Here is a 108,848-nt window from a genome sequence, read left to right as displayed (position 1 = left end):
CAGTGCCCGCCGCCGCGGCCCCGGCCGAGCTCGGCCCCGACGATCGTGATCACCTCGATGCCGGCCTTGCGCAGCAGCGTGTTGGTCAACGTGTTCCGGTCGTAGGTGAAGACGACCCCGGGGGAGACCGCCACCGCGTTGTTCCCGCTGTCCCACTGCTGGCGCTCCGACGCGTACACGTCGCCCCCGGTTCCGATGACCCGCAGCTCCTTGAGCCCGAGCGACTCGGCGACCACCTCGACGAACGGCGTGGTGTCGTGGTCGATGACGTCGACGGCGCCGCGCTCGCCGGGCAGCAGCGAGAACGCGTGGATCCCGTCGACGATCGCCGGGTAGAGCGTCACCACGTCGATGTCGGCGAAGGTGAAGACCGTGTCCAGGTGCATCGCCGCGCGCAGCTTCGGCATGCCGGCCACGATCACCCGCTCGGCCGCGCCCTGCTCGAACAGCGCCGCCGCCACCTGCGTGATCGCCTGCCGGGAGGTGCGCTCGCTCATGCCGACCAGCACGACGCCGTTGCCGACCGGCATCACGTCGCCGCCCTCGAAGGTCGCCGCGCCCCACTCCTTCTCCGGGTCGCCCCACCAGATCGTCGAGCCCTGGAAGTCCTGGTGGAAGCGGTAGATCGCCTTCATCAACAACGTCTCGTCATGCCGGGCCGGCCAGTACAGCGGGTTGAGCGTCAGCCCGCCGTACAGCCAGCACGTCGTGTCGCGGGTGTAGAGCGTGTTCGGCAGCGGCGGCATCAGGTACTCGCGCGCGCCGGTCGACTCGCGGGCCAGCGACACGTACCCGGACCGGAAGTCGCCGGGCAGGTCGGAGGTGGCGAGGCCGCCGATCAGGAACTCGGCCAGCTTCCGCGGCTCCAGCGTCTCCAGGAAGCCGCGGGTGTCGTCGACCAGGCCGAGACCGACCTCGTTCGGCACGATCTTGCGGTCGAGCAGCCACTGTTTCGCGGCCGGGATCGCCATCGTCTGGGCCAGCACCTCGTGCAGCTCCAGCACCTCGACGTCGCGCTGGCGCAGCTTGTTGACGAAGTCGGCGTGGTCGCGCTGGGCGTTCTCCACCCACAGGACGTCGTCGAAGAGCAGGTCGTCCGCGTTGGTCGGGGTGAGCCGGCGGTGGGCCAGGCCCGGCGCGCAGACCAGGACCTTCCGCAGGACGCCGACCTCGGAGTACACGCCGTGCGTAGGCATAGTGCTTCCTCTCACTGATCAGATGGAGATCCAGCCCGCGGCCAGCGCCACGATCCCGGCGATCGCGCCGGCCACGGAGACGACCAGGATGACGAGCTCGCGCGGGCTGAACACCCGCCGGCCCTGCTCGCGCCGGGCCATCACGAACAGCACGGTCGCGGGGGCGTAGATGATGAAGGACACGAGGACGAACTTCAGGCCCGCGGCGAACAGCAGGAAGAGGGTGTACGCGGTGGCCAGCCCCGCGATCGCCAGGTACCGGCCGCGGGCCAGCCGCAGCGCGTAGCCGGCCGCCAGCAGGAACGGGATCAGGGTCAGCGCGCTGGTCAGGTCGAGCGCGAAGTTGAACGCGTCCTCGGAGAAGTAGGTGACGACCAGGACGATCTGGATCAGGATCGTGGTCAGCAGCAGGGAGTTGTAGGGCACGTCCCCGTGCCGGGTGACCGCCAGGAACCTCGGCATGTCCCGGTCCTTGGCCGCCACGTAGAGCACCTCGGCCGCCATCAGGGTCCAGGCCAGGTACGCGCCGAGCACCGAGACGATCAGGCCGACGCTCACGAAGACGTTGCCCCAGGTGCCGTACGCGGCCTCGAGCACACCGCCCATCGACGGTTGCCGCAGCTGGGCGATCTGGTCGTAGGGCAGGATGCCGTACGAGACGATGGTGACCGAGGCGAAGATCGCGAAGACGCTGAGGAAGCCCAGCACGGTCGCCCGCCCGACGTCCTCGCGCCGCTCGGCGTGCCGGGAGTAGACGCTCGCGCCCTCGACGCCGAGGAACACGAAGACGGTGACCAGCATGGTCCCGCGCACCTGGTCGAAGAGCGAGCCGACGTCGGCGTTGCCGGTGAAGTTGTCGGCGAACACCTTCGGGTCGAGCGCGAACAGCGCCAGGAAGACGAACACGATGATCGGCACGAGCTTGGCGATCGTCACGATCCGGTTGACCACGGCCGCGTCCTTCACCCCGCGCTGCACCAGGAAGAAGAAGACCCAGACGCACACCGTGGAGAGCGCCACCGACAGCAGCGTGTCGCCCTCGCCCAGCGCCGGGGCGATCGCGCCGACGGTGCTCATGATCAGCACCCAGTAGGTCACGTTCCCCACGCAGGCGCTGGCCCAGTAGCCGAAGGCCGAGAAAAACCCCAGATACTCCCCAAAACCGGCTTTCGCGTACGCGTAGACGCCCGCATCCAGATCGGGACGGCGCACCGCCAGGTACTGGAAGACGAACGCCAGCATGAGCATGCCGGTCCCGGCGATGACCCAGGCGATGATCGCCCCGGCCACGCCCGTCTCCTGGGCGAAGCGCCTCGGCAGCGAGAACACGCCGGCCCCGACCATCGACCCGACCACCATCGCGGTCATGGTCATGAACGTGAGGCGCTGGGGCGCGGTCACCTCGGCGGTGGCCGTGTCGGAGCTTGCCATCTGTCCTCCCCCCGCCGGGACGCAGAGGGCCAGACTTGCCCAGGCCCGCTCGGACCGGTTCATCCCGCAGGGATGAGCGCCGCCACTGTTACCGGCCGGTAGGACCGGGTAGCTTGCTTGACATGGCAAACAAGGGTGACGTGATCGAGGACTTCGAGCTCCCCGACCAGGACGGCGTGCCGCGACGGCTCAGCGAGTTCCTGGCCGGCGGCCCGGTCGTGCTGTTCTTCTACCCGGCGGCGATGAGCAGTGGCTGCACCGCCGAGGCGTGCACCTTCCGCGATCTGGCCGCCGAGTTCCGCGAGGCCGGCGCCCAGCGGGTCGGCATCAGCCGGGACAAGCCGGCCAAGCAGAAGCAGTGGGCCGAGCTCAACGGCTTCGACTACCCGTTGCTGAGCGACCCGGACAGCACGGTCGCCGCGAGCCTGGGCGTGAAGCGCAAGCTGCCGCTCGGCCCGCTCAGCACCAAGCGGATGACCTTCGTGATCGACACCGACCGGACCGTCCTCGACGTGATCCACTCCGAGACCAACATGCAGGAACACGCAGCTCAGGCGCTTGCGACGCTGACCGCGCGCCGGGGAACCGGCGCCGCGTAGATTTCTTTCGCATGGGACTGCACAAACCGCGCCCGCGAGCCGTCTTAGGGGACGTGACCTTCGAGGAATTCGCGATGGCCCGGCTCAACAGTCTCCTGCGGTACGCGGTCGTCCTCACCGGCGACCGTGATCTCGCTCAGGACGTCGTCCAGGAGGTGCTGGCCCGGGCCCAGGTCCGATGGCGGCGGATCAGCGGATCGGACTCGCCCGAGGCGTACGTGCGGCGCATGGTGCTCAACGAGTATCTGTCGTGGCGGCGCAGCTGGCAGTTCCGGAACGTGCAGGCCGTGGGGGAGCGTCTCACCGACCTGGACGACGCCCGTGGCGGTGTGGGCGACCACGCCGACGGGGTGGTCGAGGCCGACGCGTTGTGGGCCCGGTTGTCGACGCTGGGCCGCAAGCAGCGTGCGGTGCTCGTGCTGCGCTACTACGAGCAGCTCGACGACGACCAGATCGCGGATCTGCTCGGCTGCGCCCCGGCCACGGTGCGCAGCCATGCCTCGAGGGCTCTCAGGACGCTCCGCCTCTCGGAGCGGCAGGAACGGATCCATGCCGAGGAGAAGTCGTGACCGAGCACGCAGACCAGCTGCGCGAGGTTTTTGAGACCCACGAGAACGAGGCCCCCGACGCCGCGGCCGTCTTCGCGCGCGTTCAGGAGCTGTCCACGAAATACAAGCGCCGCCGCCGGAGCCTTCAGGTGGCCGGCGGTTCGGCGCTGGCCGCGATCGCGGTCGCCGGGGTGGTGTCGCTCCCCAATTTCCTGCCCGGCAACGCCCGCAACACGTCCACGACCACGTTCCCGGCCGGCGCCGTCCCCACGTCCGCCGCGCCGTCGACGATCCCGTCGCTGAGCCCCGAGGACTTCCAGAAGGGCCTGGACGCGTACTTCAACGCCGGCTACGACTACGACGACGCTGTGAAGCTGGCCGCCCTGTGGCACGTCAACGCCGTCCCGGCCAAGGTCAAGGCCGAGGCCGGCCTGCGCCTGCTGGCCGGCGAGCAGCTGCCGTTCGCGGCCACGCCGAACGACGACTCGACCGCCACCCCGCCGGACGAGATCACCAAGAACCAGAAGCAGCTCGACGCCTTCTTCAACGCCGGCTACACCTGGGACGAGGCGGAGAAGCTGGCCAAGATCTGGCACCTGTCCGACCCGTTCGACGCCAAGATCAAGGGCGGTAAGAAGCTGCTCGCCCACCAGACGCTGCCGGTCAAGCCGAAGCCGGCCAACGTGGCGGCCGCCCTGGAGAACAAGCGGGCCGAGACCTTCTTCGCCAAGGGCTACGACGTCGCCGACGCCGTCAAGCTCCAGAAGATCTGGCACCTGAAGGACGCCTGGGCCGCCAAGGTCGAGGGCGGCAAGCGCATCCTCGCCGGTCAGACGCTGCCGATCCAGCCGTGACCCCGCGCCTGCGCCGGCGTATCGGCTTCGAGATCGAGCTGATGGCCCCACCGGGCCGCAGCCGGCGCAGCCTCGCCTACGACCTGGCCGGCCGCGTCGGCGGCCGGATCCGCCCGGTCTGGCACTCCGACAGCGAACCGTCCCTGGTCCCGGGCCTGGGACGGTTCCTGCATCTGACCCAGGGCTTCGAGGTGCTGCGCGCCGACGGCTCCCCGCTGTGCACCCTGGTCGACGACATCACGCTGCTCGACGGCCTCGAGCCGCGCACGCCCGCCCCGCCCGGCTGGTACCGCATCCTCAGCGACGACCCGCGCCTGCTCTCGCTGCTGGCCGCCCGCTGCGACCCCGGCGCGCCCCTTGCGGGCGTGCTCGACCCGGTAGCCGACCTGTGGGGGGTCCACCCCGAGCTGGTCGCCGACGTGTGGCGCCTGGACGACCCGTCCGGCGCCACCATCGCCCTGGCCTCCCCCCAGGGCGCCGAGCGCGAGCGCCCCTGCGAGATCGTCACCCCGCCGCTGGCGGAGAACCACGCCGCCGCCCTCGAGGAACTGCTCGAGCCGGCCCGCGAGCTGGGCTTCACCGTGCCCCACGAGGCCGCCGTCCACCTGCATCTGGACGGCGCCCCGTTCCGCTCGCCGCGCGCCCTGGCCAACGTCGTGCTGCTGTTCGCGCACTGGCGCGAGCCGCTGCGCGCGTTGCTGCAGACCAACCCCGCCTGCCGCCGCCTGGCCCCGTTGCCGCCCGCGCTGGTAGCCGCCGCCTCCGCCGCCGCACCGGACCGCGACTCGCTGCGCAAGGCCGCCGACGAGGGCGAGCTGACCAAGTACTTCGACGTCAACCTCACCCAGCTGCTGACCGACCGCCCCGTGCGCGACACCGTGGAGATCCGCATCCTCCCCGGCGCGATCACCGCCGACGACATCGTCAACCGCGCCGCCCTGGTCGAGCTCCTGCTCGACCGCTGCGAAGACCCGGAGCCGTTCCCGGTCGCCCCCACCGGGAACGTCTCCGCCCAGACCGCCCTCCTGATGGAGATAGCCGCCGAGTCCCTGGCCCGCGCCGACTGAGCCGCTCCGCCGCCCTTTGCTCTGCTCACCCATGCGCGCGGGTCGCTCTGCTCACCTATGCGTGCGGGTCGCTCTGCTCACCTATGCGTGCGGGTCGCTCTGCTCACCCATGCGCGCGTCGCTCTGCTCACCAATACGCGCGCCGCGGATACCGACTCGTGGTGGGTGTATATCTATTCGCGGTGCGCGTATAGGTGAGCAGAGCAAAGGGCGCGCGCACGAGGGCTCGGCGCCGGCGGGACCAGGCGCGGCGCACGCTTCGGGATCTCCGCGGAGGCCGTCGCGCGCAGGGCCGGCGGGTTCGAGGGCGCGCCGGGATGATGTCGCGCGCAGGGCTGGCGGGTTCGAGGGCGCGCCGGGAGGACGTCGCGCGCAGGGCTGGCGGGTTCGAGGAGCGCCGCGGGCCGGGCTCACGCACGGCCGGGGGCTCGAGGGAACGCCGTGGAGGGCGGCGCGCGCACCGGCTGGCGGGATCAAGCGGCCTCCGCGCCTCGCGGACGGAGCGCGAGGCGCGGAGGGTGATCAGATGCTGTTACGCCACTTGCGGCCGGAACGGCCGATCAGGCGGTCGGCGTCGGTCGGGCCCCACGAGGCGGCCTCGTAGGTGGGGATCGGCGACTGGTCGTTGGCCCAGTGCTCGATGATCGGGTCGACGATGCGCCAGCACTGTTCGACCTCGTCGGTGCGGATGAACAGCGTGGGGTCGCCGAGCAGGGCGTCCAGCAGCAGGCGCTCGTACGCCTCCGGGGACTCCTCGGCGAACGTCTGCTCGTACGAGAAATCCATGCTCGCCGTGCGCACCCGGAACGAGTGACCCGGCACCTTGGCCCCGAAGCGCAGCGAGATGCCCTCGTTCGGCTGGATGCGCAGGATCAGCGCGTCGGCCTCGAGACCGGTCAGCTGGTCCTGGGGGATCGGCAGGTGCGGCGGGCGCTGGAACTGCAGCGCGACCTCGGTGACCCGGGCCGGCAGGCGCTTTCCGGTGCGTACGTAGAACGGCACCCCGGCCCAGCGCCAGTTGTCGACATTCAACCTCATTGCCGCGTACGTCTCGGTGCGCGACAGGGGATCGACGCCGACCTCCTCGCGGTAGCCGGCCATCAGGTCCTCCCGGGTGCCGCCGCGGGTGTACTGGCCGCGGACCGCGAGGTCGGCGATGTCGCGGTTGGTGGGCAGCCGGATCGCCTGCAGCAGCTTCACCTTCTCGTTGCGCAGGCCCTCGGCGTCGAACGAGGCCGGCGGCTCCATCAGCGCCAGTGCCAGCACCTGCAGCACGTGGTTCTGCACGATGTCGCGCATGGCGCCGGCGTGCTCGTAGAAGCCGCCGCGGGTGCCGACGCCGAGCGTCTCGGCCACCGTGATCTGCACGTGGTCGACCCAGGAGCGGTCCCAGATCGGCTGGAAGATCGAGTTCGCGAAGCGCAGGGCCAGGACGTTCTGCACGGTGTCCTTGCCCAGGTAGTGGTCGATCCGGAAGACCTGGGGCTCGTCGAACGCGGCGTGCACGATGCCGTCGAGCTCGCGGGCGCTGGCCAGGTCGCGGCCGTACGGCTTCTCGATGACCAGGCGGGAGAACGAGCCCTCGCGCGCGCGGTTGAGGCCGGCGCCGGCCAGGCCGTTGATCACCGGCTCGAACGCCTCGGCCGGGGTGGAGAGGTAGAACAGGCGGTTGCCGCTGGTGCCGCGGGCGGCGTCGAGCTCGTCCAGCACCTCACCCAGGCGCTTGTACGTCTCTGGGTCGTCGTAGCCGCCCGACACGTACCGGATTCCGCCCTGGAGTTGGCGCTTGTCGGCCAGGCTGCGGCCACCCAGCGCGCTGTTCGCGAAGTCGTCGTCGGCCATCGGGGTGCGGGCCACGCCCACCAGCGCGAACTCGCCCGGCAGCCGGTTGTGCCGGGCCAGCGACTCGACCGCGGGCAGCAGCTTGCGCCTGGTCAGGTCACCCGAGGCGCCGAAGATCACCAGAGTGGCTGGTGGGGCGCTGCGCTCCTGGATGAGCTGGGGAACGTCGTCCATCGTCTGCCAAATCCTCCGACCGTCGGGACCTTCCGGGATGACACTACGCAGTGCGCGGACGGGACGTTCAGATCCATCCCTCGATGCGAGCAGGGCCTCACCGACAAAAGTGGCAAACTGGGTCTTATAGTCTGCACTTCGAGGGGGACACGTGAAGTACCGGCTCGTAACCCGGAGCGACTTCGACGGCCTGGTGTGCGCGGTGCTGCTCAAGCACCTCGACATGATCGACGAGATCAAGTTCGTGCACCCCAAGGACGTGCAGGACGGCGAGGTCGAGGTCACCGAGAACGACATTCTCACCAATCTGCCGTACGCCCCGGGCGCCTACATGGTCTTCGACCACCACCACTCCGAGACCCTCCGGAACGAGGGCAACCTGTCCAACCACGTGATCGACGCCGACGCGCCGAGCGCCGCCCGGGTGATCTACGAGCACTTCGGGGGCCGGCAGCGCTTCCCCAACGTCTCCGACGACCTCATGCGCGCCGTCGACCAGGCCGACTCGGCCATGTACTCGCTCGACGACATCCTGCACCCCGAGGGCTGGACGCTGCTGAACTTCCTGATGGACAGCCGCACCGGGCTCGGCCGGTTCCGGGACTTCCGGATCTCCAACTACCAGCTGATGATGCAGCTCATCGACGCCTGCCTGGAGATCCAGGACGTCGACGAGATCCTCCGCCTGCCGGACGTGGCTGAGCGCGCCGACCTCTACCGCGCCCAGCACGACCTGTTCGTCGAGCAGCTCAAGCGGGTCAGCCATCTGGACGGCGATGTTGTCGTGGTCGACCTGCGCGACGAGGAGGTCATCCACGCCGGCAACCGGTTCATGGTGTACGCCCTGTTCCCCGAGTCCCGGGTGTCGATGCACATCATCTGGGGCCGGCAGAAGCTCAACACCGTCTTCGCCTGCGGCAAGTCGATCCTCGACCGCACCTCCCCGGTCGACGTCGGCGAGGTGATGCTGCGCTACGGCGGCGGCGGCCACATCGCGGCCGGCACCTGCCAGGTGCCCCACGACGAGTCCGAGCGGGTCGAGCGCGAGATCGTCGAGGCGCTCCGCTCACCCCGTACCGTCTCGGTCTGAGGTTCCGGAGACGCGCGACGGGGCAGGAGAGCGAATCTCTCCTGCCCCGTCGTCCGCGGATCGCGGGCCATGCCCAATTGGCCCCATCCGCCGGTCGTGTTCCGCGCCCCACGCGCATCATCACGACACCGTCCCGCGTCCACCAGCGCGGGAGTCTGTGGCTATCCCTTGAAGCTCCACTTGCTGTGGCCGGCCGAGACCGGCTCTTTGTCCCCGGCGCCGGCGCCGGCGCCGGCGTCGACATCGGCGGACCGGGCGCCGGACGCCTGGATCTCGTCCTCGTCGTCCGGCTCGTCGTCCTCTTCCGCCCGGTGGCGGCCGCGCAGGAAGTAGACCGCGCCGGCCAGCAGCGCCAGCGCCGCCACGACCCAGCCGCCGATCGACCAGACCGACGGGCCGCGGGTGGCGTCGGCGACCGCCTTGGCGAAGGCCGCGTTCTCCGCGTCGGTGGCGGCCGTGTCCCCGGAGGCGGTGCCGGAGCCCTGGCCGGTGGCGGTGCCGCCGTGGTCGTGACCGGTCGTGGCCTGGCCCGGGGCGCCGGCGGTCAGGGCGAGCGGCACCGGCGGCATGGTCGGGCCGGGGCTGCCGTCGGCGTACGTGCTGGAGATCGTGAACTGCATCGAGCTGAGCGAGGGCAGCGGGCCGATCGCCACCGAGAGGTCGGCCGACCGGCCCGGCTGCAGCTGGTGGCCGCCGACCGCGAGCCAGGTGATCGAGGAGGTCGCCTGGGTGGCCGGGGTGCCGCCGTGGATCGTGGGCAGCGGCGAGGCCAGGGTCTTCATCTCGATCTTCGGCGCCCAGTCGTCCACCGACAGCGGGTAGACCTCGGCGACCGGCGTGTCGGCCGGCAGCCGCAGCGTGACCGAGCCCAGCGGCTTGGCACCGGTGTTGGTGACGTGGAAGGTCAGGTTCTCACCGCTGCCCTGGACGGCGGTCGTGGGGGAGACCGTGGCGTCGGCGAAGGCGGGGGCGGCGGCGAGCACGCCGATCACCACCGCGGCGGCGGGTACGCCCGCTCGGCGGGCCAGGTGGAAGTGCCTCACGAGGGGTAGTTCGTATCCGGCAACCGAATGGTTCAAGGTCGCCGCCATCTTTTTCTCCGGCGGTTGCGATGATGGCCGGATGCGCGATGTGCCGATCGGCGGAGACATGATCAGACTCGGACAGTTCCTCAAGCTCGCCGATCTCATCGACACCGGGGGCGAGGGCAAGGTCCTGATCGCCTCGGGCGACGTGATCGTCAACGGCGAGGTCGACACCCGGCGGGGACGGCAGCTGCACCCCGGCGACGTGGTCGAGGTCCTCGGGAACCGGGCCCGGGTGGTGTCGTAATAGGACGTTCGGCCTAGGGGTTGACGTCCGTTTATGCAACCAAGCGTGACGAAAGGTTGACATCGTGTCGATCTCAGGCATGTACTGAGCTTCGTTGTGTTACCGGCGTCACACGCTGCCTCGAGTCACACGCTGCCTCGACGAGGAGGCCCCATGTCCCGCGCGCACATCAGGTCCGCCCTGGCCGTCTCGGTGACCGCCGCGCTCGCCGCCGCTCTGGCCGGATGCGCGGGCTGGGGCGGCGGGCCGGGCGGCGGGCCGGACACGATCAACGTCCTCATGGTCAACAACCCGCAGATGATCGATCTGCAGCGGCTGACCGAGGCGAACTTCACCAAGAGCACCGGCATCCACGTGAACTTCACCGTGCTGCCCGAGAACGACGTCCGCGACAAGATCAGCCAGGAGTTCTCGAGCCAGGCCGGCCAGTACGACGTCGCGTCGCTCAGCAACTTCGAGATCCCGATCTACGCCAAGTCGAAGTGGATCGCGCCGCTCGACGGCTACACCAAGGCCGACACCCAGTTCGACCAGGCCGACATCCTGCCGTCGATGACCCAGTCGCTGACCGCGGACGACGGCAAGCTCTACGGCGAGCCGTTCTACGGCGAGTCGTCGTTCCTGATGTACCGCAAGGACGTCCTGCAGCAGGCCGGACTGACCATGCCGGACAACCCGACCTGGCAGCAGGTGGCCGACATCGCGGCCAAGGCCGACGGCAAGCAGCCCGGCATGCGCGGCATCTGCCTGCGCGGCCAGCCCGGCTGGGGCCAGATCTTCGCGCCGCTGACCACCGTGGTGAACACCTTCGGCGGCACCTGGTTCGAGAAGGACTGGACGCCCAAGGTCGACGCGCCCGAGTTCACCGCCGCCACCAAGTTCTACGTCGACCTCGTCCAGCGGCACGGCGAGAACGGCGCGCCGCAGGCCGGCTTCACCGAGTGCCTCAACAACATGGTGCAGGGCAACACCGCGATGTGGTACGACGCGACCAGCGCCGCCGGCTCGCTGGAGGCCGACAAGTCCCCGGTCAAGGGCAAGATCGGCTACGCGGCGGCCCCCGTGGAGAAGACCAAGAGCTCCGGCTGGCTGTACGCGTGGTCGTGGAGCATCCAGCAGGCCAGCTCGAAGAAGGACAACGCCTGGAAGTTCATCTCGTGGGCGTCCAGCCGGCAGTACGAGGAACTGGTCGGCCAGCAGGTCGGCTGGTCCAGCGTCCCGGCCGGCAAGCGCGCCTCGACCTACAAGAACGCGGAGTACCTGAAGGTCGCCTCCGCGTTCGCCGAGCCGACCGAGGCCGCCATCTCCAGCGCCGACCCGCGCAACCCCGGCGTCCAGCCGCGGCCCGCGATCGGCATCCAGTTCATCGACATCCCCGAGTTCACCGACCTCGGCACCCAGGTGTCGCAGTACGTGAGCTCGGCCATCGCCGGCCAGATGAGCGTCGACGAGGCGCTGAAACGTGGCCAGCGGCTGGCCGAGGACGTCGCCGAGCGCTACCAGTCCCGGCAGGAGGGGTGATGACTTCCGTCGCCGAACAGACCAGCACGCAGGCCGAGCCGAGGCCGCAGCCCTCGCGGTCGGCCCGGGGCATCGCCTGGGCCCGCCGGGCGCCGCTGATGCCGGCCCTGATCTTCATGATCATCGTGACCCAGCTGCCGTTCGTGGCCACCCTGGTCATCTCGTTCATGAACTGGAACGCGTACTACCCGGACGAGGTCGGCTTCGCCGGCTTCGACAACTTCAAGCGGGTCTTCACCGACGTCAACATGCGCGACGCGGTGCTGACCACGATCTGGCTCACCGCCGGTGTCGTCATCATCAGTCTGCTGCTCGGGCTCGGCATCGCGCTGCTGCTCGACCGCAAGTTCCGGGGCCGGAGTGCGGTCCGGACCATGATGATCGCGCCGTTCCTGGTGGTGCCGGTCGCCGCCGCGCTGATCTGGAAGCACGCGCTCTACAACCCCGAGTACGGCCTGTTCAACGGCGCGATCACGTGGGTGTGGAACCTGTTCGGCTCGGACCACCCGCCGCAGCCGGACTGGATCAGCAACATGCCGCTGTGGGCGGTCATCTTCGCGCTGGTCTGGCAGTGGACGCCGTTCATGATGCTGATCCTGCTGGCCGGCCTGCAGGGACGGCCGCTGGACGTGGTCGAGGCGGCCCGGATCGACGGGGCCAGCGGCTGGCAGATCTTCACCAGCATGACGCTCCCGCACCTGCGGCAGTACCTGGAGCTCGGCGCGCTGCTCGGTTCGATCTACATCGTGCAGAACTTCGACGCCGTCTTCACGATCACCTCCGGCGGGCTGGGCACGGCCAACCTCCCGTACACCATCTATCAGATCTTCTACCAGGCCCACGACTACGGACGTGCGTCGGCGGCCGCCGTCGTGGTGGTCCTCGGCACCATCATCATCGCGACGTTCGCGCTGCGTACCGTCTCGTCGCTCTTCAAGCAGGAGGCGAACCGATGAGCATCACCGACACCGCACCGGTTCCCGCCACCCGCGACGAGCGGGGCCGCCCGGTCAAGAAGCGCCGCGAGGGCGCCAACGCCTGGCTCTCGCTGCTGGCCTGGGTCATCGGGATCCTCTTCGTGCTGCCCGTGCTGTGGATGGTGCTGACCTCCTTCCACTCCGAGGCGGACGCGGCCACCAACCCGCCGTCGGTGTTCGCGCCGCTCACCCTCGACGGCTACCGCGAGTTCTTCTCGGGCGGGGCCTCGCCGTGGCCGCCGCTGCTGAACTCGCTGACCGCCAGCGTGATCTCCACGGCGCTCGTGCTCGTGCTGTGCTTCCCCGCGGCGTACGCGCTCAGCATCCGCCCGGTGAAGAAGTGGACCGATGTGCTGTTCTTCTTCCTGTCCACCAAGATGCTGCCGATCGTCGCCGGCCTCCTGCCGCTGTATCTGTTCGCCCAGAAGGCGGGCCTGCTCGACAACATCTGGCTGCTGATCATCTTCTACACCTCGATGAACCTGCCGATCGCGGTGTGGATGATGCGCTCGTTCCTCTCCGAGGTGCCGGTCGAGATGCTCGAGGCCGCGTCGATGGACGGCGCCGGGCTGTCCAAGACGCTGCGGTCGGTGATCGCGCCGGTCGTCATGCCCGGCATCGCCGCCACCGCGCTGATCTGCTTCATCTTCAGCTGGAACGAGCTGCTGTTCGCCCGGGTGCTGACCGCCACCGTCGCCGAGACCGCGCCGGTCTTCCTGACCAGCTTCGTGACCAGCCAGGGCCTGTTCCTGGCCCAACTGTGCGCGGCGGCGTTCGTGGTGTCGCTGCCGGTGCTGGTGGCCGGGTTCGCGGCCCAGGACAAGCTGGTCCAGGGCCTGTCACTGGGCTCGGTCAAGTAACAGCTTTACCTAAATGTGCGGACAGACCGGAACCTTCGGGCGTCCCCGGTCGTCGAAATGGTCATGACTCGTCTCCGCGGCACCATCCTCGCCGCCGCCGTTCCCCTGTTCCTGATCAGCGCTTGCGCCCAGACCGCCGGCAACCAGGCGGCGGGCGCGGCGGACTCGCGTGTTCCGGAGAGCGCCGAAGTCTCTCCGGCGGCCGACGATCTCGTGCTGCGCGTCGAGTCCTTCGGGGGCTTCGTGCCCGCCGAGCAGAACGTCGGGCGGATCCCCGCGATCAGCATCTACGGCGACGGCCGGCTGATCTCGCTGGGCCCGACCACCGCGATCTATCCGGGACCCGCACTGCCCAACATCCAGGTGCAGATGATCACGCCCGAGGAGGTGCGTGAGCTCGTACGCCAGGGGCAGCAGGCCGGTGTCCGCAACGGAACCGACTTCGGCAGTCCCAACATCGCCGATGCCCCGCAGACCCGGGTGACCGCCGGCGACCAGTCGGTGAGCGTCATGGCGCTCAGCGAGGCCCCCGCGAACGACCCGAAGCTGACCGCCGCCCAGCGCGAGGCCCGCACGAAGCTGTCGGCGTTCGTGAAGAAGCTGCAGTCCCTGCCGTCCGCCTCCGGCGTCGCCAACCCCGTGCCCTACCGGCCCACGGTGCTGGCCGCCCTGGCCCGCACGTTCACCGCCCCGCAGGCCGGCGACCCGGCCAGCCCGGCGAAGGCGTGGCCCGGCCCCGCCCTCCCCGGCGACATGCTGAACCAGAACATCGGCATCGGCTGCGCCGAGGTGACCGGCGCCGACCTGCCCACGGTGCTGGCCGCCGCCAAGGACGCGAAGGCCACCACCCCGTGGACCAGCGGCGGCGCCACGTACGCCATCACGTTCCGCCCGCTGCTCCCGGAGGAGAAGGGCTGCGCCGCGCTGAAGGGCGTGCGGTGAGGTGACGCCGATCGGAGACGACCCGTTCGAGCCGGGCGAGTTCATCCGCTTCGAGCCGGAGCCGGGCGGCGAGGGCGAGGGGCCGGACCGCCCGCAGCCGGTCCCGGCCCGGCCGGCCTGCCGCCCTCAGCTGCTCACCCGCCGGGACGGCCCGCCGCGCCGATGAGCGCCGCCGTCTACGACTCCCGGTCGGGGGTGGCTTCGGCTTCCCCCTGCGGACCGTCCTGGGACGAGATCGCGGTCGACACCAGCGCCTTGGCGACCGGCTCGGTCTCGACCACTTCCTCGGGCGACCGCAGCTTGGGCGGCGCCGGCATCCACGGCTTCAGGTTCTGGATGACCCCCTCGTAGAAGGCGTCGATCGCGTCCAGCACCGAGTCGATGAACGATCCTCGGCCGGTTCCCCTCTTGGTTCCGGCCGAGGAGTTCGCGGCCACCCGGAACGATCGGATCTCCTTGCTCGCGTCCCCGACCAGAACGCCGGGATTCTCCCGAACCACCCGTAGGAGCTCGGCATTGCCCGGCCCCCGGGAATACGCGGCGAACGATTCCAGACGTACGGTCTCGGGTGCGCCCTTGAGCTGCCTCACCAGCCAGTTGATTCGCGTGGTGGGCCGGCCGTCACGCGGCGCGTCCACGTCGACGTGACAGGTGACCTTCGCAGCGCGCAGGTCGGCAGTGATCGACAGCGTTCCGACCGCTCCCGGAATGCGCAATGCCGCGGTCATGGCGCCCGCGGCAGCGAGCTGTGAGACGAGCGCCTGGGTGCGAACCGCCGGTTCGGCGAGCTCCCGCCGCGCGAGCGCCGGAACGATCTCCGTACCGAGTCGGCGACCGAGTCTCAGGCCGGCGTAACGCACCAACGCGTCGAATCTCCCGGCCACGTCGACCGCGGCGGCGTCGGTTGCCCGGAGCGTTCCCGCACCGATTGCCTCGCGCACGGAAACCCAGTTGGGACCCATGTCGCTGAACTCCAGCGCGCCGGACCGAGGATGCTCGAGGTACCGGATCAACTCGCCCAAGACCCAGGCCTGATCCGGATCGGCGACGCCGCGGTACTCCTTCTGCATCACGGCGACGGTGAGCACCTCCGACCACGGAATGTGGTGCAGCGCCACCTTCTTGAGCTTGCGCTTGTCGACGGTTGTCGGGTGCTGCCCGTCTTGACCTCGACCAGCGCCGTCCATTGGCGCTGGCCCCGGCTGACCCGGATCAGGCCGTCCGGGAAGAACTTCCCGTCGCCCAGCCGGAACGGCACCTCGATGAAGGTCTGCACCTGTCCCGCGGGCGCGCCCCACGGTTGCGTCAGCGCCCGGCCGAACTCCCGCACCGCACTCATCACGGCGAGCAGGGCCGAGGTCGCCCTTCGCTCCTGCTCATCCGCGCCATTGATTCCCGAGGTGGGTATGAGGCGGGCCGCCAACCAGGTCTCTTCTGACATTGATCACTCCTCGTAACGCAACGTTCACGCAGGCTACGCCCGCGCGTCGATCACGCAGAGATACGGAAGAGTGACAACGCATGACCTGGCGTACATCAACAAATGTCTACTCGTACGTTTGTGGCGGCTTGCAAAGTCCGCGGCGACCTCTGTGGAGCGGCACCCGCGCGCCTCAGGTGATGTCGGCGCTCGGCTCGCCGGCCGTGCAGGTGACGGTCATGGTGACGGTGTCCTTGCCGTGGGCGAACGTCACCGACGGCGCGGCGCCCGGCCCCGCGTCGGTGCTCTCCACGTGGTAGGAGCGCGCCGGCGTCCAGGACAGGATGCGCGCCGTCGAGGCGGCCGGGCAGGTCGCGACGACGGTGCCGCCCGGTGAGGTCAGCGTGCGCTCGGTCGCCGGCGGCGGGGCCTCGGTGGTCGCGGTGACCGGCGGCGTGGTCGCGGTCGGCACCGGCGTGGGGGTCACGCCCGGTGTCGGCGGAACGGCGCCGCCGCCGGCCGGGCCGGCCGGCCCGGTCGCGCCGGGCGTTCCGGGCGCGGTGGGCACGACGGCGCCGCCCGGCAGCGCGGTCTGGCCCGGCGGGAGCGTGCCGGTGGTCGCGGCCGGGCGGATGCCCGCGGTGGTCCCGCGCGCGCCCGGGTCGGTGCGGCCCTCGCCGGTCGGGGGCGCACCCGGCGCGGTCGGGCCGCCGGCGATCGTGGGGCCGCCGGCTCCGCCGCGCGTCGCCAGCCAGCCGGCCGTCGCCAGCCCGCCCAGCACGAGCAGCGCGGCGGCCAGCACGAGGGCCGTCCGGTGCGGCCGGCGGGGCGGGCGGATCACCATCGACGGCTCGGCCGGCGCCGGGCCGCCGGTCGCGGACGGCTGTGGGGCGTCCTCCACGATCTCGAGGCCGGCCGCGTGCGCGAGCAGCCGGGTGATCTCGCGGGCGCTGGGCCGGTCGGCCGGGTCCTTGCGCAGGCAGCGCAGGCACAGGTCGACCACGTGGCCGGGAACCGGGTCGCGCGGCACCAGCGGCGGCGGTTCGGCCCGCAGGTGGTTGGCCAGCACGCGGTCCGGCGACTCGCCCTCCCACGGGGTCTGTCCGGCGAGCAGCCGGTAGAGGAGCACGCCGAGCGCGTACACATCGGAGGCCGGCGTCACCAGCTGGCCGAGGAGCCGCTCGGGAGCGATGTAGGTGGGCGTGCCGAGCACCGAGCCGTCGGGCGCCGTCGCCTCGTGCGCGGTGGCCGCGGCGGCGATGCCGAAGTCGACGACCTTGGCGCCGGTCGGGGCGAGCATCACGTTGGCCGGCTTGATGTCGCGGTGGACGAGGCCGGCGGCGTGCGCGGCCGCCAGCGCCGCCGCGACCTCGGCGCACACCCGCAGCCCGAACCGGGACGTCACCTCGCCCGTGCGCAGCCGCCGCAGCAGCGTCGGGCCGTTCACGAACTCGAACACCACGTACGGCACCGGCTCGCCGTCGACGATGCACTCGCCGTAGTCGTGGACCTGCGCGACGTTCGGATGCGACAGCGACGCTGCCGCGCGGGCCTCGTGCCGGATCAGCGTGAGCGACTCCGCGTCCCGCGCGTGCGGCGCGAGCATCTTCACCGCGACCGTCCGCGCCAGCACGATGTCCCACGCCCGCCAGACGATCGCCATCCCGCCCTTGCCGGCCGGCTCGATCAGACGGTAGCGCCCGCCGAGCAGGAGACCGGGCCGCGCGGCGCCGAGGTCGACTTCCATTCCCGGCAGTCTGCCGAAATCGAGGCCGGTTCGCATCCCGTGATCTGTTGATCGCTCCCGGTCGCCGGGTCGCCCCCCGGCCGGCCTTGTGCGATCGAAGCGGTTCGACGACCATCGACGCATGCCCAAGACATCGATCACTGTTTATCTACGTGCGGCCCTGGCCGCGGTCACGGCCCTGGCCGGCCTGGCATTGCCGGGCGCCGCGACGGCCGGTACGCGGTGGACCGGCGCCTGGTCCACCAGCCCGCAGCGGGAGAGCAGCCCCGACTTCGCCTTCGACGGCAGGACGCTGCGGCTCCTCGTGCATCCCACGGTCGGCGGCTCGTCGCTGCGCCTGCGGCTCTCCAACGGCTTCGGCGACACGGCGGTGACGTTCGGCGCGGTCTCGGTCGCGCGGGCGGCGGCCCCGGGGAGCGCGGAGCTCATCGCGGGCACCTCACGCCGGGTGCGTTTCGGCGGGCGTACGGCGGTGACGGTCGCGAAGGGAGCGACGGTCCTCAGCGATCCGGTCGGCCTCGGCGTCGCCCGCGGGCAGGACCTCGCCGTCGACCTCTACGTCAGCGGCGGCGGCAGCGCGACGGCGATCACCGGGCACGACGCGGCGCAGGGGACCCAGTTCGTCGCCGGCGGGAACCGGGCGGGCGCGGGGGCCGCGGCCTTCACCGGCTACGTCAGCTCGTGGTTCTGGCTGGCCGGCGTCGACGTGAGGCCGGCACCGGTGACCCGCGGGAGCATCGTCGCGCTCGGGGACTCGATCACCGACGGGGCCTACACGACCTGGAACGGCAACGACCGCTGGACCGATGTGCTGGCGTCCCGGCTCGGCGGCCGGTACGGGGTACTCAACCAGGGCATCGGCGGCAACCAGGTGCTCACCGACCGGACCGACTGCTGCGGCGCGGGCACCAGCGTCGCCGCCCTCGAGCGGGAGCGGGCCGATGTCCGGGAGCAGACCGGCGTGCGCTACCTGATCCTCGCCGACGGCATCAACGACATCGGCTACCACGCCACGGCGCCCGCCCTGATCGCGGGCCTGCGGACGATCGCCGCGCGGGCGCACCACGAGGGAATCCACGTGATCGGCGCGACGATCACACCGTACGGCTGCGAGGCCGGGTGCTTCACGGCCGGGCAGGAGGCCGTGCGGCAGGAGGTCAACGCCTGGGTGCGCACGACGCGAGCCTTCGACGGGGTGGCGGACTTCGACGCCGCGATCCGGGACCCGCAGCTGCCGAGCCAGGTGCTACCCGCCTATCAGGCCGACCATCTGCACCCGAACATCGCGGGCCAGCGGGCGATGGCCGAGTCGATCGACCTGACGCTGTTCCGCTGAGGCGGTGGAGCCGGGCCCGCGTATCGGTGAGCAGAGCGAAATCGCTCTGCTCACCGGGACGCACGCCCGGCCCCAACCGGAGTCACTGCACGCCGAGCAGGTCCACGACGAAGATCAGCGTCTCGTTCGGCTTGATGACGCCGCCGGCGCCGCGGGCGCCGTAGCCCAGGTGCGGCGGGATGGTCAGCTTGCGCCGGCCGCCCACCCGCATGCCCTGCACGCCCTGGTCCCAGCCGGCGATGACCTGGCCGCCGCCGAGCGAGAACGCGAACGGCTCGCCCCGGTCCCAGGAGGCGTCGAACTGAGCCCCGGTCGAGTGCGACACGCCCACGTAGTGCACGGTCGCGTACTGGCCGGCCTGGGCCTCCGGCCCGTCACCGACGGTGATGTCCTCGATCACCAGGTCGGCGGGCGGGTCGCCCTGGATCGGGCCGATCTCGGGCTTGTCCATGTCTCTCCTCCGGTTGGTCGGAACCCCGCCATGCAATCACACCGGCCGCAAAGGTGAACGACTGACCACGGATCTGCGTATCTCTGCACGCGGAGCCTGCCACCGGCTGCGCGAAGGGAGACCGACATGATCCGCCGACTGGCCGCCGTGGCCGCCGCCGCGGGGCTGCTGCCGTTCCTGTCCGCCGCGCCCGCCTTCGCGCACGGGGCGCCGACCACGCCGATCAGCCGCACCGCGGCGTGCGCGGCCGGCGGCGGTACCGCGACCGGGACGGCGGCGTGCAAGGCGGCCCGGGCGGCCAACGGCGGGCCGTTCGGCACGTTCGACAACCTGCGGGTGGCCAACGTCAACGGCGACGACAAGAAGTTCGTGCCGGACGGGAAGCTGTGCTCGGGCGGCGTCGGCGACTTCAAGGGACTCGACCTGGCCCGCGACGACTTCCCGTCGACGGAGGTGACCGGCGGCAAGGCGCTGGCGGTGGCGTACCGCGCGACCCTCCCGCACGAGGGCAGCTTCCGGTTCTATCTGACCAAGCAGGGCTTCGACCCGGGGAAGAAGCTGTCCTGGGGCGACCTCGGCGGGAAGCTGGCCGAGATCAAGGACCCGCCGCTGCGGGACGGCGCCTACCGGATGAGCGTGAAGCTGCCGGCGGACCGGACCGGGCGGCACATCCTCTACATCGTCTGGCAGACGTCGAGCACGGCCGACACGTACTACTCCTGCTCGGATCTGGTCTTCGCGGCGAAGAAGACGGCGGCCGCTCCGGTCGGGACGAAGAAGCCGGCCGCGACCGGGACGCCGGCCGCGGCGAGGACGAAGCCGGCGGCCGCGAAACCCACGAGCGCCGGCCCGAAACCGGCGGCAACGACCGAGGAGGCGGCGCCGGCCGCGGAAGCGCCCGCGACCGGTCAGGCGATCACTCCGGTCGGTGACCAAAGCCAGGTCACACTGGGTCATGGCCTGGTTCTGGGCGCCCTCGTCGTCGGTGGCGGCTTCCTGGCGTACGCGCTGATCGCCGGTTTTCTCCGGAGCCGTCGCGAAAACCGTTGAACCGCAAGGGTTCGGCCTTCGTACTGATGGGCGTCGACGCCAGTAAGCCCGTTTCAGTCCTTCCGAAAGAAATGACGAAAGGCCGAGCATGAGTCGTGTTCGATACGGCAGCAGGGGGATCAACCGCCTGTCACGCCGCCGGGTTCTCGCCATCGCCGCTACTGCCGGTGTCGGCGCGTCGGTCGCCGGTGTCGCCGGTCTCAGCCTCGCCGGCGAGACCCCGGCCAAGGACGACGGACAGCCGCTGGTGATCTCGCTACGCGACGCCTCGAAGGGCACGTTCGACATCTTCTCGGGCGGATCGAAGTCGACAATCACCGACAAGAAGCTGGCCGCCCGGCTGCTGAAGGCGGTGAAGCGCTGATGTCCTCGCATCGCGAAGCACCCGAGATCAGCAAAGACCCGGTGGCGGACTCCTCCGACCTGTACGCGTTCGTCAGCCCGGACGATCCGGAGACCGTGACGATCATCGCGAACTACGTGCCGCTCCAGCTCCCGGCGAGCGGGCCGAACTTCTTCGAGTTCGGCGACGACGTGCTGTACGAGATCCACATCGACTCGAACGGCGACGCCCGCCCCGACCTCACGTACCAGTTCCGGTTCCGCACCGAGCTGCGCAACGACAAGACGTTCCTGTACAACACCGGCCAGATCAAGTCGCTCGACGACGAGAACTGGAACCGGCGGCAGTTCTACTCGGTCACCAAGGTCGACGCGCACGGCAAGAGCACCGTCCTGGCGCAGAAGGTGCCCTGCCCGCCCTGCAACGTCGGCAAGTTGTCGATCCCGGACTACGAGAAGCTCGCCGCGGACGCGGTCAAGAAGCTCAAGACCGGCGAGAAGGTGTTCGCCGGCCAGCGCGCCGACGCGTTCTTCGTCGACCTCGGCTCGATCTTCGACCTCGGCACGCTGCGCCCCTTCCAGGACAAGCACCTGGTCGGCAAGACGCTGTTCAACTACGCCGGCAAGGCGGTCAACGCCACCGACAAGCTCAACGTGCACTCGATCGCGATCCAGGTGCCGCTGTCGGCGGTGCGCCGCGACGGCAAGAAGAAGGTGCGCGGCCGCGACCCGGGCGCGGTGATCGGGGTCTGGACGTCGGCGAGCCGTCGCCAGGTGCAGGTGCGCCAGGGCGACAAGAAGAACGCGGACGTCGAGGTCGGGCCGCAGGTTCAGGTCTCCCGGCTCGGCAACCCGCTGTTCAACGAGGTCATCGTCCCGATGGCGGAGAAGGACAAGTGGAACGCGCTCTCCCCGGCCGAGGACAAGCGCTTCGCCCAGTTCGTCGAGAAGCCTGAGCTGGCGTCCCTGCTTCCGGTGCTCTACCCGGGCCTGTTCGACAACCTCGACAAGCTCAACAAGGCCGGTACGCCGCGGGCCGACCTCGTGGCGATCCTGCTGACCGGCATCCCGGACGGCCTGATCGACAACTTCCAGAACGCGACCGGTGACACCAAGGCCGACATGCTGCGCCTGAACACCGCGGTCCCGCCGGCCAAGGACCCGAAGGCGTTCGGCCTGCTCGCCGGCGACCTGGCCGGCTTCCCGAACGGCCGCCGGATCGAGGACGACGTGGTGTCGATCTCGATCCGGGCCATCGCCGGCGTCACGTTCGCGCTGGTCGACGAGACGTTCAAGCCGGACGCCGCGGCCGGGCTGGTCGAGCAGGGCCTGTCCATCAAGAACGTCAGCTCCGGGCTGCTGAAGAAGTTCCCGTTCCTGGGCACGCCGTTCGACGGGTTCGACAACCCGTGACCCACCATCACTCGCTGATGCCGTCCGGCCAGGGGACGGTCATGCTCAACATCGGCGCCGGCATCGGGGCCCTGGTCATCCACGCCCCGGGCCGGCTGCACGGGCACGAGATCGAGGTCAGCCCGGTCGGCGACCCGGCGCTGCGGACCCATGCGGCGGTACGCGCCCGCTACGTCCGGGGTGGCGCGTCGTACGCGGTGGTCATCGACAGCCTGCCCGAGGGCCGGTACACGGTCTGGCGCGACCCGGTCAACGCGCTCGGCGAGGTCGAGGTGCCCGGCGGTGGCGTCGCCGAGTTCACCTGGCCGCAGGAGGCCGCCGCGGCCTGAGCGAGGTCTATGGTGGAGCCCATGGCCACGCTCCCGGGGGACTCCCCGGTCCACGTCGCTCTGCGGACGAGCGACGTGGACGAGGCCCGGGCGTTCTGCCGGAAGCTCTACTACGGCCCGCTCGAGGTGAACCCCGTCGGCGACGCGAGCACGTTCTGCTTCCGCGGCGACGTGGTGATGCTCGGCCCGATCACGGTCGGCGAGATCAGCTACGGCACCGACGTGCATCTGGCGATCGGCGGCCTGGAGACCTCCTACCACGTGCTCTCGCCGCTGAGTGGCACGCTGCGCTCGCGGCACCGGGGCGCCGTCGTGCTGGCCGACACGACCCGGGCCGCGGTCTACCGGCCGGTCGGCGACATCGACCTCGACTGGCCGGGCGACTGCCGGCTGCTCAGCGTCAAGGTCGAGCGGGCCGCCCTGGAGCGGGAGCTGGACGCGGCCCTCGACCAGCAGATCGTCTCGCCGCTGCTGCTGGGCGAGAGCTTCGACACGGCCGAGGGCCCGGGGCGCACCTGGGCGGCGCTGGTCCGGCTGCTGCACGCCGAGCTCTGCGCCGAGGACGGGCTGGCCTCCCAGCCCCGGATGGCGGCCCGCTGGCGCGACATGGTCGTCTCCGGGCTCGCGCTGACGGTCGAGCACCCGTACGGCGACGAGCCGGCCGGGCTCCAGGGGCCGCGCCGGCCCCGTACGGTCAAGCGCACGCTGGACGCCATGCACGCCGAGCCCTGGCGGCAGTTCACCGCGGCCGACCTCGCCTCGATCGCCGGCGTCGGCGTCCGCGTGCTGCAGGAGTCGTTCCGCCAGCACGTGGGCATCTCGCCGCTGGCCTACCTGCGCCGCCTGCGGCTCGACGAGGTGCACAACGAGCTGTCCCGCTCCGACCCCTGGCAGGTGAGCGTCTCCGAGGTCGCCTACCGGTGGGGCTTCACCCACCTGGGCCGCTTCGCGGGCGCGTACCGGGCCCGCTTCGGCGTCGCGCCGTCCCAGACGTTGCGCGACCGCCGCTGACCGGGGTCGCTCGCGCCGCGACGCGAACTGATTCTTCGGCGACCTACCCTCACCCCGACGGCCTAGCGCTAACGCGGGAAGCGTCCGGCGCCTCTTCGGGCGCTGCGACCATGATTCTTCGGTGGTCGGCCGGAATCAGTTCGCCCAGGGTTGCCACGCTCCTGGCACCATGGCGGTCCACAAGGTGTCTGACGAGATCCAGCCGGTGACTTTCGGTTCTTTCCCGAGCCAGAACGGTGACGATGGGGCCGATGGCCGAGAGGACCGCTGCCAGCCCGAGCAGCACCGCGCCCGCACCCATGTCAGACCTCGCCGGACGGCGGCCGGATCGCCTGCAGCCACACCCGACGGCCGGGCTGGCCCTCGAGCTGCCAGAACGACCACCCGTTGCGATTGTCGTTGACGCTCGGGTTGTAGCGGCGGACCACCGCGCGCGCGGCGCCGGTCGGTGTCTTGAACGATTGACCGGCTAGCGGACCGTCGACGATCTCCACCCGGGCCGGTTCGAAGTACCGGGCCCGGACCCGGTGACCCTCATAGTCGGCGAAGATCGGCACGCCCGGCTCCGGGGTCGGCGGGGTCTCCACCGGGGGCGCGTTTCCACCGATCAGCCGCCGGACAATCTCGCCCTCGCTGACCTTCCCCATGCGTGCGGCGAGGGCCACCACGCTCGATGACCTGCAAAGCCCGGTGTTTTGGGGAAGTTTGGGCGGCGCGGGATAGCCGAGTTCTTTCCGAGGCGACTCCGAATCAAGGGTTACGCCGAGCACGCTCCGGCATCGCAGCGGCCGGCCGCAAAAAGGCCGCCCCGGGTGCGGGACGGCCTTCCTGGGTGCGGGGACGGGTCAGAGCTCGATCCGCTGGCCCTTGCCGATCACCACGATGCCGTTGTCGGACACCGTGTAGAGCTTGCGGTCACGGTCCAGGTCGACGCCGATCTGGGCCCCCTCCGGGATCACCACGTTCTTGTCGATGATGGCGTTGCGCACGATCGCCCGGCGGCCGACCGAGACGCCCTCCATCAGCACCGACCCCTCGACGTGGGCCCACGAGTTGATCCGGACGTTGGGGGAGACCACCGAGCGTTCGACCAGGGACCCGGAGACGACCACGCCGGGGGAGATCATCGACTCGATGGCGCGGCCCTGGCGGTCGTCGTAGCCGTGCACGAACTTGGCCGGCGGCCACGACCCGTAGTTGGTGAAGATCGGCCAGTCGTGGTTGTACAGGTTGAAGATCGGCAGCGTCGCGATGAGGTCCATGTGGGCCTCGTAGAACGAGTCGAGCGTCCCCACGTCCCGCCAGTAGCCCCGGTCGCGGTCGGTCGAGCCGGGCACCTCGTTGTCGCGGAAGTCGTAGACGTTCGCCTCGCCCCGCTCGACCAGCATGGGGATGATGTTGCCGCCCATGTCGTGCTTGCTGTCGGGGTTCTGCGCGTCCTTGCTCACCGCCTCGCACAGCGCGCGGGCCGTGAACACGTAGTTGCCCATCGAGGCGTACACCTCGTCGGGGGAGTCCGGCAGGCCGGCGGGGTCCTTGGGCTTCTCCCGGAACGCCTTGATGCGCCGGCCGTCCTCGGCCACGTCGATCACGCCGAACTGGTCGGCCAGCGACCGGGGCTGGCGGATGCCGGCCACGGTGACCGCCGCGCCCGAGGCGATGTGCTGGTCGACCATCTGCTTCGGGTCCATGCGGTAGATGTGGTCGGCGCCGAACACGATGACGTAGTCCGGTGACTCGTCGTTGATCAGGTTGAGGCTCTGGTAGATCGCGTCCGCCGAGCCGGCGAACCATCGCGGGCCGAGCCGCTGCTGGGCCGGGACCGGGGTCACGTAGTTCCCCAGCAGCGTGGACATCCGCCACGTCTTGGTGATGTGCCGGTCGAGGGAATGGGACTTGTACTGGGTGAGAACGACGATCTTGAGAAAGCCGCCGTTCGCCAGGTTGGACAGGACGAAATCGATCATCCGGTAGATGCCGCCGAACGGCACACCGGGCTTGGCCCGGTCGGCGGTCAGGGGCATCAGGCGCTTACCTTCACCACCGGCCAGAACGATCGCAAGCACCTTGACAGCCATGGAAGGACGCTAACTTTCCGCCAGCCCGAGCGCCAGCCGAACAGGTGGGCAAACCGAGGAACACCAGGCTACCGGATCTTGACCGGCGGCGCGCCGGAACCCGCGCCAGGCACTAGGCTGCGGGTGTGACGCGCGTGGATCTGATCACGAGGGAATATCCGCCCGAGGTGTACGGCGGCGCCGGGGTGCATCTGGAGTACCTTTCGCGAGATCTGCGCGATCTGGCGGACGTACGGGTGCACTGCTTCGGCGCTCCCCGCACCGAGCCGGGCGTGACCGCCTACCCTGAGCCGGCCGAGCTCAAGGACGCGAACGCGGCACTGCGCACGATGGGCGTCGACCTCGAGATCGCGGCCGGCTGCGCGGGCACCGACATCGTGCACAGCCACACCTGGTACGCGAACTTCGCCGGCCACACCGCCAAGCTGCTGCACGGCGTGCCGCACGTGGTGACCACGCACAGCCTCGAGCCGCTGCGCCCGTGGAAGGCGGAGCAGCTCGGCGGCGGCTACGCGCTGTCCAGCTTCTGCGAGCGGGTGGCGATCGAGAACGCCGACGCCGTCATCGCGGTCTCCGGCGGGATGAAGCGCGACGTGCTCACCGCGTACCCCTCGGTGGATCCCGACAAGATCCAGGTGGTCTACAACGGCATCGACACCGAGCAGTACCGGCCCGACCACGGCACCGACGTGATAGAGCGGCTCGGCATCGACCTCAACCGGCCCAGCGTCGTCTTCGTCGGCCGGATCACCAGGCAGAAGGGCCTGCCCTACCTGATGCGGGCGTGCCTCCAGCTGCCGCCCGAGACGCAGATCGTCCTGCTGGCCGGCGCGCCCGACACCAAGGAGATCGCGGCCGAGGTCGAGGGGCTGGCCGCCGACCTGCGCGCGGCCCGCGACGAGCGGGGCGTCGTCTGGGTGCAGGAGATGCTGCCCAAGACCGAGGTCATCCAGGTCCTCACGCACGCGACCGTCTTCGTCTGCCCGTCGATCTACGAGCCGATGGGCATCGTCAACCTCGAGGCGATGGCCTGCGAGACGGCGGTGGTGGCGACCGCGACCGGCGGCATCCCCGAGGTGGTGGCCGACGGCGAGACCGGCATCCTGGTGCCGATCGAGCAGGTCGCGGACGGCACCGGCACCCCGGTGGACCCGGAGAGGTTCGTCGCCGACTTCGCCGCGGCGATGACCAAGCTGGTCGAGGACCCGCAGCGGGCGGAGCAGATGGGCCTGGCCGGCCGGCGGCGCGCGGTCGAGCATTTCAGCTGGTCGCGCATCGCCGAGGACACGATGGCGGTCTACCGGTCAGTGCTCTGAGATGATCGCGCGGGCCGCCGCCCGGCCGCTGAGCCAGGCGGTCTGCACGCGCGGCTTGCCGAAGGCGTCCCCGCACAGATAGACGTTGCCGTGCCGCGCGAAGAGCCCGTGGCCGGCCCGCGGCGACGCGTAGGGCCAGCGCCGGATGGTCACGGCCGGCTCGTCGCCGATCTCGAGCAGCTCGCCGACCGCCTTGGCCATGGCCGGTCCGGGATCGGTCGTGCTTTCGGCGAAGGCGCCGGTCGAGTGCGCGACGAGCACGGGGGCACGGTCGCCGCGGCGGGCGCCGTCGTCGCAGACCGTGGCGAGCACCGGGTGATCGTTGACGAAGGCGCCGTCGAAATCCTTCCAGGCCCTCCGGGCGTACGTCAGGATCGCCGTCACCACCGGTGACCAGACCTGCTCGGCCGCCGCCGGCATGTCCACGATGCGCTGCGCTTCCGGCCCGGGCATCGCGAGCACGACCGCCTCGACCGCGCTCGGCAATGCCGAGATTTCTGTATTGAGCGATATCTCCAACTCGCGGGCGAGGTCCACCGCGAGTGACCGCAACCCGCCCGGCGCCGCCCAGCGCAGGGTGGCCGCCCCCTGCTGACCGCGCAGGGTGTCGGTCCACGGCCGGGCCAGCCCGTCGATCCGCCAGGTCTGCAGCCGCCCGAGAAAGGCCGGGTCGTCGGCCGTGAGGTAGGCCGCCCCGGTGTCCACCCAGCGGCCGCCGAGCCACTCGCTCGCGAGCCGGCCTCCCACCTGCTGGGAACGTTCCACGATCCGGGCCGGGATGCCGGCATCGACCAGCTCACGGGCGCATGCCAGGCCGGATATCCCGGCTCCCACGACGACGACGGTCACATCATCGGACTCTACGGGTGTCACGGCCGCGACGAGGCCGAGGCACACTGGTCGGCATGCTCCGCCGCCGTCCCCCCGCCCGGCTCGTGCTCGCCCTCGCCTCGCTGCTGTTCGCGCTCGCCGTTCTCGGCCTCGGTCTGATCCGGGCCGCGCTCTACGAGCCGCCGGCCGTCGCGGGCGGCGCCGTGCCGGTCGAGGCGACGGCCGGCCCGGCCGGCACACCGGGCCGGTGCGCGGGCGTGCCGGTCACCGCGACCCGGCAGCTGCGCGGCATGTGGCTCACCACGGTGGCGAACATCGACTTCCCGAGCCGCCCCGGCCTGGCCGAGGCCCAGATCAAGTCGGAGTACGTCACATGGCTGGACCTGGCCGTGGCCCAGCACCACAACGCGATCTTCGTGCACGTGCGGCCCAGCGGCGACGCGTTCTGGCCGTCGGCGTACGCGCCGTGGTCGGAGTGGCTCACCGGCCGGCGCGACGGCCGGGCTCCCGGGTGGGACCCGATGGCGTACATGGTGAGCGAGGCCCACGCGCGCAACCTGGAGTTCCACGCCTGGTTCAACCCCTACCGCGGCACCCAGCCCGGCCCCGAGGGACCGGGCGCCGACTTCGCCAAGCTCGCGCCCGGCCATCCGCTGCTCAAGCACCGCGACTGGGCGATCGCCTACCCCAAGGGCACGGCCGGCCGGCTCTACTTCGACCCGGGCAACCCGGCGGCGCGGAGGTTCGTCGAGGACGCGATGCTCGAGGCGGTCGGCAAGTACGACATCGACGGCGTGCACTTCGACGACTTCTTCTACCCGTACCCGGTGGCCGGGCAGGACTTCCCGGACGACGCGAGCTACGCCCGATACGGGCGCGGCAAGTCCCGCGGCGACTGGCGGCGGGACAATGTGAACACCCTGGTGCGCGAGATGGACCAGCGGATCAAGCAGGTCAAGCCGTGGGTCAAGTTCGGGATCAGCCCGTTCGGCATCTGGCGCAACAAGACCAGCGACGCGGCCGGCTCCGACTCCAAGGGCCTCGAGGCGTACGACGCGATCTACGCCGACACCCGCAAGTGGGTCCGCGAGGGCTGGCTCGACTACATCGTGCCCCAGCTCTACTGGAACATCGGCTTCGCCAGGGCCGACTACGCCAAGCTGCTGCCGTGGTGGGTGTCGCTGGTGAAGGGCACCGGCGTGCAGCTGTGGATCGGGCAGGCCGACTACCGGGTCGGCGAGCCGGGCGCCTGGAGCGACCCGGCCGAGCTCGACCGGCACCTGAGCCTGGACGAGAAGGCGGGCGTACAGGGTGAGGTGCATTTCAGCGCCAAGCAGGTCAAGGCCGACCGGCTCGGCTCGGTCGCGCTCTACCGTCAGAGGCACTACGCCGCGCCCGCGCTCGTGCCGGTCATGAAACGCCTGCCCGCCGCGCCGCCCGGCGCGCCCCGCCTCACCGCCGTCCACAAGGCCGGCGCCGCGCTCGCCTTCGACGCCCGGGCGGGCGCCGGGCCGGCCGCGGCGAGCTGGGCGCTCTACCGGGTGAGCGGCGCGACCGCGGCGCTGGTCGCGACCGGCCGCGGCGGCACCCCGGTCACCGACCCGGCTCCGGTCAAGGGGAAAGCGGTCTACTGCCTGGCCGGCCTCGACCGGTCCGGCAACCAGGGTTCGATCAGCGCGCCGTTCAGCGCCGAGCCCAGGAGCTAGGAGCTAGGAGCGGAGGGCTAGCCGGTGACCTTGCCGTCCGCGACCTCCAGGTGCCGGGTGGTGGCCACCGCCGCCAGCATCCGCCGGTCGTGGGTGACCAGCAGCAGCGTGCCGTCGTAGCCGGCGAGGGCCGACTCCAGCTGCTCGATCGCGGCCAGGTCGAGATGGTTGGTCGGCTCGTCCAGCACGAGCAGGTTCACCCCGCGCGCCTGCAGCAGGGCGAGGGCGGCCCGGGTGCGCTCGCCGGGGGAGAGGGTCGCGGCCGGCCGGAGCACGTGGGCGGCCTTGAGCCCGAACTTCGCCAGTAGCGTCCGCACATCGGCGTCCGAGTGCTCGGGCACGGCCTGGCCGAAGGCGGTCATCAGCGGCTCGTCGCCGAGGAACAGCCCGCGGGCCTGGTCGATCTCGCCGACCACGACGCCGGGCCCGAGGTGGGCGGTGCCCTCGTCGAGCGCGATCCGGCCGAGCAGGGCGGCCAGCAGCGTCGACTTGCCCGAGCCGTTGGCGCCGGTGATCGCGACCCGGTCGGCCCAGTCGATCTGCAGGGTCACCGGCCCGAGCGTGAAGTCGCCGCGGCGTACCACCGCGTCGCGCAGGGTCGCCACGACGGCGCCGGCACGCGGCGCCGCGGCGATCTCCATCCGCAGCTCCCACTCCTTGCGCGGCTCCTCGACCACCTCCAGGCGCTCGATCAGCCGCTCGGTCTGCCGGGCCTTGGCCGCCTGCTTCTCGCTGGTCTTGACGTGGAAGGCCTTGGAGTTCTTGTCGTTGTCGGGCGCCTTCTTGCGGGCCGCGCGCACGCCCTTGTCGGCCCAGGCGCGCTGCATGCGGGCCCGCGCGAGCAGGTCCTCCTTGCGCTCGGCGTACTCCTCGTACTGCTCACGCGCGTGCATCCGCCCACGCTCGCGCTCCTCGAGGTAGGAGGCGTAGCCGCCGCCGAACAGGTTCACCTGCTGCTGCGGAAGATCAAGTTCGAGGACCTTGGTGACCGTACGGGTGAGGAACTCCCGATCGTGGCTGACCAGCACGGTGCCGGCCCGCAGCCCGCTCACGAAGTCCTCCAGCCGCCGCAGACCGTCGAGGTCGAGGTCGTTGGTCGGCTCGTCGAGCAGGAAGATGTCGTAGCGGCTGAGCAGCAGCGACGCCATGCCGGCCCGGGCCGCCTGCCCGCCGGAGAGCGCCGTCATCGGGTGGTCGAGCGCGACGGTCAGGCCCAGCTCGGCCGCCACCTGGCCGGCCCGCTCCTCGAGGTCGGCCCCGCCGAGGTCGAGCCACTTCTCGAGGGCGGCCGCGTAGACGTCGTCGGCGCCCGGGCGGCCCTCGGCCAGGTCGGTGGCGGCCGCGTCCATGGCGGCCTGGGCCGGTCCGACGCCGGTGCGGCGGGCCAGGAAGTCGCGAACCGTCTCGCCGGGCCGCCGCTCCCGTTCCTGCGGCAGGTAGCCGACGTTGGCGGTGGGCGGGCTGAGCGCGACGGTGCCGCTCTCGGCGGGGGCGATGCCGGCCAGCGTACGCAGCAGGGTCGTCTTGCCCGCGCCGTTGACCCCGACCAGCCCGATCACGTCGCCGGGCGCGACGACGAGGTCGAGCCCCGAGAAGAGGATGCGGTCGCCGTGGCCCGCGGCAAGGTCCCGGCCGATCATCGTCGCGCTCATATCGGCGCTATTTTATGGTCCTCCCCGCCTTACCCCGCGATCGGGACCGCCTGGCCGCTCACCCGGACGCCGGCCTCGCCCGGGACGAGGGTGACCGTGATCCGGCTCGGCCGGCCCAGGTCGTCGCCCTGGCGCAGATGCAGGACGGCGTCGCCGCCGACGATGCCCAGCGCGCGCAGATAGCCACCGAAGGCGGCGGCCGCGGCGCCGGTGGCCGGGTCCTCGTAGACGCCGCCGACCGGGAACGGATCCCGCACGTCGAAGGTGTCCTCCCCGGCCCGGAAGACCAGCTGGATCGTCGTCCAGCCGCGCGACTCCATCAACGTCTTGAGAGCCTCGAAGTCGTAGTCGAGCGCGGCCAGCCGGCGACGGCTCGACGCGGCCAGCACCGGATGACGGGCGCCGGCGTAGGCGACCTTGACCGGGAGTGACTCGTCCAGATCGGCCGCGTCCCACCGCAGCGCCGCCAGCAACGCGGCGCGGCCGGCCTCGTCGAGATCGTCCACCGCCGGGTCGACGCTGGTGAGCGTGGCCCGGCCGGCGTCGTCGACGGAGACCGGCACCTCGCCCGCATTGGTGCGGAACACGTGGTCGCCGGGCCCGAGCGCGACGGCGGTGGCGACCGTGGCGTGCCCGCAGAACGGGACCTCGGCCAGCGGGCTGAAGTAGCGGACCCGGAGGCCGCCCTCGTCGCGGCCGGTGATGAACGCCGTCTCCGAGTAGCCGACCTCGGCCGCGATCGCGAGCATCCGCTCGTCGGACAGGCCGGTCGCGTCCAGCACGACCCCGGCCGGGTTGCCGCCCTTCGGATCGTCGCTGAACGCGGCGTACCGCAGAATCTCCGTCATCGCCGAAGCGTATTCCCGCCACCGGTGCCGTATCGATCACACGGTCTTGTCACCGGCGCGGAGTAGCGTTCACCGGGTGACAGAACCGCCAATGGATCTTCCGCGCACCCTCGGCGAGCTGCGGGCCTCCGGGCACGAGTTCCGCACGGTCAAGGAGGAGCTGCGCGTCAACCTGCTCGATCGGATGCGGCGCGGCGAGCAGCGCTTCCCCGGCATCGTCGGCTACGACGACACGGTGCTACCCGAGGTCGAGCGCGCGCTGCTGGCCGGGCACGACATGGTGCTGCTGGGCGAGCGCGGGCAGGGCAAGACCCGGCTCATCCGCGGCCTGATCGGCCTCCTCGACGAGTGGACGCCGTTCATCACCGGCTCGGAGCTGCACGAGCACCCTTATCAGCCGCTCACCCCGGCCTCGCGGCGCCTGGCCGCGGAGACCGGCGACCTCCTGCCGATCTCCTGGCTGCACCGGTCGGAGCGGTACGGGGAGAAGCTCGCCACGCCCGACACCAGCGTCGGCGACCTGATCGGCGACGTCGACCCGATCAAGGTGGCCGAGGGTCGCGCCCTCGGCGACCCGGAGACGATCCACTTCGGGCTGGTGCCGCGCACCAACCGGGGCATCTTCGCCGTCAACGAGCTGCCCGACCTCGCCGAGCGCATCCAGGTCTCGCTGCTCAACGTGCTGGAGGAGCGCGACATCCAGGTCCGCGGCTACCAGCTGCGGCTGCCGCTCGACCTGCTGCTGGTCGCCTCGGCCAACCCCGAGGACTACACCAACCGCGGCCGCATCATCACCCCGCTCAAGGACCGCTTCGGCGCCGAGATCCGCACGCACTACCCGGTCGACCTGGCGCTCGAGACCGAGCTGGTCCGGCAGGAGGCGTCGCTGGTCGCGGCCGTGCCCGACCACCTGATCGAGGTGCTCGCCCGCTACACCCGGGGCGTCCGCGAGTCGCCGGCCATCGACGCCCGCTCGGGCATCTCGGCCCGGTTCGCGATCGCGGCGGCCGAGACGGTGGCGGCGTCGGCGCTGCGCCGGGCCGGGCTGCGCGGCGAGCGCGAGGCGGTGGCCCGCATCGGCGACACCGCCTCGGTGACGTCCACGCTGCGCGGCAAGGTCGAGTTCGAGAGCGGCGAGGAGGGGCGCGAGACCGAGGTGCTGGCCCACCTGCTGCGGGTGGCCACGGCCGAGACGTTCCGCGACCGGCTGGGCGGGCTCGACCTGTCCGGGTTCACCGACCTGGTGGCCGAGGGCTCGATCATCGAGACCGGCGACCTGGTCTCGGCCGAGGAGCTGCTCGGCCAGATCGGCACGGTGCCCGGGCTGGCCAAGGTGCTCGACCGGCTCGGGCTGGGCGACGCGCCGTCGCCGGGGCAGGCCGCCTCCGGCATCGAGTTCGTCCTCGAGGGGCTGCATCTGACCCGCCGGCTGGCCAAGGAGCTGACCGACGACGGACGCACGCTCTACGGGAGCTGAGATGGCCGGCAACCGGTTCCGGTACGGCGCCTGGCGGGACGGGCCCGATCCGCTCGCCCCGCCGTACGACGTGCGCGCCGCCGTCGACGAGGTGGGGGAGCGGGTGCTCGCCGGCGACTCGTTGCGGGACGTGCTGCGCGACCTCGTCCGGCAAGGGCCGCGGCAGGGTCGCGGGCTCGACGAGCTGCGGGCCCGGGCCCGGCGGCTGCGGCGGGACGCGCTGCGGCGGGGAAACCTGGACGGCGCCGTCACGCGGGCGCAGCAGCTCCTCGACCAGGCTCTCGCCGCCGAGCGCGACGAGCTGCGTTCGCGGGATTCCGACGAGGCCCGCTTCTCCGAGGCCGTTCTGGACAGCCTGCCCCGGTCGACCTCGCGGGCGGTCGAGGAGCTGTCGTCCTACGACTGGGCCTCGCCCGAAGCGCGCGATCTGTACCAGCAGATCCTCGACGGTCTCCGGCGTGAGGTCGTCGAACAGCGCTTCGCCGGCATGAAGCAGGCCCTGGAAAACGGCGACATGTCGGGTGTGTCGGAGATGGTGTCCGACCTCAACGAGCTGCTCGAGCGGCACGCCCGGGGCGAGGACACGTCCGACGCCTTCCAGCAGTTCATGGCCAAGCACGGGCAGTTCTTCCCGGAGAACCCGCAGAACATCGAGGAGCTGATCGACTCCCTGGCCCGGCGGGCGGCGGCGGCCGAGCGGCTGATGCGGTCGCTGAGCCCGCAGCAGCAGGAGGAGTTGTCCCGGCTGATGGAGCAGGCGCTCGGCGACGGGCCGCTGCGCGGGCAGCTCGCCCAGCTCACCGACAACCTCCAGGCGCTGCGGCCGCAGCTGAACTGGGGTCGCGGCGAGCGGATGCGGGGGCCGAACGACCTCGGCTACGGCGACGCGGCGGCGGCCCTGGGCGAGATCGGCGAGCTCGACGAGCTGCTCGACCAGCTCGGCCAGGAGCACCCGGGCGCCACGCTCGACGACGTCGACGTGGAGATGGTCGAGCGGCAGCTGGGCCGGGGCGCGGCCGACGACGTGCGCCGGTTGCGCGAGCTCGAGCGCGAGCTGACCCGGCAGGGCTGGGTGACGCGCGACAGCGAGGGGCTGACGCTCTCGCCCAAGGCGTTGCGGCGTCTCGGGCGGACGGCGCTGGCGCAGGTTTTCGACGAGCTCAAGAGTAAGCGGCAGGGCCAGCACGACCTGCGCGACGCGGGCGCGGCCGGCGACCTGATCGGCTCGTCGCGGCGCTGGGAGTACGGCGACGAGCAGCCGCTCGACGTGGTCCGCACGATCGGCAACGCGGTCCGCCGGCGCGCCGGCTCCGGCGTCGGCACGCTTCCCGTCCGCCTGTCACCCGAGGACTTCGAGGTCGCCGAGACCGAGCGCCGCGCATCGGCCGCGGTGGCCCTCTGCGTCGACCTGTCCTACTCGATGTTCGCCGACGGTCGCTGGGGCCCGATGAAACAGACGGCCCTGGCGCTCTCGCACCTGGTGGCGACCCAGTTCCCGCAGGACTCGCTGCAGATCATCGGTTTCGGCCTCTACGCCTCGGTCCTCTCCCAGGGCGACCTGGCCGCCATCGACCCGACCATGGAGAAGGGCACCAACCTGCAGCACGCCCTCAACCTGGCCGGCCGCCACCTGCGCCGCCACCCCGGCGCCGAGCCGGTGGTGATGGTCGTGACCGACGGCGAGCCGACCGCCCACCTGGACGACGGCGAGGCGATGTTCTGGTGGCCGCCGCTGCCCGAGACCGTGCGGGCCACCATCCAGGAGGTGGACCACCTGACCCGCTTCGGCGCCACGCTGAACTTCTTCATGCTCGGCGAGGACCCAGGTCTGCAACGCTTCGTCGGCGCCGTGGCCGAGCGGAACGGGGGCCGCGTCTTCAGCCCCGACGCGGCCGAGCTGGGCCGCTACGTGGTCGACGACTACGTCCGGGCCCGCCGGGGCCGCCGCCGCTGATCCCCGGGTTGCCGGCCGCTCCCGCCGGCCGGCCGGCAACCCCGCGGGCCCCTTTGCTCTGCTCACCCATACGCGCCACGCTTGCCGGCCGCTTCATCGCTCTGCTTACCGATACGCGCCTGCCGGGCCCAACCGCCCGCCGCTCTGCTCACCCATGCGCGCCCTCGTCCTCGGCTTTCGTATTTGCGAGCGCCCGGTTCTTCGCTCTTTGCCACCCGCAAAGCGCACCAAATCGCCGATGCGCCGGTGCGAAGCAGCCATCAGACTAGGTTCCTAGGATGCCGGACACGGTGTGCGTCACGTGACGGGTGCCGGGCCGCAGACTCGCGGCTGGTTATAGTTGCTCGGCGAGTGACCGGTGACCACCGGTCGGGGGACCGCTGCCCGGGTGACGTCGTTCGGCGCCGCCGGGTGATCGCCGGGCCGGGACCGGCTCCGGAGGGGGAGAGGAAGTCGCGATGTCGCAGCAGCCTGCGCCGTCCATCGCCGCCTCCGATCGGATCTGGACGATTCCCAACGTCATCAGCTTCATCCGGCTGCTGGGCGTGCCGCTGTTCCTCTACCTGCTGCTCGGGCCGGAGAAGGACGTCGCCGCGGTGATCGTGCTCGCGGTCGGCGGCACCACGGACTGGGTGGACGGGTTCGTGGCCCGCCGGATGAACTCGGTCAGCCGGCTCGGTGAGCTGCTCGACCCGTTCGCGGACCGGCTGTACATCCTTGCCACGCTGATCGGCTTCACCGTGCGCGGCGTCGTCCCGTACTGGCTGACCGGCGCTCTTCTTCTCCGCGAGCTGGTCCTCGCGATCGCGCTGCTGGTGTTGCGCCGGCACGGCTACGGGCCGCCGCCGGTGCACTATGTGGGCAAGACCGGCACGTTCGTGCTGCTGGCGGCGTTCCCGGTGATCCTGCTCGCGCAGGCGGTCGACTCGGCCTCGTCCTGGCTCACCCCGGTCGGATGGGGGCTGGCCTGGTGGGCGCTCGGTCTCTACTGGGCCGCCGCCGCCCTCTATCTCCTGCAGACGACGCGCCTGCTGCGCGCGGACAAGGCCGAGCGGGCCCGGGCGGCCGTCGGATGACGACGGAACCGGAGCAGACTCCGCCGAAGCGGGTCTTCCAGCCCGACTTCCTCACCGAGCTGTTTCGCAATCCGCTCGACCCGGGTTACGCCGACGCCGCGGCGCGCAAGGCGAAGGAAGGCGATCCGGCGGGCGTACGCAAATGGACGGCCAGCGGCATCGCCACGATCACGCTGGTGGCCCTCGGGTTCTTGTTCGTGGTCGCCTATCAGCAGACGGTTCGCGACGAGCCGGCCCGCACCAAGGCCCGCGCCACGCTTGTCGAGCAGGTGCAGAACCGGCGCGACGAGACCGTGCGGCTGCAGGCGCGGGCCGACCAGCTCGGCGACGAGGTGTCGCAGCTGCGGGAGCGGGAGCTCGGCGGCCAGACCGCGGCCCGGCTGCGCGACCTCGAGGCGGCCACCGGGCTGGCGCCCGTCAAGGGGTCCGGCGCGAAGGTGCGCCTGGCCGACGGCCCGACGCCGATCAACGCGGTCACCGGCGAGCGCAACACGGTCGCCCGGGTCAAGGACACCGACCTGCAGCTGGCCACGAATGCGCTCTGGTCGCTCGGCGCCGAGGCGATCACGATCAACGGGCAGCGGTTGACCGCGACGTCGACGATCCGGCAGGCCGGAGAGGCGATCCTGGTCGACTTCCAGCCGGTCACCACCCCGTACGAGGTGATCGCCATCGGCCCGGACGATCTCGCCAAAGATTTCGCCGACGGGTATGCCGGGCATTTCTTCCGGCAGCTCGCCGCCAAGTACGGGATGTCGTTCGACGCGACCGACGCACACAACGTGACGCTGGCCGCCGCGACCGAGCTCAAGCTGCGGGTGGCCGAGCCGTCCACCCCGCCCCCGGCGCCGTCCGCGTCGATCTCGGGCCTGCCCGGTGACATCGCAAGCCAAGAACCGCACAGCTCCTCATCGTCGGAAGGCGGCCGATGATCGCCGTACTCGCCCTCGTCGCCGGTGTCGTCCTGGGCATCGTGTTCCACCCGACCGTGCCGGCCGCGCTGCAGCCGTACCTGCCGATCGCCGTGGTCGCCGCCCTGGACGCCGTCTTCGGCGGCGTGCGTGCCAAGCTCGACGGCATCTTCGACGACAAGCAGTTCGTCGTCTCGTTCATCTCGAACGTCCTGGTGGCCGCCCTGATCGTCTACCTGGGCGACCAGTTGGGCGTCGGCGGCCAGCTCTCGACCGGCGTGGTGGTGGTGCTGGGCGTCCGCATCTTCGGCAACGTGGCAGCCATCCGGCGCCACCTCTTCCGGGCGTGACGCGGATGACCGACAAGCCCGAGGACGCGCAGCCTACGCGCCGTCTGTCGCCTTTCGCCGGTACGCCGGAGGCGTCGCCGGATCGAGCGGACGACTCGGATTCGATGCCGATCGCCGGCCGCCCACCATCGACGCCGGGCACCGATGTGCCGGTTGCGGGTCGTCCCGCTTCCCCGGCTGCGGATGGCCCGGTTGCGGGTCGTCCCGCCTCGCCGACGGCTGCGGATGGCCCGGTTGCGGGGCGTCCCGCCTCGCCGACGGCTGCGGATGGCCCGGTTGCGGGGCGTCCCGCCTCGCCGACGGCTGCGGATGGCCCGGTTGCGGGCCGTCCTGCCTCGCCGACGCCTGCCGATGGCCCGGTTGCGGGCCGTCCTTTCTCCGCGCCGGCGGACGGCCCGGTCGCCGGTCGTCCCGCGGCCGCCATGCCCGGCCCCGATGTCAGTGTCGCCTACGTGCGACCGGCCCCGGGCGCCGCGTTGCAGCCGCCGGTGCCGCCGTCGGAGGGCCAGTCGGCGCTGTCCGCGGGCCAGCTGCCGCCGCCGTCTTCGGAGGGCGATCTGCCGCCGTCCGAGCGGCCGACGGTTGTCGAAGGCGAGCTACCCACCGTGGTCGAGGGTGAGCCACCCACCAGAGAGTTGTCGAGGCCTCCATCGCAGACGGCGAAGGCACGAAACTCCGACGACGAGGAAACGGCCCGCCTGGCACCGCCCCCACCGGCCGCCGATGATCTCGAAGGCCCCACCCGGCGCCTGTGGGACGGTGCGGCCGCGGAGAAGCCCGACGCCCCAAGGGCCGACACCCCAAGGGCCGACACCCAAAAGGCCGGGGGCCCGACCGGCGGCGGCGCTGTCCCGGCCCACCCCGTTTGGGTGGGGGGAGGTGAAGCACCCGGGTCCGACAGTTCCGCCCCGTCGTCCACCGGCGGCGCTGTCCCGGCCCACCCCGTAAGGGCGGGGGCCAGTGAAGCACCCCCCACCGACATTTCAGCCACTTCATCCACAGACGCCCGCGACGAGGCGGCCCCCACCGAACCCGAAGGGCAAACCAACGGCACATCCCCCGCCGTACCGGAAAACGCCCCCGGCGCCCCCTGGCGGCGCCTCTCCTCGGCCGGCGCCCTGATCTGGGTGCTTCTGGCGCTCTTCGGCTTCACGCTCGTCGTGCAGCTGCGCAGCAACGACGGTGACCAGGGCCTCGCGACCGCCCGTCAGGAAGACCTGGTGCGCATTCTGTCCGACCTCGAGGCGCGCGACAGCCGGCTGCAGAGCGAGATCAGCGCGCTGGAGACCAGTCAGCGGCAGCTCACCTCGGGCGTCGCGGGGCGGCAGGCGGCGCTCGCCGAGGCCGAGAAGCGGGCGGACGAGCTCGGCCTGCTCGCCGGGACCAAGCCGGGGCGCGGGCCGGGGCTGGTGATCACCGTGGACAAGGTCAAGGCGTCGGCGATCCTCAACGCGGTGCAGGAGCTGCGGGGGGCGGGCGGCGAGGTCATGCAGATCGCGGGGACCAACGGGCAGACCGTACGCATCGTGGCGTCCAGCTATTTCGTCGATGCGGAGGGTGGCGGGATCATCGTCGACGGTGCCAAGCTCAGCGGGCCCTTCGTGCTTTCGGTGATCGGGTCGCCGCAGACGATGCAAACCGCTCTGCAGATCCCCGGCGGGGTGGTCGCGTCGGTGAACAGCGGCGGCGGTAGCGTGACGATGGAACAACGCCCCACGGTCGAGGTGACCGCGGTGCGCCAAGAGAAGACATTGCAGTATGCCCGGCCGGTTTCCTGACGGATCCGGTTCGCGACAACGGGAGAGATTGCGTGATTCCTGAGGACCTGCGGTACACGGCGGAACACGAGTGGGTGTCCGGTGACGGCAGCGGGCCCGTGCGGGTGGGCATCACCCACTACGCGCAGGACGCGCTCGGCGACATCGTCTACGTCCAGCTGCCGGACGAGGGCACGAAGGTGGCGGCGGGCGACTCGCTCGGCGAGATCGAGTCCACCAAGAGCGTTTCGGAGATCTACGCGCCGATCGCCGGCACGGTGGTTTCCAAGAATGCGTCGCTCACCGACGAACCCGAGCTGATCAACGCGGAGCCGTACGCGGCGGGCTGGCTCGTGGAGATCGTGCCGGACGACCCGTCATCGATCGGCGGCCTTCTCGATGCGGCCGGATATCAGGCGCTGACCGAGAGCTGATCCGCGCGTCCGGTTGCCCCGCGATATTGGCGCTGACTAGGCTCGCGGAGCAAAGAATTATGTGCCCAGTAATAGAAAAACCGATAAGTCGTGCGTCCGGGCCGCCTGGCGACGACCAACTGATCCGTGAGGTGGTCCGATGACGCGCCCAGACGACGAGTTCCCCCCGCTCGACGTCACGTCCACGCTGAACCTCGGTGCGCTCGATGAGGTGCTGGAGGGTCCCGACACCGACGTGGTGCCGAGCCGCATGTCCGGCTCCCTGCCGCCGGGCATGGCGTTGCTCGTGGTGCGCCGCGGGCCGAACGCGGGGGCTCGCTTCCTGCTCGACCACGACGTGACGACCAGCGGCCGGCACCCCGACAGCGACATCTTCCTCGACGACGTGACGGTGTCCCGCCGGCACGCGGAGTTCCACCGCGACGGGGGCACGTTCACCGTGCGCGACGTCGGCTCGCTCAACGGTACGTACGTGAACCGTGAGCGGGTCGAGGCGGCGACCCTCAGCAACGGGGACGAGGTGCAGATCGGCAAGTTCCGCCTGGTGTTCATCGCCGGGCCCCGGCCGGAGGGCGAGGCCTGACCGTGAACCAGTCGGGGGCTGCCGCGCGCGACCCGGGGCATCGCCCCGCGGGCGGGCGTGAGGCTGCGCTGATGAGCATCGGGGAGGTGCTGGCCCATCTGCGCACCGAGTTCCCCGACACCACGATCTCGAAGCTGCGGTTCCTGGAGGCGGAAGGGCTGGTCGATCCCCAGCGCACCGCCTCCGGGTACCGGAAGTACTCGTGGAACGACGTGGCGCGGCTGCGCTTCGTGCTGACCGCGCAGCGAGATCAATATCTCCCCTTGCGGGTGATCCGGGAGCAGTTGGACCGGATGGACGACGAGCCGGCCGCCCCGGCCCGCCCGGCGCTGGTCGCCGTCGGCGGCGAGAAGGTGGCCGATCCGTCTGATGCCCGCGTCCCCCGCGAGGATGTGATCGAACGCACCGGCGTGACCGCGGAGCTGCTCGATGAGCTGGAGCAGATTGGCCTGGTCACGGCCAAGCCGCCGGGGTGGTACGACGGCGATGCCGTGATCATCGTCGAGGCGGTGGTCGGGTTGACGAAGTACGGGCTGGAGGTGCGCCACCTGCGCGCGTTCCGGGCCGCGGCGGACCGTGAGGTCGGCCTGTTCACGCAGCTCCTGGCCCCGCTGGTGCGCCAGAGCGACCCGGCGGCGCGTGCCCGTGCCGCCGAGACGGCGCGCGACCTGCAGGCGTTGTCGCAGAAGCTGCACGCGGCGCTGGTCCGGGCCGGGCTGCGCGGCGAGCTCGGCCGCTGACCGGTTCGGCACCCGTGGGATCCGGACGCGAGGCGTGTACCGTGCAGGTTAAGGGGGGCCGTGCGAAGCGGCGTTCACAGCTAAAGCGACACGGAGGCCTGCGGTGCGCGAGCTGAGCGTGGTGGGAGTTCGGGTGGAGCTGCCGAGCAACCAGCCGATCGTCCTGCTGCGGGAGGTCGACGGTGATCGGTATCTGCCGATCTGGATCGGCGCCGTGGAGGCCACGGCCATCGCGTACGAGCAGCAGGGCGTGAAACCGGCCCGCCCGCTCACCCACGATCTCCTGCGCGACATCCTTACCGCGCTGAAGGCGCCGCTGCGGGCGGTGGAGATCACCGAGCTGAAGGACAACGTCTTCTACGCCGACCTGCTGATCGGCGAGGACGTGCGGGTGTCGGCCCGGCCGAGCGACTCGATCGCGCTGGCGCTGCGGGTCGGCGCGCCGATCCGTTGTGCCGAGCAGGTGCTGTCCGAGGCCGGTATCGTCATTCCGGACGAGCAGGAGGACGAGGTCGAGAAGTTCCGCGAGTTCCTCGACCAGGTGCGCCCCGAGGATTTCGCGGGTTAAACCCTTAAAAGATCGACTTCCTCCGTACGCGGCGTGTCGCCGCATTACCTGACTGTTTCACCGACCGCTGAGATATACGCTCGTGAAGTCCAGGTGAAGCGGCACCGCGCAGCGGGGAGGTAGTCGCGTGCACGAACAGCCGGTAGAGGGCTCACTCGTCGGCGAGGACGGCTCGGTCGGTTACCGCGGGGTGACGGCCTGCCAGGCGGTCGGCATCAGCTACCGCCAGCTCGACTACTGGGCGCGTACGTCGCTGGTCGTCCCCAGCATCCGCGACGCGGAGGGTTCTGGCACTTCTAGGCTTTATTCGTTCCGTGACCTGGTCGTTCTCAAGGTTGTCAAGCGTCTGCTGGACGCCGGGGTCTCGCTGCAGAACATTCGCCGGGCGATCGACACGCTGCGCTCGCGCGGCGTGGAGGACCTGGCCGGCATCACGCTGATCTCCGACGGCACGACCGTGTACGAGTGCCGGTCGCCGGAGGAGGTCGTCGATCTGCTCCAGGGCGGGCAGGGCGTGTTCGGCATCGCGATCGGCGGTGCGTTCAAGGAGATCCAGGGTTCGCTGTCGCACCTGCCGGGCGAGCCGGCCGGGGCGCCGTCCGCCGAGCCGGCCGCGGTCCCCGCCGAGCCCCCGGACGGCGACGAGCTGGCCGCGCGACGCGCCCGCCGGCGCGCGGGCTGACTTGCCGTTCCGGCAACTTTTCTGGGGCCGGCCGCGGTCCTGCCGGATGCTGTGCACATGAGTGACGAGCAGGCATGGGACGAGCGGTACCGGGAAAGCGACCGCATCTGGAGCGGCAACCCGAACGAGGCACTGGTGGCGGAGGTCGCCGACCTGCCGCCGGGCCGGGCGCTCGATCTCGGGTGCGGTGAGGGCGCCGACGCGGTGTGGCTCGCGAAGCGCGGCTGGCAGGTGACGGCGGTGGACATCTCCGGCGTGGCGCTCGAGCGGGCGGCCGCGCACGCCCGGGATGCGGGCGTGACCGTCACCTTCGAGCGGCACGACCTCACGCAGACGTTCCCGGAGGGCGCGTACGACCTGGTGTCCGTGCAGTTCCTGCATTCCTGGCAGGAGTTCGACCGGGAGAAGGTCCTGCGGCGGGCGGCCGAGTCGGTGGCGGCGGGCGGCGTCTACCTGATCGAGGGGCACATGGACCACGGCCCGTTCCGGCACGAGGGGCACCAGGAGGGCAACCACGAGAGCAACCACGAGGGCCACCACGAGGTGCGGTTCCCGACCCCCGACGAGGTGATCACGTCGCTCGACCTCGGCGCCGGCTGGGAGGTGCTGACGGCGGAGATCCACCCGCGGACGCAGACCGGCCCCGACGGCGCCCCGGCGAAGCGGACCGATGCCACGGTCAAGCTGCGCCGGATTCCGTGATCCGCTCCCTGGCCGCGGGCGGTCGCGTAGCGTCGGCCGTGTGATCCCGCAGTACTTTCCGCTCTACATCACGGAGCCGGGCAACCAGACGTGGCTGGTCGTCGGCTGGGTCGAGGACCGGACCTCGGGGCTGCCGCGCCAGCCCGTGGTGCTGCTGTGCGGCGAGGAGACCCAGGAGCCGCGGCTGCTGGAGAAGACGGTGCCGTTCCGGGTCGCCGGGACGGGCTCGCATCCGGTCTGAGCCTCTCAGGCTTGCGGGTCGCGTCCCGCATACATCCCCACCGGGCGGAATCGGAGCGGCCGGTCGGCGTACTCCTCGAGCGCATGCGCCAGCCACCCCGCGGTCCGGGCCACCGCGAAGATCGCCTCGCTGGCGTCCGGCGGCATGCCATGCTCGAGGGCGAGGGTGGCAAGAGCAAAGTCGATGTTCGGCCGTACGCCGGACCGCGCCCGCATCGCGCCGGCGACCCGCTCGGCGCAGTCGCGAACCGGCCCGTCACCGAGCAGCGCCATCAGCGTCGCGGCCCGGGGGTCGCCGTCCGGATAGAGCGAGTGCCCGAACCCCGGCACCATGCCTCCGGTCCGCAGCCGCGCCGCGATCGGCCCCACCGGATCGTTCTCGGACAGCGCCTCGGCCAGCAGAGCATAGGCAAGACCGCTGGCGCCACCGTGCAGCGGCCCGTCGAAGGCCGCCAGCCCCGCGCTGACCACGGCATAGGGGTGAGCGCGGGTGGAGGCGGCGACCCGCGCGGCCACGGTCGAGGCCGCCATGTCATGGTCGGCAAGCAGGATCAGCGCGGCGTCCAGCAGCCGGACCTCACCCGCGGTCGGCGCGCTCGCGGTCGGCCCGTGCCCGGCCGAACCACGCCCGGCCGACCCGCGCTCGATCGCGCCGCTCCCGACCGCCGAGCCGCTCGCGATCGCGCCGCTCCCGGCCGCGCCGCGTCCGGTGAGGCGGCGCCACAGCCGGGCGGCGAGCGGCGCGTCGTCGTCCTCCGGCAGGCGTGGCGGCAGCGCGGCGACCATGGTGTCGATGAGCGCCCGTCCGGTAGCCATCACCGCGACCGGCGCGGTGTCGAAGCGCAGCGGATCCGCGGCCGCGACGGCGGCCACGATGACCCGTAGCCGGTCGGTGATGCGCGCGCTCGCCGGAAGCGCATCGACGACCCGCGCGGCGATGGCCCGCTGCCGTTCACCGAGGTCTCCGTCGCGGGCCGGCGGCGGGGCCGGCTCCGACGCCGGCGAGCCGGTCCAGAGCAGGGTCGTGACGGCCTCGAACGTCGACTCGCGGGCGAGGTCGCCGGCGTCCCGGCCGCGGTAGTAGAGGTGACCGTTCCGGATCAGCGTGATGCCGGTCTGGGTGCCCGGCGTGGTGGTGCGCTTGCGCCGGGCCACGAAGGCGTCGACGTCGCGCCGGGCGAAGAGGCTGCCCTTGCCGTCGGCGTTGCGCCGGCTGGCGAGGAGCCCGCGGCTGACGTAGGCGTAGACGGTCGCCGGCTTGACGCCGAGCCGCTCCGCGACCTGCTCGGTGCTGAGCATCGGTTCCGCAACCGCACCAGCGGCGCCGAACGGCCGGCTTCCGATCACGGCCGGCCCTGGCGCGCTGGACGGTGAAGCAGACCCGCGCAGCGGCGGGCTCGCGCCCGCGGCCGGCCGCGGCGCGCTGGACGGTGAAGCGGACCCGTGCGGCGGCGGGCTCGCGCCCGCGGCCGGCCGCGGCGCGCTGGACGGTGAAGTGTCCGCGCCCAGCAGCCGGCTGACGCCTGCGGCCGGCCCTGGTGCGGTGGGCGGGACAGCGGGCTCGTCGCGCCGGGAGTGTTTGGCCGTCATGTGGACATGCTCTCATGTTGACTGAATCAATGTTGACGTCAACATTGACGGCGCGCATGTTGAGGTGATGCTGACTGTCAATCCTGGACTTGCCGGTGTCGTCGCCTTCGACACCGAGATCGCCGAGCCCGACCGGGACGGCGGGGCGCTGCGGTATCGCGGCGTCGACATCCGGGAGCTCGCCGGATCGGTGGGCTTCGCCGAGGTGTGGGGGCTGCTCGCCGACGGCGACTTCGCCGAGGGGCTGCCGGCCGCGGAACCGTACCCCATCCCGGTGCACTCCGGTGACATCCGCGTGGATGTGCAGGCGGCGGTGTCGATGCTGGCGCCGCACTGGGGGCTGCGACCGCTGATCGACATCGACCACGACCAGGCCCGGCAGGATCTCGCCCGGGTGTCGGTGATGATGCTGTCCTACGTCGCGCAGTCGGCACGCGGCGCCCGCCGGCCGGCCGTGCCGCAGCGGCTGGTCGACGGGGGCCGCAACGCGACCGAGCGGTTCATGATCAGGTGGCAGGGCGAGCCCGACCCGCGGCACGTGGCGGCGATCGACCGTTACTGGGTCTGCGCGGCCGAGCACGGCATGAACGCGTCGACCTTCACCGCCCGCGTGGTGGCCAGCACCGGCGCCGACGTGCCGACCTGTATGTCGGCGGCGGTCGCAGCGCTGAGTGGACCGTTGCACGGCGGGGCGCCGGCCCGCGCCCTCGGCATGATCGAGGATGTCGAGCGCGGTGCTGACCCGCGGGCGTACGTGCAAGGGATCTTGAATGCGGGTAAGCGGCTGATGGGTTTCGGTCACGCCATCTATCGCGCCGAGGATCCGCGGGCGGCCATCCTGCGCGAGACCGCCCGGGAGCTGGGGGCGCCGCGCTACGAGGTGGCGCTCGAGCTGGAGAAGGCGGCCCTGGCCGAGCTGCGCGAACGCAAGCCCGACCGGGTGCTGGAGACCAACGTGGAGTACTGGGCCGCGGTGGTGCTCGACTTCGCCCAGGTGCCGCCGGCGATGCTCGCGGCGATGTTCACCTGTGCGCGCACGGCCGGCTGGAGCGCGCACATCCTCGAGCAGAAGCGGCTCGGCAAAATCATCCGGCCGTCGGCCGACTATGTGGGCCCGGCCCACCGGCCGGCGTCGGAGCTGCCGGGCTGGGAGGCGGCGACCAAGCGGTACGCCTGATCAGTCGTCGCCGGGCTTGAGGTCGCGGTCCAGGGCCAGGTCGACGGCGAGCACGCTGCCGATGATCAGGAGAGGGTCGACGCCGGGGGCGACCTGCACCGCGTACGTGTCGCGCACCGTCAGCCAGCGCTTGGAGACCGCCGCGATCTCCACGCCGCCCTGCTCGATCACATACTCGTGGTCGAGCAGGTCACCCCGCATCTCCAGGTCGTCGGGCCCGGGCACGTCGATCGTGAACTTGTCGCGGAACGGCGTGAACAACTTCTTGCGGACCTCCGCCGCCTTCTCGCCACCGATCCGGATCTCGTACGTCGCCCGCAGCGCGATCAGCTGCCGGTGCACCGAGGCGACCTCGTCACCGTTCGCGTCCTCGATGACCAGCCGGCCCCGGATGCTGAATACCTTGCCGTCCACCCGGAAGACCTTGTTGCCGTTCTCGTCGAGCACGTCGAAGTCGTCGCCGAGCGAGAAGAACCGTTCCCTGATCAGATACATGCGGCGATTCTCCGCCGAGCGGAGTCGTTTCGCGCGCCGTTGTGGACGCGCCGTGACGCCGGCCCGCGGCGCGCATCGAACGGGGCGGCGGTGCGCAGTGATGGCCGCGAGCTGGTCGCGGCCATCACCCCCCGATGCGCGGACCGGCGGGCTAGACGCCGGCCGTCTTCTTGAACGGGTCGTGCTCGCTGATGAACTTGTCGATGCGGGCCTGGTCGACCCGGCGGACCGTGGTGCCCACCTCCTGGGCGTCACGCACCGTCTTGGCCAGCGTGAAGGCGGAGGTCACCACGTAGAGCAGACCGATCGCCAGGAATGCGCGGACCCACGCGCCCACCGGCAGGTAGAAGATGCCGACCGCGAGCGAGACCAGCGAGATGCCGAACGAAGCGGCGGCCTGAATGTAGAAGGCGGAGGTCACCTTCGGTTGCGGGGCGATATCCATGCGCACATCCTGTCGTTCACGGTGGCGACAGGAATGAGTGCCGATACTCAAAGTCCGGCATGGTTGAGGTAGAGCAGGATCTCCAGGCGGTCACCGTCGTCGCGGACCAGGAACGACGACGCCAGCCGCAGCGGGTCGCCGCCGGCCAGCCGGGCGCACTCCCACTCGGTGCGGATCAGCAGGTAGTTGTCGTCGATGCGGCTCTCGGTCAGCGAGGTGAGCGCGGCCCGGCCCACTCCCGCGTCGGCGAACGCCTGCGCCCGGCGGGGGAGCGCCTGCAGGAAGGCCGCGCGCGACACCGGCCGGGCGCCGTCGGTGTCGGCGACCACGAACGGATCGGCGAAACACTCGCCGAGAGCTGGGTCGGCGCCGGCACTGGAGAACGACTCGAACAATGTGTGAAGACGTGAGTCAGCCATGCGGGCCACAGTATCCACCCACTGTCCACAATATACCACAAAAAGCGGATTTAATCCAGACCCGTACGGTCGAAAAGGCCCCGAATTCGGTCGGCAACCACCTTGGCCCCGTCGCCGAGCAGGATCGTGTAGTGATTGACCCCGGGCACGATCTCGGCCCCGTCCAGCAGCTCCCGCGGATACATGCCGGTGTCCTCGTCCTGCAGCCCGCGCGGCGCCGCGATCATCGGAAACTCCGCGGGCGCCGGCGCGGTGAGCATATCTCGCGCGTCGGCCCGAATGGCGTCGATATTGCACGACGACCCGGTCCCGGTGAAGTCCCGCAGCACATATGCGGAAATGTCGTCACTCCAGTAATGGCCGAGCGCCGGGTTCGCCCGGAAATAGGCGAGGTATTCGCCGGGCGAGGAAAAGGTCATCGACAGCCGCCGCATGGCCGGCCCGATCGTGGCCAGCAACGCCGTGTCGACATCGGTCCCCGGGGGCACCGGCAGCGGGCGTCCGCCGTCGACCAGCAGCACCGGCCCGACGCGCGACGGGTGGCGGGCGGCGGTCCCGGTCACCACGAACCCGCCCATCGAGTGCCCCACCAGCGCCATCGTCGCCAGTCCGAAATGATCGGCGACGGCGACCAGGTCGGCGGCGTGCGCGGCCATGCCGTAGGGCCCGGGAAGTGCCGCGCTGCCGGCCCGGCCGCGAAGATCAGGAGCGATCAGCCGTACGCCGCCGGCCAGCTCCCGCGCGACGGCGGCCCAGGAGAGCGCGTTGGCCGTGATCCCGTGCGCCGCGACGACGGTGGGGCCGTCACCGGGCCACACCAGGGTGCGCAGCGTGCCGCCGGAAACGGGAACGTCGATCTCCTCCACGGCCGCAGCCTAGAGAACCCGCGGCCGCCCGGACATGGCGACCGCCCACATGCCCGCGCGCCGCGGCATGTGGCGCGGCGGGGCGGGGCTCAGGTCAGCGGGCCGCGCAGGCGGTGCAGGCGCAGCGCCAGCTGGAGGTCGAGCGCCCGGGACGGGGACTGCCAGTCGGCGCCCAGCAGGTTGGCTATCCGGTCCAGGCGCTGGGTCACGGTGTTGACGTGGACGTGCAGGACCTCGGCCGCCCGGGCCAGGCTGCCGCCGGCGCCGAAGTAGGCCTCCAGCGTCTTGAGCAGGGCGGTGCCGCGGCGGGTGTCGTAGTCGATCACCGGGCCCAGCGTCGCGCGGACGAAGGCGGGGACCTCGCGCCGGTCGCCGAGCAGGAGGCCGACGTAGCCCAGCTCGGTGTGGCTCGCGCCGTCGCCGGCCCGGCCCAGCGCGATCAGCGCGGTGGCGCAGGAGTCGGCCTCGCGGTAGGCGGGCGCCACGGCGGCCGGCGACGACGCCGGGCCGGCCGCACCCGCCGTCACCGGCTCGCCCAGCGCGCGAGCCAGCTCCTTGGCGACCGTGCGGGCCATCGACGCCGGGTCGTCGCCGGGCAGCAGCAGCGCCACCCGGCCGTCGCGGCCGGCGGCCAGCCCGCCGCGGGCGGTGGCGAACGTGCGGGCCCAGGAGACCGCCCGCTGGCGCAGGCCCTCGCCGACCGCGACCAGCACGTGCGGCGCGTCCAGGTCGACGCCGATCCGCTGGGCCCGGGTGCGCAGCGCGTCGGCGTCGCGGACCTGGCCGGCGATCAGGTCGTCGAGCAGCTCGCCGCGGACCTGGCCCTCGGCCTCGGCCACCGTGCGGCGGAACAGCAGCAACAGCGCGGTGATCTGCGCGGCGCGCTCCAGGATGCGCTGGTCGGCGCCCTCCAGGGGCTCCTCGGGGTGGAACACCAGCGCGCCGAGGTTGTCGCCGCCGGCGACCACGGCGGTGACGTACGCGTCGCCGATGCGGATGCTGTGGCCGGCGCGCGCGGCCGCGGGGTCGGCGGTGGGCAGGCCGCCGGGCCAGGTGGGTGACTTGGCGGTGGCGAGCGTACGGCCGTGGGCGTCCAGCACGAGCAGGGCGCCGCCGAGCACGTCGACCAGGTCGGCCGCCACGTCCTCGACGCCGCCGCCGCGCAGTACCACCGCGGTCATCCGGTCGTGGGCGTCGGCGGCCCGCTCGACCGACGCGCTGTGCGCCTGGATCACCCGGTTGGCGGCCGACAGCTCGGCCAGCGCGGCCTGGGTCTCGGTGATCAGGCGCGCGGTGTCGAGCGCCACCGCGGCGTGCGCGGCCAGCGACGCGAGCAGCGCGACCTCCTCGCGGGCGAACGGCCGCTCGGTGCGGTTGGCCGCGAAGAGCACGCCGATCACCGACGACCCCAGACGCAGGGGCACGCCGAGGATGGCGACCAGACCTTCATCCCGTACGCCCGAATCGATCTCCACCGTGTGCCGGAACCGGGGATCGTTGTTGTAGTCGGCCGTCGAGTAGGGGGTCCCGGAGACCGCGACCAGACCGCCCAGCCCCGCCCCGGCCGGCAGCCGCAGCTGCTGGAAGCTGGCCGCCACCGAGCCGTCGGTGATCCGCATGTAGGTGTCGCCGCGCTCGGTGTCGTTGAGCGTCATGTACGAGACGTCGGCCGCCAGCAGCGTGCGCGCCCGGTGCACGATCGCCCGCAGCACCGCGTCCACGTCGCGCAGCCCGGCCAGGTCGCCGGCCGTGTCGTACAGCGCGGACAGCTCCTCCTCGCGCCGGCGGCGGCGCTCCAGCAGCTGCCGCACCCGCAGCGCGGCCACCTTGATCTCCTCGAGCTCGGCCAGCTCGGCCGGGGACGCGCCGGCCTGCCGCGCGGCGAGTGAGGGTCGCTCGAACTCGACGGCGGCGGCCTCCCGGGCCAGCAGGTCCAGGTATTCGCGGGGGGACGGCATGAATCGCAAACTAGTGCGCCGTCCAGCCGCCGTCGATCGTGACCGACGAGCCGGTGATCAGGGAGGCCGGTGGGGTGCAGAGGTACGCCAGCAGCTCCGCCACCTCCTCGGGCTCGATCAGCCGCTTGATGGCCGCCCGGTCGAGCATGATCTTCTCGATCACCTCCGACTCGGGGATGCCGTTGATCGCGGCCTGGTCGGCGATCTGCTTGTCCACCAGCGGCGTGCGGACGAAGGCCGGGCAGATGCAGTTGGAGGTCACGCCGTGCTCGGCGCCCTCGAGCGCCGTCACCTTGCTGAGCCCCTCCAGCGCGTGCTTGGCGGTGACATAGGCGGCCTTGTACGGCGATGCCAGCAACCCGTGAACCGAGGAGATGTTGACGATGCGGCCCCAGCCTCGCGCGTACATGTGGGGAAGCATGTGTTTGATGAGCCGGTAGGGCGCCTCCGTCATCACCCGCTGGATCAACGCGAACCGGTCGTCGGGGAAATCGGTGAGCGGCGAGACGACCTGCAGCCCGGCGTTGTTGACCAGCACATCGACGTTGGCCGGCAGGTCGGCCACCGCGCCCGGCGCGCCCAGGTCGGCCACCACCGCCCGTCCGTCGATCTCCTCCGCCACCGTCTTGGCCGCCTCGGCGTTGACGTCCACCACCACCACGTCCGCCCCGGCCGCCGCCAGCCGCTGGGCACAGGCCCGCCCGATGCCGCTGCCGCCCCCGGTGACCAGCGCCGTCCGTCCGGACAGATCCAGGTCGACCACATGTGCCGTCGTCATGGCCGTGAACTTACGAGCCCGCGGCGGCTCGCGCACATGTGTGCGGCCCACACACCCCATCGGTGCACTCTGTGCGATTTAGAGTGGCCGGGTGACGGAGGACGGAAGCCGGCCCGCACGGGTCGAGGACGTACACGAGATTGCCGAATCGATGCCGCACGTGACGGTCGAGTGGGGGACCGGGGAGAACCCGGTCTACCAGGTCGGCGGCAAGTCGTTCGTCTTCTTCCGCAATCCCCGGCCGGACGCGTTCGACCCGGCGACCGGCGAGCGCTACACCGACGTGATCGTGTTCTGGGTGGAGAGCGAGGACGACAAGCTGGCGATGGTGCAGGACGAGTCGAGCCCGTTCTTCACCACACCGCACTTCGACGGCCATCGCTCGGTGCTGCTGCGGGCGAGCCGGATCGGCGAGATCACCCGCGACGAGCTGGCCGAGGTGGTGCAGGACGCGTGGCTCTCCCGGGCGTCGGCCCGGCGCCGGGCGGCCTGGCTGGCGTCGCGGTAGCCGCGGTCGGCTCGGGCGTCGCGGTAGCCGCGGTCAGCTCTCGTACCGCAGGTTGTCGCCCTGGCTCTCGATGTCGAGCCGCACCACCGTGTCGCTGTCGTCGACGCCCTTGAGCGGCGCCTGGTTGTAGGGCGCCCGGGCGAAGAACCGGGCCTGGAGCGCGGTCAGGTTCTCGCCGTCCTGGATGCCGCCCCGCCGGACGATCTCACCGATCGCCTTGCTCTGGTGCACGATGCCGCCGACGATCGGGGGACCCCACTCGCTCGGGCCGCGCACCCAGCCCGCCCGCGGTTGCTCGGTGCCGGCCGCGATGCGCATGTAGCGGCGGTAGTTCGTCGCCATCGCCGCACGCAGCTGGAGGGCGGTGACGCCCTTGGCCGGGTCGGCCGCCGTCACGTCCTCGCTCGAGTAGTGGTACTCCACGCCCCGCTGGATCTGGTGCCGCATGGTCGCCGGCCGGCGCCGCTTGCGCTCCCGCCCGGTGCCTCCGGGCTCGACCGCCGTGGCCGTGCCGGGCTGCTTGTCCGCACCGGTGTCGGGCTTCTTGCCGGCCGCGAGGGCGTCCTCGTAGGCCCGCCGCCGGATCTCGCCGTCCGGGTCGAGATCGGGCGGAAAGAACGGCGGCATGCTCGGGATCAGCGGCTCGATCACCTCGTCCGACGGCCACGCCCCGAGGTACTGCTCCAAGATCCGGTGTGCGGCCCGGTTCGTCGGCGCCCGCGGTGTCGCCCACGCGATGGCGTCGAGCACGTGCAGCCGTCGCGGCCGGTAGGTGACCGGGACGCGTCCGTCACCCCACCGGAAATAGTGCGTCCGCTCGGGCAGCGAGCTGATGAAGAACGGCGGTGTTCCGCCGCGCTCCAGGGTGGCGATCGGCCGCTCCAGCTCGATCCGGGCGCGGCCGACCCACGGCGGCAGGGCGCTGCCGATCAGCTCCCGCAGCAGCGGGCCGCGCTCCTCGACGACCGGCGGCTCGGGCCGGCCGGGGAGCGGTTCCGCCGGGTTCCCGGCCGGCTCGGGTTCGGGCCGGCGTTCCCGCCATTCCTCCTCGACCTCCTCGAACACCCGCGGCGGCAGGCCGTCCCGCCATGCGGTGCGCGGGTCGCGAAGCGCTTCGGCCTCCCGCTCGGCGTCCCGTTCGGCCTCCCGTTCGAACGACTCCTCCGCGGCCGGCTCGGCCTCGGCCTGCATCGCCGGACCGACCGAGGTGCCGAGGCGCACGGCGATCCCGGGGGTGCCGTGGGCGATCCCGGGGGTGCCACCGGCCACCCGGGGAGTGCCGCCGGCTACCGCCGACGCGACCTGCCGGGCCTCGGCCTCGATCGCCGTGCGCCGGTCGGCCGGGGCCGGGCCGCCCGACCGCTGCTGCACGACGTGGGTGAGCTCGTGCGCCAGCAGGGCCCGGTCGCCGGGCCGCGCGCCGCGGGCCACGCCCGGCGGCAGCAGAACGTGCGATCCGATCGTCATGGCTCGCGCCCGCCCGTCACGCAGGACCGCCTGCGCGGGCCGGTCGTCGTGCACCCGCACGCCGGAGAAGTCCGAACCCATCGCACGCTCGAGCGGCGCCCGCACGTCCGGCGCGAGCGGGCGTCCGGCGCCGGCTCGTTGCCACACGGCACCGAGCGCCGGCCGCGCGCGGGCGGCCGCCGCGAGAAGGGCCATGTGCTCAGCATGTTCCTTCGTGCGCCCGTTATCCAGGGCCGCCGCTTTCCGGCCTGGTCTGCCCGCTCGCCGCGGCGGCCACGCTGCTTGCGCCGCGTTGTCCAGCGCGGCCGCCTTTCGGCCCGGCTTTCCGGCCCGACCTTTCGGCCCGGCCTTCCGGCCCGGCCTTCCGGCTCGCCGGAACGGGTCGCCGCGGCTCGGTCAGGCGCTGTCGCGGCGGGCCTGGCGGCGGGCGTTGGTGGCCCGGGTCGAGGCTCGCCGTTTGCGCAGGTCGGGGGAGTCCGGGCGGGAAGTGGGCCGCTGCGGCGCCAGACGGGTGACCTTGGGCGGGGGCGGCGTGGGCGGCGCCTGCTCCTCGGCCAGGCGCTCGGCGTGCAGGGCATCGGCGCTGGCCTGGGCGGCGACGGCGAGCTGACGGCTCACCCCGGCCAGGATGGTCTCGAACAGCTCGGCCTTGGCGCGGGCGCGGGCGTTGCGCGCGTGGGCCTTGCCGCGGCCGCCGGCGTCCTCGATGCTGGCGGCGGCGCGGCGGCGGTACTGCTTGACGTATTTGTCGCGGTGCCGGCGGACCCGGGCGTGCAGGTCGATCAGCTCGTCCTCGTCGAGGCCGGCGAGGCGGTCGGGGCGCACCTCCCGGACGACGGCCAACTCCGGCTCCGCGAGCGTGCCCAGCAAGGCGTCCATGCCCGTCAGTCTCACGTGGTCGTTGCGAGAGGCGCCTCCTTCGGCGCGGGTGAAGAACGCCCTGGGCGCGCGTATGGGTGAGCAGAGCAAAGGGCGAACGTCAGGGCGCCGGGCGGGCGGCGCGACGGAGGGAATCGGCCTCGGCGTGGCGGCCGTCGGCGTCGAGCAGGTCGGCACCGACCGAGCGGGCGGCGTACAGCAGCTTGTCGCGCACGGCCGGGTCGTGCCGGTCGCGCTGCAGCAGGCCCATCGTCTCGGAGAGGGCGGTCAGGGCGTCGCGGCGCCGGCGGCCGGCGGTGCGGCAGATGCGGGCGAAGGTGATCAGGCCGCGGGCGAGGTCGAGGCCGTACCGGCGCGGGCTGAGCCGGTGCAGCCGCCGGTGGATCGAGACGGCCCGGCTCTGTGCGGCGAGGGCCTCGGGCCAGCGTTCGAGCCCGGCCAGCGCGGCGGCGTGCACGGCCAGCGCACGGGCCAGGTCCCGGTCGTAGGCAACGTTGACCCCGGCCAGGCGTTCGAGCACCCGCACGGCGTCGGCGGCGGCTCGGGCCGAGGCCGGCAGCTGCCGCAGCGACTGCAGGGTGCGGGCCCGCCCGAGCAGCGTGCGGGCGAGGTCGTCCTCGAGAACGGGCATCGCCCGCAGGACGGTCGCGGTCTCCTCGAGGGCGCGCAGGGCGTCGTGGTGACGCTTGACCCCGCGCAGCTGCTCGGCGTGCTGCAGCAGCGCCCGGACCAGCGCCTCCCGGTGACGCGGGTCGGCGGCGGCGAGCCGGCGCAGGTGGGTGACGGCACGCCAGGAATGGTCGAGCGCGGCGTCGTCCTCACCCAGCTGCCACAGCGCGAGGCTGAGATCGGTGAGGCAGGCGGCGGCCTCGTCGGCCGGAGGTTTCGCCCGTACGGCCGGAGCCGTCCACATGCCCGCCGCTTCCCCGAGAGCGTCCGCCGCGCCGGCCCAGTCCTGCGCCCGCAACTGTGCCCGCCCGAGGCTGCGCAGCGCGAGCTCGAGCCGGGCGGTGTTGCCGGGCTGCCGGCGGATCTGGAGCACCGCCGCGGTGAGCAGCCGGACCGCGTCGGCGATCCGCCCGGTGTGCAGCAGCCGCCAGCCGAGCTTGAGGCCGGTGGCCGGGTCGCCGGCAGCCCGTTCCAGGCCGTGCCCACGACCTCGATCTTCGGCGGCCAGCCGCTCGGTGACGGCGGCGATCCCCGGGTGCAGGTCGGCCGGAGCGTCGGCGGGAAAGGCGGACTCGATCGCCGCCAGCACCTCTCTCGGCAGATAGTCGGCGGCCGCGAGCGCGGCGAGCGCGGGTGAGCCCGCGGCGACGGCCGCCTCCGGGTGCGCGGCGAGAAAGGGGATGAGCCGGATGCGGGCCAGGCGCGGTGCGCGGGCGGCGGCCTCGGCCAGCAGCGGGAGGGCCGTGGTCCCGGCCCCCTCGGCCAGGAGCGTCTCCAGCGCCCGGGTGGCCCAGGGATCGGCGTGGTGAAGGGCGACGAAGTCCTCGGCCAGCGGCGCCGGATAGAGCGGCTCGAGCGCGGTGGCCTGCCCGCGCGGCGGGGGATAGCAGGCGGCGTGCTCGTCGAGGGCGCGTACGGCGTCGTCGGCCGCGCCGGTCGCCTCGACGACGGCGACCGCGGCGGCCGGATCGAGCGACCGGGTCAGGGCCGCGAGAAAGACCATCCGCCCGAGCGCGGGACTGCGCGAGATCCACTGGGCGCGCTCCTGGGCCAGCAGAAACTCCGGAACCGAGGGCGGATCGGCGCGCAGGACGTGGGTGAGGGCGGCCATGTGGACGGCGAGGACCGGTCCCTCGGCGACGGCCGGCGGCGGCGTGTCGGGCAGGGGGACGCCGAGCGCCTGGGCGAAACACGCGGCGGCCATCGCATAGGAGGGCGGGAGCGTCGGCAGAGGCAGAGCGTCGGCGTGCACCCCGATCGCGTCGGCCAGCTCGTGGCGCAGCCAGTGCCACCAGTTGCCGGCCGTCCGGGCCAGCAGCAGCACGCGCAGGCCCGGGCTGCCGTGCAGCCGCCGGTCCAGCAGCAGGGCCAGCAGATCGGTGACCGGCCAGCGGTCGGCGTGGTCGACCACCACGAGCAGGCTGCGGGCCTCGACCAGCGCCTCGCCGGCCGTCGTCTCGACCGGGCGGACGGCGGCGTCGCGGCTGTGCCGGGCGCGCAGCGTGATCCAGCGGTCGCGGCGGGAGAGCTCGGCGAACCGGTGGGCGAGGCGGGTCTTGCCCTCGCCCGGGCCGGCGTGCACCAGGCGGACGGCCATCGCGGCGTCGGCGTCGCGCCAGGCGGTCAGGCCGGTGATCTCGTCCGAGCGGCCGGTGAACCGCACGACCCGGCTGGTGGCGTCGAGCAGGCGGCTGGGTGGGGCCGGGCCGCGGGGCGGCGCCGAGCCGGAGGCCAGCTCGTCGATCAGGTACGTGCCTGTGCGCCGATGCTCGGCGGCCGGCCGGCCGGGCATCAGCTCGCCTCCATGTCGACCAGTATGACTAAGCTCGCGCGGGGCTCCTACGCTGGGCCGAGACAGATATCGGGCAGCAGGAACCAGCGCAGCTTCTCGAACGCCGGGGGCAGCTCCAGGCGTACGCCGTCGGTGGGGTCGGGAAGTTTCTCCAGAATCGCCCGGGCCTCGCGCAGATAGCCCGCCAGCGCCTCCTCCCCGGCCGTCACCGTGGGAACCGGCGGCATCGTGACAGCGCCGTCCTCACCCAGGCGCAGATCGGCCAGCCGGACCGGCGCGGGCTCGTGCGACCGGTGCCGCCACCGGGCCGTGCGCGGGTCGAAGCGATACTCCGGCAGCAGGCGCGCGCCGAGCTCGGCGATCAGCGACACCGCCGCGATCAGGTAGTCGGCGACCGTGTCGGAGATGAAGTAGTTGAGGTTGAGCCTGGTCCAGCCCGGTTTGATGCCCTCCCAGCCGTCGACGATCTCGCCGCGGAACTCCTGCGAGTGGGCCTCGTCGATGCCGAGCAGCCGGTGACCGTACGGGCCGGCGCAGGAACATCCGCTGCGCGCCTGGATGCCGAAGAGGTCGTTGAGCAGCGCCGCCACGAAGTTGTGGTGCAGGTGCCGGTCGCCCGGGCGCACCTGGAACGAGACGATCGACAGCCGCTGCGCCTCCAGGTCGCCGAGGATCTCGATCTCCGGCCGCAGCGCCCACTGCCGCTTGGCCCGCAGCCACAGCGCGCGCTCACGTTCCTCGATGCGCTCGGCGCCGACCGCGTCCTTGACCTGGAACACCAGCCCGGCCCGGATCGACTCGACGATCGCCGGGGTGCCGCCCTCCTCGCGCGCCACCGGGTCGGTCAGGTAACGGTGGCCGGTCGGGTCGACGTAGGCCACGGTCCCGCCGCCCGGGATCACCGGCACCCGGTTGGTCATCAGCCGCCGGTCGACCACCAGCACGCCCGGCGTCTGCGGCCCGCCGGCGAACTTGTGCGGCGACAGGAAGACGGCGTCCTTGCCGGCCATCGAGATCGGCACGTAAGGCCCGGCGGCCGCGTAGTCCCACACCGACAGCGCGCCGTGCTCACGCAGCACCTTCGAGACCGCGGCCGTGTCGGTCAGGATCCCGGTGACATTCGAGGCCGCGGAGAAACTGCCGATGCGCAAAGGCCGGTTCCCGTACGCGACCAGAGCGTCCCGCAGCGCATCGAGATCCACATGGCCCGTGTGGTCGGACTCGATCTCGACCACGTCGGCGATCGACTCCCGCCAGGGCAGCTCGTTGGAGTGGTGCTCGTACGGCCCGACGAAGATGACCGGGCGGTCCTCGGCCGGGATGTGCGAGCTCAACGCGTACCGGTCGTCGAGGTTCTCGGGGATGCGCAGGCCGAGGATGCCGACCAGCTTGGCCACCGCCGAGGTCGCCCCCGACCCGCAGAAGACGACGACGTGCTCGGGACCGGCCCCGACGCTGCGATGGATGATCGCCCGGGCCTCCTCGCGCAGGGCGCCGGTCTGCGCGCCGGTCGCCGAGGCCTCGGTGTGCGTGTTGGCGTAGCGGGCCAGCACGTGCCCGCCGATGAACTCCTCGATGAAGTCCAGCGCCTGCCCCGACGCCGTGTAGTCGGCGTAGGTGATCCGCCGCGGCCCGAACGGCCCGTCCAGCACCTGCCCGGCGCCGATCAGCCCGTCCCGGATCCGGTCCAGCATCCCCATTTTGTCGACCTCCCGAAGGAATTGAACGATGCTTAGGGTGCCGGATCAATCGGGTTGCCGGTTCTCCGGGGGTCGGACTTGCGGCTCCCGCCCCTCCCACGACCAGCGCGGCACGGGCAGGCCGGGTGGCACGTCGTCCGCCGAACGGTGGTAGCGGTTCATCGACTCGAGCGTCGACCAGGCGAAGTAGTCGTGCAGCACCTGCCGCAGCGGTTCCTCGGTCAGTCCGGCGTCGGCCAGCGCGCCGTCGAAGCAGTCGATCGCGCGCCGGTTCATGTCGTCGTGCGGGCCGTTGCCGCTGTGCATCCGGACCACCGAGGTCTCGTCGCCGTAGGACTCGGTGTAGGCCGGCGGGCCGCCGAGCGCCTCGGCCCAGTAGGCGGCCAGGCGCTCGGTGTGCCGCGGATGGTAGCCGTGGCTGAACGCGTGGCTGACGACCTCGTCGGCGAGCACGCGCTCGTGCCAGGCCGCGGCCAGGCGCATCAGCCCGTCCCGGCCGCCGGCCGCGTCGTGGACCGACCTCAGCACACGGAACTCGTTGCCGTCGGGGTCGGTTTTCTCGACGTACGCCCGCCGCTCCTGGGTCTTGGTGCCGCCGACCTCGCCGCGCGCGATCAGCTCGAGGATCACCCGGTTGCGCCCGGTCTTGGGCCGCGCCGCCGGGCCGCCCCAGGAGATCTTGGTGCCGCCGCGCGGGGATTGGATCGCGGTCTCCTCGCCCTCGTCCCAGACCAGCGGCCAGCCCAGCGTCTCGCTCCAGAACAGGCCGGTCGCGCGGGAGCCGTCGCAGGAGAGCGCCCCGACCGCGCCGCAGCCGGCCAGGAAGTTGTTGCCCGGCTCGACGACGCAGAATTCGTTGTCGTCCGGGTCGGCCAGCACGACGTGACCCTCCTCGGGCCGCTGACCGACATCGATGTGCCGCGCCCCGAGGGCGAGGGCGCGCGCGACGATCTCACGCTGGTCGTCGAGGGATCGGCTGGTGAGGTCGAAATGCGCGCGGTTGGGACCGGTCTTCGGCTCGTCGGTCTCCCGGAACCGGATGCGGATCTCGCCGTCGCCGGTGGGCGGCAGGGTCATGCCGCCGGGCCCGATCGGGCGGTCGAGCACGCCGGACCAGAAGCTCGCGAGCCGGCGCGGGTCGGGGGAGCCGAAGCTGATCGCGTAGAGCCGGGCGGCTGTCATCCGAGGAGATTAGACCCTCGGGTCGCTCGCTCCGACCCCATTTTCCCGGGAACGGGGAAGGTGGGTCTCCGCGTCGGACGGGCATGTCGTTCCGGCTGCGTGGCGTTGCCACTGCGATCCTCGCCCTCGCCTTCGCCCCGGCGATTGTCGTGGCGGGCTGTGCGGGTGGGTACCAACCGCCGCCATCGAAAGGTGGGGTGGAACCGATCGTTCTTGTCCAGTGGCAGCCCGGGTTTTCGCCGCCGGGGGAGCGGTGGGCCCTGCCGACCTTTGTGTTGCTGAGGGACGGGACCGCATTTACGCGCGCCGCCGATCAGGGGGTCGTGATGTCGGCCACCCGCCGGACGCTCAGCGCCGAGCAGGTTGCCGCGCTCTATGCGCGGGCCGGGGACGCGGGGCTGTTCCGGGACCGGGCCTTCAACCGTGACGTCCTGGACGCTTCCGGGCTCAGGGTTCGGATCACGTCGGCGGAGGGGCGCTATGAGACGACGGTTGTTCAGCCGGACCCGAACGACGGCGGCGCTCGTGGGCGGGTCGCGCGGTTCGCGGAGGCGGCGGTGCGGGTGGGCGGGGCCGGTGAGGCCTACGTGCCGGAGCGGGTTGCGGTCTATCGGCTTGCCAACGGTGGTGACGATTCCGGCGACGTACGGCCGTGGCCGCTGCCCGATCCGAGGGCGGTGGGTGATCGTTCGCCGCATGCTCCTGGTTTCGGCGGCGACGTGAACCGGCCCTGCCAGGTGGTCGCGGGAGCGCTCCTGCGATCGCTGCTCGTGGCGGTGCGCACGGCCACCGCGCGGACCCGATGGACGGACGGCGGCAAGGTGCTCTCGCTCTTCGTGCGGCCGCTCCTACCGTACGAGGAAGGGTGTTAAGGGGGTGACGACCGACCATCAGTGCGGGCTGACGCGCACCTCGGGCGCCGGGAGGCCCTCGAACCAGGACGCCTCGCGCACCGTGTCGAGCAGGCGCTTGCGGCCCGCCTGGTCCTGGCGGTCGATGAAGAGAATGCCGTCCAGGTGGTCGGTCTCGTGCTGCACGCAGCGCGCCAGCAGGCCGTTGCCGACGATCTGGACCGGGTCGCCCTGCTTGGTGAAGCCCTTGGCCGCCACGTTCATCCGGCGCCGGGTGTCCAGGTAGATGCCGGGGATGGACAGACAGCCCTCGTAGCCGTCCTGGGTCTCCTCGTCCGGGAAGTCGAGGACCGGGTTGACCAGGTGATCGAGCTGCAGGTCGTTGCCGGGCAGATCGGGGTTGATGGCGAAGACCCGCAGGCTCACGCCGATCTGCGGCGCGGCCAGCCCGGCGCCCCTGGAGTCGGCCAGGGTCTGGGTCAGGTCCCGCACCAGGCGGTCGAGCTCGGCGTCGAAGTCGGTCACCTCGTCGGCGCGGCGGCGAAGCACCGGGTCGCCGACCTTCCGGATGTCCAGCACGGTCATGGGGTCAACTATGGCATCCATCGCGGCGGGGCCCACTGCGGAGCTGCCGGGCCCGGCCGGACGGTGGCCGGGCCCGGCAGCGCCGAGCCGGGGCGGCGCGCTGGGCGATCAGCCGGCGCGACGCCCCTCCCTCACCCCCGCGACCCGAATGGCGTGGTACGCCGTTCGCGGTCACGTGCGCGTCCCGGCCGGCGTTCGGCCGGGACCGCAAAGTCGCCGTGTGGACAGGGCCGTCAGGGCATCGATGGCGGCCGCGGTCTTGACAACGTTGTCAGGCTGCTCGCGGATTTCCCAAAAATCAAGACTTGAAATGTCAGTTGATCTGCCAGAAACTGCGCCTGCCGGCCGGACCCCCCATCCCCGGCCGCCGGCGCTCGCCGTGCCACCCCCTCCGGACCGGCGGGCCAGTAGCGTGCCCGGCCAGGACCGCCACCTCGGCCGGGCACGCGACTCCGGCCGTCCGCGCCGGCCGTCCGCGCCGGCCGTCCGCGCCGGCCGTCCGCGCCGGCCGTCCGCGCCGGCCGTCCGCGCCGGCCGTCCGCGCCGGCCGTCCGCGCCGGCCGAGAGTGCCGGTGGCGAGCGGCGGATGTCCGCGCCGGCCGAGAGTGCCGGTGGCGAGCGGCGGATGTCCGCGCCGGGCGAGGGTGCCGGTGGCGAGCGGCGGGCGTCCGCGCCGGGCGAGCGCGCCGGTGGCGAGCGCCGGCAGTCTGCGCCGGGCGAGCGTGCCGGTGGCGAGCGCCGGCAGTCTGCGCCGGGCGAGCGTGCCGGTGGCGAGCGGCGGGTGTCCGCGCCGGGCGAGCGTGCCGGTGGCGAGCGCCGGCCGTCCGCGCCGGGCGAGCGTGCCGGTGGCGAGCGGCGGGTGCCGGTCAGCGGCCACTGCCGGCTGTGCCGCGTTGACGGGCGAGACGGTGCCCGGGTCAGCCGCCGGACGGCGGGAGGTGGGCCGTCCACGAGGCGATCAGGTCTCCGCCGGCGGCTCGGTTCTCCTTCAGGTGGTTCAACCAGGACGGGCCCAGCTCGGTCAGCTCGATCAGGTTTCCGTCGGGGTCTCGCACCGCGGTTATGCGGGACTGTGCGCCGAACGGGGTCGGCGGGTAGCAGAGCTCCACCCCGTGGGTGGTCAGCCACTCGATCTGGGCGTCCAGGTCGAAGACCATGAACGCCAGCTTGACGGCGCCGGGGGTGGTGGCCTCGCCGGGGTAGTCGGCCTCGGGGTGGATGGCGAAGTGGACGTCGCCCAGCTCGCACGCCCAATGCGGCTCAGTGTCGTCGTGGCGCTCGTCGACCAGCGGCACGCCCAGGATGTCGCGGTAGAAGGTGACCAGGCGGGCGGGGTCGGCCGACACCAGGATGATCCCGGAGAGGAAGCGGAGCCCTTCCGGCCGCGCGGGATACTCGGACATCGGCGCATTCTAGGGGGCATCTTGCCGGCCCCGGTGCCGGTCGGCACCGCGATACTGCCGGTTGGCGGCCATCGGCGCGGCCGGCGCCGGGCGCGACCGAGCGGCCGACGCCGGGCGCGACCTAGCGGCCGGCGTCGACCAGGGCGGCTGCCGCGTCGCGGGGGCTCTCGTGGGTGACCAGGCCCTCGCCCACCAGCACGGCGTCGGCGCCGGCCGTGGCGTACCGCCGCAGGTCCTCCGGGCCCCGCACGCCGGACTCCGCCACCTTGAGCGACCCGCCGGGGAGCTTGGGCGCCAGTCGCTCGAAGACGCCGCGGTCGACCTCGAGCGTGCGCAGGTTGCGCGCGTTCACGCCGATCACCCGCGCGCCGGCGTCGACCGCGCGGCCGACCTCGTCCGCGTCGTGCACCTCGACCAGCGCGGTCATCCCGAGCTCGTCCTCGAGCAGCGCGCGCAACCGGCTCAGCGTCGGCTGGTCGAGCGCCGCGACGATCAGCAGCGCCACGTCGGCGCCGGCCGCGCGGGCCTCGTACGCCTGGTAGTCGCCGAACAGGAAGTCCTTGCGCAGCACCGGAATCTTGACCGCCCCGCGCACCGCCTCGAGGTCGGCCAGCGAGCCGCCGAACCGCCGCTCCTCGGTCAGCACGCTGATCCAGCTCGCGCCGCCGGCCTCGTAGTCGGCGGCCAGCGCGGCCGGGTCGGCGATCGCGGCGAGATCACCCTTGGACGGCGAGCGGCGCTTGACCTCGGCGATCACCGAGACGCCGGGGCGGGCGAGCATCCCGTACGCGTCGAGCGGGCCCGGAGCCGCCGCGGCCCGCCGCCTGACCTCCGCCAGGCTCGTCACGGCCTCGCGCCGGGCGACGTCCTCGCGTACCCCGGCCATGATCTCGTCCAGCACGTTCGTCACGCGCCCAACTTAGTCGCCGCCGGTCCCCAGGTGATCGCGCAGGGTGCTCAGGATGTCGTCGAGCGACGCGAACTGCTCCGGCGTCAGCGCGTCGCCGAAGTGCTTCTTGACCGCGCTCATGTGCGGCCCGGTCGACGCCCGGAACGTGCGCGCGCCGTTCTCGGTCAGCACCACCTCGGCGCCCCGGCTGTCGGTCGCGTACTCGACCCGCGTGATCAGGCCGCGTTTCTCCATGCGGGCGAGGTGGTGGGAGAGGCGGCTGCGCTCCCAGTCGATGGCGGCGGCCAGCTCGGACGAGCGCAGCCGCCGGTCGCGCGCCTCGCTCAGCGCCAGCAGCACGGCGTAGTCGCCGGGGGAGAGGCCGGAATCGGCGGCCAGCTGGGCGGCGAGCCGGCGGCGCAGCTCGGCGGTGGTGTCGATGAGCGACCGCCAGGTCACCATCTCCTGCGACGTCATCCGCCGCCGCTCGGCTGCCCGCATCACGGCCCCCCGGGTTGTTGACGTGTCAATCCTGCCGCGGCGCGACCCGGGCGTCCAGCCGGGGCGGGCCGGTGCGGTGCGGCGGCGCGTCGTCGAGCACGGTCACCGGGGTGAGGGTCTCGCCCGCGCGCACGGCGTCGCCCAGGCGCCGGCCGCCGCCTACGGCCTCGAACTGGTGGTCCCGATGGCGCACGACGATGTCGCCGCCGTCAGCGGTCTCGGCCGTCCGCCGCACCCGCTGGGGATCGAGGTAGCAGAGCGGAGCCTCGACGCTGTCGAGGGCCGCGACGATGCGCGCCACGATCTGCTCCGGCGTCGCCCGCGTGGTGTCGCAGATCAGGTCGTAGTTGTGCAGTCGGGTCTTGTCGGCGCCGTAGCGGGCGAGGAACCGCTCCCGCTCGCTCTCGCTGCGGGCGGCCAGCTGCTCGCGGGCCTCCTCCACGCTGCGGTAGTTCTCGACCGGGTCGCCGGGCCGGCCCAGCACCCGGCGGGCCGCCACCTCGGGGTCGGTGACGAGGTGCACCTTCAGCGCGTCGGTGAAGAAGTGCCAGGCCAGCCGGCTGTCGACGATCAGCGGCTCGCCCGAGGCCGCGATGTCGTGCTGGAGCTGGTCGATGTAATGGTCGATCTTGTCGTCGAGCTCGGCGTGCAGGTTGAACTCCAGCGCGGTCATGCCGTGCTCGGCGGCCATCCGGCGGTAGAGGTCGCCGATGCTGATGCGGCGCACGCCCAGCCGCCGGGCGAGCGCCACCGAGACGGTCGTCTTGCCGCTGCCGAGGTCACCATTGATGACAATCGTCATTGACGAAGTCTGCCACGGTCGCCGGCGCCGCCGAGGAGCCGGACGACCTCGTCGGCGCATCCCCACGAAAGCGTCATTCCGGCGCCGCCGTGACCGTAGTTGTGCACGATCCGGCGGCCGTCCGGGCGGGTTTCCAGCTCGACGCGGGGGCCACCCCGGCGTACCGGCCGAAGCCCGACTTTGGTGTGCAGCACCCGCGCCTCCGCGAGTTTCGGCTCCAGCGCGACACACCGCGCGACAATCGACTCCGCCTCGGCCGGATCGGGTCCGGTGTCCCATTCCCCGATGCCGAAGGTGCCGCCCAGCACCACGTCCCGGGTGCGCGGATGAATGTAGGTGTCGCCGCCGACGTCGCGAATCGACACGTCCAGCCCCGGATTCTCGACAATCACGACGTGCCCCCGGGCCGGCTCGACCGCGTCGTCCCGGCACAGCTCCCGCGCGGCGATTCCGGTGGCATTGACAATGACCGGAGACGTCACGTCGTCGAGGCCGGTCACCCGTTTCCGGACGATGCGGACCCGGCGCCCGAGCCACCCGAGATAGACGTCCATCTCCGCGAGCGGGGCATCGAAAACCACTTCCTGCGCGTACGGCGGGAACGCGTCGCGGATCTCGGCTCCGCCGGCCGCCGCCGTCCACCAGGGCAGTTCCGCGACCTTTTCCCGGTGCAGATTCCGGGTCCGCCGCAGCAGCGTTCCGGGCGTGCCGTCCCCGATCTGCCGCCGGAACTCGGCGTAGGTGTCGCCGGCCCACCGCAGCACCTCGGCGCCGGGGTCGATCCGCGTCGGATACCAGACGGCGGCCGCCACGCCGGAGACGATGCGCGCGGGATCGTCGGCGGCGCTCCACACCTCGACCTCGGCCCCGGCCTCCTGGAGCCGGATCGCCGTCGTCAGCCCGATGACACCGGCACCCACCACCACCACATCAGCCATACGCCGATCCTCCTGCGCCGGCCCGGATCAGCCCAACGGCGCGGCCCCGGCGGCCCGGGACATTCGAGGGCAGGGCGGAAAAGAATGCGCCCGTCCTCCTCAACCCGCCCGCCTGCCGTCCGATACTGCGAGCGTGCTGATCCATCCGCCGTCCTCGTCGGCCACCCACCACGTCCACGTGGCGCGGCAGCCGATCTTCGACCGCGAGGGTGACGTCGTCGCCTACGAACTGCTGTTCCGCGGGGCGATGGACGCCGTCGAGGCCGGGCGGCGGGACTCGTTCGCGACCAGCCAGGTGATCGTCAACGCCTTCACCGAGTTCGGCCTGGACGAGGTGGTCGGCGACCGCACGTGCTTCATCAACATGACGCGGGAGTTCCTGCTCGGCAACCTGCCGCTGCCGTTCGGCCCCGAGCAGGTCGTGGTCGAGGTGCTGGAGAGCGTGACCGTGGACGACGCGGTGGTCGCGGGGGTCACGGCCCTGGTCGACGCCGGTTACCGGATCGCCCTCGACGACTTCGTCTGGGGCTCGGGGCACGAGCGCCTGATCCCGCTCGCCTCCTACGTCAAGCTCGACCTGCTGAACGGCGTCACCGAGCACATCGACGACATCCTCGCCGCCTGCCGCGCGCACCCCGGGATTCAGATCGTCGCCGAGGGCCTGGAGACGCTGGAGCACCTGGCGCTCAGCAACAAATACGGATTCGAACTGCGGCAGGGGTACGTCCTGAGCCGCCCCCAGGTCATGACGGCGGTCTCGGTCTCGCCGTCGCGCCTGCACCGCCTCGAACTGGTCGGCGCGCTCAGCGACGGCGACGCCGACATCGAGCACGTGGTGCGGATCATCCAGAGCGACCCGGCCCTGACCATGCGCGTCCTGCGGGCGAGCAACAGCGCCGCGGTCTCGCCCGCCAGCCGCATCTCGTCGATCCGCCAGGCCGTGGTCATGCTCGGCCTCGACCAGATCCGCCGCTGGGCGATGCTGATGGTCGTCGACGACGTGGCCGAGACCACCGAGGCCCAGCTGGTCGAGGCGCTGACCCGCTCCCGCCTGTGCATGAACCTGGCGCCCACATTCGGCGCCGACCCGGACGCCGCGTTCGTGGCCGGCCTGGTCACCGCGGTGGCCGCCCTGCTGGCGGTGACGCCGGCGATGCTCGCCCAGCACCTGCCGCTGACCGACGAGATCGAGGTGGCGCTGGCCCGCGGCGCCGGCGCCCTCGGCCGCCTGCTCCGCACGGTCGAGGCCTACCAGCGCGGTGACGTCGGTGCGCTGGCCGAGCGTTATTCGGGCAGCGACCTAACCCGCACGGTCATGGAGGCGATGCGCTGGTCGCACGCGGCCATGCCGGCCGCCTGACCCGAGCAGGTGCCATGCCGGCCGCCTGACCCCGCCGGCCGGCCGAGCACGTGCCATGCCGGCCGCCTGACCCGAATCGGCGGGCGAACCGCGTGACTCCTTCCGACCGCGTGACTCCTTCCGACCGCGTGACCCCTTCGGACCGCGTGACCCCTTCGAACCGCGTGACCCCTGCCGACCGCGTGACCCCTGCCGACCGCGTGACCCCTGCCGACCGCGTGACCCCTGCCGACCGCGTGACCCCTGCCGACCGCGTGACTCCCGCCCGGGCGCTTCTCCCTCCCGAACGGGACATAAGCGATAAATTGCGGTATGCGATGGGAGCGGAAGGCGCTGATCCAGAAGGCCTGCGCGGCGGCGCCCGGCGGGGCGGCGCTCTACCAGGTCATCCAGCGCCGTTTCGGGCGGTTGTCCGACGATCCGTTCCGTCGGCTGCCGCGGCACGCCGCCATGCTGCGGCGGCTGGTCGACCAGGGCTTCCGGCTGGACGGGATGCGCTGCCTCGAGATCGGGACCGGGCATCTGCCGGCGGCGCCCGTCGGGTTCTTCCTGGCCGGCGCGTCCGAGGTCGTGACGGTCGACCTGCATCGACGACTGAACCAACGGTTGACGGCGTCGATGTTGACGAGGCTCACGACGTACGGGAACCGGGTCGTTGATCTTTATGAGGGTTTGATCCCGGCCGACCTCGTCCGGCGGCGGCTCGCGGTGATCGCCGATCTGCACGGCCGGCCGGTGCCCGAGATCCTCGACCGGATCGGCGTGCACTACGAGGCGCCGGGGGATGCGTCGCGGATGCCGGACGCCGACGGCAGCTTCGATCTGAGCTTCTCGATGTCCGTGCTCGAGCACGTGACCCCGCGGGCGCTGCGCGAGATCCTGGCCGAGTCGCGGCGCCTGCTCGGGCCGGCCGGCTTCGCGGCGCACCTGATCGACCCCAGCGACCACTTCGCGCACCAGGATCCGCGGATCACCCGGATCAACTTCCTGCGGTTCTCCGGCGCGGAGTGGCGCAAGGTCGGCGGCAACGAGTTCTCCTACTGCAACCGCCTGCGCGCGTCGCAGCTGGAGCGCATGTTCATCGACGCCGGTTTCGACATCGAACGGTGCGAGCGCACGATCGACGAGCCGTCGCGGGCGGCGCTGGAGGGCGGCTTCCCGCTGCACCCGGATTTCCGGCGCTTCTCCGCCGCCGACCTGTGCACGACGGAGATCGAGGTGTACGCCAAGCCGCGGGCGACCGCCTCATCCGCGGCGGATGAGCGTGCCGGGGAGACGCCTCTCGCCGCGACCGACGCCGCGCCGATGGTCGACGCCGCGCCGATGGCCGACGCTCCGCCGACCGTTGACGCCGCGCCGGTGGCCGACGGTCCGCCGACGGTTGACGCCGCGCCGATGGCCGACGGCGGACCTACGGTGGCGAACCACGCCGAGGCTCATGCCACGTCCGACGCCCGCCTCGGCCGGGACGCCGCGGCGGGCCGAGGTGGCGGGACGGGCGTCTAGAGGAGCCGGCGTCCAGAGGTGCGGGACGGGCGTCCAAAGGAGAGACCGGCCTTGAGGGCGGTGCATTCGGCATCACGGCGCAGGGCAGCGCAGACACAGCAGGTATCGGACGCGCAGTGGGCAGCGGCCGCACAGCAGGCATCACGGCGCAGTGGGCAGCGGCTGCACAGCAGGCATCACGGCGCAGTGGGCAGCGGGCGCACGGCAGATATCGGACGCGCAGCGGGCGCGACTGAACGGCGCGAGGTATCGGACGCGCAGCGGGCGCGACTGATCGGCGCGACGTCGCGCGCGCCGATGGAGCGCCGCGGCCGGGGCTCCGGCCGCGGTGAGGTCAGGTCAGCGACCCGTCCGCCAGCGATAGTTGCGGATCGCGAGGGCCGCGACCGCGCCCAGCACCACCGCGCACGTGAGCACCACGCCGCGCAAGCCCCACGCCACCATCGCCATCGAGAGGAACGCCCACACCACGCCGCCGACGATCAAGACCGTTATCAGCAGCGGGCGCGGCCAGGGTGCCGTGCCAGTCCGTGCCAGAGACGGGTAATCGGCGGTCAGTCGCTCGACTATTCCGTCGAACTCCTGCCGCGTGTCCTCGGTGCCCATCCGACGCCCTCCTCCTCGAGCCGACACTCCGGCCCGACCGGTTCGCAGGACCGCTCAGGCCGGAAGCGTACGTCGAGAACCTGTCGAAGCGATCCCACTGAACGGATGAGCCGCGCCCACCGTGAAGGTGGGCATTACCGGATGCTCCCATCTGTCCGGAATATCCGACGAGTTCCCTGACGCTTGCGCCTACCCCTCTGTTTACACCCGAAATCCGCCGATGACCCGACTCAATTCGCGATCGCCGCGCTGCGAGTCGTCCGCGGCGGTCAGCGGGCCTCTGCCGGTCGGGCAGCAGGCTGGTGTCACACTGACGCCCATGGGTTTGTTCACGCTGGCGCAGGCTCGGGACGAGCTCGTTCGGCTGCGCCCGGTGCTCGACGAGATCGTCGCGGTGCGGGCCGACATGGTGGAGCTCTCCGCGGCTCTCACGCCGGGCGGGGAGCCGACCTCGCTGGGCGGGCTCCCCGAGCGCAAGGCGGCCGAGGCGCGGCTCAACGAGCTGATGACCGCGGTGCAGGAGACCGGCGCCGAGCTCAAGGGCATCGCGCCGCTGCTCGTGGACTTCCCGGCCGACCTCGACGGGGTTCCGGTGCTGCTCTGCTGGCTCGAGGGCGACGCCGCGCTGAACTGGTACCACCGGGCCGACCTCGGCTTCGCCGGGCGGCGCCCGCTGCCGGAGGGCGAGCAGTTCGGCGACTGACCCGCTATTTGCGGGGGCGCGGGCGCAGGCCCTGCATGCCGCCGTCGACGGCCAACGACGTGCCGGTCGTGGCCGACGCCAGCGGGCTGGCCAGATAGGCGATCGCGGCCGCCACCTCGTCCGCGGTGACCAGGCGGCCGGTGGGCTGGCGCGCCTCGAGGGCGGCCCGCTCGGCCTCCGGGTCGGCGGCCTTGGCGAGCAGACGGCCGATCCACGGCGTGTCGGCGGTTCCGGGGTTCACGCAGTTGACCCGGATGCCCTCGCGCAGGTGGTCGGTCGCCATCGCCAGGGTCAGCGACAGCACGGCGCCCTTGGTGGCGGAGTACAGCGCGCGCTGCGGCAGGCCGGCGGTGGCGGCGATCGAGGAGACGTTGACGATCGCGGCGTGCGACGAGCGGCGCAGGTGGGGCAGGGCGGCCCGGGTCGTGCGGACCATGCCCTGGACGTTGACGTCGAAGACGTGCGCCCACTCGGCGTCGTCGTTGTCCTCGACCGAGCCCTGGGCGCCGATGCCGGCGTTGTTGACGACGATGTCGATGCCGCCGAGGACTGACGCGGCCTCGGTCACGGCGGCGCGGACCGAGGCGTCGTCGGTGACGTCGGCCTTGATGCCCCGCAGCGGCGCCGGCACCGCGGGGTTGAGGTCGAGGCAGGCCACGGCGGCGCCGCGGGTGGACAGCAGGGTGGCGGTGGCGAGGCCGATGCCGGAGGCGCCCCCGGTGACGATCGCGTTGAGGCCGGCGAACTCGGTCATGATCTCAGCCCTCCAAGGATGGATCCACGTGAACTTTCGGGCCGGACCCGGGCGGGCGCCGGCCGGCGAGGACGTCGACGATCCCGTCGAGGCTGACCGTCGCCGCGATCAGGTTGCGCGGGTCGACGCTGCCATCGGCGTACGCGCTGATCGCTCCGGGAAGGCCGGCCGACGCGCCCAGGATGCCCACCGCCGTCACGTCCTTGAGCACCAGCTCGCGGGTGTCGACGCGGCTCGGCTCGTGCGCGAGTCCGATGTAGACGACGCGGCGGCCGGGCTCGATCAGCTCCAGCGCGAGAGCGGGGATGTCCTGGCCGGTGGAGGCGTCGACGATGCCGTCCCAGGGCAGCGACGGCAGGGTGTCGCGGGTCCAGACGTCGGGGAAGCCGAGCGAGCGCGGAAGCGTGACGAAGTCCGCCTTCTCGGCCAGCAGATGGACCGAGATGCCGCGGGCCCGGGCGAACATGGCCACGAGCAGGCCGATCGTGCCGGTGCCCAGGACGAGAAGCCGCTCGCCGGCGGTCAGCTCCAGAGCGGAGACGCACCGCAGCGCGTTGCCGCCGGGCTCGACCATCGCACCGGCGGCCGGGTCGATCGAGGGCGGAAGGGCATGCAGGTACGCGGCCGGGAAGGCCAGCTGTGCCGCGAGCGCTCCGGGCATCCCGCCGCGGATGCCCAGCTCCGACCGGAACTCGCAGACGTGGTGCCGCCCGGCGAGGCAGCGGCGGCACGTCCCGCAGCCGATCATCGTGTCGCCGGTGACCCGCCGCCCGAGCCAGCTCTCGTCCACCCCGGGGCCGAGCGCGGTCACCACCCCGCACCACTCGTGGCCGGGCCGCAGCGGGTAGGCCGACACCCCCGTACGGAAATAGCTCATGTCCCCGCCGAGCAGCTCCAGATCGGTGCCGCAGACGCCGACCCGCTCGACGTCGATGACCACGTGCCCGTCCCCGGCGACCGGCGCCGGCACGTCGAGCACCTCGGCCCGTCCCGGCCCGGTGAAGACGAGCGCCCGCATCAGCGCGGACCCAGGACCCGCTGCCGCCCGCGCCCGAGCCGGTCGATGCCGAGCTCGATGACGTCGCCGGGTCGCAGCCAGATCGGCGGCCGGAACCCCATGCCGACGCCGGGCGGGGTGCCGGTGTTGATCAGGTCACCGGGCTCGAGAACCATGAACTGGCTCAGGTGGTGGACGATGAAGTACGGGTCGAAGACCATCGTGCGGGTGTTGCCGGTCTGCCGCCGTACGCCGTTGACGTCCAGCCACATGTCCAGGTCGAGCACGTCCGGGATCTCGTCCGGGGTGACCAGCCACGGGCCGGCCGGGTTGAACGTCTCGGCCGACTTGCCCTTGCTCCACTGGCCGCCGCGCTCCATCTGGAACGCCCGCTCGCTCACGTCGTTGACCAGCACGTAGCCGGCGATGCTGGCGGCGGCGTCCTCGACGCTGTCCAGATAGGAGGTCCGGCTGCCGATGACGATGCCCAGCTCCACCTCCCAGTCGGTCTTCTCGGAGCCGCGCGGGATGCGGACGTCGTCGTTGGGCCCGACCAGCGTGTTGGGCGACTTGGTGAACAGGATCGGCTCCTCCGGCACCGCCTGCCCGGTCTCCGCGGCGTGGTCGCGGTAGTTGAGGCCGATGCACAGGATCTGGTGCGGCCGGGCGATGGGCGCGCCGATCCGCTGGTGGCCGAGGGGCTCGACCTCACCGGCCGCGATCCGCTCGGCGACCGGCTCGGCCAGCCGGCGGATCCCGTCGCCGCCGAAGAACGCCTCGTCGAAGTCCCGGACGAGGTCGGACACGTCGACATAGGTGGCGTCGTCGACGCGGACGACGGGCTTTTCGGCGCCGGGGGCGCCGACACGCATGAGATACACGAGGTCTCCGGTGGTCTCAGAGGGCGGGGTTCCAGTACGGCGTGAGCAGTCCCGCCGTTTCCACGGCGGTCGTGAAGATGCGCCCGTCGTGTTCGGCCGGCGCGTCGAGCCCGTCGGTGGCCGTGGTGATGACCAGGACGTCGAGCTGCGGCCCGGCGAAGGCCACGCTGGTCGGCTGGGAGGCGGCGACCTCGACGACCGCGAGCAGCTCGCCGGCCGGGCTGCGGCGCTCGACCCGGCCGGCGCCGTGTGCGGCGATCCAGAGGTTGCCGTCGCGGTCGGCGCACATCCCGTCGGGCAGGCCGGCCTCGACGCGGAAGAGCTCCCGGCGCGGGCCGTCGGGGTAGGTGCGGCCGTAGACGACCTGCGGCGTGGAGTCGATGCTGTAGAGCTGGTCGCCGACCCACGCCAGCCCGTTGGAGAGGGTCAGGTCGTCGTCGATCGTGGTCAGCTCGCCGTTCTCGAACCGCACGAGGATCTCGCTGCCCGATTTCTCGGACAAAGACATACTCCCGATGAGATATCGCCCGTCCGGATCCACCCCGCCGTCGTTCAGGCGGCTGGCGTCGCTGAAGAGGACGCGAGCCAGGGTCGTGCGCTTCCCGTCGCGGTCCACCCGGACGAGGGAGTCGGCCGTGGCGACCAGCAGCGTGCCGTTCTCGGCCACGGCAACCGCGGCCGCGACCGAGTCGAACGACCAGGACTCGAGCACTGCGAACGGCGAGACGCGGCCGGCGAAGACCTTGCCCGCCTGGATGTCGACCCACAGCAGCCGTTCCCGGAGCGGATCCCAGATCGGGCCCTCGCCCAGGGTGTAGGCGTCCGGGCTCACCGGGGTGGCCGTGTAGGTGATCAAGAGGACTCCGTTCCGGCCACGATCGCGCGGATCGCGGGCACATCGTCGACGAGCGCGGACAGCGGCGTGCGGTAGGCCAGGCCGCTGATGCTGATCGCCCCGCTGGGCCGGCTCGGCGAGGTCAGGAACGCGGGGACGGCCAGGCAGTTGACGCCCGGCTCGTTCTCCTGGTCGTCGACGCCGTAGCCGCGCTCGCGGGTGCGCACCAGCTCGGCGTGCAGGGCCTCGGCGGTGCCGATCGAGTTCCCGGTCGGCGTCGTGAGCGGCTCGTCACCGATCCAGTCGCGCACCTCGGCCGCCGAGTGCAGCACGAACGAGAGCAGCAGCTTGCCGACCGCCGTGGTGTGCGCCGGGTTGCGGCCGCCCACGACCGAGGTCAGCCGCACCGCACCGCTCGGCGGGTCGAGCTTCGACCGGTAGACCACCCACCGGCCGTCCAGCGTCGCGTAGTGCACCGTCTCGCCGTACGTCTCGCACAGCCGCCGCAGCACCGGCTGGACCCGCAGATGATCGGGCCGGGCCTCGTGATGGGCGAAGGCCAGCCGCAGGAACTCGTCGCCGAGCACGTACCGCCCGGGGCCGTCCTGCGCCGCGAAGCCGGCCCGGCGCAACGACGCCAGCGCCCGGTGCACGGTCGGCTTGGGGCTCGCCATCGCCCGGGCCATGTCGTCCAGGCCGATGCCGTCGGGGTGCCGGGCGAGCTCGGCCAGCACGGCGAGCACGCGGTCGGCCCCGACGAGGCGGTCGGACAGGTCGGTCACGTTCCGGATGTTAGACCGTTGTTCCGCCAAGTTGAAAGGTTTACAGTGCGGAAATGCGGCGGAGCGCGGAGTGGTACGGCGGTGACGACCGGAACAGCTACATCCACCGGGCCTGGATGCGGCGCGGATTACCGGCCGACGCGTTCGACGGCCGGCCGCACATCGCGATGGCGAACACGGCCTCCGACCTGACCCCCTGCAACGCGCATCTCAACGAGGTGTCCCGCAGCGTCGCCGACGGGATCCACGAGGCCGGCGGCATCGCGCTCAACCTGCCGGTGGTGTCGCTCGGCGAGACCCAGGTCAAGCCGACCGCGATGCTCTGGCGCAACATGGCGGCGATGGCCATCGAGGAGATGCTGCGGGCCAACCCGATCGACGGCGTGGTGCTGCTCGGCGGCTGCGACAAGACGATCCCGGCGTTGCTGATGGCGGCGGCCTCGGTCGACATCCCGGCGGTGGTGGTGCCGGGCGGGCCGATGCTGACCGGCACCTTCCGCGGCGTCCCGCTCGGCTGCGGCACCGGGGTGTGGCAGCTTTCCGAGGAGGTACGCGCGGGGACGATGAGCGCGGCCGAGTTCATCCGCACCGAGTCGTCGATGATCCGCAGTCGCGGGCACTGCAACACCATGGGCACGGCATCGACGATGGGGCTGCTGGCCGAGGTGCTCGGCATGACCCTGCCCGGGATCGCCGGCACGCCCGCCCCGGACAGCCGGCTGCTCGAAGCCGCGCACGCGACCGGCGTCCTGGCGGTCCGGATGGTCGACGACGAGCGGCGGCCGAGCCAGGTGATGACGCGCGAGTCGTTCCTCAACGCGATCGTGGCGCTCGCGGCGCTGGGCGGCTCGACGAACGCGGTGGTGCACCTGCTCGCCATCGCCGGGCGGCTCGGTGTGCCGCTGACCCAGGACGACTTCGACCGGGTCGGCTCGGGTGTGCCGCTGCTGGTCGACCTGCAGCCGGCCGGGCGCTTCCTGATGGACGACCTGTATCGGGCCGGTGGGCTGCACGCGGTGCTGCGCGAGGTGCGTGACCTGCTCGACCCGGGCGCGCTGACCGTCACCGGGGAACCGCTGGTGTCCTATCTGGACGACGCGGTGGTCTACGACCGGGAGGTGATCCGGGCACGCTCGGCGCCCCTGCAGCCGGAGGCCGGGATCGCGGTGCTCTACGGGAACCTGGCGCCGGACGGTGCCGTCATCAAGCCGGCGGCGGCCACCCCCGAGCTGCTGACCCACCGGGGGCCGGCCGTGGTGTTCGACTCCATCGAGGACCTGCACGCCCGGCTCGACGACCCCGACCTGGAGGTGACCGCCGACTCGGTGCTGGTGCTGCGCGGGTGCGGTCCCAAGGGCTACCCGGGGATGCCCGAGGTGTCGAACATGCCGCTGCCGGCCAAGCTGCTCGCTCAGGGGGTGCGCGACATGGTGCGGGTCTGCGACGGGCGGATGAGCGGCACCGCGTACGGGACGGTGGTCCTGCATGTCACCCCGGAGGCCGCCGCCGGCGGACCGCTCGCGAAGGTGCGCACCGGCGACATGATCGTGCTGGATGTCGCGAAGCGACGACTCGACGTCGAGATCCCGGAGGAGGAGCTGGCGGCGCGGTCACCCTCGGCCGAGGCGTCGGCGGCTTACGCCGCGCCGGTCCGGGGCTGGGAGAGGTTGTACGTCGAGACGGTCGGCCAGGCCAACACCGGCGCCGACCTCTCCTTCCTCGTCGGGTCGAGTGGCTGGACCGTCTCGCGGGAGTCGCACTGATGGCCGCGCGCCTGGCCGTCGTCACCGGCGGCATGAGCGGCATCGGCGCCGCGGTCGTGGCGCGGCTCCGGTCCGAGGGAGTGCGCGTCGTTGTCTTCGACATCTCACCCGACGCGGACTTCGTCGTGGATGTCGCCGAGCACGAGGCGGTCGATGCGGCCGCGGCGCGGGTCGGTGACGTCGACATCCTGGTCAATTCGGCCGGGATCGTCGGACCCAACGTGCCGCTGTGGGAGGTTCCCCCCGAGGGCTGGGAGAAGGTCTTCGCGGTCAACGTGGGTGGCACCTTCAACACCTGCCGGGCGTTCGTGCCCGGCATGATCGCCCGCGGCTGGGGCCGCATCGTGAACATCGCCAGCATGGCCGGCAAGGACGGCAACCCGAACATGTCGCCCTACTCGGCGTCGAAGGCCGCCGTCATCGCCCTCACCAAGTCGCTCGGCAAGGAGCTGGCCACCACCGGCGTGCTGGCCAACGCGATCGCCCCCGCCGTCATCGAGACCCCGATGAACGCCGCCACCGGCCCCGAGGCGCTGGCCCACATCACCAGCCTGATCCCGATGCGGCGGCCCGGCCGCCCGTCGGAGGTGGCCGAGCTGATCGCCTGGCTGTGCTCCGACAAGATGTCCTTCTCCACCGGCGCCGTCTACGACATCAGCGGCGGCCGCGCCACCTATTGAGGTTTGGCCTGCCCAGTAGCATGTTGCGGGTGCTGACCACGGGAACCGTGCTGAGCGAGCGCTACAGGCTTACCGAGCGGATCGCCGCCGGCGGGATGGGTGAGGTCTGGCGCGGCACCGACATGCTGCTGCACCGGGGTGTGGCGATCAAGGTGCTGCTGCCGACGCTGATGTCCGACGCCGACTTCATCAACCGGTTCCGCCGCGAGGCGCGGATGATGGCGGCGCTGCGGCACCCGGGAATCGTGCAGGTCTACGACTACGGGGAGAACGCGGTCGTCGGCGGCCGCCGCCTCGACTACCTGGTCATGGAGTTCGTCGACGGCACGCCGCTGTCCAAGCGGATCGAGGCGGCCGGTCGGCTGGGCGTGGCCGAGACCCTCCAGATGGTGGCGCAGGTCGCCGACGCGCTGCAGGTGGCGCACGAGGCCGGCATCGTGCACCGCGACGTCAAACCCTCCAACCTTCTGGTACGCCCGGGGGGCGCCCTCGTCCTCGTCGACTTCGGCGTGGCCCGGTCCGCCACGGCACAGCAGCTGACCAGCACCGGCATGGTCCTGGGCTCGGCCCACTACATGGCGCCCGAGCAGGCCGAGGGCAAGCCGGTCACGCCGGTCACCGACGTCTACGCGCTGGGCGCGGTCGCGTACTGCTGCCTCACCGGCCGCCCGCCCTACGTCGGCGAGCCGCTGCAGGTGCTCACCCAGCTCGTCACCGGCAAGCCGCCGACGCTGCCGGCCGACATCCCGCCGCCGGTCGCCGCCGTGGTGCTGCGCGCCCTCGAGAAGGACCCGGCCCGCCGCTGCCCGAGCGCCGCCGCCCTCGCCGCCGCCGCCCGCGCCGCCCTGCGCACCGGCCCGCCCCCGACCCGCGCCGCCGCCCTTCGCCCGCCCTCCGCCTCGACGGGCTTTCCCCCGGCTGCCGCCGCGTCGCCGGGCTTTGCCTCGCCCGCCGGGGCTCAGCCGGGCTCTTCCTCGGCCGGCGGCGCGCCGCGGCCCGTGTTCGCCTCGGCCTCGGCCCCGGTGTCGCGGCCGCCCGCCTACGCCTCGGCGGCGCCCGTTCCGGCCGCGTTCGTGCCGCCCGCCGCCACCACCCCGCCGGGCGGCATGCCCGCGGCCGGTGGCCGCCGCCGCACCACCACCACGATCGCCGTCGTGGTCGCGGCCGTCTTCGCCATCGTCGTCGGCATCAGCGCCGTCTTCGCCCTGCGCCCGGACCGCAGCGTCGCCCAGACCGAGGGCCAGGACCCCGGCCTCGGCATCGCGAACGGCCCGGCCGACAGCGGTCAGAACCACGCCAAGCCCGGCCCGGCCCGATCGGCGGCCCCGGTCAAGACCAAGCCCAGCCGCGCCGCCACCACCACCGCACCGGCCACCACCGACCCGGCCACCGACCCGGCCGCCGGCGCCAGCGCCGAGCCGAGCGGGTCCGCGTCGTCCGGGTCCGCGCCCGCCACCAACCCGCAGACGCCCAAGGCCGTCTGCGGCAGCGAGTTCGCGGTCATCGACCAGGCCCCGCTGAAGTCGGCCGGTGTCGTGCGCGGCCGGGTCTACCTGATGTACAACGCGGCCACCGGCAAGAACTGCACCGTCGCCCTCAAGGCCACCGACCTCGGCCAGGCGACCGCCGCCTCCGCCTACCTCGAGGTGCAGGGCCAGCCCCGGGTCACCGACGCCGGCGCCTTCGAGTACTACGCCGGCCCGGTCAAGGCCAAGGCCGACGGCGTCTGCGTGAAGTGGGGCGGCACGATCGGCGACGCCTCCTACGACAGCGACTTCGAGCACTGCGCCTCTTAGCCGGCGACGTCCAGCCGCTGGGTGCCGATCACCGCGAGCAGGCGCAGCGCTTCCTCGGACGGTGAGCCGGGGACGGCGGTGTAGACGACCAGCCGCTGGTCACGGTCGGCGATGTCGAGGACGTCGCAGTTGACGGTGACCGGCCCGACCATCGGGTGCTGGAAGGTCTTGCGCAGCGTCGGCTCGGCGGCTACCTCGTGCGACGCCCACAGCTCCCGGAAGTGGGCGCTCCCCGCGCGCAGGTCGCGGACCAGCTCGGCCAGCTCGGGATCGCCGGGGTACCGGGCCACGGTCGCCCGGAGGCGATAGGCGGCGCTTCGGGCGAACTCGGCGGCGTCGGACACCCCGTACAGGTGCGGTCCGAGGAAGACGCGGCGCACGAGGTTGCGCTCGCGGCGGGGGACCGCCGAGAAGTCCTCCATCAGCGCCGCCGCCAGGTCGTTCCAGGCCAGCACCTCGAAGCCGGCCGAGATCACCGTGGCCGCCGCGCTCGGGAGGCGCTGGATCAGGTCGAGGATGCTCGGCCGGACCTCCCGGGACGGGCCTCGTGGCGGCGCGGCCGGCTCGCCCGCCAGGTGGTGCAGGTGCTCGCGCTCGGCGTCGGTCAGCCGCAGCGCACGGGCCAGGCCGGCCAGCACTTCGCGCGACGGCCGGGGACCGCGGGCCTGTTCGAGCCGGGTGTAGTACTCGGTGGAGATGTGCGCGAGCCGGGCCGCCTCCTCGCGGCGCAGCCCGGGAGTGCGGCGGCGGACACCGGCCGGCAGCCCGGCGTCGGCCGGGGTGATCCGCTCGCGCCGGCTGCGCAGGAAGTGCGCGAGTTCCCGTCGATCCACGTGCCCAGTGTGCGCGCACCTGATCGGCTCATCCAGGTACCACCGATGCCTGCCTGGGCCCGGCGCGGCCGGCGCAGGCTGGCCGCATGACACTTCTGCTCGAGGACAAGGTCGCGTTCGTCAGCGGGGCGGGCCGGGGGATCGGGGCGGCGGCGGCCCGGCTGTTCGCCCGGGAAGGCGCGCGGGTGGTGCTGGCCGCGCGCACCGAGGACCAACTGCGGGCCGTGACCGCGGAGATCGGCGAGGCCGCCTCCTACGTCGTATGCGACCTCGGCGACCCGGAGAGCGTACGGGCGGCGGTCGCGGAGACGGTGCGGCGGCACGGCCGGCTCGACGTGGCCTTCAACAACGGCGCGACGATCTCGCCGCCGGGACCGATCGACCGGGTGACGCTTACCGATTTCGATCGGCTCTACGAGGTCAACCTTCGCGGCGTGTGGCTGGCCATGACGGAGCAGGTCGCCGCCATCCGGGCGACGGCGGGCGCGGGCGCGGTGGTCAACATCTCCAGCGTCGGCAGCCTGACCGGAAACCCGGCGCTGCCCGCCTACGGTGCGATGAAACGGGCGGTCAACAGCATCACCGAATCGGCGGCCATTACGTACGGGCCGGAGAACATCCGCATCAATGCCATCGCGCCGGGCAACACGCGTACGGAAATGATCGCCGAGTGGGAGTCGCACACACCCGGATTGGTCGATCGCCTCGTCGCGCAGACGCCGCTCGGCCGCCAGGCCGACCCCGAGGAGATCGCCGAGGCCGCCGCGTGGCTGCTCAGCGACCGTGCGTCCTTCGTCACCGGCGTGATCCTCCGAGTCGACGGCGGCGCCCGCGCCTGACCGTCCGCCTGCTGGCGCAAGGCGGGGCGCGCCGGAAACGGTGGCCTAAGGCGCCGTTAAGAACCGCGAAAGCCATTCCACGAAATGACGTAACGCTTTTTCCCGGACGTTGCAGATCTTGGAAAAACGGTGTTCCGGGTTGCCGGTCGCGTGGGCGCGGTGGCTAGCTTTGCGGCGGCCACCGAAGCGTCAGGAGCGACATGTCCGAGCAGTTCCACCGGGGTTCGCCCGGTGACGATTCCGGAGCCGGCGCCGGCGGCCGGCACGCCGCGCCGATGTCGCGGCTGGTGATCGCCGGTGCCGCGGTGGCCGTCGTCGTGGTGCTGGTGGGAGCGGTGACCGCTTTTGCGGCCGCTCGCCAGGGCCGCGACGCGAACCCGGGCCGCTCACTCGCCGCCGCGAAGCCCGGCGCCGCGACCGCGCCGTCACCCGGGCCGGCGACGAAGCCCGCCGGCGGCGGCACGCCGACCGGCGGGGCGAAGTCCGCGACCGCATCGGCCACGGCCACGTCTTCTTCACAAGCGGGTGCGAAAGCGCCGACGCGATCGGCGACGGCCGCCGCGAAGCCGGGCGGTTTCAAGACCACCTTCTACGACTCGTTCGACGGGGCGGCCGGCACCGGCCTGGACACCTCGAAGTACCGCTACGACACCGGCCCGGGCAGCAAGTTCGGCACCGGCGAGATCGAGACGATGACCGACAGCACCCGCAACGTCTTCCACGACGGCCGCGGCCACCTGGTGCTGCGGGCCCTGCACAGCGGTTCCGACCCGGCGAGCGGCTGGACCTCCGGGCGCTTCGAGACGAACTCGTCGTCGTTCGGCGCGGCCAAGGGCGGTGTCGTGCGGATGGAAGCTTCCATCCGGCAGCCGAACGTGACCCGGACCAACGGCGCCGGTTACTGGCCCGCCTTCTGGATGCTCGGCAACGGCTTGCGCAACGGCGGCACCTGGCCGGCGATCGGCGAGGTCGACATCCTCGAGGACATCAACGGCCGGTCGTCGGTCTTCGGCACGCTGCACTGCGGCACCAACCCCGGCGGTCCGTGCGGCGAGTCGACCGGCATTGGCAGCGGGGAGCATTCCTGCGGCGGGTGCCAGACGGGCTTTCACACGTATGCGGTGGAGATCGACCGCTCGCAGACGCCCGAGCGGATCCGGTGGTTCCTGGACGGCAGCAACTACTTCACGCTGAAGCAGGACCGGGTCGACGCCGCGACCTGGCGCAACGCCGTCGACCATCCGTTCTTCATCATCTTCGACCTGGCCATCGGCGGCGGCTTCCCGTCCGCGTTCGGCGGCGGACCGAACGCGCAAACCGTCTCAGGTGGTGAGATGACGATCGACTACCTGGCGGTCTACAACCGGTGACTTGTCACTCGATAGGGTGACGACGTGAACGATCCTCGACATCGGCCGCACCGGGCGGATGCTGGGCGAACGCCCGTCAGCAGGGGCGATTCAACGCGATCAATGCAAGTTGCAACGCTATGCGGTCATGAAGTCACTCAGTGAAACTGTCGCGCACGGGGTCCCGGCGGTGGCAGGAGGGGCATCATGCACGACGGTGAGCGAGAGCTTCAGGACCGGCTCGGCACGCGGCACAGGGCGGACGGCTTCTACGCGCGGCAGGTGCTGTCCCATCTCAACGACGCGATGCGCGACTTCATCGGGCGGCAGGAGATGATGTTCCTGGCCACCGCGGACGCTTCCGGCGGCTGCGACAACACGTTCCGGGCCGGGCCGCCCGGCTTCGTGCGCGTGCTCGACCAGGAGCACCTGAGCTGGCCCGAGCTGCCCGGCAACGGGGTGATGGCGAGCCTCGGCAACATCACCAGAAACCCGCACGTCGGCATCCTGTTCATCGACTTCGGTGCGACCGTCGGCCTGCACGTGAACGGCACCGCCGAGATCGTCGAGGACCCGGACGAGCAGATCGGCACACCGGCCGGGCAGCGGGCGCGGCTCTGGGTCGTCACCCGGGTGCACGAGGCGTACATCCACTGCACCAAGCGCATCCCGCGGATGGTGAAGGCCCCGCGCGAGGGCAGCTGCAAGATGAGCGAGTACTTCATCCCGGCCCCGGCCAGGGTCACCGCGACTTGATCGCGCGCCACCCGCCGGCCTCGTTGTTGGCGGCGATCTCCCGCAGCATCGCGGTCAGCGCCGCGCGCGGGATCTCGTCGCCGGCCCGGAACGCCACGGTCCGGGCGGTGCTGTTGCCGTGGCCGCCGGTGATGATGCCGTCCGGGTCGGGCACGATCGCGCCGTCGTACAGGAACAGGTTGAGGTGATCCTTGGCGCCGAGAAACGCGCACACGTTCCCGTGGTGGACGAAGTACGGGCGTACGGTGCGCTTGATCGTCTCCTCGATCGCCGGGATCGCCGCGTGGATGAGATCGCGCAGGTCCGCGCCGAGCCGCGCCTGCCACTCGGGCAGCGTGGCGAGGTACGCGTCGACACCGGGGTGCTTCGGATAGGTCATGCCTGGTCTGACCGCCGGGGGAGGGGGAAGTCATCGGTTTGATGTCGCTCGGGGCGGGGAACGCGCCGCGAATGGTGACCGCTCCGCTTCCGGTGCTGTGGGCGATGCGTCCGGTCGAGTCGGCACGGGTGAACATTCTGCGCCGGGACGGCGTCACCGTGGTCGACATCCAGCACGCGCCGCTGCGCGGGGTGACGCCGTCGATGATCAGCTGGTGGTTCCGGCACCTGGCCGGCGACATGACCTACGCCGGCACCACCTGCTCGCGGTTTCTGGTCTGGCACCCGCTGGACCACCTCGGCTGCGAGGTCGACGGCACCCGCCTGCACCTGACCGAGGCCCTGCAGCGCGACCCGGGCAACGCGCTCGACCTCCGCGTCGAGATCACCGAGATGCACGAGAACCGCGCCGTCATCGCCAAAGAGGTGGCCGGCACGTCGCTGGTGCGGATGGTCAACGAGTTCACGTCCTCGCCGCTCGGCGCCCGTTTCGCGACCACCATGACGATCGGCGACGACTCCCTGCTCGGCCGCGTCGCGCTGAACCAGCTGGCCCACCGGCGGGCCGGGCTGCGGATCCGGCCGTGGATCCGCCACCACATCGAGGAGATCGGCAACCTGGAGAACTTCCTGCCCGGCCTGATCGCCGACAAGATGTCGCAGGAGCCGTAGGCGCGATGGACCGTTCGGTCAGGACGACGCGTCGACTATGCCGTAGCGGGCCATGATCGCCGCTCGGCGGGCCCGGTTCACCGTGCGGACGCGCCGGCCCACGAAGAACAGATCGGCCAGCGTCCACACGCCCAGCCCGCCGAGCGTGAACAGCATCGCGATCGAGCGGCCGGTGTCGCCCAGGTAGAAGCGGTGACCGCCGAAAATCCCCAGAACCAGCCAGATCCCGTACGCCACCCGGGCGTCCTTCTTCACCGAGTCGTACTCGGACTCGGCCCGCAGGACCCGGTACCGCAACTCGTCCACCGGGCCACGATAGTGCGCGCCGCCGCTATCTTGTGCGCATGGCCACCGCTGCCGCCGTCGTGCTGCTCCTCGGTGCGTGCCTGGTCGGCGTGACCGGCATCTTCGCCCTGATCAGCGTCGGCAACCTGCGTCGCGCGCGGTTGCTGCGCCGCACCCCGCCGGCCCCGATCGCCTCCTGGCGGCCCGGCCGCGTCGCCGTCGAGGGCCGCACTCAGGCCGGTCCGTCCGGGCTGCAGGTCGGTCCGCTCAGCGCGGCGGAGTGCGCCTGGTTCCGCGTGGACGCCACCTGCGAGCGCTCCGGCGACAGCGACCGCGACCTCACCTGGCACGCCGAGGGCCCCCGCACGCCCGGCCACCCCACCCTGGTCGACGCGACGGGCCGCACGGTGCCGATCGAGCCCGGCGTCTTCGCCGGGGCCACCCCGGCGACCGAGACGACCACGCTCGAATACACCCACAAACGCGCGAGCAGCCCGCCGCCGTGGATCCCCGAGGCGATGTCCGGCCGTCTGAAGAGGGGCGACCGGGTCACCGTACGGGAAACCCGCCTTCCGCCTGGCCTTCCGGTCTTCGCGCTGGCCCACCTGGAGAACGGCGTCCTGACCCGCCGTGGCCGCACGGTCTTCACCACCGGCGGCTGGGCCGACGTCATCCGCGAGACCGAGGCCGACCTGCGCCTGATGACCGTCACCATCCCGCTGTTCTTCCTCGGCGGCATCGCCCTCTCCGGCGGCGCCCTGGCCGTCCTGCTCGCCGCGGCCTAGGTGTTCTGTCCACGGACCGCGCCTCGCACTCGCGTGATCCACGGACAGTCCCTAGCCCGCCAGCAGGTGACAGACCTCGATCTCGGGTTGCGCCGGCGCCTCCCGATGCGGCCCGTAGACCTCCCACCGCGGCCCGGCCCGGCGCAGCCCCCGATCGTCGCACCAGGCCACGACGTCCTCGTGGGCCGACCAGAGCGCCGAGTACGGTCCGCTGTGGACGGTCCGCGCCACCCGTCCAGCCGGCAGCTCCGACCGCACCACGTCCCCGCTGAGCCGAACCGGCCGCGTCAGCAGCACGCCCACCTCCACGTGCGGCACGTCGTCGAGGTAGAGCATGACGTTCGGAAAGCCGCGGCTCACCCCCTCGGCCCGCAGGCACGCCCAGACCTGGTCGAGCAGATCGCCCCAGATGCCCCCGAACTGGGCCCAGGTCGTCGCCGCCCGCACGACCGCCGTCGGGCGAGCTTCGACCTCCGCCACCGCCACCTCGTGCGCCATGCCCCGCAGCCTAGGGCGGTTGCCGATCCGGCGCCGACCCGCTCACCGCGCCGCGAGTGCGTCGAGGTCTCGGGTCGCGTAGCGGTGGTGGGCCCACTCCTCGCCGAGCACGTGCAGCAGGACGTTGCGTACTCGGTAGGCGTTGCTTTCAGGCCAGCCGTCCACCTGGTTCGGCTCCGTCCGGGCGTCCAGCGTCTCGTCGGTCAGCGCGTCGATCAGGTCGCGGGCCGCGGCTATTCGGTCGTCCCGCAGCTTCAGGACGGTGTCGAGCGACGGGCGTGCCTCGCGGTCGCGGGTCAGGCCGGGTGGGAGGGCGCGGTCGGGGTCGGGGTCGTCCCACGGCAGGCCCAGCGGGTCGAACGGCGCCGGCTCGCCGCGGAGCGTGCGGGCGATCCAGCCGTCGTGGACCAGCACCAGGTGGCGCAGCGTCTCGATGAAGGACCACTCGCCGTTGACCGACTCGTGCAGCAGGGCGGGGTCGAGCCGGCGCGCCCGGGCCACCGTGCCGGCCCAGAGCCGCTCGACCGTCGCCCACGCCTCGCGGAAGCCGGCGGCGTCGGACGGCCGCATCGCCGCCCGCTCGGGATGGCGCCGGTCGAGCTCCGCCTCCACGAGCGGCCCGACCTCGACCCCGTTGACCGTGAGGTTGCCGACCTCGCCCCAGATCTCGACGTCGTCGAACTCCACGCCGGTCATGCGGACCCTCGACGCCTCGATGATGTGCAGGCGGGTGCCGTCGAACCGGCAGCCGAGGAACGACGCGTCGTCGAATCGGGAGAGCTGGAAGCGGGCGCGCGACAGGTCGGCTCGCAGAAAGGCGGTGGCATCGCTCATGGCCGGGACCCTAGCGGCACCCACCGACATTTTCCGGCGATCAAGACGGGGCCGGTCCGCCACCGAAGCCGATCTCGTTGCCGTCCGGGTCGGCGTACGTCGTCTTGCGCACCCCGTTGTCGTACGTCTCCTCCTTGGCCGGGGTGATTCCCCGCCCGGAGATCGCCGCGATCCGCTCGTCGAAGTCGTCGACGAAGAGGGTGTGCATCGCGTACCCGGCCTTGGTGGGTGCGTGCTCGACGTAGAGGTAGCGGTGCGGCGCGATCTCCCAGACCGCTTCGACGTCATTCGGGAAGAAGGCCGGCGGGCCGCCCAGCAGCGCCGAATACCATTCCACGGCCTCCTGGAAGTCGCCGACCGGAACACCGGCGAACAGGTCGACGCTCACGTGAACTCCACCGCGAGCATGGTGATCAGGCCGCCGGAGCGCCGGATCGTCATGGTTCCGGTGCCGCCCTTCGACCACTCGAAGTCGGTAATTTCGGAAATGTCCGAAGAGGCGGGTGCGGAAGGCGGGCCGGGCGGGCCGGGGGGAGAAGCGGGAGCCGGGGCGCCGAGGGTGGGTTCCGCCTCCTCGGCGGGCACGAAGCGCGACCCGAGCGCCCGCATGGTGTCGGACGGGGGCGAGGCCTGGTATGCCGCCAGGATCGCCTCCCGCCCCTGGAACGACGGGCCCGGCTTGAAAGTCATCACGGCCTCGGGGTGGAACAGCGCCGCGAAGGACGCCCAATCTCCACTGCGGACGGCGGCGTTGAAGAGCTCGACGTGCGAGGTCATGCCCCGACCTTAGGCGATCTCGCGGTCACCCAGCCGGACCGCGACCACGCCGCCGATGATGAGCAGGCCGCCGGCCAGCTGCATGACGCCGGGCAGCTGCGACACCAGGAGCCAGGCGAACAGCACCGCCGCGACCACCTCGAGCAGCGCCACGAACGACGCCACGCGGGAGCCGAGCCGGCGGCTGGCCGCGATGCCGGTCGCGTACGGCACGGCCGCCGTGACCAGGCCGAGCAGCAGCAACGGCACCCACCACGCCGGCGAGCCCAGCGCGTAGTGCGCGGCGGCCGTGGAGGCGTGCATCGGCAGCAGGCCGACCGCGGCGAGCAGGGCCAGCGACAGCGCACCCACGAACAGACCGGACCCGGCCAGGGCCATCGGCGGCAGGCCGCTGTCGGTGTCGGCCGAGATCAGGAAGTACGCGGTCGCGCCGATCATCGCGCCCAGCGCCCAGGCCACGCCCGACCATGCCAAGTCGGCGCCGGAGACCAGGTCGAGCACGAGCACCAGGCCGGCGGCGGCGACGACCGCACCGAGCACGGTCAGCGGCCGGGGACGCTGGCCGCGGCGCAGCCAGAGCCAGGCCACCACCGCGGCCGGCGCCGTGTACTCGATGAGCAGGGCGGGCGCGACGTCCATCATGGCGACCGCCGAGAAGTAGCAGAACTGGGCGCCGGCCACGGCCAGAATGCCGTACAGCAGGACCTGGGTGACCTGGCGGCGCAGCAGATGCCACCGGCCGCGCAGGGCGCGGAGAGCGAAGGGCGCCAGCGCGAGCGCCGCGATCGCGATGCGGCCGAGCACGATCGCCCCGGGACTCCACCCGGTGGTCAGCAGGCCGGTCGCCAGCGGGCCGGAGAGGCCGAACGTCGTGGCGGAGACGATGGCGAGAGCCAGGCCGCTGCCGAGACCGGGCGCTGCCGAGAGAGCGGGTCTGTCATTGGCTAACTGGGTCATGACTAATGACGCTAGGAAAATTGCGGTAAGATGTCAACATGCTCTTAGCCCATGACACGGAGGCCTCGCTGCAGGCCGCCGTCGAGCTGGTCAACAGCGGCGAAGATCCGGACACGCTGCTGACCACCGAGCAGGTCGACGCCTGGTACGCCCGGCACCGCTACACGGGCCGCCGTGATCGGGACGCCGGCGAGCTGGGCGAGCTGCGCGCCGTACGCCCCGTGCTCCGCGCCCTGCTCACCGCCGACCGCGACACCGCCGCCGAGATGATCAACCGGATGCTCGCGGACGCCAGGGCCGTGCCCCGGCTGATGCGCCACGACGGCATCGACTGGCACATCCACGCCGTGGCCGCCGACGCGCCCCTGGTGCAGCGCGTGCTGGTGGAGACCGCGATGGCGATGGCCGACCTGGTTCGAGGCGACGAGATGTCGCGATTGGCGGTGTGTGCCGACGACACCTGCGACGGCGTCGTCCTCGACCTGACGCGCAACCGCTCGCGCCGATTCTGCAGCACCGCCTGCGCCAACCGGGTGGCCGTCGCCGCGTACCGGAAGAGGGTGCGAGAGCGGCCCGGGGCTAGCCGGTGACCGGGACGCTCTCGTAGGCCGGGACCAGCTCGCCCATCCGCGCATCGGCGTCGCAGCGTCCGCCGCCGGCGAGGTACGCGGCGAGGTCCTCGATGTGGATCTGCAGCCCGGCCGCGAAGACGGCGAGCCACTCGAGCGGAAGCCCGCGCTGCTCGACGACGAGAACCGTCCCACCCTCGTCGCCCGTCAGCGAGACGTCGATGACCTGCTCGTGGGCGGCGTGCGCGCCCTTGGCCACCACCCTGAACCGCCGCGGCGGATCGCAGGCCGCGACCCGCCCGGTGGCTTCCGCCCCGCTGGAGAAGAAGCGGGAGCGGTACCCGCCACCGGGCCGGAGGTCACCGTCGACCTCACCGAGCCAGCTCGCCAGGCGACCGGGCTCGGTGAGCGCCGCCCACAGCTCGTCGACGCCGGCGCCGAGGCGGCGCTCGATGCGGACGATCCCCTTGCCGTCCGCCGCGCGCAGGCTGCCGAGAGCCTGCGGGTCCTGCTGCCGGCTGCCGGTCATCGGGTGCCCTCCGGTCGTGTGCACCGTCCATGCGCGGTGCGACAGCCGATGATAGAGCGGCCGGCGATCAGGGCGCGTAGAGCAGAACGTTCACGAGGTTGCCGCCGAACGGGTCACCGTTGGCCAGCACCCAGACCTTCTTGTCGTTGAGCAGCGCATCCCGCGCGATGGCGAACGCCCACTCCGGCCACGTCGACGCGTACCCGCCGCCGTTGTCGATGTTGAACTGGACCCATGTGCTGTTGGCCGACGTGCGGCCGGCCAGGACGATGCGGCCGATGTTGGATGTGATCGCGTTCTCGGCGGCGATGCGGGAGAGCGGGTGCTCGCGCAGCCCGATGCCGGTATCGGGGATGCTGACCTCGTCGAGCGCCGTCTCCACCATCGCGGTGATCTTGACCAGGTCCTCGGTTGGTGCTCTCATGGCTGACCTCCTTGGCAGTCGTGCGGCCATCGTCAGCCCGGCGGGGCGCGGGTGTCAGCGCGTCTGTCCTTGACTCGACCCGGGCCGGTGGGCGTCAACCATCGCCATACCTGGAAATCGTCTGTCACGATGCGGGCCATGCCGGACATGGGGTGGACGTGAACTTCGAGCAGCGGTTCCGGCTGATCTACGCCGAAAACTTCGAAGCCCTCCTGGCGTACGCGATGCGGCGCGTCGCCCAGCCGGCCGATGCCGCCGACGTCGTGGCCGAGGCGTTCCTGGTCGCCTGGCGACGCTGCGCCGAGATCCCACCCGAGAGCGAGGCGAGACTTTGGCTGTACGGCGTGGCCCGGCACGTTCTCGCCAACCACCACCGGGGCGGGGTCCGTCGGGAACGGCTCGGCCTGCGGCTGCGCCAGCGTCTGTCGGCGGTCGTGCCCGACCCCGGCCGTGAGGTGCCGGAGCGGCTCGCGCTGACGCAGGCGCTGGCCCGGCTCGGCGGTCTCGACCGCGAGGTCCTGCAGCTCACGGTGTGGGAGGGGCTCGAGCCGCGGGAGGCGGCCGCGGTGCTCGAGGTCAGCCCGGCCGTGGTCCGCACCCGGTTGTCCCGGGCCCGGGCGCGTTTGCGTGAGCTCATCGGTGACGATCCGGCCGCGCCCGGACATGTGCTCGACGTCCTGACCGAACCCGGATCTGGAGCGGCACCCGCATCCGCGTCCGCACCCAGATCCGCACCCGCATCCGCATCCGCGCCCGCATCCGCACCCGCACCCGAGGAGGGGCGATGACCACCGACGACGAGCTCGACCGGATGGTTCACGACGCCGACCCGTACCAACCGGGCGTTGCTCTCCACGGCGATGCTCTGCGCGGGGCGCGGGAGAGCCTTCTCGAGGAGATCATGTCTGCCGACCGTGTCGTGACGCCCTGGCGCCGCCGCCTGCTCACGGCGGTGGCCGCGGCCGCCGCCGTCACCGGGGTGCTCGCCGTCTCGGTCGCCGTCAGCCACCGCTCCGGTGGCCAGGCGACCGCCACGCCCCCCACCTCGTCCGCCACTCCCTCCTACGACGCCGGCACCTGGAACGACCTCGTGCTGCGGGCCGCCGAGCAGAACCCGCGCCTGCTCATCGACGAGCCGGGCTGGAAGGTCACCTCGGTCTACGGCTTCGTCGAGGCCGACGGCGAGATCACCTTCACGAACGGCGACCGCGGGCTGGAGATGAACTGGTACCCCGCCCGCGAGTACCAGGGTTACTACGAGGACCGGCTGGACGTCAGCGCCCCCCAGCCCGGCAAGGTCGACGGCTGGCCGGGCGACGTCTTCACGTACAGCGCGGACGACTTCGCCATTATGCTGCGCCCCCGCGACGACGTCTTCGCCGAGCTCCGCACCCGCGGCAAGTGGACCCGGGCGACGTTCGGCGAGGTGCTGACCCACATCAAGCGCGTCGACGTGAAGACGTGGCTGGCCGCCCTGCCGCCCGAGATCGTCACTCCCGGCAAGGCCAAGGAGGCGACGGCCAAGGTCCTGGCCGGCGTCCCGCTGCCGCCGAGGTTCGACGCCGACGCGCTGACCGGGGTGGGCACGAACGACCCGTACCAGTTCGGCGCCCAGGTGATGGCCCGGGTCGGCTGCGGCTGGATCGACGAGTGGCTGCGCGCCCGCAAGGCCGGCGACGAGGTGGCGGCCCGCCAGGCCGTGACCGCCATGTCCGGCAGCCACGGCTGGAAGATCCTCAACGACATGAGCGCCGAGGGCGGCTATCCCGAGGTGTTCTGGCAGTACGCCGACGAGATGGCCGCCGGCAACCAGCCCGACGGCTACCGCGAGGGCTTGGGCTGCCCCTAGGTCCGGGGGTCGCGTGCGGGCCGCCGGTTCGGTGGCCCGCACGCGGTGTTCCCGCCGCGCCCGCACCGCCCGGCGCCGGCCCTTCTCCGCCCGGCGCTCACCCCGGCCGGCCTCTCCCCGGCGGCAGGCCTCAGTCCGACAGGCCCGAGCGAACCGCGTAGAGCGCCGCCTGCGTGCGGTCGGCCAGGCCGAGCTTGAGCAAGATGCTCGACACGTGCGTCTTGACCGTCTTCTCCGCCACCAGCAACGCCCGGGCGATCTCGCGATTCGACCTGCCCTCGGCCACCAGCGTCAGCACGTCCCGCTCCCGTGCCGTCAGGGCCGACGGCGGCGCGCCGGTCAGCGTGGCCACCGCGTCCGGCTCCAGCAGCAGATGACCGGCCGCCACCGACCGGACCGCGGCCACCAGCGCCTCCGGGTCGACGTCCTTGGACAGATAGCCCCGCGCCCCGGCCCGGATCGCCGGGAGCAGCCGATCGGTGAAGCTGGTGACCACCAGCACCCGGCACGCCAGCCCCCGCCGCCGGAGCTCCTGCAGGACCTCGACCCCGTCCATCCCCGGCAGCGCCATGTCGAGCAGCACCACGTCGGGCTCGGTCTCGGCGATCAGATCGAGCGCGGCCGCCCCGTCCGCGGCCTCGCCGGCGACCTCGAGGCCGTCCGCCAGCTCGAGGAAGGTGCGCAGCCCTCGCCGTACGGCCGGATGGTCGTCGACGATGAGCACCCGGACCGTCCTCGCCTGCATGTCAACCGGGTCAACCGGGCTCACCGGGCACCTCCAACCGCACCACCGTGCCGGCTCCGGGCGTCGACCGGACCGTCGCGCCGCCCCGGACCGAGTGGGCCCGTTCCCGCAACGAGCGCAGGCCGAGGCTGCGACCGGCGCGCACGACCGCTCCGACGTCGAAGCCCGCACCGTCGTCGGTCACCTCGAGCACCGCACCGGTGTCTCCTGCCCGGGACAGGCTGACCTCGATCGTCGCGGCCTTCGCGTGCCGGACCGCGTTGTGCAGCGCCTCCTGCGCCACCCGGAGCACCACCGTCTGCTGGGCCGCGGGCAACACGGGCGGATCATGCTCGCGGTAACGCACCCGGGGACCGTCGGCTCCGCCGTACGCCCGGTCCAGGATTTGCGCCTGTTTTCGCAGCACCGAAGGCAGGCCGTCCTCCGCGAGGCGGGCCGGCCTCAGCTCCAGCACCGCGGCGTGCAGCTCGTCGGCCGCCTCCCGGGCCAGGGTCGTCACCTCGGCCAGGTGGTCGCGCGCCGCCGCCGGATCGCGATCGATCAGCAGGCCGGCCGCCTGGGCCGTGAGCCGCAACCCGAACAACCGCTGCGCCACCGCGTCGTGCAGGTCGTGCGCGATGCGGGCGCGCTCCTCGGCGATGGTGAGCTCGCGGTTGCGCGCGTAGAGCCGGGCGTGGGTCAGGGCGATCGCGGCATGCGCGGCCAGCACGCCGACCAGCTCCTCGTCGGCGCTCGTGAAGCCGCCCTCCTTGTTGGCCAGGTAGAGGGCGCCGAGGATCTCGTCGCCGCTGACGACCGGCACGCCCAGGAACGCCTCGAGCACCGGATGGGCGGCCGGCCACCACGCGAAGCGCGGGTCGGCCCGGATGTCGGGCACGCGCTGGGCGGTCGGCTCGCGCAGCATCACGGCCAGGAAACCGTGCTGCCGCGGCAGCGGGCCGATCGCCGCGCGCACCTCGTCGCTGACCCCGGCCACCACGAACTCGGCGAACGAGCCGTCATCGTCGGGCACGCCGAGGGCCGCATACTCCGCGCCCACCAGCTCGCGGGCGGTGTCGACGATCGTCTGCAGCACCTCGGGCACGGTGAGCTGGTCGCTGACCGCGAGCACGGCCGCGGACAGCCGACGCGCGGTGCGGAGCTCGTCACGGCCCGGGGTTGTCATCGGCCCACCATAGAGCGGCCGGGCCCGGCTGACATCAGACCTGGGTCTTAAGACCACGGTCCGATGCGGAAGGCGTACGCGGCGCGGCAGAGTCGTGGCATGACAACGCCGAAGCAGCAGGTAGCAGTGATCACCGGTGCCTCTCGCGGGCTGGGCCTGGCCCTCGCCGAGGGGCTGGCGCACGACGGTTGGCGCCTCGTGGTCAACGCGCGCACGGGGCCCGATCTCGACGCCGCCGCCGGCCGTCTGAGACGCCTGACCACGGTGACGGCGATCGCCGGTGACGTGGTCGACGACGATCATCGGGCCGAGCTCGCGGCCGCGGCCGACCGGCTGGGCGGCGCCGACCTGCTGGTCAACAACGCGTCCACACTCGGCGGCAGTCCACCGCCCACGCTGGCGTCCTTCCCGCTGCCCGCGCTGCTCGACACCTTCGAGGTCAACGTGCTGGCGCCGATCGCGCTGACCCAGCTTCTCCTGCCGCAGCTGCGCGTGTCGGCGGCTGGGGCGGTGCTCAACGTGAGCTCGGATGCGGCCGTCGAGGCGTACGCGGGATGGGGTGGTTATGGCGCCGCCAAGGCCGCTCTCGATCATGCGAGTCGCGTGCTGGCCCTCGAGGAGACCGGCGTGCGCGTGTGGGCGGTCGACCCCGGTGACCTGCGCACCCGGTTGCAGCAGGAGGCGTTCCCGGGCGAGGACATCTCCGATCGCCCGCTGCCCGGGACCGTCGTGCCGCACCTGCTCGGCCTGCTGAGAGACCGCCCGCCGTCGGGCCGCTATGTCGCGTCCGCGCTGGTCCCGGTGGGGGCGCGATGACGGCGACCCTCGACTTCCACCTTCCGGACGAGCTCGCGGCGAGGGAGCCGGCCGAGGCACACGGTCAAAAGCGTGATGAGGTACGCCTGTTGCTGAGCCGGGGCGCGTCGGTGAGCCACCATCGGTTCCGCGAGCTGCCGCGCCTGCTCGACGCCGGTGACCTCGTCGTGGTGAACAACTCGGCCACGCTGCCGGCCGCCCTCGACGCCCGCCTCGACGACGGGACGCGGCTGGTCGTGCACGTCTCGACCGAACGCGCCGACGGCACGTGGCTGGTCGAGCCGCGGCGGCCGGTCGCGGGCACCACCGTACCGTTCCCGCTCGGCGGAGGGGACGGCCTCCATGACGGCGACCGTGACCGTGGTCCCGGGCGGCCCGGCCTGCGGCTGCACGTCGACGGGGGCGTGCTGACGCTGCTGAGGCCGTACACGGCCCGGCTGTGGTCGGCGCGGGCCGACGTGCCCGGCCCGATGACCGCCTATCTGGCCGGGCACGGGCGGCCGATCCGATATTCGTACACGGACCGCGACTGGCCGCTCGAGACATATCAGAACGCCTACGCCACCGAGCCGGGCAGCGCCGAGATGCCGAGCGCCGGCCGTCCGCTGACCGGCCGGGTGCTGGCCGAGCTGGCCGGCCGCGGTGTTCTCGTCGCGCCGGTCACGCTGCACACCGGGGTGGCCTCGGCCGAGGTGGACGAGCCGCCGTACCCGGAATGGTTCGCCGTGCCGGAGACGACCGCGCGGCTGATCGGATCGGTGCGCGCGGCCGGCGGGCGGGTCATCGCGGTCGGCACCACCGTCGTGCGGGCGCTCGAGTCCGCAGTGGACGCGGGCGGGCAGGTGCGTGCCGCGAGCGGGTGGACCGACCTGGTGATCGGTCCCGAACGGCGGGTGCGGGCGGTCGACGGGCTGCTGACCGGACTGCACGAACCACGGGCGTCACACCTGCGGATGCTCACGGCGATCGCGGGAGAGGAGGCGCTGCGCGTGGCCTACGACGAGGCGTTGCGGGGGCGGTACCTGTGGCACGAGTTCGGTGACGTGCATCTGCTGCTGCCTTGATGCCCGTTCCCGCTCAGTGGTCGGCGCTTCCGGCCGCTCTCGCCGTGACCTCCCGATGGTGGTCGAGGAGGACCGCGAGGCTCGCCTCCACCTCGGCCGCCTCGAAGGCGTCGATGCGGCGAAGGGTGTCGAGGGCCGTGCGGAGCTGCGCGATGGCCTGCCTGCGGTGGCCGCTCGCGGCGAAGCAGGCGCCGAAGCCGGCCAGGGCCAAACCGCGGTCGAACGGGCTGGGAACCGCCGCGGCCAGACCCAGGGCCTCGCGGTGGTCGTCCATGGCGCGGTCGAGGTCGCCCTGAAGGCGGTGGAGGGTGCCGAGCTCGTTGAGGGCCCAGGCTTCGCCGCTGCGGTTGTGGATCTCGCGGTTCAGCCGGAGGGACTCGGCGAGGGCGGTGGCGGCGGCGGGCAGGTCGCCGGCTCGGCGCAGGGCCGAGCCGAGGTAGAGAAGGGCGGTGGATTGGCCTACGGGGTGGTCGAGGCGGCGGTGGCTGTCGAGGGCGGCGCGCAGTGTCCGAATGGCCGTCGGGTAGTCGCCGGTGCCGGCGTCCACGCGGCCGAGGTCGTTGCGGGTCAGGGCCGCGCCGAGGCGGGCGTCGAGGCGGCGGTAGCGGGACAGCGCCTCGGTCAGCAGCGCGCGGGCCTCGGTGAAATCACCGACCCGTCCATGGGCGATGCCGAGGATGCGGAGGGCGTAGGCCTCACCGGGTTCGTCGGCGAGCGTGCGGTAGCGGTCGAGGGCTTCCCGGAGCACGTCCTGGGCGCCGTGGAAGTCGGAGGTCATGCCGCGGGCGACACCGAGCTCGACCAGGGCGCCGGCCTCGCCCGGGCCGTCGTCCAGGGCGCGGTAGACGTCCACGGCACGGGCCAGGAGCGGCATCGCCTCGGTGTAGCCGGCGGCGCGGCAGAGCGCCTTCGCGAGCACCGTGAGGGCGTTCGCCTCGCCCAGGAGGCTGCCCTGCGCGCGGTAGGCGGCGAGCGCCTCGCGGGCGTCGCGGGCCGCGCCGGGGTAGTCGCCGGTGAGGCGCCGCATCGTGGCCAGGTCGACGAGGGCGTGGGGGCGGGCGGTGCCGGTCGCGAGCGCGGCGGCGGCCTGGTGGTGGGCGCGGGCTTCGTGCCATGGGCCGTCGCGGCGCAGCAGCTCGGCCAGGCCGGCGGTGAGGGCGACGATGCGCTGGGGCTCGCGCGTGGCGGCGAGGCAGGCGAGGAGGTTGCCGCGCTCGGCGCGTAGCCAGGCCAGCGCCTCCGCCGGCCCGGCGCCGAAGGGAGGGAACGACGACGCGACGGCATCGGCCGGGACGGCGGGTGGCGGGGCGGGGGCGTCGGCCGGGACGGTGGACGGCGCGAGTGTGCGGGCGGAGGTGGACTCGGGCTGGGCGGGGTGCCCAGACGGGGCGGGGCGGCGCTGGCGGGCGAGGGCGGCGTTCGCGGTGGTCGCGTGGGCGACGTAGAAGTCGAGCAGGCGGGTTCGGGCGGCCGGCTCGGGGCGGGCCAGCGAGCGGGCGTAGCTGCGGATCAGGTCGTGCATGGTGTAGCGGTGGCGGGCCGTCTCGATGAGGAGGCTGTCGGAGTGGAGGGCGTCCAGGGCGGACCGGGCGGCCGGCGCCGGGATGCCGGCCAGGGCGGCGGTGGCCGACGGTTCGAGCTCGGTGCCGGGGTGATGCGCCAGCAGGCGGAAGAAGCGCTGGTGAGCCGCGGGCAGGTGACGGTAGGAGAGGTCGAACGCGGCGGCGATGCTGGTCTGTTCGGCGGTGGTGGAGAGGAGGCGTTCCCGGGTCTCGCGCAGCAGGTCGGCCGTCGTCCAGCCGGGGTGGCGGTGCAGCAGCCGGGCCAGTAGCGCCACCGCCAGCGGGAGGTGGCCGCACGCGGTGACCAGGGCGGTCGGGTCGCCGACGTCGGCAGGGGCGAGGCGGCGGAACATCTCGCCCGCGTCGTGGACGGGAAGCACGTCCAGTGAGGTGGGAACGGCGCCGGACGGGAGGTCGCCCAGGAAGCGGCGGCTGGTGATCAGGACGAGGCAGCCCTCGGCGGCGGGAAGCAGCGGGGCGACCTGCGGACTGGCGGCGGCGTTGTCCAGGACGGTCAGGGTGCGGCGGCCGGACTGGCGGGCGCGCCAGAGGGCGGCGCGAGCCTCCACTCCGGACGGCAGGCGGCGCGGGTCGAGGCCGTCGGCGGCCAGCAGGGTGGCCAGGACGTCGGCGGGGTCGGCCGGCGAGCGGCCGGTGGTGTGGCCGTGCAGGTTGACGAAGAACTGGCCGTCCGGAAAGGCCGTGCGCAGGCGGTGGGCCACGTGGATGACCAGGGCGGTCTTGCCTACGCCGGGCATGCCGGAGACGGACCGGACCCCGGGGCCGGAATGCAGGAGGCGGGCGATCTCGGTGCGCCGGCCCACGAACGGGCCGGTGTCGGCGGGCAGCGAACTGGGCGCGGCGGGGTGGGAAGCGGAGTTCGGGGCGGCCGGACGCGAAGGGGCGTCGGGCGGGGCTGCGCGCGAAAGGGCAGCGGGCGCGGTGGGGTGCGGGAGGGTGGGGTCCAGGAGGTTGGCGTCCAGGAGGGTGGGGTGCAGGAGGGTGCGGTGCACGGCCTGTAGCTCGGGGCCGGGCTCGGTGCCCAGCTCGCGCACGAGGTGGCGGCGGACGGTGGCCCAGTGGTCCAGGGCCTCGGCGGTTCGGCCGGATCGGTGCAGGGCCGAGAGGTAGAGCGCGGCCAGGGGCTCGGCCAGAGGATGCTCGTCCAGCAGGGGGCGCAGGCGGTCGATCACCGGCGCGGGGTCGGTGGTGGCGCGGGCCCAGGCGAGGGTCACGTTCAGGCGGCGCTGGTCGAGGCGGGCGCGGGTTCGGGTCACCCACTCGCCGGAGAGGTCGGCCAGCGGCGGGGCCGGCCACAGCGCGAGGGCCGCGTCGAGGTCGCCGGACGTGACCAGGTGCTCGAAGTGGTGCAGGTCGATGCAAAGCGGGTCGACGTCGAGGGCATAACCGCCGTTGCGGCGCGACAGAGAAACGGCCGGAGCGGAAGAGCCGCCGGAAGCGAGGGCTCGGCGCAGACGGGCCACATAGGTGTAGATCACGCCGCGGGCGTCGGCGGGCGGGGCCGAATCCCACACCCGGTCGATCAGCGTGGCGAGCGGGACCGGGCGGCCGGCCTCGAGGGCGAGCACGGCCAGGACCGTACGCTGTCGCGGCGGGCCGAGCCGCACGTCGCAGCCGTCGACGCGCAGCTCCATCGGTCCCAGCAGGCGCAAGCGGACCACCTACCGCACTCTACGAGGTGTCAGAAATCCTCAAGACCGGTCGCCTACGGTCCGGACATGAACTCTGACCAGGCACGATGGCGCCGCGTCGCGGTGCTGGGGGACAGCATCGCCGTGCATCGGGGTGAACCCGTCGACGGCTATCCGACACAGACCTGGGCCGAGCGGGTCGCGCTCGTGCTCGCACCGGACGAATACCTGAATCTCGGCGTCCCGGGGGCGCGGGCGGCGGAGATCCGAGCGGGGCAGCTCGCGGCCGCGCTGGCGTTCCGGCCCGAGCTGGCGATCGTCGCGGCCGGGGCGAACGATGCGGCCCGGCGGGATTTCCGGCCGGGCGCGGTGGCCGAGGAGCTGTCCATGATGCTCGATCGGCTGACCGACGCGGGCGCGGTGGTGGTGACCTTCGGATGCTTCGATCTGTCGGCCACGCTCGGCCCGGAGGTGGCGGCACGGCTGCGCGAGCTCGGCGAGCTCACCGAGCGCCTCACGCGGAAGCACGGCGGCGTGCACATCGACTTCTCCGGGCATCCGGCCACGCGGGAGGGCCTGGTCGGCGCCGACGGGCTGCACATCAACGCGCGGGGACACGCCATGGTCGCGGCCATGGTGCTCGATGCCATCAAAGGGGTCGTACGCTCGCCGCGGTGACCGCCGCAAGCAGGCTCGAGGACTCGGCCGGCCCGGGGCGGCGGCCGGGAGACAGGCGGGGCGGCCGGCCGGGGACGCTCAGCCGGCCTGGGAGGCGGGCGGCCGCGCGCCGAGCTTGGCGCGCACCTCGTCGGCGTCGGGATGGTCGATCTCGGTCAGGATGTCCAGCGACTGGCGCCATGCGTCGCGCGCCGGGCGGGCGCGGCCCTGGCCGTGCTCGGCGTCGCCCAGGTGGTTGAGGACGATCGCCTCGTACTGGCGGTCGCGCTCGGCCCGGAACGCGGCCAGCGAGCGCCGGTAGCAGTCCGCGGCCTCGTCGAAGCGGCCCAGGTGGAAGCAGGCCATGCCGACGCTGTCCCAGGAATGGCCGGCGCCCATCCGGTTGCCGGCCTTCTCGTGCACCTCGACCGCGCGCCGGCAATGGTCCAGGGCCCGCTCGTGGTCGCCCATCGTGAGGTAGCACCAGCCGAGGTTGTTGGTGGCCCGGGCCTCGCCGACCGGGTCGCCGGCCCGGCGGTACAGCGACATGGCGGTGTGGGCGGAGGCGATGGCGCCGTCGTAGTCGTCGAGGCGGCGGGCGACGATGCCCAGGTTGAGGTGCACCTTCGCCATGCCGCCGAGGTCGCCCAGCCGTTCGTAGAGGGCGAGCGACCGGGTCAGATGCTCGCGGGCGTTGCCGAGATCGCCGAGGTCGCTGTACGCGTACCCGACGTTGTAATGGCTGATCGCCTGGAACAGCGGGTCGCCGGCCCGGGCCGCGGCCGCCGCCGCGCGCAGCTGCCAGCCGATCCAGTTCCGCTTGTCCCAGCGGCGCTCGTGGTAGGTCAGCACCGCCCAGGCCAGCCACCACACGTAGGTGTCCAGCCCGGACTCCTCGGCCCGGTCGCAGGCCGCCCGCAGGGTCTGCTGCTCGGCCGCGAACCAGGCCATCGCCGCCGCCCGGTCGCCGAAGGACTCCAGGGTCACGCCCGCCGCGTAGGCCACCGGGGTGTCCAGGCCGCGGTCGGGCTTGAGCAGCCGGTCGGCCCGGAGCGCCGTGTGCAGGTAGTAGTCGAGGACGCGCCCGACGGCATCACCCGCTTCCGGGGAAGCTAGGTCCCGGGCGTACTCGCGGAGCAGGTCGTGGCAGCCGAACCGGCCCGGCTGCGGCTCGGCGAGCAGGTTGGCCGCCACCAGCTCGGCCACCAGCGGCCGGATCGCCGCCGGGGCGATGCCGGCCAGGGCGGCCAGCGCCCCGGCCCCGGAGACCGGGCTCGGGTGCACGCCGAGCAGGCGGAACAGCCGCGAGGCGGGGGGCGAGAGCCTCCGGTACGACCAGGAGAACACCGCCCGCACGTCGGTGGCCGGGTCGGGGCCGGCGAGCACGTCGAGCCGGGTCTCGCGCAGCTCGGCCGCGATCGCGTGCAGCGAGAAGGCGGGATGGGCCGCGGCCCGGGCGGCCACGATGGCCAGCGCCAGCGGCAGCCGGGCGCACGCCTTGACGATCTCGTCGGCCGCCTGCGGCTCGGCCCGCACCCGGTCGGCGCCGATCCGCCGGGCCAGCAGCGACCGGGCGCCCTCGGCGGTCAGCACGTCGAGCAGCAGCAGCTGGGCGCCGTCGGTCACGGACAGGCCGGCGAGGCGGTCCCGGCTGGTCACCACGACCACGCAGCCGGGCACGCCGGGCAGCAGCGGCCGCACCTGCTCGGCGTCGCCGGCGTTGTCGAGCAGGATCAGCATCCGGCGGCCGGCCAGCGCGCTGCGGTAGAGGGCGGCCCGGGCCGCGAGATCGGCCGGGATGCGCTGCGGCGGCACGCCGAGCCCGTCCAGGAAGCCGCGCAGCGCGTCGCTGGGCGACAGCGGCGGCCCGCTCGGCCCGAAGCCGCGCAGGTTCACGTAGAGCTGCCCGTCCGGGAAGCGGTCACGCACCCGGTGCGCCCACCGCACGGCCAGCGCGGTCTTGCCGACCCCGGCCGTCCCCGAGACGGCCGAGATGATCACCCCGCGGCCGGCCGCTCCGGCCGCCAGCGCGTCGAGGTGGGCCAGCTCGCGGTCGCGGCCGGTGAACCCGGCCGGGTCGAGCGGGAGCTGCGCCGGCGGGATGTCGTCGCCGCCGACCGTCCCGGCGCCGAGGAACTCCTCCCGGGAGTCGCCGGACAGGGCGAACGCGTCGGCCAGCACCCGCAGCGTGAACAGCCGGGGGGCGGCCACCCGGCCGGCCTCCCACTTGCCGATGCTGCGCACGCTGACGCCCGCCCGCTCGGCCAGTTCCTCCTGGGTGAGGCCGAGGCGGCGGCGGTGCGCGCGAACCAGTTCGCCGAACACGTAACGATGGTGGCAAATGCGCGCACGTCCGCGATAGCAAGGGTCCGACAGCAAAGTGCCGATGAAGTTCCGGTTCATGTCCTGGTTTGTGACGGCACAAAACGGCATCGTGGACGTACGCCGGGAGCGGTGCCGCGCTGAGTCAGAGGGGGAGACTCGGCGGGGGCCGCTGCCGGGGTGGACCACCCGAACGGGGTGCGCCGATCGTGTGCCCGGCGAGGACGAAAAGCCGTACTGACGCGCGTTGATATCTTGTTACGCTCGGCGACCATGAGCACAAACACGGGTAACACCTCGTCCCGCCTGGTGGCCGCCGGCTCGGCCCTGCTCCTCGGGCTGACGGGTGCCGTGGTGACCGGCACGGCGCCCGCCGCCGCGTCTGGCCATCACCCCACCCCGGGCGCCGCCGGCCTGGGAGACCGGCTGTATCCGCTGCTCGGCAACGGGGGATACGACGTCCAGAACTACGACATGCACCTCACCTATCCGAAGAAGGACCCGGCCCAGCAGGTACGCGGCGACGTCACCATCACCGCGGTGGCCACCCAGGCCCTGTCCCGCTTCGACCTCGACTTCGGTGGCGACAACGTCGGCGGGGTCTCCGTCGACGGCCGCCGCGCGTCGTTCAGCCGCTCGGGCGACGAGCTGGTGATCACGCCGCGGCACGCGATCGGCAAGCGGCACCGCTTCACCGTCCAGGTCTCGTTCGCGGCGACCCCGATCTCGCCCAATGCGAGCTCGCCGGCCGGCTTCGTGAAGACGCCGGACGGCACGGTGCTGGCCGGGCAGCCGGACCAGTCGCACAACCTCTTCCCGAGCAACGACCACCCGCGCGACAAGGCCACGTACACGATCACGCTGACCGTGCCCTCGGGCTGGTCGGGCACCGCCAACGGCAAGCTGGTCCGCACGAGGAGCCGGGACGGGTACGTCTCCACGACCTGGCGCGAATCCCACCCGATGGCCAGCGAGCTCGTGCAGGTGGTGGCGGGTGACTTCATCACGTACGTGCGGAAGCCCGTCAACGGCACGCCGATCCGCGACGTCGTTCCCCGCCGGCTCGCCGGCAAGCTCCTGCCGGTGGCCGACGACGAGCGCAAGGAGCTCGCCTGGCTCGAGGGCAAGGTCGGGCGCTACCCGTTCGAGAACTACGGCTCGCTGGTGATCGACGGCAACCTCGGCTTCGCGCTGGAGACGCAGACTCTCTCGCTCTACGACAGCGGCACGTTCGGCCTGCCCACCGTCGTCATCAACCCGATCATGGCGCACGAGCTGGCCCACCAGTGGTTCGGCGACAGCGTGGCGCCCTGGGAGTGGAGCGACGTCTGGCAGAACGAGGGGCACGCGACCTGGTACGAGGTGCTCTACGCCGACGAGACGGGCACGCTGCAGGAGTACGCGGACGTCCCGACGCTGGACGCCTACTACAAGCGGGCCTACTCGCGTGGCGACCAGTACCGCGCGAAGTACGGCCCGGTCGGCCACCCGCTGAAGGCCGACGTGATCTGGGACGTCTTCAACCCGAACGTGTACGACGGTGGCGCGCTGGTGCTGTTCGCCCTGCGCCAGAAGATCGGCGTGGCCGCCTTCGAGCACCTCGAGCGGGCCTGGGTCGCCAAGTACCGCGGCCGGTCCGCCTCGTCGCAGGACTTCATCGACCTGGCGTCGCGGATCTCGCACCAGAACCTCAACGGGTTCCTGCACGCCTGGCTCTACGGCACCAAGACCCCGCCGATGCCCGGCCACCCGGACTGGACCGTGACCCCCGTCTAGTTTTCGTCCGGCGCGTTCTTCCCTTTTGGCACCCCGGGGGCCGTAGTGTCCCCGGGGTCACCCATGCGAGGGAGGAAGCGGTGGCGCAGCAACACGGCAGCGCGCGGGACAAGGTGCGGCTCACGCTGATCGTCGGCGCGCTCGGCGTCGTGTTCGGGGACATCGGCACCAGCCCGATCTACACCCTGCAGACGGTCTTCAACCCCGACGACCCGCACCCGGTGCCGGTGAGCACGGAGAACGTCTACGGCATCTGCTCGCTGATCTTCTGGTCGGTCATGTTCGTGGTGACGATCAACTACATCCTGCTCGCCATGCACGCCGACAACGACGGCGAGGGCGGCGTGATGGCCCTGATCACGCTGCTGCGGCGCTCGGCCGAGGGGCGCGGGCGCAGGGTGGCGCTGTTCCTGGCCGCGCTCGGCATCTTCGGCGCCTCCCTGTTCTTCGGCGACAGCATGATCACGCCGGCGATCTCGGTGCTCTCCGCGGTCGAGGGCGTCAAGCTGGTGCGGCCGTCGCTGGCCGAGGCCGTGGTCCCGATCACCGCCGTGATCATTGTGGTGCTCTTCCTGGTGCAGCGGCGCGGCTCGGCGTCGGTCGGCCGCGTCTTCGGCCCGGTCATGATCACCTGGTTCACGGTCATCGGCGTCCTCGGCGTGGCGGGCATCGCCAAGCACCCCGCCATCCTCGAGGCGCTTTCCCCCTCGTACGCGGTGGGGTTCCTGTTCGGGCATTTCGGCATCGCGTTCTTCGCGCTCGCCGCCGTCGTGCTGTCGGTGACCGGCGCCGAGGCGCTCTACGCCGACATGGGCCATTTCGGGCGCAAGAACATCTCTCGTGGCTGGCTGTTCCTGGTGCTGCCCGCGCTGACCCTGAGCTACTTCGGTCAGGGCGCCCTGATCATCGAGGACCACGCGAACATCAGCGGCCCGTTCTTCCTGCTCGCCCCGGACTGGCTGCGGCTGCCCCTGGTGCTGCTCGCCACCGCGGCCACCGTGATCGCCGCCCAGGCCGTGATCACCGGCGCGTTCTCGGTCACCTCCCAGGCGGCCCAGCTCGGTTACCTGCCGCGGCTGCGGGTCGCGCACACCAGCGAGCACGAGATCGGCCAGATCTACGTGCCCTGGATCAACTGGCTGCTGATGGTGTCGGTGCTGACGCTGGTGTTCGCGTTCCGCAGCTCGGCGGCGCTGGCGTACGCGTACGGCATGACCGTCACCGGCACGATCACCATCACCACCCTGCTCTTCTTCTACATCGCGCGGCAGCGCTGGCAGACCTCGCTGTGGCTGCTGATCCCCGGCGCCGTGGTGCTGCTCTCGATCGAGCTGCTGTTCGTGGCGGCCAACCTGACCAAGCTGTTCCACGGCGCCTGGCTGCCGCTGCTGATCGCGCTCGTCGCCTTCACGGTGATGACCACCTGGCAGAAGGGCCGGGCGATCGTCACCGCCGAGCGCCGCCGCCGGGAGGGCACGCTCAGCGAGTTCATCGAGGACCTCACGCGCAACGCCGCCCAGATCGTCCAGGTGGCGGGCACCGCGGTGTTCCTGAACCGGGGCAACCAGACCGCGCCGCTGGCGATGCGGGCGAACGTCGAGCACAACCACGTCCGCCACGACCACGTCCTGATCATCTCGATCGAGACGCTGCCGGTGCCGCGCCTGACCGACGAGGAGCGGATCACCGTCGACGCGCTCGGCTTCGAGGACGACGGCATCTTCTTCGTCAGCGCCCGCTTCGGCTACGCCGAGTCCCAGGACCTGCAGGCGGCGCTGCGGCTGCTCGACCCCGGCACCACCGAGGGCCGCCTGGACCTCGACAACGCCTCCTACTTCCTGTCGAAGATCGAGCTGCGCCGCGGCGCCGAGCCGACGATGGCCGCCTGGCGCAAGCGCCTGTTCATCGCCACCTCGTACATCACCGCCGACGCCGCCGAGCACTTCGGCCTGCCCCGCGACCGTACGGTCATCATGGGCTCGCACATCGAGGTCTGACGTCGCGGCGGCCGGTCCTCAGGCCGTTCGCTCCCGGGTCCACCGGGGCGCGTGCCCGTGCCCGTGGTCGAGTCGTTCGGCGAGCCGGTGCAGCGCGCCGGCGGTGCGCAGCCGCAACCGCCCGGGCTGCGCCTCGGGGACGACCGGGCTGTCCGGCAGCGCCGAGTTGGCAAGACGGCCGACGTCGTGGTTGACCAGCGGAATCAGTCCGAGCTCCTGCATGGTTCTGCTCCTGTCATCTGATGCGGGCTAACCTTGCTTCACTGGCAACATACCGCACGTGATGCGGGTCAAACATAGTTTGGTGGAATCAATGCCGGATCCCGGTTTCCCTCCGCTGTTCGGCGGCGTGGCCGCCCTCGACTTCGCCAACACGCTCGACGGGCGGGCCACCGCGCAACCCGAGGAGTTCCTGCGTGGCTATGCGGACGTGGCCGGCTGGGCCGCGTATGCCGGGCTGATCGACGGGAAGACCGCGGGCCGGCTGACGGATCTGTTCGGTCCCGGCGGCCGGGCCGGCGAAGGCGAGGGGGCGTTGCGTACCGCGGTCGAGTTGCGCGAGGCGATCTTCCAGGTCTTCGGCGCGGTGGGCCGCGGGGAGCCGGCCCCGCCCGCGGCGCTTGCCGTGGTGCAGGCCCGGTACTCGGACGCGATGGCCGTGGCCCGGTTGGCGGCGGAGGGCGACGGCTTCGCATGGCGCTTCGCCGGCGATGATCCGGGCCGGGCGTGGTGGCCGGTGGCGGTGTCGGCCGTGCGGCTGCTCACCGGCGGGCCGCTCGACCGGGTCAAGGTGTGCGCGGCCGAGGCGGGCTGTATCGGCCTGTTCCTGGACACCAGCAAGAACCGCAGCCGGCGCTGGTGCACGATGGACGGCTGCGGCGTGGAGGCGAAGGTGCAGCGCCAGGCCCGGCGCCGGGCCGCCCGCCGAGCCTGAGCATCGGCCGCCGCGCCGATCGGGGATAGTGGGCGGATGTTCAGGCGGAAGCTGCGTGATCTCGGCCCCGGGGAGCTCGTCACCGAGCTGCATCCCTACCACGAGTGGAGCGAGGCGCACACCTCGGCCGCGGTGGGGGAGATCGCCGAGCTGGTGCGCTATCTCAACCACGCGACGCAACACCCGGAGGCGCTGCCGGGGCCGGCCGCGGCGGTCGGGCGGCAGGTCGTCGAGGCCGGGCTGGGTGAACGGCTGGACGCCCTGGGCCGGGAGATCGAGGCGGCCGGCTTCGCGGCCCGGCGGCTGACGCTGCGGCGGCCAACCTGGTGATTTGCCCGACTTTGTTCCGGGCGGGGTCGCGGTGCGCCACGGGGCTGAATACGGTACGTCACATGACTACCGAGAGCGTGATGCGGACGCCGGTGGTGCGGGGGCTTCCGGTCGTGGGCAATGCCCTGCGGATGGGCAAGGACCCCGCACAGTTCTTCGTCGATTGCTACCGGGCCCACGGCCCGGTTTTTCGTGTCCGGGTGATGGGCCGCGAGCACGCGGTCATCGCCGGCCCCGAGGCGGCCGAGTTCCTCGGCACCGCCGAGGGGCGGGAGTGCCTGCGGTCGCGGGAGTTCTGGAGCGGCCTGGTCGAGGAGTACGGCGCCACCCGCACCCTGCCGGGCGAGGACGGCCCGGCCCACAAGGAGCTGCGCGACATCATGCGCCGCGGCTACTCGCGGGAGGCGATCGCCGACCGGCTCGACGAGGTCGTCGCGATCACCGACCGCAACATCGAGGCGACCTGGCGGCCGGGCGCCACGGTCCCGGTGCTGCGGTCGATGCAGGCCCTGGTCACCGACCAGCTCGGCGAGCTGCTCACCGGGGCGTCCCGGCCGGAGTACGTGCGCGACATCCGGCTGGCCACCGTCTACATCCTGAACGTGCTGGTCACCCGCACGCGGCCACGGGTGCTGCTGCGCGACCCGCGGTACAAGCGGGCCAAACGCCGGGTGGCCGAGCTGAGCGGCAAGATGATCGCCGAGCGGGCCCAGGCCGGGCCGGAGGCGAAGCCGGCGATCCTGATCGACGACCTGCTGCGGGCCAACCGGGAGAATCCGGCGGCGATGCCCGACTCCGATCTGATGATCAGCGTGACCGGGCCGTACGTGGCCGGCCTCGACACGGTGGCCAACACGATCTCGGCCTTCGTCTACGCCGTCCTCAAGCATCCCGGCGTGCTCGAGCGGGTGCGGGCCGAGGCCGACGAGCTGTTCCGCAAGGGCAGCATCACCGAGAAAGACCTGCGCGGCATCCCGGCGATCCGCGGCGCGCTGATGGAGACGATGCGGCTCTATCCGATCGCCGTCGTGCAGATGCGCACCGCCACCCGCGACTTCACGTTCCAGGGGCACTGCATCGCGGCCGGCGAGACGATCTACATCGGCACGAGCGTCCCGCATTTCCTGGAGGAGTTCTTCCCCGATCCGATGAAATTCGACATCGACCGGTACGAGAAACCGCGTGCCGAGCACATGCGGGCGGGCGCCTATTCGCCGTACGGGCGGGGGCAGCACGTCTGTCTGGGCAAGACGCTCGCCGATGTGCAGATGCTGGTCACGATGGCGCGCATGTTCCACCGGCTCGACCTGCGCCTGGAGTCGGCCGACTACGTGCTGGCCCGCAATTCGGTGCCGACCCCGGGCCCGGCCCTCTCGTTCAAGGTCAAGGTCGCCGGCCTCCGCAACCAGGGGTCACCGCACTCGGGCAATGAGGCCTGATAGGACGACCGAACGGCGGGTTACCCCCTCACCGGCCCTTTCCTAGGTTGAAATTTGCCGCCGCACAACAATGCGGACAAGGCACACAATCTGGGGGGAGAAAGAAAGTGAGAAAACTACGCGCCTTCGCGATTCTGGGCATGAGCGCCCTGACCGTGATCGCCGCTCAGCCGGCGTACGCCTCGGCCGGTCACGGCCGGCCGCCGGTGCGCACGATCACCGAGGGACTGGACGGGCCGTACGGGCTGCAGATCACCCGGCACGGGCACGCGCTGGTCGCCGAGGGCGACTCGGGCGAGATCACCGACGTGGACCTGCGGACCGGCGCCCAGCGCACGGTGATCGCGGATCTGCAGGCGCCGTCCGGCGTCGCCACCCACGGCGACAAGATCTACGTGACGCTCGGCGGGGGCAGCCCGGACGGTCCGCCACCGCCGTCGAAGTATCCGCCCGCGTCGCTGCTGGTGGCGAAGAAGAACGGCACGGGCGTACGCGTCCTGGCCGACCTGCAGGCGTACGAGCTCAAGCACAATCCCGACGGCCAGGTGCAGTTCGACAAGAACGGCAACCCGTACGACGCGCTGTCCAACCCGTTCAGCCTGACCGACACGCCGTGGGGGTTGCTGGTCGCCGACGGCGGCGCCAACGACGTGCTCCGCGTCGACCCGCACAGCGGCCGGGTCTCCACCTATTTCGTGCCGCCGACCGCCAAGACGCCGGCCTGCCTCAAGCCCGAGGCCCAGGCCAACCCGGGCACGATCGGCTGCGACCCGGTTCCGACCGGCGTCGCCGTCCAGGGCCGTTACGTCTACGTCTCCACCTTGGGTGCGGAGTCACCCGGCGCGTCCGTCGTCTGGAAGCTGGACGGCCGCACCGGCCGGGTCCTGCACAAGTGGACCGGGTTCACCGCGCTGACCGGCGTGGCGGTGTCGCCGCGCGGCACGATCTACGCCTCCGAGGTGCTCTTCGGCGCGCCCGAGGGCGACGGCCCGCCCCCGCCCGGGTTCGACCCGGCGACGGTGGGCCGCCTCACCCGCATCGACCACGGCCACGTCACGCACGCCGCGGTCACGATGCCGACCGGTCTGCGCTACGTGGACGGTCACCTCTACGCCACGTCGTGGAGCATCGCCGGCCTGCTCGGCATCCCGCACGCGGGCAAGCTGGTCGACGTCAGCGATCGAGCGTTCCACTAGAGAACTGAGCGAGCCGCGGGCGAACCAACCCGGCGAAGTCGTCCGGGCGCTCGATCTGCGGCATGTGCCCGGTACCGGGGAACAGGTGCCAGTCGGCCTTCGGGAACGCCTCCCGGGCGGCCGCGAGGTGGGCGACCGGGAGGATCCGGTCCCGGTCGCCCCACACCAGCAGCGTCGGCTTCTCGTGCCGGGCCACCCGCGGCAGCAGCTCGGACCGCCAACGTGGCGCGATGCCGCGGAAGCCGCCCAGCGCCCGGGCGATCTCCAGGTAGACGGGGGCGAAGTCGGGCTGGCGGGCCACCTTGATCGCCATCGCGATCCGCTCCGGGGTGACCATCGCCCGCTCGGCGAACAGGTTCCGCTCGATGCGCGGCGCCGTGTAGTCGTCGATCCGGCCGAGCAGGCGGCGCCCGACGCCCGGGATCGCCAGCATGCGCAGGGCGAAGGTCACCTCCTTGCCGAAGCCGGCGCTGTTGACCAGGGTCAGCGTCGATACCCGGCCCGGGTCGTCGACCAGCATCTGCATCGAGACGGCCCCGCCGAGGCTGTTGCCCATCAGGTGCACCGGCCGGGTCTCGCCGAGCGCGTCGAGCGTCGCCCACACGCCGCCGGCCAGGCAGGCGAGCGTGGTGCTCTCCTTCAGGCGCTGGCTGAGCCCGAAGCCGGGCATGTCGAGGGAGATCACCCGGTGGTCGCCGGAGAGCCGGTCGTGCTGCTCCGACCAGTCCTCGAGGCTGCGCCCGATGCCGTGCAGCAGGACCACCGGGGGCGCCTCGCGGTCGCCGGTCTCGTGATAGCGGATCCGCGCGTCGCGTACGGTCACGTAGGTCATCGGGCGGCTCCCTGCGGAGCGCGACGCGAGGTC

The 108,848-nt window shown here is 72.2% G+C and carries 113 protein-coding genes (2 of these 113 only partly in view); 58 read left to right on the top strand and 55 right to left on the bottom strand.

Annotation, left to right across the window (positions count from 1 at the left end; genetic code table 11):
- Together ACQP2F_RS27480 and ACQP2F_RS27475 are read right to left on the bottom strand one after the other, a co-directional pair.
- A protein-coding gene (locus ACQP2F_RS27480) for an arginine deiminase (protein ID WP_433292236.1) crosses the window boundary here: on the bottom strand, positions 1 to 1,196 show its 5' portion. It extends 40 nt beyond the left edge of the window; the window shows 1,196 of its 1,236 coding nt (coding positions 1–1,196); the start codon lies at positions 1,194 to 1,196; its stop codon lies off the left edge, out of view.
- Positions 1,197 to 1,214: 18 nt separating this feature from the next.
- Complete coding sequence (locus ACQP2F_RS27475; protein ID WP_433292234.1) at positions 1,215 to 2,627, bottom strand: basic amino acid/polyamine antiporter; 1,413 nt, start codon at positions 2,625 to 2,627, stop codon at positions 1,215 to 1,217.
- Between the two features lie 122 nt (positions 2,628 to 2,749).
- Between ACQP2F_RS27475 and ACQP2F_RS27470 the strand changes: the two genes are divergently transcribed.
- The 4 genes from ACQP2F_RS27470 to ACQP2F_RS27455 are packed head-to-tail and all read left to right on the top strand — an operon-like array spanning position 2,750 to position 5,695.
- Positions 2,750 to 3,226, top strand: coding sequence for a peroxiredoxin (locus tag ACQP2F_RS27470; protein ID WP_433292232.1), 477 nt, complete (start codon positions 2,750 to 2,752; stop codon positions 3,224 to 3,226).
- A 53-nt stretch (positions 3,227 to 3,279) separates the two neighbouring features.
- Positions 3,280 to 3,795 carry a SigE family RNA polymerase sigma factor gene (locus ACQP2F_RS27465; protein ID WP_433292230.1) on the top strand — a complete coding sequence of 172 codons (516 nt, stop codon included), beginning with the start codon at positions 3,280 to 3,282 and terminating at the stop codon, positions 3,793 to 3,795.
- Positions 3,792 to 4,628 (top strand): hypothetical protein, encoded by an 837-nt coding sequence (locus tag ACQP2F_RS27460; RefSeq protein ID WP_433292228.1) that lies wholly within the window; start codon positions 3,792 to 3,794, stop codon positions 4,626 to 4,628. Before ACQP2F_RS27465 ends, ACQP2F_RS27460 begins: the two co-directional genes overlap by 4 nt.
- On the top strand, positions 4,625 to 5,695 hold the full coding sequence (locus tag ACQP2F_RS27455) for an amidoligase family protein (RefSeq protein WP_433292226.1): 1,071 nt from the start codon (positions 4,625 to 4,627) through the stop codon (positions 5,693 to 5,695). The genes ACQP2F_RS27460 and ACQP2F_RS27455 overlap by 4 nt, the downstream gene beginning before the upstream one ends.
- A 522-nt stretch (positions 5,696 to 6,217) precedes the next feature.
- On the opposite strand, the gene zwf is transcribed toward ACQP2F_RS27455, so the two are convergent.
- Entirely contained in the window at positions 6,218 to 7,711 is a 1,494-nt protein-coding gene (zwf, locus tag ACQP2F_RS27450) for a glucose-6-phosphate dehydrogenase (protein ID WP_433292224.1), read from the bottom strand.
- Positions 7,712 to 7,862: 151 nt separating this feature from the next.
- Here zwf and ACQP2F_RS27445 point away from each other — a divergent pair, with 151 nt between their 5' ends.
- Positions 7,863 to 8,801, top strand: coding sequence for an exopolyphosphatase (locus ACQP2F_RS27445; protein WP_433292222.1), 939 nt, complete (start codon positions 7,863 to 7,865; stop codon positions 8,799 to 8,801).
- A 161-nt stretch (positions 8,802 to 8,962) separates the two neighbouring features.
- Here ACQP2F_RS27445 and ACQP2F_RS27440 read toward each other — a convergent pair whose 3' ends face one another.
- Entirely contained in the window at positions 8,963 to 9,844 is an 882-nt protein-coding gene (locus ACQP2F_RS27440) for a DUF1775 domain-containing protein (protein WP_433292220.1), read from the bottom strand.
- A gap of 79 nt (positions 9,845 to 9,923) precedes the next feature.
- Between ACQP2F_RS27440 and ACQP2F_RS27435 the strand changes: the two genes are divergently transcribed.
- From ACQP2F_RS27435 to ACQP2F_RS27410, 6 genes are all read left to right on the top strand, one after another.
- On the top strand, positions 9,924 to 10,133 hold the full coding sequence (locus ACQP2F_RS27435; RefSeq protein WP_433292218.1) for an RNA-binding S4 domain-containing protein: 210 nt from the start codon (positions 9,924 to 9,926) through the stop codon (positions 10,131 to 10,133).
- Between the two features lie 153 nt (positions 10,134 to 10,286).
- Positions 10,287 to 11,654: an ABC transporter substrate-binding protein gene (locus tag ACQP2F_RS27430; RefSeq protein ID WP_433292217.1), complete on the top strand. Its 1,368-nt coding sequence runs from the start codon at positions 10,287 to 10,289 to the stop codon at positions 11,652 to 11,654.
- Entirely contained in the window at positions 11,654 to 12,610 is a 957-nt protein-coding gene (locus ACQP2F_RS27425) for a carbohydrate ABC transporter permease (RefSeq protein ID WP_433292215.1), read from the top strand. Before ACQP2F_RS27430 ends, ACQP2F_RS27425 begins: the two co-directional genes overlap by 1 nt.
- A complete protein-coding gene (locus tag ACQP2F_RS27420) occupies positions 12,607 to 13,491 on the top strand; it encodes a carbohydrate ABC transporter permease (RefSeq protein ID WP_433292213.1) in 885 nt (294 codons plus the stop codon). Before ACQP2F_RS27425 ends, ACQP2F_RS27420 begins: the two co-directional genes overlap by 4 nt.
- 63 nt (positions 13,492 to 13,554) lie before the next feature.
- Positions 13,555 to 14,433 carry a hypothetical protein gene (locus ACQP2F_RS27415; RefSeq protein WP_433292211.1) on the top strand — a complete coding sequence of 293 codons (879 nt, stop codon included), beginning with the start codon at positions 13,555 to 13,557 and terminating at the stop codon, positions 14,431 to 14,433.
- 1 nt (position 14,434) lies between these two features.
- A complete protein-coding gene (locus ACQP2F_RS27410; protein WP_433292209.1) occupies positions 14,435 to 14,599 on the top strand; it encodes a hypothetical protein in 165 nt (54 codons plus the stop codon).
- 10 nt (positions 14,600 to 14,609) lie between these two features.
- Here the strand turns inward: ACQP2F_RS27410 and ACQP2F_RS27405 are convergent, their stop codons facing one another.
- From ACQP2F_RS27405 to ACQP2F_RS27395, 3 genes are all read right to left on the bottom strand, one after another.
- Positions 14,610 to 15,551 carry a hypothetical protein gene (locus ACQP2F_RS27405; RefSeq protein WP_433292207.1) on the bottom strand — a complete coding sequence of 314 codons (942 nt, stop codon included), beginning with the start codon at positions 15,549 to 15,551 and terminating at the stop codon, positions 14,610 to 14,612.
- Positions 15,503 to 15,874 carry a hypothetical protein gene (locus ACQP2F_RS27400; protein WP_433292205.1) on the bottom strand — a complete coding sequence of 124 codons (372 nt, stop codon included), beginning with the start codon at positions 15,872 to 15,874 and terminating at the stop codon, positions 15,503 to 15,505. The genes ACQP2F_RS27405 and ACQP2F_RS27400 overlap by 49 nt, the downstream gene beginning before the upstream one ends.
- Positions 15,875 to 16,046: 172 nt before the next feature.
- The gene (locus ACQP2F_RS27395) at positions 16,047 to 17,600 is read right to left on the bottom strand and encodes a protein kinase domain-containing protein (protein WP_433292203.1); all 1,554 of its coding nucleotides are present in this window, start codon (positions 17,598 to 17,600) and stop codon (positions 16,047 to 16,049) included.
- Positions 17,601 to 17,721: 121 nt separating this feature from the next.
- On the opposite strand from ACQP2F_RS27395, the gene ACQP2F_RS27390 reads away from it, so the two are divergent.
- Positions 17,722 to 18,936: a GDSL-type esterase/lipase family protein gene (locus ACQP2F_RS27390; RefSeq protein WP_433292202.1), complete on the top strand. Its 1,215-nt coding sequence runs from the start codon at positions 17,722 to 17,724 to the stop codon at positions 18,934 to 18,936.
- 82 nt (positions 18,937 to 19,018) lie between these two features.
- Here ACQP2F_RS27390 and ACQP2F_RS27385 read toward each other — a convergent pair whose 3' ends face one another.
- Positions 19,019 to 19,387: an FKBP-type peptidyl-prolyl cis-trans isomerase gene (locus ACQP2F_RS27385; RefSeq protein ID WP_433292200.1), complete on the bottom strand. Its 369-nt coding sequence runs from the start codon at positions 19,385 to 19,387 to the stop codon at positions 19,019 to 19,021.
- Between the two features lie 126 nt (positions 19,388 to 19,513).
- Between ACQP2F_RS27385 and ACQP2F_RS27380 the strand changes: the two genes are divergently transcribed.
- From ACQP2F_RS27380 to ACQP2F_RS27360, 5 genes are all read left to right on the top strand, one after another.
- Entirely contained in the window at positions 19,514 to 20,437 is a 924-nt protein-coding gene (locus tag ACQP2F_RS27380; protein WP_433292198.1) for a lytic polysaccharide monooxygenase, read from the top strand.
- An 88-nt stretch (positions 20,438 to 20,525) separates the two neighbouring features.
- Positions 20,526 to 20,801, top strand: a complete 276-nt coding sequence (locus tag ACQP2F_RS27375; protein WP_433292196.1) for a hypothetical protein — start codon at positions 20,526 to 20,528, stop codon at positions 20,799 to 20,801.
- Positions 20,801 to 22,192, top strand: coding sequence for a DUF4331 domain-containing protein (locus ACQP2F_RS27370; protein WP_433292194.1), 1,392 nt, complete (start codon positions 20,801 to 20,803; stop codon positions 22,190 to 22,192). The genes ACQP2F_RS27375 and ACQP2F_RS27370 overlap by 1 nt, the downstream gene beginning before the upstream one ends.
- Positions 22,189 to 22,521, top strand: a complete 333-nt coding sequence (locus ACQP2F_RS27365) for a phospholipase (RefSeq protein WP_433292192.1) — start codon at positions 22,189 to 22,191, stop codon at positions 22,519 to 22,521. Before ACQP2F_RS27370 ends, ACQP2F_RS27365 begins: the two co-directional genes overlap by 4 nt.
- Positions 22,522 to 22,542: 21 nt before the next feature.
- A complete protein-coding gene (locus ACQP2F_RS27360; RefSeq protein WP_433292190.1) occupies positions 22,543 to 23,532 on the top strand; it encodes an AraC family transcriptional regulator in 990 nt (329 codons plus the stop codon).
- Between the two features lie 302 nt (positions 23,533 to 23,834).
- Here ACQP2F_RS27360 and ACQP2F_RS27355 read toward each other — a convergent pair whose 3' ends face one another.
- Complete coding sequence (locus ACQP2F_RS27355) at positions 23,835 to 24,200, bottom strand: hypothetical protein (protein ID WP_433292188.1); 366 nt, start codon at positions 24,198 to 24,200, stop codon at positions 23,835 to 23,837.
- Between the two features lie 177 nt (positions 24,201 to 24,377).
- Complete coding sequence (gene glgC, locus ACQP2F_RS27350; protein WP_433292186.1) at positions 24,378 to 25,610, bottom strand: glucose-1-phosphate adenylyltransferase; 1,233 nt, start codon at positions 25,608 to 25,610, stop codon at positions 24,378 to 24,380.
- A 125-nt stretch (positions 25,611 to 25,735) separates the two neighbouring features.
- Between glgC and glgA the strand changes: the two genes are divergently transcribed.
- Positions 25,736 to 26,926: a glycogen synthase gene (glgA, locus tag ACQP2F_RS27345; protein WP_433292184.1), complete on the top strand. Its 1,191-nt coding sequence runs from the start codon at positions 25,736 to 25,738 to the stop codon at positions 26,924 to 26,926.
- Here the strand turns inward: glgA and ACQP2F_RS27340 are convergent.
- Positions 26,915 to 27,775 (bottom strand): NAD(P)/FAD-dependent oxidoreductase, encoded by an 861-nt coding sequence (locus tag ACQP2F_RS27340; protein WP_433292182.1) that lies wholly within the window; start codon positions 27,773 to 27,775, stop codon positions 26,915 to 26,917. The two genes, glgA and ACQP2F_RS27340, sit on opposite strands and share 12 nt — an antisense overlap.
- Positions 27,776 to 27,831: 56 nt before the next feature.
- On the opposite strand from ACQP2F_RS27340, the gene ACQP2F_RS27335 reads away from it, so the two are divergent.
- Complete coding sequence (locus ACQP2F_RS27335; RefSeq protein ID WP_433292180.1) at positions 27,832 to 29,463, top strand: glycoside hydrolase family 10 protein; 1,632 nt, start codon at positions 27,832 to 27,834, stop codon at positions 29,461 to 29,463.
- Between the two features lie 17 nt (positions 29,464 to 29,480).
- On the opposite strand, the gene ACQP2F_RS27330 is transcribed toward ACQP2F_RS27335, so the two are convergent.
- Positions 29,481 to 31,115 carry an ABC-F family ATP-binding cassette domain-containing protein gene (locus ACQP2F_RS27330; protein WP_433292178.1) on the bottom strand — a complete coding sequence of 545 codons (1,635 nt, stop codon included), beginning with the start codon at positions 31,113 to 31,115 and terminating at the stop codon, positions 29,481 to 29,483.
- Positions 31,116 to 31,144: 29 nt separating this feature from the next.
- On the bottom strand, positions 31,145 to 31,963 hold the full coding sequence (locus tag ACQP2F_RS27325) for a PhzF family phenazine biosynthesis protein (RefSeq protein WP_433292176.1): 819 nt from the start codon (positions 31,961 to 31,963) through the stop codon (positions 31,145 to 31,147).
- Between the two features lie 91 nt (positions 31,964 to 32,054).
- On the opposite strand from ACQP2F_RS27325, the gene ACQP2F_RS27320 reads away from it, so the two are divergent.
- The 13 genes from ACQP2F_RS27320 (at position 32,055) to ACQP2F_RS27260 (ending at position 43,438) form a co-directional block, all read left to right on the top strand.
- On the top strand, positions 32,055 to 33,440 hold the full coding sequence (locus ACQP2F_RS27320) for a sigma 54-interacting transcriptional regulator (RefSeq protein WP_433307627.1): 1,386 nt from the start codon (positions 32,055 to 32,057) through the stop codon (positions 33,438 to 33,440).
- A gap of 1 nt (position 33,441) precedes the next feature.
- Positions 33,442 to 35,394, top strand: coding sequence for a vWA domain-containing protein (locus tag ACQP2F_RS27315; RefSeq protein ID WP_433292174.1), 1,953 nt, complete (start codon positions 33,442 to 33,444; stop codon positions 35,392 to 35,394).
- Positions 35,395 to 35,852: 458 nt separating this feature from the next.
- Positions 35,853 to 36,470, top strand: a complete 618-nt coding sequence (locus ACQP2F_RS27310; protein ID WP_433292172.1) for a CDP-alcohol phosphatidyltransferase family protein — start codon at positions 35,853 to 35,855, stop codon at positions 36,468 to 36,470.
- A complete protein-coding gene (locus ACQP2F_RS27305; protein ID WP_433292170.1) occupies positions 36,467 to 37,402 on the top strand; it encodes a DUF881 domain-containing protein in 936 nt (311 codons plus the stop codon). The genes ACQP2F_RS27310 and ACQP2F_RS27305 overlap by 4 nt, the downstream gene beginning before the upstream one ends.
- Positions 37,399 to 37,731, top strand: coding sequence for a small basic family protein (locus ACQP2F_RS27300; RefSeq protein WP_396030778.1), 333 nt, complete (start codon positions 37,399 to 37,401; stop codon positions 37,729 to 37,731). Before ACQP2F_RS27305 ends, ACQP2F_RS27300 begins: the two co-directional genes overlap by 4 nt.
- Positions 37,732 to 37,736: 5 nt before the next feature.
- Positions 37,737 to 39,509 (top strand): DUF881 domain-containing protein, encoded by a 1,773-nt coding sequence (locus tag ACQP2F_RS27295; protein WP_433292168.1) that lies wholly within the window; start codon positions 37,737 to 37,739, stop codon positions 39,507 to 39,509.
- A gap of 32 nt (positions 39,510 to 39,541) precedes the next feature.
- Positions 39,542 to 39,922, top strand: a complete 381-nt coding sequence (gene gcvH / locus ACQP2F_RS27290; RefSeq protein ID WP_433292166.1) for a glycine cleavage system protein GcvH — start codon at positions 39,542 to 39,544, stop codon at positions 39,920 to 39,922.
- 139 nt (positions 39,923 to 40,061) lie between these two features.
- Entirely contained in the window at positions 40,062 to 40,505 is a 444-nt protein-coding gene (odhI, locus tag ACQP2F_RS27285; RefSeq protein ID WP_020514443.1) for an oxoglutarate dehydrogenase inhibitor Odhl, read from the top strand.
- A gap of 71 nt (positions 40,506 to 40,576) precedes the next feature.
- Complete coding sequence (gene ftsR, locus ACQP2F_RS27280) at positions 40,577 to 41,245, top strand: transcriptional regulator FtsR (RefSeq protein ID WP_433292163.1); 669 nt, start codon at positions 40,577 to 40,579, stop codon at positions 41,243 to 41,245.
- A gap of 103 nt (positions 41,246 to 41,348) precedes the next feature.
- Positions 41,349 to 41,813, top strand: coding sequence for a bifunctional nuclease family protein (locus ACQP2F_RS27275; protein WP_433292161.1), 465 nt, complete (start codon positions 41,349 to 41,351; stop codon positions 41,811 to 41,813).
- A 127-nt stretch (positions 41,814 to 41,940) separates the two neighbouring features.
- The gene (locus ACQP2F_RS27270) at positions 41,941 to 42,495 is read left to right on the top strand and encodes a MerR family transcriptional regulator (protein ID WP_433292159.1); all 555 of its coding nucleotides are present in this window, start codon (positions 41,941 to 41,943) and stop codon (positions 42,493 to 42,495) included.
- A 57-nt stretch (positions 42,496 to 42,552) separates the two neighbouring features.
- The gene (locus ACQP2F_RS27265) at positions 42,553 to 43,197 is read left to right on the top strand and encodes a class I SAM-dependent methyltransferase (RefSeq protein ID WP_433292157.1); all 645 of its coding nucleotides are present in this window, start codon (positions 42,553 to 42,555) and stop codon (positions 43,195 to 43,197) included.
- A 40-nt stretch (positions 43,198 to 43,237) separates the two neighbouring features.
- Positions 43,238 to 43,438 (top strand): hypothetical protein, encoded by a 201-nt coding sequence (locus ACQP2F_RS27260; protein WP_433292155.1) that lies wholly within the window; start codon positions 43,238 to 43,240, stop codon positions 43,436 to 43,438.
- A 5-nt stretch (positions 43,439 to 43,443) separates the two neighbouring features.
- Here ACQP2F_RS27260 and ACQP2F_RS27255 read toward each other — a convergent pair whose 3' ends face one another.
- A complete protein-coding gene (locus ACQP2F_RS27255; protein WP_433292153.1) occupies positions 43,444 to 44,736 on the bottom strand; it encodes a citrate synthase in 1,293 nt (430 codons plus the stop codon).
- Between the two features lie 358 nt (positions 44,737 to 45,094).
- Between ACQP2F_RS27255 and ACQP2F_RS27250 the strand changes: the two genes are divergently transcribed.
- Positions 45,095 to 46,204, top strand: coding sequence for a citrate synthase 2 (locus tag ACQP2F_RS27250; RefSeq protein ID WP_433292152.1), 1,110 nt, complete (start codon positions 45,095 to 45,097; stop codon positions 46,202 to 46,204).
- Here ACQP2F_RS27250 and ACQP2F_RS27245 read toward each other — a convergent pair whose 3' ends face one another.
- The 6 genes from ACQP2F_RS27245 to ACQP2F_RS27220 all read right to left on the bottom strand — a co-directional run bounded on the left by ACQP2F_RS27245 (position 46,205) and on the right by ACQP2F_RS27220 (position 51,165).
- Positions 46,205 to 46,699, bottom strand: coding sequence for an LURP-one-related/scramblase family protein (locus ACQP2F_RS27245; RefSeq protein ID WP_433292150.1), 495 nt, complete (start codon positions 46,697 to 46,699; stop codon positions 46,205 to 46,207).
- A gap of 151 nt (positions 46,700 to 46,850) precedes the next feature.
- Entirely contained in the window at positions 46,851 to 47,144 is a 294-nt protein-coding gene (locus tag ACQP2F_RS27240) for a YiaA/YiaB family inner membrane protein (protein WP_433292148.1), read from the bottom strand.
- Between the two features lie 47 nt (positions 47,145 to 47,191).
- On the bottom strand, positions 47,192 to 47,563 hold the full coding sequence (locus tag ACQP2F_RS27235; RefSeq protein ID WP_433292146.1) for a hypothetical protein: 372 nt from the start codon (positions 47,561 to 47,563) through the stop codon (positions 47,192 to 47,194).
- Between the two features lie 50 nt (positions 47,564 to 47,613).
- Entirely contained in the window at positions 47,614 to 48,429 is an 816-nt protein-coding gene (locus ACQP2F_RS27230) for an alpha/beta fold hydrolase (protein WP_433292144.1), read from the bottom strand.
- An 89-nt stretch (positions 48,430 to 48,518) separates the two neighbouring features.
- A complete protein-coding gene (locus tag ACQP2F_RS27225; protein ID WP_433292142.1) occupies positions 48,519 to 50,387 on the bottom strand; it encodes a helix-turn-helix domain-containing protein in 1,869 nt (622 codons plus the stop codon).
- Positions 50,388 to 50,397: 10 nt separating this feature from the next.
- Positions 50,398 to 51,165: a 3-hydroxybutyrate dehydrogenase gene (locus ACQP2F_RS27220; protein ID WP_433292140.1), complete on the bottom strand. Its 768-nt coding sequence runs from the start codon at positions 51,163 to 51,165 to the stop codon at positions 50,398 to 50,400.
- Between the two features lie 91 nt (positions 51,166 to 51,256).
- Between ACQP2F_RS27220 and ACQP2F_RS27215 the strand changes: the two genes are divergently transcribed.
- A complete protein-coding gene (locus ACQP2F_RS27215) occupies positions 51,257 to 51,673 on the top strand; it encodes an MmcQ/YjbR family DNA-binding protein (RefSeq protein ID WP_433292138.1) in 417 nt (138 codons plus the stop codon).
- A gap of 33 nt (positions 51,674 to 51,706) precedes the next feature.
- On the opposite strand, the gene ACQP2F_RS27210 is transcribed toward ACQP2F_RS27215, so the two are convergent.
- The 5 genes from ACQP2F_RS27210 to ACQP2F_RS27190 form a co-directional block, all read right to left on the bottom strand.
- Entirely contained in the window at positions 51,707 to 53,335 is a 1,629-nt protein-coding gene (locus ACQP2F_RS27210) for an eCIS core domain-containing protein (RefSeq protein WP_433292136.1), read from the bottom strand.
- 201 nt (positions 53,336 to 53,536) lie between these two features.
- A complete protein-coding gene (locus ACQP2F_RS27205) occupies positions 53,537 to 54,019 on the bottom strand; it encodes a hypothetical protein (protein WP_433292134.1) in 483 nt (160 codons plus the stop codon).
- 100 nt (positions 54,020 to 54,119) lie between these two features.
- Positions 54,120 to 56,480, bottom strand: coding sequence for a hypothetical protein (locus ACQP2F_RS27200; protein ID WP_433292132.1), 2,361 nt, complete (start codon positions 56,478 to 56,480; stop codon positions 54,120 to 54,122).
- 47 nt (positions 56,481 to 56,527) lie between these two features.
- The gene (locus ACQP2F_RS27195; protein WP_433292130.1) at positions 56,528 to 58,180 is read right to left on the bottom strand and encodes an aminotransferase class V-fold PLP-dependent enzyme; all 1,653 of its coding nucleotides are present in this window, start codon (positions 58,178 to 58,180) and stop codon (positions 56,528 to 56,530) included.
- Between the two features lie 45 nt (positions 58,181 to 58,225).
- Complete coding sequence (locus ACQP2F_RS27190) at positions 58,226 to 59,362, bottom strand: VOC family protein (protein ID WP_433292128.1); 1,137 nt, start codon at positions 59,360 to 59,362, stop codon at positions 58,226 to 58,228.
- Between the two features lie 83 nt (positions 59,363 to 59,445).
- Here ACQP2F_RS27190 and ACQP2F_RS27185 point away from each other — a divergent pair, with 83 nt between their 5' ends.
- Positions 59,446 to 60,234, top strand: coding sequence for a hypothetical protein (locus ACQP2F_RS27185; RefSeq protein ID WP_433292126.1), 789 nt, complete (start codon positions 59,446 to 59,448; stop codon positions 60,232 to 60,234).
- Between the two features lie 18 nt (positions 60,235 to 60,252).
- Here the strand turns inward: ACQP2F_RS27185 and def are convergent, their stop codons facing one another.
- The 7 genes from def to ACQP2F_RS27150 all read right to left on the bottom strand — a co-directional run bounded on the left by def (position 60,253) and on the right by ACQP2F_RS27150 (position 65,331).
- Positions 60,253 to 60,798 carry a peptide deformylase gene (gene def, locus ACQP2F_RS27180; protein ID WP_433292124.1) on the bottom strand — a complete coding sequence of 182 codons (546 nt, stop codon included), beginning with the start codon at positions 60,796 to 60,798 and terminating at the stop codon, positions 60,253 to 60,255.
- Positions 60,799 to 61,111: 313 nt separating this feature from the next.
- The gene (locus ACQP2F_RS27175; RefSeq protein WP_433292122.1) at positions 61,112 to 61,675 is read right to left on the bottom strand and encodes a hypothetical protein; all 564 of its coding nucleotides are present in this window, start codon (positions 61,673 to 61,675) and stop codon (positions 61,112 to 61,114) included.
- Positions 61,676 to 61,715: 40 nt separating this feature from the next.
- Positions 61,716 to 62,201: a VOC family protein gene (locus ACQP2F_RS27170; RefSeq protein WP_433292120.1), complete on the bottom strand. Its 486-nt coding sequence runs from the start codon at positions 62,199 to 62,201 to the stop codon at positions 61,716 to 61,718.
- Positions 62,202 to 62,322: 121 nt separating this feature from the next.
- A complete protein-coding gene (trpC, locus tag ACQP2F_RS27165; protein WP_433307626.1) occupies positions 62,323 to 63,102 on the bottom strand; it encodes an indole-3-glycerol phosphate synthase TrpC in 780 nt (259 codons plus the stop codon).
- Positions 63,103 to 63,120: 18 nt separating this feature from the next.
- On the bottom strand, positions 63,121 to 63,591 hold the full coding sequence (locus ACQP2F_RS27160; RefSeq protein ID WP_433292118.1) for a MarR family winged helix-turn-helix transcriptional regulator: 471 nt from the start codon (positions 63,589 to 63,591) through the stop codon (positions 63,121 to 63,123).
- Between the two features lie 25 nt (positions 63,592 to 63,616).
- Positions 63,617 to 64,393, bottom strand: coding sequence for an AAA family ATPase (locus ACQP2F_RS27155; protein WP_433292116.1), 777 nt, complete (start codon positions 64,391 to 64,393; stop codon positions 63,617 to 63,619).
- Complete coding sequence (locus tag ACQP2F_RS27150; protein WP_433292114.1) at positions 64,390 to 65,331, bottom strand: FAD-dependent oxidoreductase; 942 nt, start codon at positions 65,329 to 65,331, stop codon at positions 64,390 to 64,392. The genes ACQP2F_RS27155 and ACQP2F_RS27150 overlap by 4 nt, the downstream gene beginning before the upstream one ends.
- Before the next feature lie 133 nt (positions 65,332 to 65,464).
- On the opposite strand from ACQP2F_RS27150, the gene ACQP2F_RS27145 reads away from it, so the two are divergent.
- Both ACQP2F_RS27145 and ACQP2F_RS27140 read left to right on the top strand, forming a co-directional pair.
- Positions 65,465 to 66,691, top strand: a complete 1,227-nt coding sequence (locus tag ACQP2F_RS27145; protein ID WP_433292112.1) for an EAL and HDOD domain-containing protein — start codon at positions 65,465 to 65,467, stop codon at positions 66,689 to 66,691.
- 312 nt (positions 66,692 to 67,003) lie between these two features.
- Entirely contained in the window at positions 67,004 to 68,197 is a 1,194-nt protein-coding gene (locus ACQP2F_RS27140; protein WP_433292110.1) for a methyltransferase domain-containing protein, read from the top strand.
- A 339-nt stretch (positions 68,198 to 68,536) separates the two neighbouring features.
- Here ACQP2F_RS27140 and ACQP2F_RS27135 read toward each other — a convergent pair whose 3' ends face one another.
- Positions 68,537 to 68,803 (bottom strand): hypothetical protein, encoded by a 267-nt coding sequence (locus ACQP2F_RS27135; RefSeq protein WP_433292108.1) that lies wholly within the window; start codon positions 68,801 to 68,803, stop codon positions 68,537 to 68,539.
- A 319-nt stretch (positions 68,804 to 69,122) separates the two neighbouring features.
- On the opposite strand from ACQP2F_RS27135, the gene ACQP2F_RS27130 reads away from it, so the two are divergent.
- The gene (locus ACQP2F_RS27130) at positions 69,123 to 69,506 is read left to right on the top strand and encodes a DUF2203 domain-containing protein (protein ID WP_433292106.1); all 384 of its coding nucleotides are present in this window, start codon (positions 69,123 to 69,125) and stop codon (positions 69,504 to 69,506) included.
- A gap of 4 nt (positions 69,507 to 69,510) precedes the next feature.
- Here the strand turns inward: ACQP2F_RS27130 and ACQP2F_RS27125 are convergent, their stop codons facing one another.
- From ACQP2F_RS27125 to ACQP2F_RS27105, 5 genes are read right to left on the bottom strand one after another with little or no spacing between them, the layout of a single operon-like run.
- On the bottom strand, positions 69,511 to 70,260 hold the full coding sequence (locus ACQP2F_RS27125; protein ID WP_433292104.1) for an SDR family NAD(P)-dependent oxidoreductase: 750 nt from the start codon (positions 70,258 to 70,260) through the stop codon (positions 69,511 to 69,513).
- A 4-nt stretch (positions 70,261 to 70,264) separates the two neighbouring features.
- A complete protein-coding gene (locus ACQP2F_RS27120) occupies positions 70,265 to 71,278 on the bottom strand; it encodes a zinc-dependent alcohol dehydrogenase (protein ID WP_433292102.1) in 1,014 nt (337 codons plus the stop codon).
- Positions 71,278 to 72,129 carry a fumarylacetoacetate hydrolase family protein gene (locus ACQP2F_RS27115; RefSeq protein ID WP_433307624.1) on the bottom strand — a complete coding sequence of 284 codons (852 nt, stop codon included), beginning with the start codon at positions 72,127 to 72,129 and terminating at the stop codon, positions 71,278 to 71,280. Before ACQP2F_RS27115 ends, ACQP2F_RS27120 begins: the two co-directional genes overlap by 1 nt.
- A gap of 25 nt (positions 72,130 to 72,154) precedes the next feature.
- Positions 72,155 to 72,994, bottom strand: coding sequence for an SMP-30/gluconolactonase/LRE family protein (locus ACQP2F_RS27110; RefSeq protein ID WP_433292100.1), 840 nt, complete (start codon positions 72,992 to 72,994; stop codon positions 72,155 to 72,157).
- The gene (locus ACQP2F_RS27105) at positions 72,991 to 73,755 is read right to left on the bottom strand and encodes an IclR family transcriptional regulator (protein WP_433292098.1); all 765 of its coding nucleotides are present in this window, start codon (positions 73,753 to 73,755) and stop codon (positions 72,991 to 72,993) included. Before ACQP2F_RS27105 ends, ACQP2F_RS27110 begins: the two co-directional genes overlap by 4 nt.
- 53 nt (positions 73,756 to 73,808) lie before the next feature.
- On the opposite strand from ACQP2F_RS27105, the gene ACQP2F_RS27100 reads away from it, so the two are divergent.
- The 3 genes from ACQP2F_RS27100 to ACQP2F_RS27090 are packed head-to-tail and all read left to right on the top strand — an operon-like array spanning position 73,809 to position 77,994.
- The gene (locus tag ACQP2F_RS27100; protein WP_433292096.1) at positions 73,809 to 75,518 is read left to right on the top strand and encodes an IlvD/Edd family dehydratase; all 1,710 of its coding nucleotides are present in this window, start codon (positions 73,809 to 73,811) and stop codon (positions 75,516 to 75,518) included.
- Entirely contained in the window at positions 75,518 to 76,198 is a 681-nt protein-coding gene (locus tag ACQP2F_RS27095; RefSeq protein ID WP_433292094.1) for an SDR family NAD(P)-dependent oxidoreductase, read from the top strand. The genes ACQP2F_RS27100 and ACQP2F_RS27095 overlap by 1 nt, the downstream gene beginning before the upstream one ends.
- A 29-nt stretch (positions 76,199 to 76,227) precedes the next feature.
- Complete coding sequence (locus tag ACQP2F_RS27090; RefSeq protein ID WP_433292092.1) at positions 76,228 to 77,994, top strand: protein kinase domain-containing protein; 1,767 nt, start codon at positions 76,228 to 76,230, stop codon at positions 77,992 to 77,994.
- Here the strand turns inward: ACQP2F_RS27090 and ACQP2F_RS27085 are convergent.
- Positions 77,991 to 78,827, bottom strand: coding sequence for a helix-turn-helix transcriptional regulator (locus tag ACQP2F_RS27085; RefSeq protein ID WP_433292090.1), 837 nt, complete (start codon positions 78,825 to 78,827; stop codon positions 77,991 to 77,993). The two genes, ACQP2F_RS27090 and ACQP2F_RS27085, sit on opposite strands and share 4 nt — an antisense overlap.
- Before the next feature lie 86 nt (positions 78,828 to 78,913).
- On the opposite strand from ACQP2F_RS27085, the gene ACQP2F_RS27080 reads away from it, so the two are divergent.
- The 3 genes from ACQP2F_RS27080 to ACQP2F_RS27070 all read left to right on the top strand — a co-directional run bounded on the left by ACQP2F_RS27080 (position 78,914) and on the right by ACQP2F_RS27070 (position 81,771).
- Positions 78,914 to 79,666, top strand: a complete 753-nt coding sequence (locus ACQP2F_RS27080) for an SDR family NAD(P)-dependent oxidoreductase (RefSeq protein ID WP_433292088.1) — start codon at positions 78,914 to 78,916, stop codon at positions 79,664 to 79,666.
- 200 nt (positions 79,667 to 79,866) lie between these two features.
- Positions 79,867 to 81,036, top strand: coding sequence for a glycoside hydrolase family 16 protein (locus ACQP2F_RS27075; RefSeq protein ID WP_433292086.1), 1,170 nt, complete (start codon positions 79,867 to 79,869; stop codon positions 81,034 to 81,036).
- A gap of 186 nt (positions 81,037 to 81,222) precedes the next feature.
- Positions 81,223 to 81,771 (top strand): pyridoxamine 5'-phosphate oxidase family protein, encoded by a 549-nt coding sequence (locus tag ACQP2F_RS27070; protein ID WP_433292084.1) that lies wholly within the window; start codon positions 81,223 to 81,225, stop codon positions 81,769 to 81,771.
- Here the strand turns inward: ACQP2F_RS27070 and ACQP2F_RS27065 are convergent.
- On the bottom strand, positions 81,758 to 82,150 hold the full coding sequence (locus tag ACQP2F_RS27065) for a DUF1801 domain-containing protein (RefSeq protein WP_433292082.1): 393 nt from the start codon (positions 82,148 to 82,150) through the stop codon (positions 81,758 to 81,760). The genes ACQP2F_RS27070 and ACQP2F_RS27065 overlap by 14 nt on opposite strands.
- Before the next feature lie 71 nt (positions 82,151 to 82,221).
- On the opposite strand from ACQP2F_RS27065, the gene ACQP2F_RS27060 reads away from it, so the two are divergent.
- Entirely contained in the window at positions 82,222 to 82,821 is a 600-nt protein-coding gene (locus ACQP2F_RS27060; RefSeq protein WP_433292080.1) for a hypothetical protein, read from the top strand.
- 18 nt (positions 82,822 to 82,839) lie between these two features.
- On the opposite strand, the gene ACQP2F_RS27055 is transcribed toward ACQP2F_RS27060, so the two are convergent.
- Positions 82,840 to 83,127 (bottom strand): TM2 domain-containing protein, encoded by a 288-nt coding sequence (locus ACQP2F_RS27055; protein WP_433292078.1) that lies wholly within the window; start codon positions 83,125 to 83,127, stop codon positions 82,840 to 82,842.
- A gap of 38 nt (positions 83,128 to 83,165) precedes the next feature.
- On the opposite strand from ACQP2F_RS27055, the gene ACQP2F_RS27050 reads away from it, so the two are divergent.
- Positions 83,166 to 83,891 carry a hypothetical protein gene (locus ACQP2F_RS27050; protein WP_433292076.1) on the top strand — a complete coding sequence of 242 codons (726 nt, stop codon included), beginning with the start codon at positions 83,166 to 83,168 and terminating at the stop codon, positions 83,889 to 83,891.
- 51 nt (positions 83,892 to 83,942) lie between these two features.
- On the opposite strand, the gene ACQP2F_RS27045 is transcribed toward ACQP2F_RS27050, so the two are convergent.
- Genes ACQP2F_RS27045 through ACQP2F_RS27025 form a run of 5 tightly spaced genes read right to left on the bottom strand, consistent with a single transcriptional unit; the run spans position 83,943 to position 86,957 of the window.
- A complete protein-coding gene (locus ACQP2F_RS27045; protein ID WP_433292074.1) occupies positions 83,943 to 84,389 on the bottom strand; it encodes a GyrI-like domain-containing protein in 447 nt (148 codons plus the stop codon).
- A 42-nt stretch (positions 84,390 to 84,431) separates the two neighbouring features.
- A complete protein-coding gene (locus tag ACQP2F_RS27040) occupies positions 84,432 to 85,223 on the bottom strand; it encodes a DinB family protein (protein WP_433292072.1) in 792 nt (263 codons plus the stop codon).
- Between the two features lie 40 nt (positions 85,224 to 85,263).
- On the bottom strand, positions 85,264 to 85,611 hold the full coding sequence (locus ACQP2F_RS27035) for a VOC family protein (protein WP_433292070.1): 348 nt from the start codon (positions 85,609 to 85,611) through the stop codon (positions 85,264 to 85,266).
- Positions 85,608 to 86,000, bottom strand: a complete 393-nt coding sequence (locus tag ACQP2F_RS27030; RefSeq protein WP_433292068.1) for a YybH family protein — start codon at positions 85,998 to 86,000, stop codon at positions 85,608 to 85,610. The genes ACQP2F_RS27035 and ACQP2F_RS27030 overlap by 4 nt, the downstream gene beginning before the upstream one ends.
- Before the next feature lie 9 nt (positions 86,001 to 86,009).
- Positions 86,010 to 86,957: an EamA family transporter gene (locus ACQP2F_RS27025; RefSeq protein ID WP_433292066.1), complete on the bottom strand. Its 948-nt coding sequence runs from the start codon at positions 86,955 to 86,957 to the stop codon at positions 86,010 to 86,012.
- Between the two features lie 38 nt (positions 86,958 to 86,995).
- Here ACQP2F_RS27025 and ACQP2F_RS27020 point away from each other — a divergent pair, with 38 nt between their 5' ends.
- Positions 86,996 to 87,547 carry a CGNR zinc finger domain-containing protein gene (locus tag ACQP2F_RS27020; RefSeq protein ID WP_433292064.1) on the top strand — a complete coding sequence of 184 codons (552 nt, stop codon included), beginning with the start codon at positions 86,996 to 86,998 and terminating at the stop codon, positions 87,545 to 87,547.
- Here ACQP2F_RS27020 and ACQP2F_RS27015 read toward each other — a convergent pair.
- Together ACQP2F_RS27015 and ACQP2F_RS27010 are read right to left on the bottom strand one after the other, a co-directional pair.
- A complete protein-coding gene (locus ACQP2F_RS27015; protein WP_433292062.1) occupies positions 87,537 to 88,055 on the bottom strand; it encodes an SRPBCC domain-containing protein in 519 nt (172 codons plus the stop codon). The genes ACQP2F_RS27020 and ACQP2F_RS27015 overlap by 11 nt on opposite strands.
- A 67-nt stretch (positions 88,056 to 88,122) precedes the next feature.
- Positions 88,123 to 88,479: a hypothetical protein gene (locus tag ACQP2F_RS27010; protein ID WP_433292060.1), complete on the bottom strand. Its 357-nt coding sequence runs from the start codon at positions 88,477 to 88,479 to the stop codon at positions 88,123 to 88,125.
- Positions 88,480 to 88,637: 158 nt separating this feature from the next.
- Here ACQP2F_RS27010 and ACQP2F_RS27005 point away from each other — a divergent pair, with 158 nt between their 5' ends.
- Together ACQP2F_RS27005 and ACQP2F_RS27000 are read left to right on the top strand one after the other, a co-directional pair.
- A complete protein-coding gene (locus ACQP2F_RS27005; protein WP_433292058.1) occupies positions 88,638 to 89,267 on the top strand; it encodes an RNA polymerase sigma factor in 630 nt (209 codons plus the stop codon).
- Complete coding sequence (locus ACQP2F_RS27000) at positions 89,264 to 90,328, top strand: hypothetical protein (protein ID WP_433292056.1); 1,065 nt, start codon at positions 89,264 to 89,266, stop codon at positions 90,326 to 90,328. Before ACQP2F_RS27005 ends, ACQP2F_RS27000 begins: the two co-directional genes overlap by 4 nt.
- A 130-nt stretch (positions 90,329 to 90,458) precedes the next feature.
- Here ACQP2F_RS27000 and ACQP2F_RS26995 read toward each other — a convergent pair whose 3' ends face one another.
- Both ACQP2F_RS26995 and ACQP2F_RS26990 read right to left on the bottom strand, forming a co-directional pair.
- Positions 90,459 to 91,097, bottom strand: a complete 639-nt coding sequence (locus ACQP2F_RS26995; RefSeq protein ID WP_433292054.1) for a response regulator — start codon at positions 91,095 to 91,097, stop codon at positions 90,459 to 90,461.
- Positions 91,084 to 92,238 (bottom strand): GAF domain-containing sensor histidine kinase, encoded by a 1,155-nt coding sequence (locus ACQP2F_RS26990; RefSeq protein WP_433292052.1) that lies wholly within the window; start codon positions 92,236 to 92,238, stop codon positions 91,084 to 91,086. The genes ACQP2F_RS26995 and ACQP2F_RS26990 overlap by 14 nt, the downstream gene beginning before the upstream one ends.
- Positions 92,239 to 92,337: 99 nt before the next feature.
- Between ACQP2F_RS26990 and ACQP2F_RS26985 the strand changes: the two genes are divergently transcribed.
- Together ACQP2F_RS26985 and ACQP2F_RS26980 are read left to right on the top strand one after the other, a co-directional pair.
- Positions 92,338 to 93,054 (top strand): SDR family NAD(P)-dependent oxidoreductase, encoded by a 717-nt coding sequence (locus tag ACQP2F_RS26985; RefSeq protein WP_433292050.1) that lies wholly within the window; start codon positions 92,338 to 92,340, stop codon positions 93,052 to 93,054.
- Positions 93,051 to 94,118, top strand: coding sequence for an S-adenosylmethionine:tRNA ribosyltransferase-isomerase (locus ACQP2F_RS26980; RefSeq protein WP_433292048.1), 1,068 nt, complete (start codon positions 93,051 to 93,053; stop codon positions 94,116 to 94,118). The genes ACQP2F_RS26985 and ACQP2F_RS26980 overlap by 4 nt, the downstream gene beginning before the upstream one ends.
- A 13-nt stretch (positions 94,119 to 94,131) precedes the next feature.
- Here the strand turns inward: ACQP2F_RS26980 and ACQP2F_RS26975 are convergent, their stop codons facing one another.
- The gene (locus ACQP2F_RS26975) at positions 94,132 to 97,362 is read right to left on the bottom strand and encodes an AfsR/SARP family transcriptional regulator (protein ID WP_433292046.1); all 3,231 of its coding nucleotides are present in this window, start codon (positions 97,360 to 97,362) and stop codon (positions 94,132 to 94,134) included.
- 57 nt (positions 97,363 to 97,419) lie between these two features.
- Here ACQP2F_RS26975 and ACQP2F_RS26970 point away from each other — a divergent pair, with 57 nt between their 5' ends.
- Positions 97,420 to 98,010, top strand: a complete 591-nt coding sequence (locus tag ACQP2F_RS26970; protein ID WP_433292044.1) for an SGNH/GDSL hydrolase family protein — start codon at positions 97,420 to 97,422, stop codon at positions 98,008 to 98,010.
- A gap of 78 nt (positions 98,011 to 98,088) precedes the next feature.
- On the opposite strand, the gene ACQP2F_RS26965 is transcribed toward ACQP2F_RS26970, so the two are convergent.
- Positions 98,089 to 100,314 (bottom strand): tetratricopeptide repeat protein, encoded by a 2,226-nt coding sequence (locus ACQP2F_RS26965; protein ID WP_433292042.1) that lies wholly within the window; start codon positions 100,312 to 100,314, stop codon positions 98,089 to 98,091.
- 270 nt (positions 100,315 to 100,584) lie between these two features.
- Between ACQP2F_RS26965 and ACQP2F_RS26960 the strand changes: the two genes are divergently transcribed.
- Together ACQP2F_RS26960 and ACQP2F_RS26955 are read left to right on the top strand one after the other, a co-directional pair.
- Positions 100,585 to 102,087 carry a M1 family metallopeptidase gene (locus ACQP2F_RS26960; RefSeq protein ID WP_433292040.1) on the top strand — a complete coding sequence of 501 codons (1,503 nt, stop codon included), beginning with the start codon at positions 100,585 to 100,587 and terminating at the stop codon, positions 102,085 to 102,087.
- An 80-nt stretch (positions 102,088 to 102,167) separates the two neighbouring features.
- A complete protein-coding gene (locus tag ACQP2F_RS26955; protein ID WP_433292038.1) occupies positions 102,168 to 104,084 on the top strand; it encodes a potassium transporter Kup in 1,917 nt (638 codons plus the stop codon).
- Positions 104,085 to 104,102: 18 nt separating this feature from the next.
- Here ACQP2F_RS26955 and ACQP2F_RS26950 read toward each other — a convergent pair whose 3' ends face one another.
- On the bottom strand, positions 104,103 to 104,306 hold the full coding sequence (locus ACQP2F_RS26950) for a hypothetical protein (RefSeq protein WP_433292036.1): 204 nt from the start codon (positions 104,304 to 104,306) through the stop codon (positions 104,103 to 104,105).
- 91 nt (positions 104,307 to 104,397) lie between these two features.
- On the opposite strand from ACQP2F_RS26950, the gene ACQP2F_RS26945 reads away from it, so the two are divergent.
- From ACQP2F_RS26945 to ACQP2F_RS26930, 4 genes are all read left to right on the top strand, one after another.
- Complete coding sequence (locus tag ACQP2F_RS26945; RefSeq protein ID WP_433292034.1) at positions 104,398 to 105,018, top strand: CGNR zinc finger domain-containing protein; 621 nt, start codon at positions 104,398 to 104,400, stop codon at positions 105,016 to 105,018.
- Between the two features lie 36 nt (positions 105,019 to 105,054).
- Positions 105,055 to 105,348 carry a hypothetical protein gene (locus ACQP2F_RS26940; protein WP_433292032.1) on the top strand — a complete coding sequence of 98 codons (294 nt, stop codon included), beginning with the start codon at positions 105,055 to 105,057 and terminating at the stop codon, positions 105,346 to 105,348.
- Between the two features lie 62 nt (positions 105,349 to 105,410).
- On the top strand, positions 105,411 to 106,787 hold the full coding sequence (locus tag ACQP2F_RS26935) for a cytochrome P450 (RefSeq protein ID WP_433292030.1): 1,377 nt from the start codon (positions 105,411 to 105,413) through the stop codon (positions 106,785 to 106,787).
- 107 nt (positions 106,788 to 106,894) lie between these two features.
- Positions 106,895 to 107,983, top strand: a complete 1,089-nt coding sequence (locus tag ACQP2F_RS26930; protein WP_433292028.1) for a ScyD/ScyE family protein — start codon at positions 106,895 to 106,897, stop codon at positions 107,981 to 107,983.
- Here the strand turns inward: ACQP2F_RS26930 and ACQP2F_RS26925 are convergent.
- Together ACQP2F_RS26925 and ACQP2F_RS26920 are read right to left on the bottom strand one after the other, a co-directional pair.
- Positions 107,961 to 108,815: an alpha/beta fold hydrolase gene (locus ACQP2F_RS26925; protein ID WP_433292026.1), complete on the bottom strand. Its 855-nt coding sequence runs from the start codon at positions 108,813 to 108,815 to the stop codon at positions 107,961 to 107,963. The genes ACQP2F_RS26930 and ACQP2F_RS26925 overlap by 23 nt on opposite strands.
- Positions 108,812 to 108,848, bottom strand: the final stretch of a protein-coding gene (locus tag ACQP2F_RS26920) for an SDR family NAD(P)-dependent oxidoreductase (RefSeq protein WP_433292024.1). It continues 824 nt past the right edge of the window; only the last 37 of its 861 coding nucleotides appear in the window; its start codon lies beyond the right edge, outside the window; its stop codon occupies positions 108,812 to 108,814. Before ACQP2F_RS26920 ends, ACQP2F_RS26925 begins: the two co-directional genes overlap by 4 nt.

This window comes from Actinoplanes sp. CA-030573, assembly GCF_050951115.1.
GTDB lineage: Bacteria > Actinomycetota > Actinomycetes > Mycobacteriales > Micromonosporaceae > Actinoplanes.
This window is presented reverse-complemented; position numbering and strand designations above follow the sequence as displayed.

Excerpts from the sequence above, each read along its gene's own strand:
- ACQP2F_RS27060 (WP_433292080.1), top strand. The coding sequence starts at position 82,222 with ATGGTGACCGCTCCGCTTCCGGTGCTGTGGGCGATGCGTCCGGTCGAG.
- ACQP2F_RS26985 (WP_433292050.1), top strand. The coding sequence starts at position 92,338 with ATGACAACGCCGAAGCAGCAGGTAGCAGTGATCACCGGTGCCTCTCGC.
- ACQP2F_RS27295 (WP_433292168.1), top strand. The coding sequence starts at position 37,737 with ATGACCGACAAGCCCGAGGACGCGCAGCCTACGCGCCGTCTGTCGCCT.
- ACQP2F_RS27335 (WP_433292180.1), top strand. The coding sequence starts at position 27,832 with ATGCTCCGCCGCCGTCCCCCCGCCCGGCTCGTGCTCGCCCTCGCCTCG.
- def (WP_433292124.1), bottom strand. The coding sequence starts at position 60,798 with ATGACCGTGCTGGACATCCGGAAGGTCGGCGACCCGGTGCTTCGCCGC.
- glgC (WP_433292186.1), bottom strand. The coding sequence starts at position 25,610 with ATGGCTGTCAAGGTGCTTGCGATCGTTCTGGCCGGTGGTGAAGGTAAG.
- ACQP2F_RS27030 (WP_433292068.1), bottom strand. The coding sequence starts at position 86,000 with ATGACCTCGCACGTCGAGCTCTTCAACGCCGCCGTCCGCAGTGGAGAT.
- ACQP2F_RS27070 (WP_433292084.1), top strand. The coding sequence starts at position 81,223 with ATGCACGACGGTGAGCGAGAGCTTCAGGACCGGCTCGGCACGCGGCAC.
- ACQP2F_RS27155 (WP_433292116.1), bottom strand. The coding sequence starts at position 64,393 with ATGACGATTGTCATCAATGGTGACCTCGGCAGCGGCAAGACGACCGTC.
- ACQP2F_RS27015 (WP_433292062.1), bottom strand. The coding sequence starts at position 88,055 with ATGACCGGCAGCCGGCAGCAGGACCCGCAGGCTCTCGGCAGCCTGCGC.
- ACQP2F_RS27370 (WP_433292194.1), top strand. The coding sequence starts at position 20,801 with ATGTCCTCGCATCGCGAAGCACCCGAGATCAGCAAAGACCCGGTGGCG.
- ACQP2F_RS27115 (WP_433307624.1), bottom strand. The coding sequence starts at position 72,129 with ATGCGTGTCGGCGCCCCCGGCGCCGAAAAGCCCGTCGTCCGCGTCGAC.
- ACQP2F_RS27000 (WP_433292056.1), top strand. The coding sequence starts at position 89,264 with ATGACCACCGACGACGAGCTCGACCGGATGGTTCACGACGCCGACCCG.
- ACQP2F_RS27125 (WP_433292104.1), bottom strand. The coding sequence starts at position 70,260 with ATGACCGAGTTCGCCGGCCTCAACGCGATCGTCACCGGGGGCGCCTCC.
- ACQP2F_RS26945 (WP_433292034.1), top strand. The coding sequence starts at position 104,398 with ATGCCGGATCCCGGTTTCCCTCCGCTGTTCGGCGGCGTGGCCGCCCTC.
- ACQP2F_RS27185 (WP_433292126.1), top strand. The coding sequence starts at position 59,446 with ATGTCGTTCCGGCTGCGTGGCGTTGCCACTGCGATCCTCGCCCTCGCC.
- ACQP2F_RS27095 (WP_433292094.1), top strand. The coding sequence starts at position 75,518 with ATGGCCGCGCGCCTGGCCGTCGTCACCGGCGGCATGAGCGGCATCGGC.
- ACQP2F_RS27385 (WP_433292200.1), bottom strand. The coding sequence starts at position 19,387 with ATGGACAAGCCCGAGATCGGCCCGATCCAGGGCGACCCGCCCGCCGAC.
- ACQP2F_RS27135 (WP_433292108.1), bottom strand. The coding sequence starts at position 68,803 with ATGGGCACCGAGGACACGCGGCAGGAGTTCGACGGAATAGTCGAGCGA.
- ACQP2F_RS27080 (WP_433292088.1), top strand. The coding sequence starts at position 78,914 with ATGACACTTCTGCTCGAGGACAAGGTCGCGTTCGTCAGCGGGGCGGGC.
- ACQP2F_RS27130 (WP_433292106.1), top strand. The coding sequence starts at position 69,123 with ATGGGTTTGTTCACGCTGGCGCAGGCTCGGGACGAGCTCGTTCGGCTG.
- ACQP2F_RS27325 (WP_433292176.1), bottom strand. The coding sequence starts at position 31,963 with ATGACGGAGATTCTGCGGTACGCCGCGTTCAGCGACGATCCGAAGGGC.
- ACQP2F_RS27315 (WP_433292174.1), top strand. The coding sequence starts at position 33,442 with ATGGCCGGCAACCGGTTCCGGTACGGCGCCTGGCGGGACGGGCCCGAT.
- ACQP2F_RS27310 (WP_433292172.1), top strand. The coding sequence starts at position 35,853 with ATGTCGCAGCAGCCTGCGCCGTCCATCGCCGCCTCCGATCGGATCTGG.
- ACQP2F_RS27210 (WP_433292136.1), bottom strand. The coding sequence starts at position 53,335 with ATGGCCCTTCTCGCGGCGGCCGCCCGCGCGCGGCCGGCGCTCGGTGCC.
- ACQP2F_RS27425 (WP_433292215.1), top strand. The coding sequence starts at position 11,654 with ATGACTTCCGTCGCCGAACAGACCAGCACGCAGGCCGAGCCGAGGCCG.
- ftsR (WP_433292163.1), top strand. The coding sequence starts at position 40,577 with ATGAGCATCGGGGAGGTGCTGGCCCATCTGCGCACCGAGTTCCCCGAC.
- ACQP2F_RS27255 (WP_433292153.1), bottom strand. The coding sequence starts at position 44,736 with ATGCTCAGCACCGAGCAGGTCGCGGAGCGGCTCGGCGTCAAGCCGGCG.
- ACQP2F_RS27430 (WP_433292217.1), top strand. The coding sequence starts at position 10,287 with ATGTCCCGCGCGCACATCAGGTCCGCCCTGGCCGTCTCGGTGACCGCC.
- odhI (WP_020514443.1), top strand. The coding sequence starts at position 40,062 with ATGACGCGCCCAGACGACGAGTTCCCCCCGCTCGACGTCACGTCCACG.
- zwf (WP_433292224.1), bottom strand. The coding sequence starts at position 7,711 with ATGGACGACGTTCCCCAGCTCATCCAGGAGCGCAGCGCCCCACCAGCC.
- ACQP2F_RS27100 (WP_433292096.1), top strand. The coding sequence starts at position 73,809 with ATGCGGCGGAGCGCGGAGTGGTACGGCGGTGACGACCGGAACAGCTAC.
- ACQP2F_RS27300 (WP_396030778.1), top strand. The coding sequence starts at position 37,399 with ATGATCGCCGTACTCGCCCTCGTCGCCGGTGTCGTCCTGGGCATCGTG.
- ACQP2F_RS27190 (WP_433292128.1), bottom strand. The coding sequence starts at position 59,362 with ATGACAGCCGCCCGGCTCTACGCGATCAGCTTCGGCTCCCCCGACCCG.
- ACQP2F_RS27320 (WP_433307627.1), top strand. The coding sequence starts at position 32,055 with ATGGATCTTCCGCGCACCCTCGGCGAGCTGCGGGCCTCCGGGCACGAG.
- ACQP2F_RS27420 (WP_433292213.1), top strand. The coding sequence starts at position 12,607 with ATGAGCATCACCGACACCGCACCGGTTCCCGCCACCCGCGACGAGCGG.
- ACQP2F_RS27375 (WP_433292196.1), top strand. The coding sequence starts at position 20,526 with ATGAGTCGTGTTCGATACGGCAGCAGGGGGATCAACCGCCTGTCACGC.
- ACQP2F_RS26940 (WP_433292032.1), top strand. The coding sequence starts at position 105,055 with ATGTTCAGGCGGAAGCTGCGTGATCTCGGCCCCGGGGAGCTCGTCACC.
- ACQP2F_RS27395 (WP_433292203.1), bottom strand. The coding sequence starts at position 17,600 with ATGGAAGTCGACCTCGGCGCCGCGCGGCCCGGTCTCCTGCTCGGCGGG.
- ACQP2F_RS27470 (WP_433292232.1), top strand. The coding sequence starts at position 2,750 with ATGGCAAACAAGGGTGACGTGATCGAGGACTTCGAGCTCCCCGACCAG.
- ACQP2F_RS27360 (WP_433292190.1), top strand. The coding sequence starts at position 22,543 with ATGGCCACGCTCCCGGGGGACTCCCCGGTCCACGTCGCTCTGCGGACG.
- ACQP2F_RS27250 (WP_433292152.1), top strand. The coding sequence starts at position 45,095 with ATGCTGACTGTCAATCCTGGACTTGCCGGTGTCGTCGCCTTCGACACC.
- ACQP2F_RS27140 (WP_433292110.1), top strand. The coding sequence starts at position 67,004 with ATGCGATGGGAGCGGAAGGCGCTGATCCAGAAGGCCTGCGCGGCGGCG.
- ACQP2F_RS27040 (WP_433292072.1), bottom strand. The coding sequence starts at position 85,223 with ATGAGCGATGCCACCGCCTTTCTGCGAGCCGACCTGTCGCGCGCCCGC.
- ACQP2F_RS27120 (WP_433292102.1), bottom strand. The coding sequence starts at position 71,278 with ATGCGGGCGCTCGTCTTCACCGGGCCGGGACGGGCCGAGGTGCTCGAC.
- ACQP2F_RS27065 (WP_433292082.1), bottom strand. The coding sequence starts at position 82,150 with ATGACCTATCCGAAGCACCCCGGTGTCGACGCGTACCTCGCCACGCTG.
- ACQP2F_RS27475 (WP_433292234.1), bottom strand. The coding sequence starts at position 2,627 with ATGGCAAGCTCCGACACGGCCACCGCCGAGGTGACCGCGCCCCAGCGC.
- ACQP2F_RS27075 (WP_433292086.1), top strand. The coding sequence starts at position 79,867 with ATGTCCGAGCAGTTCCACCGGGGTTCGCCCGGTGACGATTCCGGAGCC.
- ACQP2F_RS26925 (WP_433292026.1), bottom strand. The coding sequence starts at position 108,815 with ATGACCTACGTGACCGTACGCGACGCGCGGATCCGCTATCACGAGACC.
- ACQP2F_RS27265 (WP_433292157.1), top strand. The coding sequence starts at position 42,553 with ATGAGTGACGAGCAGGCATGGGACGAGCGGTACCGGGAAAGCGACCGC.
- ACQP2F_RS27400 (WP_433292205.1), bottom strand. The coding sequence starts at position 15,874 with ATGTCAGAAGAGACCTGGTTGGCGGCCCGCCTCATACCCACCTCGGGA.
- ACQP2F_RS27380 (WP_433292198.1), top strand. The coding sequence starts at position 19,514 with ATGATCCGCCGACTGGCCGCCGTGGCCGCCGCCGCGGGGCTGCTGCCG.
- ACQP2F_RS27160 (WP_433292118.1), bottom strand. The coding sequence starts at position 63,591 with ATGCGGGCAGCCGAGCGGCGGCGGATGACGTCGCAGGAGATGGTGACC.
- ACQP2F_RS27195 (WP_433292130.1), bottom strand. The coding sequence starts at position 58,180 with ATGGGGATGCTGGACCGGATCCGGGACGGGCTGATCGGCGCCGGGCAG.
- ACQP2F_RS27200 (WP_433292132.1), bottom strand. The coding sequence starts at position 56,480 with ATGCCCGGCCGGCCGGCCGCCGAGCATCGGCGCACAGGCACGTACCTG.
- ACQP2F_RS26970 (WP_433292044.1), top strand. The coding sequence starts at position 97,420 with ATGAACTCTGACCAGGCACGATGGCGCCGCGTCGCGGTGCTGGGGGAC.
- ACQP2F_RS27330 (WP_433292178.1), bottom strand. The coding sequence starts at position 31,115 with ATGAGCGCGACGATGATCGGCCGGGACCTTGCCGCGGGCCACGGCGAC.
- ACQP2F_RS26980 (WP_433292048.1), top strand. The coding sequence starts at position 93,051 with ATGACGGCGACCCTCGACTTCCACCTTCCGGACGAGCTCGCGGCGAGG.
- ACQP2F_RS27435 (WP_433292218.1), top strand. The coding sequence starts at position 9,924 with ATGCGCGATGTGCCGATCGGCGGAGACATGATCAGACTCGGACAGTTC.
- ACQP2F_RS27150 (WP_433292114.1), bottom strand. The coding sequence starts at position 65,331 with ATGGCTGATGTGGTGGTGGTGGGTGCCGGTGTCATCGGGCTGACGACG.
- ACQP2F_RS27220 (WP_433292140.1), bottom strand. The coding sequence starts at position 51,165 with ATGACGACGGCACATGTGGTCGACCTGGATCTGTCCGGACGGACGGCG.
- ACQP2F_RS27045 (WP_433292074.1), bottom strand. The coding sequence starts at position 84,389 with ATGGCGCACGAGGTGGCGGTGGCGGAGGTCGAAGCTCGCCCGACGGCG.
- ACQP2F_RS26960 (WP_433292040.1), top strand. The coding sequence starts at position 100,585 with ATGAGCACAAACACGGGTAACACCTCGTCCCGCCTGGTGGCCGCCGGC.
- ACQP2F_RS27235 (WP_433292146.1), bottom strand. The coding sequence starts at position 47,563 with ATGGCTGACTCACGTCTTCACACATTGTTCGAGTCGTTCTCCAGTGCC.
- ACQP2F_RS27050 (WP_433292076.1), top strand. The coding sequence starts at position 83,166 with ATGGCCACCGCTGCCGCCGTCGTGCTGCTCCTCGGTGCGTGCCTGGTC.
- ACQP2F_RS27205 (WP_433292134.1), bottom strand. The coding sequence starts at position 54,019 with ATGGACGCCTTGCTGGGCACGCTCGCGGAGCCGGAGTTGGCCGTCGTC.
- ACQP2F_RS26990 (WP_433292052.1), bottom strand. The coding sequence starts at position 92,238 with ATGACAACCCCGGGCCGTGACGAGCTCCGCACCGCGCGTCGGCTGTCC.
- ACQP2F_RS27025 (WP_433292066.1), bottom strand. The coding sequence starts at position 86,957 with ATGACCCAGTTAGCCAATGACAGACCCGCTCTCTCGGCAGCGCCCGGT.
- ACQP2F_RS27225 (WP_433292142.1), bottom strand. The coding sequence starts at position 50,387 with ATGCCGTCCCCCCGCGAATACCTGGACCTGCTGGCCCGGGAGGCCGCC.
- ACQP2F_RS27390 (WP_433292202.1), top strand. The coding sequence starts at position 17,722 with ATGCCCAAGACATCGATCACTGTTTATCTACGTGCGGCCCTGGCCGCG.
- ACQP2F_RS27170 (WP_433292120.1), bottom strand. The coding sequence starts at position 62,201 with ATGTCCGAGTATCCCGCGCGGCCGGAAGGGCTCCGCTTCCTCTCCGGG.
- ACQP2F_RS27010 (WP_433292060.1), bottom strand. The coding sequence starts at position 88,479 with ATGAGAGCACCAACCGAGGACCTGGTCAAGATCACCGCGATGGTGGAG.
- ACQP2F_RS27305 (WP_433292170.1), top strand. The coding sequence starts at position 36,467 with ATGACGACGGAACCGGAGCAGACTCCGCCGAAGCGGGTCTTCCAGCCC.
- ACQP2F_RS27020 (WP_433292064.1), top strand. The coding sequence starts at position 86,996 with ATGCTCTTAGCCCATGACACGGAGGCCTCGCTGCAGGCCGCCGTCGAG.
- ACQP2F_RS26935 (WP_433292030.1), top strand. The coding sequence starts at position 105,411 with ATGACTACCGAGAGCGTGATGCGGACGCCGGTGGTGCGGGGGCTTCCG.
- ACQP2F_RS27240 (WP_433292148.1), bottom strand. The coding sequence starts at position 47,144 with ATGGATATCGCCCCGCAACCGAAGGTGACCTCCGCCTTCTACATTCAG.
- ACQP2F_RS26950 (WP_433292036.1), bottom strand. The coding sequence starts at position 104,306 with ATGCAGGAGCTCGGACTGATTCCGCTGGTCAACCACGACGTCGGCCGT.
- ACQP2F_RS27245 (WP_433292150.1), bottom strand. The coding sequence starts at position 46,699 with ATGTATCTGATCAGGGAACGGTTCTTCTCGCTCGGCGACGACTTCGAC.
- ACQP2F_RS27415 (WP_433292211.1), top strand. The coding sequence starts at position 13,555 with ATGACTCGTCTCCGCGGCACCATCCTCGCCGCCGCCGTTCCCCTGTTC.